100 protein-coding genes, 1 tRNA gene and 6 pseudogenes are annotated in these 103,861 nt (G+C 64.8%); 46 read left to right on the top strand and 61 right to left on the bottom strand.

The annotated features are described in order from the left end of the window. The first annotated feature begins 179 nt into the window (after nt 1-179). Both holA and FJW07_RS27000 read left to right on the top strand, forming a co-directional pair. Complete coding sequence (holA, locus tag FJW07_RS26995; protein ID WP_140859385.1) at nt 180-1,223, top strand: DNA polymerase III subunit delta; 1,044 nt, start codon at nt 180-182, stop codon at nt 1,221-1,223. 240 nt (nt 1,224-1,463) lie between these two features. Then, nucleotides 1,464-1,748 (top strand): annotated as a pseudogene (locus FJW07_RS27000) (GIY-YIG nuclease family protein); the annotation flags it as partial. Between the two features lie 116 nt (nt 1,749-1,864). Here FJW07_RS27000 and FJW07_RS27005 read toward each other — a convergent pair. The 7 genes from FJW07_RS27005 to mnmE form a co-directional block, all read right to left on the bottom strand. Continuing rightward, entirely contained in the window at nt 1,865-2,653 is a 789-nt protein-coding gene (locus FJW07_RS27005; protein ID WP_140859386.1) for a DUF2182 domain-containing protein, read from the bottom strand. A gap of 31 nt (nt 2,654-2,684) precedes the next feature. Next, nucleotides 2,685-3,311, bottom strand: a complete 627-nt coding sequence (locus FJW07_RS27010; protein WP_140859387.1) for a DUF1326 domain-containing protein — start codon at nt 3,309-3,311, stop codon at nt 2,685-2,687. Nucleotides 3,312-4,093: 782 nt separating this feature from the next. Further along, entirely contained in the window at nt 4,094-4,987 is an 894-nt protein-coding gene (locus FJW07_RS27015; protein WP_140859388.1) for a ParB/RepB/Spo0J family partition protein, read from the bottom strand. Between the two features lie 66 nt (nt 4,988-5,053). Beyond that, on the bottom strand, nt 5,054-5,851 hold the full coding sequence (locus tag FJW07_RS27020) for a ParA family protein (RefSeq protein ID WP_140859389.1): 798 nt from the start codon (nt 5,849-5,851) through the stop codon (nt 5,054-5,056). A 17-nt stretch (nt 5,852-5,868) separates the two neighbouring features. Then, nucleotides 5,869-6,504, bottom strand: a complete 636-nt coding sequence (rsmG, locus tag FJW07_RS27025; protein WP_140659573.1) for a 16S rRNA (guanine(527)-N(7))-methyltransferase RsmG — start codon at nt 6,502-6,504, stop codon at nt 5,869-5,871. Then, nucleotides 6,501-8,375 (bottom strand): tRNA uridine-5-carboxymethylaminomethyl(34) synthesis enzyme MnmG, encoded by a 1,875-nt coding sequence (gene mnmG / locus FJW07_RS27030; RefSeq protein WP_140659572.1) that lies wholly within the window; start codon nt 8,373-8,375, stop codon nt 6,501-6,503. The genes rsmG and mnmG overlap by 4 nt, the downstream gene beginning before the upstream one ends. A gap of 162 nt (nt 8,376-8,537) precedes the next feature. Next, nucleotides 8,538-9,845: a tRNA uridine-5-carboxymethylaminomethyl(34) synthesis GTPase MnmE gene (gene mnmE, locus FJW07_RS27035; protein ID WP_140859390.1), complete on the bottom strand. Its 1,308-nt coding sequence runs from the start codon at nt 9,843-9,845 to the stop codon at nt 8,538-8,540. A gap of 110 nt (nt 9,846-9,955) precedes the next feature. On the opposite strand from mnmE, the gene FJW07_RS27040 reads away from it, so the two are divergent. Then, nucleotides 9,956-11,992, top strand: coding sequence for a thioredoxin domain-containing protein (locus FJW07_RS27040; protein ID WP_246680879.1), 2,037 nt, complete (start codon nt 9,956-9,958; stop codon nt 11,990-11,992). Nucleotides 11,993-12,203: 211 nt separating this feature from the next. On the opposite strand, the gene rho is transcribed toward FJW07_RS27040, so the two are convergent. The 3 genes from rho to hemE all read right to left on the bottom strand — a co-directional run bounded on the left by rho (nt 12,204) and on the right by hemE (nt 15,275). Beyond that, on the bottom strand, nt 12,204-13,469 hold the full coding sequence (rho, locus tag FJW07_RS27045) for a transcription termination factor Rho (protein ID WP_140645981.1): 1,266 nt from the start codon (nt 13,467-13,469) through the stop codon (nt 12,204-12,206). A gap of 235 nt (nt 13,470-13,704) precedes the next feature. Beyond that, the gene (hemJ, locus tag FJW07_RS27050; RefSeq protein ID WP_140859391.1) at nt 13,705-14,250 is read right to left on the bottom strand and encodes a protoporphyrinogen oxidase HemJ; all 546 of its coding nucleotides are present in this window, start codon (nt 14,248-14,250) and stop codon (nt 13,705-13,707) included. Further along, nucleotides 14,247-15,275 (bottom strand): uroporphyrinogen decarboxylase, encoded by a 1,029-nt coding sequence (hemE, locus tag FJW07_RS27055; protein ID WP_140859392.1) that lies wholly within the window; start codon nt 15,273-15,275, stop codon nt 14,247-14,249. The genes hemJ and hemE overlap by 4 nt, the downstream gene beginning before the upstream one ends. Before the next feature lie 403 nt (nt 15,276-15,678). Here hemE and FJW07_RS27060 point away from each other — a divergent pair, with 403 nt between their 5' ends. From FJW07_RS27060 to dnaQ, 5 genes are all read left to right on the top strand, one after another. Beyond that, nucleotides 15,679-16,500 (top strand): pyruvate, water dikinase regulatory protein, encoded by an 822-nt coding sequence (locus tag FJW07_RS27060; RefSeq protein ID WP_140645978.1) that lies wholly within the window; start codon nt 15,679-15,681, stop codon nt 16,498-16,500. A gap of 306 nt (nt 16,501-16,806) precedes the next feature. Further along, nucleotides 16,807-17,406, top strand: coding sequence for a Maf-like protein (locus tag FJW07_RS27065; RefSeq protein WP_140859393.1), 600 nt, complete (start codon nt 16,807-16,809; stop codon nt 17,404-17,406). Beyond that, a complete protein-coding gene (locus FJW07_RS27070) occupies nt 17,399-18,232 on the top strand; it encodes a shikimate dehydrogenase (RefSeq protein ID WP_140859394.1) in 834 nt (277 codons plus the stop codon). Before FJW07_RS27065 ends, FJW07_RS27070 begins: the two co-directional genes overlap by 8 nt. 5 nt (nt 18,233-18,237) lie before the next feature. Then, nucleotides 18,238-18,843, top strand: a complete 606-nt coding sequence (gene coaE / locus FJW07_RS27075) for a dephospho-CoA kinase (RefSeq protein WP_140859449.1) — start codon at nt 18,238-18,240, stop codon at nt 18,841-18,843. After that, a complete protein-coding gene (dnaQ, locus tag FJW07_RS27080; protein ID WP_281405345.1) occupies nt 18,770-19,627 on the top strand; it encodes a DNA polymerase III subunit epsilon in 858 nt (285 codons plus the stop codon). Before coaE ends, dnaQ begins: the two co-directional genes overlap by 74 nt. Before the next feature lie 323 nt (nt 19,628-19,950). On the opposite strand, the gene secB is transcribed toward dnaQ, so the two are convergent. Further along, the gene (secB, locus tag FJW07_RS27085; RefSeq protein ID WP_140645973.1) at nt 19,951-20,454 is read right to left on the bottom strand and encodes a protein-export chaperone SecB; all 504 of its coding nucleotides are present in this window, start codon (nt 20,452-20,454) and stop codon (nt 19,951-19,953) included. Nucleotides 20,455-20,742: 288 nt separating this feature from the next. Continuing rightward, complete coding sequence (locus FJW07_RS27090; RefSeq protein ID WP_140707402.1) at nt 20,743-21,237, bottom strand: FxsA family protein; 495 nt, start codon at nt 21,235-21,237, stop codon at nt 20,743-20,745. A 201-nt stretch (nt 21,238-21,438) separates the two neighbouring features. On the opposite strand from FJW07_RS27090, the gene FJW07_RS27095 reads away from it, so the two are divergent. From FJW07_RS27095 to FJW07_RS27110, 4 genes are read left to right on the top strand one after another with little or no spacing between them, the layout of a single operon-like run. Further along, nucleotides 21,439-22,146, top strand: a complete 708-nt coding sequence (locus FJW07_RS27095) for a Tim44/TimA family putative adaptor protein (RefSeq protein ID WP_140659563.1) — start codon at nt 21,439-21,441, stop codon at nt 22,144-22,146. A gap of 23 nt (nt 22,147-22,169) precedes the next feature. Beyond that, nucleotides 22,170-23,276, top strand: coding sequence for a murein transglycosylase A (locus FJW07_RS27100; RefSeq protein WP_140859396.1), 1,107 nt, complete (start codon nt 22,170-22,172; stop codon nt 23,274-23,276). Then, the gene (locus tag FJW07_RS27105; protein ID WP_140645969.1) at nt 23,273-23,797 is read left to right on the top strand and encodes a Smr/MutS family protein; all 525 of its coding nucleotides are present in this window, start codon (nt 23,273-23,275) and stop codon (nt 23,795-23,797) included. Before FJW07_RS27100 ends, FJW07_RS27105 begins: the two co-directional genes overlap by 4 nt. A 10-nt stretch (nt 23,798-23,807) precedes the next feature. Further along, nucleotides 23,808-24,170, top strand: coding sequence for a helix-turn-helix transcriptional regulator (locus FJW07_RS27110; protein WP_140707408.1), 363 nt, complete (start codon nt 23,808-23,810; stop codon nt 24,168-24,170). Nucleotides 24,171-24,444: 274 nt separating this feature from the next. Here the strand turns inward: FJW07_RS27110 and FJW07_RS27115 are convergent, their stop codons facing one another. From FJW07_RS27115 to FJW07_RS27130, 4 genes are all read right to left on the bottom strand, one after another. Then, nucleotides 24,445-24,699 carry a hypothetical protein gene (locus FJW07_RS27115; protein WP_140859397.1) on the bottom strand — a complete coding sequence of 85 codons (255 nt, stop codon included), beginning with the start codon at nt 24,697-24,699 and terminating at the stop codon, nt 24,445-24,447. Nucleotides 24,700-24,927: 228 nt separating this feature from the next. Continuing rightward, a complete protein-coding gene (locus FJW07_RS27120) occupies nt 24,928-25,545 on the bottom strand; it encodes a transglutaminase-like cysteine peptidase (RefSeq protein ID WP_140645966.1) in 618 nt (205 codons plus the stop codon). A gap of 189 nt (nt 25,546-25,734) precedes the next feature. Beyond that, the gene (locus FJW07_RS27125; protein ID WP_140859398.1) at nt 25,735-27,012 is read right to left on the bottom strand and encodes a polyhydroxyalkanoate depolymerase; all 1,278 of its coding nucleotides are present in this window, start codon (nt 27,010-27,012) and stop codon (nt 25,735-25,737) included. Between the two features lie 338 nt (nt 27,013-27,350). Beyond that, the gene (locus FJW07_RS27130; protein ID WP_095767965.1) at nt 27,351-27,713 is read right to left on the bottom strand and encodes a septal ring lytic transglycosylase RlpA family protein; all 363 of its coding nucleotides are present in this window, start codon (nt 27,711-27,713) and stop codon (nt 27,351-27,353) included. 309 nt (nt 27,714-28,022) lie between these two features. Here FJW07_RS27130 and FJW07_RS27135 point away from each other — a divergent pair, with 309 nt between their 5' ends. From FJW07_RS27135 to FJW07_RS27155, 4 genes are all read left to right on the top strand, one after another. Next, entirely contained in the window at nt 28,023-28,208 is a 186-nt protein-coding gene (locus FJW07_RS27135) for a hypothetical protein (RefSeq protein WP_140645963.1), read from the top strand. 475 nt (nt 28,209-28,683) lie between these two features. Beyond that, nucleotides 28,684-30,024 carry an FAD/NAD(P)-binding protein gene (locus FJW07_RS27140; protein WP_140859399.1) on the top strand — a complete coding sequence of 447 codons (1,341 nt, stop codon included), beginning with the start codon at nt 28,684-28,686 and terminating at the stop codon, nt 30,022-30,024. Nucleotides 30,025-30,484: 460 nt separating this feature from the next. Beyond that, complete coding sequence (locus FJW07_RS27150; RefSeq protein ID WP_140645961.1) at nt 30,485-31,921, top strand: pyridoxal-phosphate dependent enzyme; 1,437 nt, start codon at nt 30,485-30,487, stop codon at nt 31,919-31,921. Beyond that, the gene (locus FJW07_RS27155) at nt 31,918-33,087 is read left to right on the top strand and encodes a cystathionine gamma-synthase (RefSeq protein WP_140859400.1); all 1,170 of its coding nucleotides are present in this window, start codon (nt 31,918-31,920) and stop codon (nt 33,085-33,087) included. The genes FJW07_RS27150 and FJW07_RS27155 overlap by 4 nt, the downstream gene beginning before the upstream one ends. A gap of 143 nt (nt 33,088-33,230) precedes the next feature. On the opposite strand, the gene FJW07_RS27160 is transcribed toward FJW07_RS27155, so the two are convergent. Then, a complete protein-coding gene (locus tag FJW07_RS27160; protein ID WP_140859401.1) occupies nt 33,231-33,518 on the bottom strand; it encodes a GIY-YIG nuclease family protein in 288 nt (95 codons plus the stop codon). Nucleotides 33,519-33,771: 253 nt separating this feature from the next. Here FJW07_RS27160 and FJW07_RS27165 point away from each other — a divergent pair, with 253 nt between their 5' ends. The 3 genes from FJW07_RS27165 to FJW07_RS27175 all read left to right on the top strand — a co-directional run bounded on the left by FJW07_RS27165 (nt 33,772) and on the right by FJW07_RS27175 (nt 36,570). Continuing rightward, complete coding sequence (locus FJW07_RS27165) at nt 33,772-35,013, top strand: D-amino acid dehydrogenase (protein ID WP_140859402.1); 1,242 nt, start codon at nt 33,772-33,774, stop codon at nt 35,011-35,013. Between the two features lie 39 nt (nt 35,014-35,052). After that, complete coding sequence (locus FJW07_RS27170; RefSeq protein WP_140859403.1) at nt 35,053-35,874, top strand: aspartate/glutamate racemase family protein; 822 nt, start codon at nt 35,053-35,055, stop codon at nt 35,872-35,874. 519 nt (nt 35,875-36,393) lie between these two features. Beyond that, on the top strand, nt 36,394-36,570 hold the full coding sequence (locus FJW07_RS27175) for a hypothetical protein (protein ID WP_140645956.1): 177 nt from the start codon (nt 36,394-36,396) through the stop codon (nt 36,568-36,570). A gap of 10 nt (nt 36,571-36,580) precedes the next feature. Here FJW07_RS27175 and FJW07_RS27180 read toward each other — a convergent pair whose 3' ends face one another. From FJW07_RS27180 to FJW07_RS27230, 11 genes and pseudogenes are all read right to left on the bottom strand, one after another. Continuing rightward, nucleotides 36,581-36,886: a UBP-type zinc finger domain-containing protein gene (locus FJW07_RS27180; RefSeq protein WP_140681002.1), complete on the bottom strand. Its 306-nt coding sequence runs from the start codon at nt 36,884-36,886 to the stop codon at nt 36,581-36,583. Next, nucleotides 36,886-38,560 (bottom strand): annotated as a pseudogene (locus tag FJW07_RS27185) (FAD-dependent oxidoreductase). The gene FJW07_RS27180 and the pseudogene FJW07_RS27185 overlap by 1 nt, the downstream one beginning before the upstream one ends. 788 nt (nt 38,561-39,348) lie before the next feature. Further along, nucleotides 39,349-39,433, bottom strand: a tRNA-Leu gene (locus tag FJW07_RS27190). A gap of 140 nt (nt 39,434-39,573) precedes the next feature. Then, nucleotides 39,574-40,194 carry a 2,3-bisphosphoglycerate-dependent phosphoglycerate mutase gene (locus FJW07_RS27195; protein WP_140859404.1) on the bottom strand — a complete coding sequence of 207 codons (621 nt, stop codon included), beginning with the start codon at nt 40,192-40,194 and terminating at the stop codon, nt 39,574-39,576. Nucleotides 40,195-40,224: 30 nt separating this feature from the next. After that, nucleotides 40,225-41,046, bottom strand: a complete 822-nt coding sequence (gene dapB, locus FJW07_RS27200) for a 4-hydroxy-tetrahydrodipicolinate reductase (RefSeq protein ID WP_140859405.1) — start codon at nt 41,044-41,046, stop codon at nt 40,225-40,227. Further along, nucleotides 41,043-42,914: an ABC transporter ATP-binding protein gene (locus FJW07_RS27205; protein ID WP_140859406.1), complete on the bottom strand. Its 1,872-nt coding sequence runs from the start codon at nt 42,912-42,914 to the stop codon at nt 41,043-41,045. The genes dapB and FJW07_RS27205 overlap by 4 nt, the downstream gene beginning before the upstream one ends. Before the next feature lie 131 nt (nt 42,915-43,045). Beyond that, a complete protein-coding gene (locus tag FJW07_RS27210; RefSeq protein WP_140859407.1) occupies nt 43,046-44,065 on the bottom strand; it encodes a glucokinase in 1,020 nt (339 codons plus the stop codon). A gap of 484 nt (nt 44,066-44,549) precedes the next feature. After that, nucleotides 44,550-45,629: a penicillin-insensitive murein endopeptidase gene (gene mepA / locus FJW07_RS27215; RefSeq protein ID WP_140859408.1), complete on the bottom strand. Its 1,080-nt coding sequence runs from the start codon at nt 45,627-45,629 to the stop codon at nt 44,550-44,552. 251 nt (nt 45,630-45,880) lie between these two features. Next, the gene (locus tag FJW07_RS27220) at nt 45,881-46,783 is read right to left on the bottom strand and encodes an SDR family oxidoreductase (protein WP_140859409.1); all 903 of its coding nucleotides are present in this window, start codon (nt 46,781-46,783) and stop codon (nt 45,881-45,883) included. A gap of 13 nt (nt 46,784-46,796) precedes the next feature. Further along, a complete protein-coding gene (gene queG, locus FJW07_RS27225) occupies nt 46,797-47,948 on the bottom strand; it encodes a tRNA epoxyqueuosine(34) reductase QueG (RefSeq protein WP_140859410.1) in 1,152 nt (383 codons plus the stop codon). Further along, nucleotides 47,929-48,621: a glutathione S-transferase family protein gene (locus FJW07_RS27230; RefSeq protein ID WP_140645947.1), complete on the bottom strand. Its 693-nt coding sequence runs from the start codon at nt 48,619-48,621 to the stop codon at nt 47,929-47,931. Before FJW07_RS27230 ends, queG begins: the two co-directional genes overlap by 20 nt. A 213-nt stretch (nt 48,622-48,834) precedes the next feature. On the opposite strand from FJW07_RS27230, the gene FJW07_RS27235 reads away from it, so the two are divergent. Further along, nucleotides 48,835-49,641 (top strand): undecaprenyl-diphosphate phosphatase, encoded by an 807-nt coding sequence (locus tag FJW07_RS27235; RefSeq protein ID WP_140645946.1) that lies wholly within the window; start codon nt 48,835-48,837, stop codon nt 49,639-49,641. Between the two features lie 256 nt (nt 49,642-49,897). Here FJW07_RS27235 and FJW07_RS27240 read toward each other — a convergent pair whose 3' ends face one another. Together FJW07_RS27240 and rsmI are read right to left on the bottom strand one after the other, a co-directional pair. Then, nucleotides 49,898-50,275 carry a YraN family protein gene (locus tag FJW07_RS27240; protein ID WP_181182732.1) on the bottom strand — a complete coding sequence of 126 codons (378 nt, stop codon included), beginning with the start codon at nt 50,273-50,275 and terminating at the stop codon, nt 49,898-49,900. Then, complete coding sequence (rsmI, locus tag FJW07_RS27245; RefSeq protein WP_181182733.1) at nt 50,268-51,164, bottom strand: 16S rRNA (cytidine(1402)-2'-O)-methyltransferase; 897 nt, start codon at nt 51,162-51,164, stop codon at nt 50,268-50,270. Before rsmI ends, FJW07_RS27240 begins: the two co-directional genes overlap by 8 nt. A 160-nt stretch (nt 51,165-51,324) precedes the next feature. Between rsmI and FJW07_RS27250 the strand changes: the two genes are divergently transcribed. Then, nucleotides 51,325-51,513 (top strand): hypothetical protein, encoded by a 189-nt coding sequence (locus FJW07_RS27250; protein ID WP_095767932.1) that lies wholly within the window; start codon nt 51,325-51,327, stop codon nt 51,511-51,513. A gap of 209 nt (nt 51,514-51,722) precedes the next feature. Here FJW07_RS27250 and FJW07_RS27255 read toward each other — a convergent pair whose 3' ends face one another. The 5 genes from FJW07_RS27255 to rph form a co-directional block, all read right to left on the bottom strand. Continuing rightward, on the bottom strand, nt 51,723-52,043 hold the full coding sequence (locus tag FJW07_RS27255) for a low molecular weight protein tyrosine phosphatase family protein (RefSeq protein WP_140859413.1): 321 nt from the start codon (nt 52,041-52,043) through the stop codon (nt 51,723-51,725). 4 nt (nt 52,044-52,047) lie between these two features. Further along, entirely contained in the window at nt 52,048-53,220 is a 1,173-nt protein-coding gene (gene hemW / locus FJW07_RS27260; protein ID WP_140859414.1) for a radical SAM family heme chaperone HemW, read from the bottom strand. Further along, complete coding sequence (gene rdgB / locus FJW07_RS27265; protein WP_140859415.1) at nt 53,217-53,909, bottom strand: RdgB/HAM1 family non-canonical purine NTP pyrophosphatase; 693 nt, start codon at nt 53,907-53,909, stop codon at nt 53,217-53,219. Before rdgB ends, hemW begins: the two co-directional genes overlap by 4 nt. Beyond that, nucleotides 53,909-54,319: a VOC family protein gene (locus tag FJW07_RS27270; protein WP_140859416.1), complete on the bottom strand. Its 411-nt coding sequence runs from the start codon at nt 54,317-54,319 to the stop codon at nt 53,909-53,911. Before FJW07_RS27270 ends, rdgB begins: the two co-directional genes overlap by 1 nt. A 184-nt stretch (nt 54,320-54,503) precedes the next feature. Next, on the bottom strand, nt 54,504-55,220 hold the full coding sequence (rph, locus tag FJW07_RS27280; protein ID WP_140859417.1) for a ribonuclease PH: 717 nt from the start codon (nt 55,218-55,220) through the stop codon (nt 54,504-54,506). Between the two features lie 219 nt (nt 55,221-55,439). On the opposite strand from rph, the gene hrcA reads away from it, so the two are divergent. The 5 genes from hrcA to cysK all read left to right on the top strand — a co-directional run bounded on the left by hrcA (nt 55,440) and on the right by cysK (nt 60,281). Further along, nucleotides 55,440-56,522 carry a heat-inducible transcriptional repressor HrcA gene (gene hrcA / locus FJW07_RS27285; protein ID WP_140859418.1) on the top strand — a complete coding sequence of 361 codons (1,083 nt, stop codon included), beginning with the start codon at nt 55,440-55,442 and terminating at the stop codon, nt 56,520-56,522. 71 nt (nt 56,523-56,593) lie between these two features. Continuing rightward, the gene (locus tag FJW07_RS27290) at nt 56,594-56,791 is read left to right on the top strand and encodes a hypothetical protein (RefSeq protein WP_095767926.1); all 198 of its coding nucleotides are present in this window, start codon (nt 56,594-56,596) and stop codon (nt 56,789-56,791) included. Nucleotides 56,792-56,908: 117 nt separating this feature from the next. Then, nucleotides 56,909-58,249: a sorbosone dehydrogenase family protein gene (locus FJW07_RS27295; protein WP_140859419.1), complete on the top strand. Its 1,341-nt coding sequence runs from the start codon at nt 56,909-56,911 to the stop codon at nt 58,247-58,249. 244 nt (nt 58,250-58,493) lie between these two features. Beyond that, the gene (locus FJW07_RS27300) at nt 58,494-59,111 is read left to right on the top strand and encodes a LysE family translocator (RefSeq protein WP_140645935.1); all 618 of its coding nucleotides are present in this window, start codon (nt 58,494-58,496) and stop codon (nt 59,109-59,111) included. Nucleotides 59,112-59,300: 189 nt separating this feature from the next. Beyond that, nucleotides 59,301-60,281: a cysteine synthase A gene (gene cysK, locus FJW07_RS27305; protein ID WP_140859420.1), complete on the top strand. Its 981-nt coding sequence runs from the start codon at nt 59,301-59,303 to the stop codon at nt 60,279-60,281. Nucleotides 60,282-60,498: 217 nt separating this feature from the next. On the opposite strand, the gene FJW07_RS27315 is transcribed toward cysK, so the two are convergent. Together FJW07_RS27315 and FJW07_RS27320 are read right to left on the bottom strand one after the other, a co-directional pair. Continuing rightward, nucleotides 60,499-61,746, bottom strand: a complete 1,248-nt coding sequence (locus tag FJW07_RS27315; protein WP_140859421.1) for an RNA polymerase sigma factor — start codon at nt 61,744-61,746, stop codon at nt 60,499-60,501. A gap of 11 nt (nt 61,747-61,757) precedes the next feature. Then, a complete protein-coding gene (locus FJW07_RS27320) occupies nt 61,758-62,126 on the bottom strand; it encodes a YciI family protein (protein WP_140658202.1) in 369 nt (122 codons plus the stop codon). A gap of 309 nt (nt 62,127-62,435) precedes the next feature. On the opposite strand from FJW07_RS27320, the gene FJW07_RS27325 reads away from it, so the two are divergent. The 3 genes from FJW07_RS27325 (at nt 62,436) to FJW07_RS27335 (ending at nt 65,972) form a co-directional block, all read left to right on the top strand. Further along, entirely contained in the window at nt 62,436-63,395 is a 960-nt protein-coding gene (locus tag FJW07_RS27325) for a TAXI family TRAP transporter solute-binding subunit (protein WP_140859422.1), read from the top strand. 76 nt (nt 63,396-63,471) lie between these two features. Continuing rightward, nucleotides 63,472-65,598, top strand: a complete 2,127-nt coding sequence (locus FJW07_RS27330; protein ID WP_140859423.1) for a TRAP transporter permease — start codon at nt 63,472-63,474, stop codon at nt 65,596-65,598. Continuing rightward, entirely contained in the window at nt 65,595-65,972 is a 378-nt protein-coding gene (locus FJW07_RS27335) for a DUF1850 domain-containing protein (RefSeq protein WP_140859424.1), read from the top strand. Before FJW07_RS27330 ends, FJW07_RS27335 begins: the two co-directional genes overlap by 4 nt. Nucleotides 65,973-66,016: 44 nt before the next feature. Here the strand turns inward: FJW07_RS27335 and FJW07_RS27340 are convergent. From FJW07_RS27340 to FJW07_RS27350, 3 genes and pseudogenes are all read right to left on the bottom strand, one after another. Beyond that, a pseudogene (locus FJW07_RS27340) lies at nt 66,017-67,609 on the bottom strand (DUF4166 domain-containing protein); the annotation flags it as partial. A 24-nt stretch (nt 67,610-67,633) separates the two neighbouring features. Then, the gene (locus FJW07_RS27345; protein WP_140859425.1) at nt 67,634-68,080 is read right to left on the bottom strand and encodes a thiol-disulfide oxidoreductase DCC family protein; all 447 of its coding nucleotides are present in this window, start codon (nt 68,078-68,080) and stop codon (nt 67,634-67,636) included. A gap of 212 nt (nt 68,081-68,292) precedes the next feature. Next, nucleotides 68,293-68,439, bottom strand: coding sequence for a hypothetical protein (locus tag FJW07_RS27350; RefSeq protein ID WP_108702809.1), 147 nt, complete (start codon nt 68,437-68,439; stop codon nt 68,293-68,295). A gap of 364 nt (nt 68,440-68,803) precedes the next feature. Between FJW07_RS27350 and FJW07_RS27355 the strand changes: the two genes are divergently transcribed. Together FJW07_RS27355 and ligD are read left to right on the top strand one after the other, a co-directional pair. Further along, nucleotides 68,804-69,667 carry a Ku protein gene (locus FJW07_RS27355; RefSeq protein WP_140859426.1) on the top strand — a complete coding sequence of 288 codons (864 nt, stop codon included), beginning with the start codon at nt 68,804-68,806 and terminating at the stop codon, nt 69,665-69,667. Nucleotides 69,668-69,679: 12 nt separating this feature from the next. Further along, nucleotides 69,680-72,181: a DNA ligase D gene (ligD, locus tag FJW07_RS27360; RefSeq protein ID WP_140859427.1), complete on the top strand. Its 2,502-nt coding sequence runs from the start codon at nt 69,680-69,682 to the stop codon at nt 72,179-72,181. A 254-nt stretch (nt 72,182-72,435) separates the two neighbouring features. Here ligD and FJW07_RS27370 read toward each other — a convergent pair whose 3' ends face one another. After that, entirely contained in the window at nt 72,436-73,110 is a 675-nt protein-coding gene (locus FJW07_RS27370; RefSeq protein ID WP_140859428.1) for a winged helix-turn-helix domain-containing protein, read from the bottom strand. Between the two features lie 170 nt (nt 73,111-73,280). Here FJW07_RS27370 and FJW07_RS27375 point away from each other — a divergent pair, with 170 nt between their 5' ends. Further along, a complete protein-coding gene (locus FJW07_RS27375) occupies nt 73,281-73,649 on the top strand; it encodes an NIPSNAP family protein (RefSeq protein WP_140645923.1) in 369 nt (122 codons plus the stop codon). Further along, nucleotides 73,646-73,967, top strand: a pseudogene (locus tag FJW07_RS27380) (antibiotic biosynthesis monooxygenase). Before FJW07_RS27375 ends, FJW07_RS27380 begins: the two are co-directional and overlap by 4 nt. A 40-nt stretch (nt 73,968-74,007) precedes the next feature. On the opposite strand, the gene mbfA reads toward FJW07_RS27380, so the two are convergent. Further along, complete coding sequence (mbfA, locus tag FJW07_RS27385) at nt 74,008-74,991, bottom strand: iron exporter MbfA (protein ID WP_140658185.1); 984 nt, start codon at nt 74,989-74,991, stop codon at nt 74,008-74,010. 181 nt (nt 74,992-75,172) lie between these two features. Here mbfA and FJW07_RS27390 point away from each other — a divergent pair, with 181 nt between their 5' ends. Together FJW07_RS27390 and FJW07_RS27395 are read left to right on the top strand one after the other, a co-directional pair. Beyond that, entirely contained in the window at nt 75,173-75,496 is a 324-nt protein-coding gene (locus FJW07_RS27390) for a hypothetical protein (RefSeq protein WP_140645920.1), read from the top strand. 305 nt (nt 75,497-75,801) lie between these two features. After that, nucleotides 75,802-76,779 carry a threonine/serine dehydratase gene (locus FJW07_RS27395; protein ID WP_140859429.1) on the top strand — a complete coding sequence of 326 codons (978 nt, stop codon included), beginning with the start codon at nt 75,802-75,804 and terminating at the stop codon, nt 76,777-76,779. Between the two features lie 15 nt (nt 76,780-76,794). Here FJW07_RS27395 and FJW07_RS27400 read toward each other — a convergent pair whose 3' ends face one another. Further along, nucleotides 76,795-77,682 (bottom strand): LysR family transcriptional regulator, encoded by an 888-nt coding sequence (locus tag FJW07_RS27400; RefSeq protein WP_140859430.1) that lies wholly within the window; start codon nt 77,680-77,682, stop codon nt 76,795-76,797. A gap of 110 nt (nt 77,683-77,792) precedes the next feature. Between FJW07_RS27400 and FJW07_RS27405 the strand changes: the two genes are divergently transcribed. Continuing rightward, nucleotides 77,793-78,539, top strand: coding sequence for a glucose 1-dehydrogenase (locus FJW07_RS27405; RefSeq protein ID WP_140658177.1), 747 nt, complete (start codon nt 77,793-77,795; stop codon nt 78,537-78,539). A 201-nt stretch (nt 78,540-78,740) separates the two neighbouring features. On the opposite strand, the gene FJW07_RS27410 is transcribed toward FJW07_RS27405, so the two are convergent. Beyond that, nucleotides 78,741-79,571: an AraC family transcriptional regulator gene (locus tag FJW07_RS27410; RefSeq protein WP_140859431.1), complete on the bottom strand. Its 831-nt coding sequence runs from the start codon at nt 79,569-79,571 to the stop codon at nt 78,741-78,743. Between the two features lie 95 nt (nt 79,572-79,666). Here FJW07_RS27410 and FJW07_RS27415 point away from each other — a divergent pair, with 95 nt between their 5' ends. From FJW07_RS27415 to FJW07_RS27435, 4 genes are all read left to right on the top strand, one after another. Then, complete coding sequence (locus FJW07_RS27415) at nt 79,667-80,218, top strand: peroxidase-related enzyme (RefSeq protein WP_140859432.1); 552 nt, start codon at nt 79,667-79,669, stop codon at nt 80,216-80,218. Nucleotides 80,219-80,312: 94 nt separating this feature from the next. Then, nucleotides 80,313-80,627, top strand: coding sequence for a hypothetical protein (locus tag FJW07_RS27420; protein ID WP_140645914.1), 315 nt, complete (start codon nt 80,313-80,315; stop codon nt 80,625-80,627). A gap of 389 nt (nt 80,628-81,016) precedes the next feature. Next, complete coding sequence (locus tag FJW07_RS27430; protein ID WP_140859434.1) at nt 81,017-82,417, top strand: mercuric reductase; 1,401 nt, start codon at nt 81,017-81,019, stop codon at nt 82,415-82,417. 59 nt (nt 82,418-82,476) lie between these two features. Beyond that, entirely contained in the window at nt 82,477-83,394 is a 918-nt protein-coding gene (locus tag FJW07_RS27435) for an NADP-dependent oxidoreductase (protein ID WP_140859450.1), read from the top strand. A gap of 222 nt (nt 83,395-83,616) precedes the next feature. Here the strand turns inward: FJW07_RS27435 and FJW07_RS27440 are convergent, their stop codons facing one another. The 10 genes and pseudogenes from FJW07_RS27440 to FJW07_RS27480 form a co-directional block, all read right to left on the bottom strand. Beyond that, complete coding sequence (locus FJW07_RS27440) at nt 83,617-84,267, bottom strand: AraC family transcriptional regulator (RefSeq protein WP_140859435.1); 651 nt, start codon at nt 84,265-84,267, stop codon at nt 83,617-83,619. A 291-nt stretch (nt 84,268-84,558) separates the two neighbouring features. Then, complete coding sequence (locus tag FJW07_RS27445) at nt 84,559-84,927, bottom strand: hypothetical protein (RefSeq protein WP_140859436.1); 369 nt, start codon at nt 84,925-84,927, stop codon at nt 84,559-84,561. 146 nt (nt 84,928-85,073) lie between these two features. Then, on the bottom strand, nt 85,074-85,220 hold the full coding sequence (locus FJW07_RS31825; protein WP_181182734.1) for a hypothetical protein: 147 nt from the start codon (nt 85,218-85,220) through the stop codon (nt 85,074-85,076). Between the two features lie 349 nt (nt 85,221-85,569). Beyond that, nucleotides 85,570-85,674, bottom strand: a pseudogene (locus FJW07_RS27450) (IS21-like element helper ATPase IstB); the annotation flags it as partial. A gap of 97 nt (nt 85,675-85,771) precedes the next feature. Next, nucleotides 85,772-87,010 carry an MFS transporter gene (locus tag FJW07_RS27455; RefSeq protein ID WP_140859437.1) on the bottom strand — a complete coding sequence of 413 codons (1,239 nt, stop codon included), beginning with the start codon at nt 87,008-87,010 and terminating at the stop codon, nt 85,772-85,774. A 70-nt stretch (nt 87,011-87,080) separates the two neighbouring features. Then, nucleotides 87,081-87,482 (bottom strand): MarR family winged helix-turn-helix transcriptional regulator, encoded by a 402-nt coding sequence (locus tag FJW07_RS27460; protein ID WP_140859451.1) that lies wholly within the window; start codon nt 87,480-87,482, stop codon nt 87,081-87,083. A 300-nt stretch (nt 87,483-87,782) separates the two neighbouring features. Beyond that, nucleotides 87,783-88,919 carry an ABC transporter permease gene (locus FJW07_RS27465; RefSeq protein WP_140859438.1) on the bottom strand — a complete coding sequence of 379 codons (1,137 nt, stop codon included), beginning with the start codon at nt 88,917-88,919 and terminating at the stop codon, nt 87,783-87,785. Continuing rightward, nucleotides 88,916-89,836: an ABC transporter ATP-binding protein gene (locus FJW07_RS27470; protein ID WP_140786239.1), complete on the bottom strand. Its 921-nt coding sequence runs from the start codon at nt 89,834-89,836 to the stop codon at nt 88,916-88,918. The genes FJW07_RS27465 and FJW07_RS27470 overlap by 4 nt, the downstream gene beginning before the upstream one ends. Beyond that, the gene (locus FJW07_RS27475) at nt 89,833-90,786 is read right to left on the bottom strand and encodes an HlyD family efflux transporter periplasmic adaptor subunit (protein WP_140786238.1); all 954 of its coding nucleotides are present in this window, start codon (nt 90,784-90,786) and stop codon (nt 89,833-89,835) included. The genes FJW07_RS27470 and FJW07_RS27475 overlap by 4 nt, the downstream gene beginning before the upstream one ends. Further along, the gene (locus tag FJW07_RS27480; RefSeq protein ID WP_140645905.1) at nt 90,783-91,487 is read right to left on the bottom strand and encodes a DUF1956 domain-containing protein; all 705 of its coding nucleotides are present in this window, start codon (nt 91,485-91,487) and stop codon (nt 90,783-90,785) included. Before FJW07_RS27480 ends, FJW07_RS27475 begins: the two co-directional genes overlap by 4 nt. A 90-nt stretch (nt 91,488-91,577) precedes the next feature. Here FJW07_RS27480 and FJW07_RS27485 point away from each other — a divergent pair, with 90 nt between their 5' ends. Both FJW07_RS27485 and FJW07_RS27490 read left to right on the top strand, forming a co-directional pair. Beyond that, nucleotides 91,578-92,051 (top strand): CYTH domain-containing protein, encoded by a 474-nt coding sequence (locus tag FJW07_RS27485; RefSeq protein WP_140645904.1) that lies wholly within the window; start codon nt 91,578-91,580, stop codon nt 92,049-92,051. Next, complete coding sequence (locus FJW07_RS27490) at nt 92,048-92,980, top strand: CHAD domain-containing protein (protein WP_140859439.1); 933 nt, start codon at nt 92,048-92,050, stop codon at nt 92,978-92,980. The genes FJW07_RS27485 and FJW07_RS27490 overlap by 4 nt, the downstream gene beginning before the upstream one ends. Nucleotides 92,981-93,160: 180 nt before the next feature. On the opposite strand, the gene FJW07_RS27495 is transcribed toward FJW07_RS27490, so the two are convergent. Next, complete coding sequence (locus FJW07_RS27495) at nt 93,161-93,946, bottom strand: helix-turn-helix transcriptional regulator (protein WP_140859440.1); 786 nt, start codon at nt 93,944-93,946, stop codon at nt 93,161-93,163. 113 nt (nt 93,947-94,059) lie between these two features. On the opposite strand from FJW07_RS27495, the gene FJW07_RS27500 reads away from it, so the two are divergent. Then, nucleotides 94,060-94,911 carry an ATP/GTP-binding protein gene (locus tag FJW07_RS27500; RefSeq protein WP_140859441.1) on the top strand — a complete coding sequence of 284 codons (852 nt, stop codon included), beginning with the start codon at nt 94,060-94,062 and terminating at the stop codon, nt 94,909-94,911. 172 nt (nt 94,912-95,083) lie between these two features. Then, entirely contained in the window at nt 95,084-96,010 is a 927-nt protein-coding gene (locus FJW07_RS27505; protein WP_140859442.1) for a DMT family transporter, read from the top strand. A gap of 70 nt (nt 96,011-96,080) precedes the next feature. On the opposite strand, the gene FJW07_RS27510 is transcribed toward FJW07_RS27505, so the two are convergent. The 3 genes from FJW07_RS27510 to FJW07_RS27520 form a co-directional block, all read right to left on the bottom strand. Further along, a complete protein-coding gene (locus FJW07_RS27510; RefSeq protein ID WP_140645899.1) occupies nt 96,081-96,350 on the bottom strand; it encodes a helix-turn-helix transcriptional regulator in 270 nt (89 codons plus the stop codon). 90 nt (nt 96,351-96,440) lie between these two features. Then, nucleotides 96,441-97,142, bottom strand: coding sequence for a phosphatase PAP2 family protein (locus tag FJW07_RS27515; RefSeq protein WP_140859443.1), 702 nt, complete (start codon nt 97,140-97,142; stop codon nt 96,441-96,443). An 18-nt stretch (nt 97,143-97,160) separates the two neighbouring features. Beyond that, entirely contained in the window at nt 97,161-97,499 is a 339-nt protein-coding gene (locus FJW07_RS27520; RefSeq protein ID WP_140859444.1) for a hypothetical protein, read from the bottom strand. A 271-nt stretch (nt 97,500-97,770) separates the two neighbouring features. Between FJW07_RS27520 and FJW07_RS27525 the strand changes: the two genes are divergently transcribed. Then, nucleotides 97,771-99,768 carry a PhoX family phosphatase gene (locus tag FJW07_RS27525; RefSeq protein ID WP_140859445.1) on the top strand — a complete coding sequence of 666 codons (1,998 nt, stop codon included), beginning with the start codon at nt 97,771-97,773 and terminating at the stop codon, nt 99,766-99,768. A gap of 120 nt (nt 99,769-99,888) precedes the next feature. On the opposite strand, the pseudogene FJW07_RS27530 reads toward FJW07_RS27525, so the two are convergent. After that, a pseudogene (locus tag FJW07_RS27530) lies at nt 99,889-100,341 on the bottom strand (GNAT family N-acetyltransferase); the annotation flags it as partial. A 240-nt stretch (nt 100,342-100,581) separates the two neighbouring features. Here FJW07_RS27530 and FJW07_RS27535 point away from each other — a divergent pair. After that, nucleotides 100,582-101,619 carry a phosphatidylglycerol lysyltransferase domain-containing protein gene (locus FJW07_RS27535; RefSeq protein WP_140859447.1) on the top strand — a complete coding sequence of 346 codons (1,038 nt, stop codon included), beginning with the start codon at nt 100,582-100,584 and terminating at the stop codon, nt 101,617-101,619. 199 nt (nt 101,620-101,818) lie between these two features. Here the strand turns inward: FJW07_RS27535 and FJW07_RS27540 are convergent, their stop codons facing one another. Together FJW07_RS27540 and FJW07_RS27545 are read right to left on the bottom strand one after the other, a co-directional pair. Next, the gene (locus FJW07_RS27540; RefSeq protein ID WP_140709343.1) at nt 101,819-102,598 is read right to left on the bottom strand and encodes an ABC transporter permease; all 780 of its coding nucleotides are present in this window, start codon (nt 102,596-102,598) and stop codon (nt 101,819-101,821) included. Then, a complete protein-coding gene (locus FJW07_RS27545; protein ID WP_140709341.1) occupies nt 102,595-103,521 on the bottom strand; it encodes an ABC transporter ATP-binding protein in 927 nt (308 codons plus the stop codon). The genes FJW07_RS27540 and FJW07_RS27545 overlap by 4 nt, the downstream gene beginning before the upstream one ends. Nucleotides 103,522-103,861 lie beyond the last annotated feature (340 nt).

Here is a 103,861-nt window from a genome sequence, read left to right on the forward strand (position 1 = left end):
CGCAAACCCGGCTTCCGAAAGTCGACATTCGGTCAAGGCCAAGGATCAAACATCAAGACGCCGGCGGGACCGCGCCCCCCTCTGGCCTGCCGGCCATCTCCCCCACAAGGGGGGAGATCACGCTCTCTGCCCGCCGCTTCTCCGTTCACTCGGCCCCCGCCCCGTGCTAACCCACCCGCATGGCACAGAAGAAAGGATACGAGGTCGATTCGTGGCTGGCGAGGCCGGATCCGGCCATGGGAATCGTCCTGCTTTACGGCCCCGACCGCGGCCTCGTCGCCGAGCGGGCGAAGACCTTCGCCGCGAAAACCGGCCTGCCGCTCGACGATCCATTCTCCGTGGTCAGGCTGGACGGCGCGGAGGTCGACCGCGACGAGGGGCGGCTGCTCGACGAAGCCCGCACCGTGCCGATGTTTTCCGACCGGCGGCTGCTTTGGGTGCGCAATGCCAGTGGCCAGAAGGCGCTTGCCGACGACATCAAGGCGCTGACCGCCGAGCCCGCGCGCGACGCCATCATCCTCATCGAAGCCGGCGACCTGAAGAAAGGCACCGGTCTCAGGGCCATCGTCGAGGCCGCCGGCAACGCCATCGCACTGCCCTGCTATGCCGACGAGGCCCGCGACCTCGATACGGTGATCGACGACGAACTGCGCAAGGCCGGCATGTCGATGACGCTCGACGCCCGCCAGGCGCTGCGCCGTAATCTCGGCGGCGATCGCCTCGCCTCGCGCGGCGAGATCGAGAAACTGGTGCTTTATGCGCACGGCCAAAAGGAGATCGACGTCGGCGACGTCAACGCCCTGTCCGGCGATGTCTCCGGCGCGTCTTTCGACGCCGCGGTCGATGCCATGCTGGGCGGCAAGGTCGGCGACTTCGACATCGCCTTCAACCGCCATTGCCAGTCGGGCGGCCATCCCTTCCTGGTCCTGTCCTCGGCGATGCGGCAATTGCAGGCGATCCAGGCTATGCGCGGCCAGATGGAGACCGGCGGCCGCAACGCCGCCTCGGTCGTCGCCGGCGCCCGTCCGCCCGTCTTCTTCTCGCGCCGCAAGCTGGTGGAAAAGACGCTGGAGCGCTGGACTGTCGAGGCGCTCGGTCGCGCGCTCGGCCGGCTGCAGACGGCGGTGCTGCAGACACGCAAGCGGGCGGATCTGTCGGAAGCGCTGGCGCGCCAGGCGCTGCTCGGGATCGCGATCGAGAGTGCGAGGCTGGGGCAAAGGTAAATGCCGGCGATTGGCGACGGCCGGGCGACAGCTAACTCCCTCCTTGTAGCGGAGATGGCCGGCCCGCGAAGGACGGGCAGGCCAAATGAGTGCTGTCCCACCAGCGTATTCTTCGTCATTCTAGGGCGGAGCAAGGAGCGAAGCGACGCGCGCAGACCCTAGAATCCATGCCGTGACATTGGCCGTAGACTGCTGCCGTCCAGAATAGCCGTTGCCGACAGCGCCAGGTAAGATCGCCACATGACAGGCTACGTCTACATGACCGCGAACCAGAAAGGCGGCACGATCTATATCGGCGTCACCAACGACCTTGCTCGTCGGATGCCCGAGCACAAGACCGGCCAAGGCTCCAGCTTCACCAGCCGTTACGGTGTGCAGCGTCTGGTCTGACACGAGGAGTATTTCGACATCACCGACGCCATCCAGCGTGAGACATCATTGAAGCGCTGGCCGCGCCAATGGAAGGTCGAATTGATCGAGAAGACCAATCCTGAATGGTTCGAGCTGTTTCGCGGAATTGGCTGGACCGTGGCGGCGCTCAACCGTCACGGCATGGATTCTAGGGTCTGCGCGCGTCGCTTCGCTCCTTGCTTCGCCCTAGAATGACGAAGGATACGTCCTGCCCTGTCGTTGCTCAATTCTCAATTCATCATCATCGCGTCCATCGGCTGGAAGGTCGGCAGCGCCTGTGGAAAGACCAGCACCGCCGCGCCGTAAAGGAGCAGCGCGATTCCCGACACCTTGGCTATCCGCTCGCCCGACGGGAGGGTCTTTTCCGCAAAGATCAGCAAGGTGACCACGGCCATTGCGGCGACATTCATGATCCCGAGCGGAAAGAGGGCGAGAAACAGGAGCCAGCAGCAGCCAAGACAAAACGCCCCATGCTCGATGCCCATGCGTGCCGCGCCCCAACGACCGTCGCGCCATGAGGTCAGGATAAAACCGATGGGCGTGCGGCATTTGGCCAGGCAAATATCCTTCAATGGGGAGAGCTGATAGGCACCCGCAACGATCAGCAGCACGCCGCCGATGCGCGCGGCCGTCGCGGCGGACATTCCCATCTGCCCGCCAAGCATCTCCGCGCCGGCCGCACCGGCAAAGGCGAGAACGCCAATCGCGCTCCAAACCAGCATGTAGCCGGCCAGGAACACCCAGGTGGAGACGAAGGTCTCGCCGCGCCCCCGCTTGGCCGCTTGAACCTGGTGAAACGTCAGGATCATCGGGGCGGCCGTCGGAAACATCATGGCAATCATCATGACGATCCAGACGGCAAGAAAGAGCGGCGCCGTCATGCCCATGGTGGGCGAGTAGATTTCCATGCGCATGTCCGCGTCCATGCCGATCTGCTGTCGGATGAGCACAGTCCACGACGCCGCGGCGCTCGCAATCAGCAGCGCGAGAACGATGTTTCGCTGCAGTGTCAGCGTCATGGGCGAGCCCGTCCGGCCATGCGGTCAAGGACTATTGCTGGCCGGACCAATTGATCGGAGCGTAGTGCGCGTTTCGGCGCGAATTATCCCAACTCATGCCATGGTCTCTGAACGTATTGCCTTCCGCGCCCATCGCCAGGCCGAGCCAGTCTGGATTGACGGGATGGCCGGTGGCCGCCCACATCTCGCCGCCCTCGCGCATTGTCGGCAACGGTTCGACCGCCAGTTGCATCACGCCGGCAACCTCCACCGACCGCTTCTTGCCGTCGACCTGGTATTTGATCGGCGCCTTCTTCGCTCCGAGATTGGTGCTGATCATCGGCGCGAAGGCAGCCATCGGCCCACCCGCGGCGCCGGTGAAGATGGCGCCTAGCGCCTCTGTTTGCCGGTCATCCGCCCGTTCGTCGATATAGGCCGCCGCCGTCCAATTGCCGTCCGCCATCGGACCTGGCGTGTGAGCAACCATCGCGACATTGAGCCCGTCCAATCGAACGTCGCCGAAACTGCCCTTGTCGATATGAAAGACCAGGGCAACGTCGCAAACGCCTTTCGTCGGCTTCGACGTCAGCTGCGCCTGGGTGGACAGCAGACAGGGACATACGACATCGCAGCTGCAGTTCTCGAAGTAACTTCCAGACAATTGCCAACTGACCGCCATTTGCACCTCCCATTTGCGTCAGGCGCGTCGGGCATATCGCTTTGGCGAGGCGGTGCCGTTTCACGAACACGATCGGAACGGCAGAGAGCCCTCATCGCGACTGATCGGCACGCCGGGGCATAACTTAAGTTCGAGCTAATAGAAGGTACGCCGTTGCCCCGGACTGTCAAGCGGAGGGCGCCGGCGCTGGAACGTCGGGTCGCTCGGCCGCGTGCGGCTGCAGACAGCGGTGCTGCCGACGCGCAAACGGCAGAACTTGTCCGAAGCACTGGCGCGGCAGGCTGTGCTTCGCGATTGTGCTGCAAAACGCTTGTGATTGGCGAAAACCGACGCGCCGGCTGATCTCCCCGTGGGCCTTTGTGGGGGAGGTCCAGGAGGACAGAGGGGCGCGAAGGAACGCCGACCATCTCCGTCGTCATTCCAGGGCGGAGCAAGGAGCGGAGCGACGCGCGCAGACCCTGGAATCCATTCCGTGACGCTAAGGCATTGCAACGTTTACAGAATTTTGTACCGCTGAGCCCTTCGGGGTCGGTCACGGAATGGGATCCTCGGGTCAAGCCCGAGGATGACGACGTCGGTTGCGGCTAGAGAAGCGCTGGTACGCTAGCCGGACAGCGCCTCCTATCCTGCCGGGCAACTCCCACCGCCTTCGCCAATGAGTGGCGCGCAACGGGCCCGGCATATCGCCCAAGCCCCCCTTCTGTCTATCACCGATATATCAGGCATATCCAGCCTTAAGCCAAAACCTCAGGTTCCGGCAAATACCGTTACGCCGCAGCCGCCTACCGCTCGTCCTTCAGCCGCCGGCACAACTCGTCGAGCTGGTCCAGCGAGCGATAGTTGACCCTGAGCGTGCCGCCCTTGCCCTTGTGCTCGATGCTCACGATCATGCCGATCGTATCGGTCATCAGCTTCTCGAGCGCCAGCGTGTCGGGGTCCTTGTCCGACGCGCTTGCCGCGGGCTTGGTCTTGGCCGGTGTCGGGCCGGCGGGCATCTGCGCCAGCGCTTCCGCCTGGCGCACCGAAAGCCCTTCCTTGACGATGCGCTTGGCGAGCCCGGCCGGGTCCGCCGCGGTTACCAGCGTGCGGGCATGACCGGCCGAGAGATCGCCGTCGACCAGCATGCTATGGATGACGGGGGGCAGCTTCAGAAGCCGCAGCGTGTTGGCGACATGGCTGCGGCTCTTGCCGATCACCTGGCCGAGATCGGCTTGGGTGTAGCCGTGCTCGTCGATCAGTTGCTGATAGCCTTGCGCCTCCTCGACCGGATTGAGGTCGGCGCGCTGCACGTTCTCGATGATCGCCAGCTCCAGCGCGGTGCGGTCGTTGACGTCGCGCACGATCAGCGGGATCTCGGTCAGGCCGGCGCGCTGCGCCGCCCGCCAGCGCCGCTCGCCAGCGATGATCTCGTAGCGGCCGGGCTGCGAAGGCGAGGGACGCGCCACCACCGGCTGCACCACACCATGTTCGCGGATCGATTGCGCGAGGTCGGTGAGCTCGGCATCGCCGAAATGCCGGCGCGGATTCTTCGGGTTCGGGCTGACGAATTCGATCGGCACCTTGCCGTCCGCCGCGACCGCCGCGCTTGGCTTTTCCGGCGCCGCCGGACGGTCGATTTCGCCGATCAGCGCCGCGAGGCCACGGCCCAGTCTTTTTCTTGATTGGTCTTCGCTCATTGGTTTGTCCAGATCGTTTCGGAATCGAATTGGCTAATTAACCAAAGCTGCTGTCGCGCCTACGGCTCAGGCGGCGCGCAGCTTGCGCTCGCGGCGGATCACCTCGGAGGCGAGCTGCAGATAGGCTTGGCTGCCCGAGCACTTCAGGTCATAGAGGATCGCTGGCTTGCCATAGGACGGCGCTTCGGAAACGCGAACATTGCGCGGAATGATCGTCTCATAGACCTTGTCGCCCATATGGGTGCGCACATCCTGCACCACCTGGTTGGCGAGGTTGTTGCGCCCGTCATACATGGTGAGCACGATGCCCTGGATGGTGAGATCCGGGTTGATGCTTTTGCGCACCTGCTCGACCGTCTCCAGCAACTGGCTGAGACCCTCGAGCGCGAAGAACTCGCATTGCAGCGGCACGAGAACGGAATCGGCCGCAGCCATTGAATTCAAAGTCAAAAGATTGAGCGAGGGCGGGCAGTCGATCAGCACATAGCCGAACGGCGCCGACCGCTCGGCGGCGGCGCGCAGCGCATTGCGCAGCCTGAGCACGCGGTCGGGCGCCGAGGCGATCTCCATCTCGATGCCGAGCAGGTCGAGCGTCGAGGGCACGATGGACAGACCCGGCACCGCCGTCGGCACCGCAGCCGCTTCCAGATCGAGTTCGCCGGTTAGCACGTCATAGGACGAGACGGTGCGGTCCTTGCGGTCGATGCCGAGGCCGGTGCTGGCATTGCCCTGCGGGTCAAGATCGACGATCAGCACGCGCTCGCCGATCGCGGCCAGCGCCGTGGCCAGATTGATGGCCGTCGTCGTCTTGCCGACGCCGCCTTTCTGGTTGGCAACAGTGATGATACGCGGTGCTGTGCTCATGGGCCTATGCCAGTAATTCATTGCTGTTTCGCCGGGCGCAATTCGGTGATTTCAAGGATGACGCCGTGTGGGTCGGTCATGCTCGAATGTTCTACCAGATCGAAGCCCCAGCGGTGAGTGCTTTCTTCCACCTCGGCACGGTAATCCCGGCCTTTATGGAAAAGCGCGCGTGACCCTTTGGTCAGCCATGGCGCAGCCAGGTCCAGCAGATCCGGAAGGGCGGCCAGCGCTCTGGCGGTTACGATTTCCGGTGCGGAAACAAGCGCATAGCTGTCATCGATGCGCTTGGCCAGGACCCGTGCCGGCAAATTGAACTGACCGATGACTGATTGCAGAAACGAAGCCTTCTTGCGGTTGCTCTCGACCAGGTCGATCGATGCGCCGGCATGCTCGGCCAGCAGAAAGCCGAGCACCAATCCCGGAAACCCGCCGCCCGAACCAAGGTCGACCCAGCGCGTGGCAGTGGGTGCGATTCGCGCGAGTTGGGCGCTATCCAGGATGTGGCGGCGCCAGACATCGTCCAGTGTCGATGGCGCCGCCAGATTGATGCTGCGGTTCCATTTCAGGAACAGCTCCTCGAAGGCCCGAAGCCGCTCGAATGTTTCACGTGAAACCGGACCCGCCGCCTTTTGCAGATCGTCCCAGGCGCTCACGCCACGTCCCTTCGCGCGGCGAGCTCGGCGTTGCGGACATGAGCCACGATGATGGCTAGCGCAGCGGGCGTCATGCCTTCCATCCGCTGAGCATCGGCGATCGAACGCGGCTGGCGCGTCTTCATCTTCTGCTTCAACTCGTTTGAAAGTCCGGGAACATCAGAGAAATCGATCGCCTCGGGGATGAGCCGCGATTCCTCATGCCTGATCTGGGCGACATCGGCCTGCTGCCGATCAAGGTAAACCGAGTATTTCGCTTCCGTTTCGAGTCGCTCCGCCGTCTTGGCGTCAAGCGCGGCAAAGCGCGGCTCGACGCCACCCAGCCACGCCAAGTCGACGCCCGGATGCGCCAAAAGCTCATAGGCCGAGCGGCGTACGCCGTCCTTGTTGATCTCCAGCCCATGCCGCGCCGCTTCGTTCGGCGTCAGTGTCACCGACTTTGCCAGCGCGCGGGCCCGATCGAGCTTCAGCGCGATCTCGCCGAACCGCTGCATCCGCGGCGAGGCCACGATCTCGAGCTTGTCGGCCAGCGGCGTCAGCCGCTCATCGGCATTGTCGGCGCGCAGCGACAGCCGGAACTCCGCCCGCGAGGTGAACATCCGGTAAGGCTCGGCGATGCCGCGGCTGGTCAGGTCATCGACCATCACGCCGATATAGGCCTCGGTGCGGCTGAGCACGACCGGCTCGCTTGCCGAAGCCTTGCGCGCCGCGTTGATGCCGGCGAGCAGACCTTGCGCGCCGGCCTCTTCGTAACCCGTCGTGCCGTTGATCTGCCCGGCCAGGAACAGGCCGGCCACGCGCTTCGTCTCCAGCGTCGTCTTCAGTTCGCGCGGATCGACATGGTCGTATTCGATGGCATAGCCCGGCTGCAGCATCGTCGCCTTTTCCAACCCGGGAATGGTCTTCAGGATGTCGAGCTGCACATCCTCCGGCAGCGAGGTCGAGATCCCGTTCGGATAGACGGTGTCGTCGTCGAGGCCTTCCGGCTCGAGGAAGATCTGATGGCCCTCGCGGTCGCCGAACTTGACGATTTTGTCCTCGATCGAGGGACAGTAGCGCGGCCCGACGCCTTCGATCGAGCCGGAGTACATCGCCGAGCGGCCGAGATTGGCCCGGATCAGGTCATGCGTCGCCGGCATGGTCCGCGTGATGCCGCAATGGATCTGCGGATTGACGATTGCGTCCGTCATCAGCGAGAACGGCACCGGATCTTCGTCCGCCGCCTGGCTTTGCAGCGACGCCCAATCGATGGTGCGGCCGTCGAGGCGAGGGGGCGTGCCGGTCTTCAGGCGCCCGAGCTTGAAGCCCGCACGCGCCATGGTGGACGAAAGCCCATGGCTTGCCTGTTCGTTCATGCGGCCGGCGACGATCTTCCGCTCGCCGATATGGATCAGCCCGCGCAGGAACGTGCCGGTGGTCAGCACGACCGCGCCGCAGGCCAAGCGCCGATCGCCCGAAACCAGCACGGCCGCCACGTGCCCGTCTTCGATTGCGAGATCGAGAACCTCGCCCTCGACCACGTCGAGATTGGTCTGTTCGCCGATCGCGGCCTGCATGGCAAGCCGATAGAGCTTGCGGTCGGCCTGGGTGCGCGGACCGCGCACGGCCGGCCCCTTGCGGCGGTTGAGCAGGCGGAACTGGATGCCGGCGGCATCCGCGATGCGGCCCATCAGCCCGTCCATGGCGTCGATCTCGCGCACGAGATGGCCCTTGCCGAGGCCGCCGATCGCCGGATTGCAGGACATGACGCCGATCGTATCGAAGCGCAGCGTCACCAGCGCGGTCCTGGCGCCGGCGCGCGCGGCAGCGCTCGCCGCCTCGCAGCCGGCATGGCCGCCGCCCACCACCACCACATCATAGTGATCGGTCATTTTTCCAAGAATCCGCTTTCAGAGATTGCCCGACACATGTCCCCGTCATCACGCGCTGTCAAGGACGAAGGCCCGACTCGTTTCACGTGAAACACATATCCGAAGCCGGAATGTTTCACGTGAGTCATCGCCGCACGGGTCCCGCGTCATGTTTCACGTGAATCATTTACCGATGCAGAACTGCGAAAAGATGACGTCGAGCAGATCCTCGACATCGACCGCGCCGATGATCCGGCCGAGCCGATCGGCCGCCAGCCGCAACTCCTCGGCCCGCAATTCCTGGCTGTGTCCGGCCAACGCCGCTCGCAAGAAGCCCGTCGTCTCCTTGAGCAGCTCGACATGCCGCAGCCTCGACGGGAGGACTTCACTCGCGTCCCCGGCTGCCTTGGCGGCACGGGCTCCGATCTCGTCGAGAAGAGCGCCGAGCCCTGTGCCGTCCCTGGAAGAGATCGCCAGATCATATGCGCCAGCGCCGGCACCGGCGATATCGGACTTCGTCCCGACACGCAGCAGTGGAGCCCCGCTCGCAACGTCGCCGACGGAAACAGGGTCAGCCATGTCCTCCAACAGCAGGATCAGGTCTGTCTCCCCGGCCCTGGCCCTGGCACGCTCGATGCCGATTGATTCGACCTTGCCCGCGGCGTCCCGCAGGCCGGCCGTGTCGACAATCCGCACCTTCAGCCCGTTGAGGTCCATGGCGACCTCGAGCAAATCGCGAGTCGTGCCCGGTTCGTCGGTGACGATCGCTGCGTCGCGCCTGGCCAGCGCGTTGAACAGGCTGGACTTGCCGGCATTCGGCGCACCGAGGATCACAACCTCGAACCCGTCGCGGATGATCTCGGCTGCCTTGAAGCCTTCAACATGCCGATCGATCTCACCGATCATTGCCGACACGTCGGACCAGACCGCATCCGAAACGGAACCCGGCACGTCTTCTTCGTCGGCGAAGTCTATTTCCGCCTCGATCATGGCGCGCGCATGGATCAGCCGGCGGCGCCAGCTCGAATAGAGCTCGCTCTGCGTGCCTTCCGCGTTGCGCAAGGCGAAGCGGCGCTGCGCTTCCGTCTCGGCGTTGACCAGATCGGCGAGCGCCTCGGTCTCGACAAGGTCGAACTTGCCGTTGAGAAGAGCGCGCCGGGTGAATTCGCCAGGCTCGGCATGCCTCACGCCTTCGAAGCCCGTGATCGTCTCCAGCATCTTGGCCGCGACGGCGCGGCTGCCATGGACCTGGAATTCGGCAACATCCTCTCCGGTGAAGCTGCCGGGAGCTGGAAAGAACAGGACGAGCCCGTGATCGATGACCGAGCCGTCCGCGGCCTTGAGCTTGCGCAACGTGGTAAACCGGTCCTTAACGGCGCCCGCAATCGTTTCGACCACGAATCGAGTCTTCGGGCCGGAAATACGGATGACGGCAAGCCCGGCGGGCAGGCGGCCGCTGGACAGCGCTACGATCGAATCCTTCGAAGCCATTGGGGAAACCATTTGCCGGACCTGCCGAACCGCCTAGATTAAAGGTAGAGCATGTCGGCCGAAGACCGCCTCATGGTTTTCGGCATCATGCTTTGCCGCATCAAACCCAAATGCCGAGCCCGCCCATCGTGACCCTGCCCGCGCGAAACCTGCTTGCCGAAGAGGCCAGCCCCTATCTGAAGCAGCACAGCGACAATCCCGTGCATTGGCGCGGCTGGTCGCCCGCTGCCCTTGCCGAAGCCAAGGAACTCGGGCGGCCGATCCTGCTCTCCATCGGCTACGCCGCCTGCCACTGGTGCCATGTCATGGCGCATGAAAGCTTCGAGAACGACGCCGTGGCGGCCGTCATGAACCGGCTCTACGTGAATATCAAGGTCGATCGCGAGGAACGGCCGGACATCGACCAGATCTATATGGCCGCCCTCCATGCCATGGGCGAGCAGGGCGGCTGGCCGCTGACCATGTTCCTGACGCCCGATGGCAAGCCTTTCTGGGGCGGCACCTATTTCCCGCGCGAGGCGCGTTACGGAAGGCCAGGCTTCATCCAGGTGCTGGAAGCGGTCGACAAGGCCTGGCGCGAAAAACGGCAGAGCCTCGCCGAAAGCGCGGACGGGCTGACCGCCCATGTCGAGCAGCGGCTTGCCGGCGCGACGGGCAAGGCCGTGCTCGACCGCGATGCGCTGGCCGACCTCGCCGGCCGCATCGACGGCATGATCGACCGCGAACTCGGCGGCTTGAAGGGCGCGCCAAAGTTCCCCAACGCGCCGTTCATGCACGCGCTTTGGCTGTCCTGGCTGCGGGACGGCCAGGCGGAACATCGCGATGCCGTGCAGCTGAGCCTCGAAAAAATGCTCGCCGGCGGCATCTACGATCATGTCGGCGGCGGCCTCAGCCGTTATTCGACCGACGCCGAATGGTTGGTGCCGCATTTCGAGAAGATGCTTTACGACAACGCCCAGCTCATTCACCTGTGCAACTGGGCCCATGCCGCCACCGGGAACGACTTGTTCCGCGTACGAATCGAAGAAACCGTCAGCTGGCTGCTGCGCGAGATGCTGGTCGAAGGCGGTGCCTTCGCCGCCAGCCTCGATGCCGACAGCGACGGCGAGGAGGGGCTTTTTTACACATGGAACCGCGAGGAGGTCGAAGCCGCGCTCGGCGACGATGCGTCGACCTTCTTGCGGTATTTCGAGCTGGCCGCCCCGCATGGCTGGGAAGGCAAGCCGATCATTCGCCAGACCGAAACACAGCAAAGTCAGGGCATCGCCGACTACGCTCAACTTACTCCTCTGAAAGCGAAGCTGCTGGCTGTCCGCGAACAGCGGATCAGGCCTGGCCGAGACGGCAAGGCGCTCACCGACTGGAACGGGCTGATGATCGCGGCCCTCGCCGAGGCGGGCCGCTCACTTGGGCGCCGTGAGTGGATCGATGCCGCAGCCAAGGCTTTCGCCCATATCGTCGGGGCCAGCCAGGATGGCCGCCTGCCGCATTCCATGCTCGGCGCAAAGAGACTGTTCCCGGCGCTATCCAGCGACTATGCCGCCATGACCAACGCGGCGATCGCGCTGTTCGAGGCGACCGGCGATCTGACCTATTCCGATCGCGCCAGGCAGTTCATCGGCGAGCTCGACCGCTGGCACCTGGACGACGACAAGACCGGCTACTGGCTGACGGCGTCGGACAGCGGCGACGTTCCGATCCGCATCCGCGGCGATGTCGACGAGGCGATACCTTCCGCCACCAGCCAGATCGTCGAGGCGCTGGTGCGGCTGTCGTCGCTCACCGGCGACCTCGATCTCTGGGAAAAGGCCTGGATGATCGCCGAGCACGCCATGGGCCGCGCGTCCCAGCAGGCCTATGGCCAAGCCGGCATCGTCAACGCCTGCGCGCTGGCGCTCGAGCCATTGAAGCTCGTGATCATAGATAGGCCAGATACCGCAAGCCTCGTTCCGGTTGCGAATCGGAATCCCGATCCGCGCCGGGTGGACATCGTCGTGCCGATCGGTACGGAAGCGAATCAACCGCTATTGCCGGGCGGCGTGCTGCCGCCGACGGACAAGGCAGGCGCCTGGTTCTGCAGCGGACAGGTGTGTCTGCCGGTGGTCACGGATGCGGGTGAGTTGGAGAAGTTGCTGCGGCGAAGCTGAGAGACTCGCGAGGCCGAGACCGGTTTCTTCGTCATCCTCGGGCTTGACCCGAGGATCCATGCCGTGACGCTCGCCGAAGAACGCAGCGGCGCAGAATTCTGCACCGCTGCAAAGCTCAAAAGGAACGGCATGGATTCTAGGGTCTGCGCGCGTCGCTTCGCTCCTTGCTCCGCCCTAGAATGACGAAGCCTAGACCGGCTCGGTATCCCGACTACGTATTCATCGAATCGAAGAAGTCGGCGTTGGTCTTGGTCTGCTTGAGCTTGTCGATGAGGAACTCGATCGCGTCGGTCGTGCCCATCGGCGCGAGGATGCGGCGCAGCACGAAGATCTTCTGCAGGTCCGCGCGCGGCACCAGCAGGTCCTCCTTGCGGGTGCCCGACTTGAGGATGTCCATCGCCGGATAGATGCGCTTGTCGGCCACCTTGCGGTCGAGCTGGATTTCGCAGTTGCCGGTGCCCTTGAACTCTTCGAAGATGACTTCGTCCATGCGGCTGCCCGTATCGATCAGCGCGGTGGCGATGATGGTCAGCGAGCCGCCTTCCTCGATGTTACGGGCGGCGCCGAAGAAGCGCTTGGGGCGCTGCAGCGCGTTGGCGTCGACACCGCCGGTCAGCACCTTGCCGGATGACGGCACGACGGTGTTGTAGGCGCGGCCGAGACGCGTGATCGAATCCAGCAGAATGACCACGTCGCGGCCATGCTCGACCAGGCGCTTGGCCTTCTCGATCACCATTTCGGCGACCTGCACGTGGCGCGCCGCCGGCTCGTCGAAGGTCGAGGAGATGACCTCGCCCTTCACCGAGCGCTGCATGTCAGTCACTTCCTCCGGACGCTCGTCGATCAAAAGCACGATCAGATAGCATTCCGGATGGTTGGCGGTGATCGAATGGGCGATGTTCTGCATCAGCACCGTCTTGCCGGTGCGCGGCTGCGCGTTGATCAGCGCGCGCTGGCCCTTGCCGATCGGCGCGACCAGGTCGATCACGCGCGGCGAGATGTCCTTGGAGGTCGAATTGTCGATCTCCATCTTCAGCCGCTTGGTCGGATAGAGCGGCGTCAGATTGTCGAAGTGGATCTTGTGACGGATCTTTTCGGGATCGTCGAAATTGATGGTGTTGACCTTGAGCAGCGCGAAATAGCGCTCGCCCTCTTTCGGGCTGCGGATCGGTCCCTCGACCGTATCGCCGGTCTTGAGCGAAAAGCGCCTGATCTGCGACGGCGAGATGTAGATGTCGTCGGGACCCGGCAGGTAGTTTGCGTTGGCGGAGCGCAGGAAGCCGAAACCGTCCTGCAGCACCTCGACCACGCCGTCGCCGATGATCTCGATGTCCTGGGCGGCGAGCTTCTTCAGGATCGCGAACATCAGCTCCTGCTTGCGCATGACGCTGGCGTTCTCCACCTCGAGCGATTCGGCATAGGCGATCAGCTCTGGCGGCTTCTTGTTCTTGAACTCTGCGAGTTTCATTTCTTGCATCAGATAGACTCTGGGTAGGCTTTGGGGAGAAAAATCGGCTGAATACGACAAATGCCGGGCGCGGCCGAAAGCGAGTGAAAGGGGCGGCGCATGACGGGAAGGAAGACCCGTCTTTTATCGTCGGTCGCCTGAAAGAGCAAGCCGCCTTTTGCTGGGCTTCTGCTGGATTGAAGGAAGCCTGGAGCATGATGCCGAAAAGTGGAAAACCGGTTTTCGGAAAGATCATGCTCCTGATCTAAAACGGCTTCACGATGACCAGGATGACGATGACGATCATCAGCAATGTGGGGATCTCGTTGACGATCCGCCAGTGCCGCGCCGATTTTTCGTTCTTGTCCTCGGCGAATCTCCTGACCGCCGCGGCGAGATAGCCATGTAGCCCCGACAAGGCGAGCACCAGCGCGATCTTGGCGTGCAGCCAACCGCCCTGGAAGCCAAAGCCCTTCCAGGCCAGCCAAAGCCCGAACACCCAGGTCACGATCATCGCCGGGTTGATGATTCCCCGCAGCAGCCGGCGTTCCATCACCTTGAAGGTCTCGGACTGCACCGAGCCTTTCTCGGCATCGACGTGATAGACGAAGAGCCGCGGCAGATAGAGCATGCCGGCCATCCAGGCGATGACGGCAATCACATGGATCGCCTTTGCCCAGGGGTAGAAGCCGTCGCCCGCCACGAAATAGAGCAGCGCGCTCAGCACGACGAGCACGGCAAAGCCGATCGCCATGCGCTTCATCGCCTGGCCAGTGCTGTTCCCACTGCTCGCGCTGTCCTCATTGCTCATCGGCGGCTCCTCACCATTTTCACCATCGCCTCGACATGCGCCACCGGCGTCTCCGGCGTGATGCCGTGGCCGAGATTGAAGATCAGCGGTCCACCACCCAACGTTCTTAGAATCGCATCGACGCCGTCGGCCAGCGCCTTGCCGCCGGCGACCAGGCGCAGCGGATCGAGATTGCCTTGCACCGCTCCGTCGCGCTGCAAGTCCTTCGCCATCGACAGCGGCACGGTCCAGTCGAGGCCGAGACCGGTGATGCCGGTCTTCCTCCTGTAGTCGCGATAGCGCTCGCCGGCGCCCTTCGGAAAACCGATCACCGGCACGTTCGGGTGAGCCGCCTTCACCTGCCGGACGATCTCGGCCACCGGCTCGACGCAGAAGGCCTCGAAGGATGGTTCGTCCAGCACGCCCGACCACGAATCGAAAATCTGCACCGCATCGGCGCCGGCTTCGATCTGGCGAATGAGATAGGCGGCCGAGTGGTCGGCCAGAATCTTCAGAAGCCGTGCGAAGGCCTCGGGCTCGCGATAGGCGAAAAGCCGGGCAGGGCCCTGGTCGGGCGTGCCGTGCCCGGCAATCATATAGGTCGCCACCGTCCAGGGCGCTCCGCAGAAGCCGAGCAGCGTCGTCTCGTCGGGCAGTTTTGCGCGCAACCGGCGCACCGTCTCGTAGACCGGTTCGAGATTCACGTGAAACATACCGCCGTTCAGCGCGGGAATCTCCGATGCCGAGATCGGCTTCAGGATCGGGCCGCGGCCCTCTTCGAAGCGGACATCCCGCCCCAAGGCGTTGGGCACGACGAGAATGTCGGAGAACAGGATCGAGGCGTCGAAGCCGAAGCGTTCGATCGGCTGCAGCGTCACCTCGACGGCAAGGTCCGGGTCGTAGCAGAGATCGAGGAAGGATCCCGCCCGCTTCCTGGTCTCCCGGTATTCGGGAAGATAGCGGCCCGCCTGACGCATCATCCAGAGCGGCGGCGGTGCAACCGTCTCGCCCTTGAGGACGTCCAGCATGATCCGTTTCGCAGCCATTTGGCGCTGTCCCCTCCGGGTGTCTCTTAAATCAAATATCTATTTTAAAAGAGTCTTCTGATTCTAAGAGTCTGTTGGTTGTGATGATTGCGACCAGTCCAGCCTGCGGCTCGAAAAGGCCAGTCAGCATATTGTCGCGTACTCGCTTTCGCAATTTGGAGGGATCTGGGGACGAAGCGGATTCAGGCTTTCGAGTCAAAAGCTTGGCCTTTCGGGTCTGGACTTCCCGCTGTGGACGAAATCGGCCAAGAAAAATTGATCCCCAGTTTTGTCCCCAGCGCCGCGACAAAGCCTACAGCGGGTCGAATTGTGGACAAGCGGCCATCTGATACAGTCGCTTCCCGACCCGAGGCCCGCCCATCCAGCCTTGTCCACAATTGCCCACAGCCTGGACCCATCCCCTGTGAACAAACCTCAGAGCTTCTTCCACCTGCATCTGATCTCCGACGCCACCGGCGAGACGCTGCTGGCAGCCGGCCGCGCGGCGTCGGCGCAATACAAGGACGCGCGCGCCATCGAGCACATCTATCCGCTGATCCGCACGGAAAAGCAGATCGCCAAGGTCTTCGAGGATATCGAGGAGGAGCCCGGCATCATTCTCTATACGGTGGTCGACCAGAAGCTGGCGCGCTCGATCGACGAGCGCTGCGCGGCGATGGGCCTGCCTTGCGTATCGGTGCTGGAGCCGGTGCTGACGGTCTTCCAGTCCTATCTCGGCACGCCGGCCGGCCGCCGCGTCGGCGCCCAGCACGTGCTCGACGCCGAATATTTCCGCCGCATCGATGCCTTGAACTTCACCCTGGAGCATGATGACGGCCAGCTGCCGGCCAATATGGACGATGCCGATATCGTGCTGATCGGCATATCGCGGACCTCGAAGACCCCGACCAGCATCTATCTCGCCAATCGCGGGATCAAGACCGCCAACATCCCGATCGTGCTCGGCGTGCCGCTTCCCGAAAGCCTGATCGCCGCCAGGACGCCCTTGGTCGTCGGCCTGATCGCCACGGCCGAACGCATCTCGCATGTGAGGCAAAACCGCATCCTCGGCAACAGCGCCGCCTTCGTGTCGACCGACTATGTCGACCGCGCCGCCATCAACGAGGAGCTCGCCTACGCCCGCCAGCTCTGCACGCGGCATGGCTGGCCGATGATCGATGTCAGCCGCCGCTCCATCGAGGAAACCGCGGCCGCCATCGTTGCCCTGCGGGGAAAGACGCGCTAACTGGGATTTGCCGAGACGCCGGCCGCTTCGTCATCCTAGGGCGGAGCAAGGAGCGAAGCGACGCGGCGTAGACCCTAGGATTCATGCCGTGACGTCGAAGTGTTGCGACGGTGTAGAATTCTGCTCCGCTGCGCCCCTCGGCTGAGGTTATGGCATGGATCCTAGGGTCTTCGCGACGGAGCTTCGCTCCCGCTTCGCCCTAGGATGACGAAGTTCGTAAGGCTTTGGCCATTCTCCAAAGTTTGTGCTGGACCCCCAGACAAACGATGGGTCAACAGCGTCAGGGAGCTAGTTGGGCGAAACATCATGGTCGAGAAAATCATCCTCGCTTCGGGCAGCCCCTACCGTAAGGCGATGCTCGTCAGTGCCGGCCTCGACATCGAGGCGGTGCCGGCAAATGTCGACGAGCGCGCGCTCGAGGCTCCGCTGAAGGACAGCGGCGCTTCACCCGAGGATGTCGCGTCGATCCTGGCCGAGGCCAAGGCGACCGAGGTCAGCGAGCGCAAGCCGGGCGCCCTGGTGCTCGGCTGCGACCAGACGCTGTCGCTGGGCGACGAGATCTTTCACAAGCCCGCCGACATGGAAAGCGCGCGGAGACATCTGCTCGCTTTGTCCGGCAAGACGCATCAATTGAACAGCGCCGCCGTGCTTTGCCGCGACGGCGAGGTGCTGTGGCGCCATGTCGGCGTCGCCAGCCTCACCATGCGCAAGCTCGATCCCGCCTTTATCGGCCGGCATCTGGCGCGTGTCGGCGCCAAGGCGCTGTCCAGCGTCGGCGCCTACCAGATCGAGGGCGAGGGCATCCAGCTGTTCGAGAAGATCGAGGGCGATTATTTCACCATCGTCGGCCTGCCGCTTTTGCCGGTGCTGAAGGAGCTGCGCGAACTGGGGGCCATCGATGGTTGAGAAAAAGGCCTTCGTCACGGGACATCCGATCGCGCATTCGCGCTCGCCGAAAATCCACGGCTATTGGCTCGAGCAATACGGCATCGACGGAAGCTACCAGGCGATCGATGTCGCGCCGGCGGATTTCGCGTCCTTCCTGAAGGCGCTTGCCGACAATGGTTTTCGCGGCGGCAATGTCACCATCCCGCACAAGGAGGCGGCCTTCGCCGGCGTCGCCCGCCGCGATCACGCGGCCGACGCGATCGGCGCGGTCAACACACTATGGTTCGAGGATGGCATTCTGTGTGGCGGCAACACCGACGGCTACGGCTTTGCCGCCAACCTCGACCAGTATGCGCCCGGCTGGGCGGCCAATGGCCCGGCCGTGGTGCTCGGCGCCGGCGGGGCTTCGCGCGCGGTCATCCATGCGCTGAAGGAGCGCGCCGTGAAGGATATCCGCATCGTCAACCGGACGCTCGCGAGAGCCGAGGAACTCGGGCGCCATTTTGGCGCCGGCATCTCGGCGCATGGCGCCGATGCGCTCGGCGAGCTGCTTGCCGATGCCGGCCTGCTCATCAACACCACATCGCTCGGCATGCATGGCAATGAAACCTTGGCCGCCGATCCGGGCGCGTTGCCGGACCATGCCATCGTCACCGACATTGTCTATGTGCCGCTGGAGACGCCTTTGCTCGCCGCCGCCAGGGCGCGTGGCCTGAAGACCGTCGATGGTCTCGGCATGCTTCTGCATCAGGCGGTGCCCGGTTTCGAACGCTGGTTCGGCCGGAAACCCGACGTTACGTCCGAGCTGCGAAGCATGATCGTCGCCGACATCGAGGGCCATTGAAACCCATGATCGTGCTCGGCCTCACCGGATCGATCGGCATGGGAAAGTCGGCGACGGCGAAAATGTTCGCCGAGGCCGGCGTGCCGGTGCATGATTCCGACGAGACCGTGCATCGCCTCTATTCCGGCAAGGCCGCCCCCCTGGTCGAGGCGGCCTTCCCGGGCACGGCGCAGGCAGGCGTGGTCGATCGCGTCAAGCTCGCCGGAAAAGTGCTCGCCGATCCCTCCGCGCTGAAGAAGCTCGAGGCAATCGTCCATCCGCTGGTGCGCGCCGATGCCGACGCGTTCCTGGCCAAACACCGCGCCGCCGGCGCGCCGCTCGCCGTCCTCGACATCCCGCTTTTGTTCGAGACCGGCGGCCGCGGCCGCGTCGACAAGGTCGTGGTCGTCACCGCCTCGCCCGAAATCCAGCGTGAACGCGTGCTCGCCAGGCCGGGCATGAGCGAGGAGAAGTTTTCGTCGATCCTCGCCAAGCAGGTGCCCGACGCCGAAAAGCGCCGCCAGGCCGATTTCATCATCGACACCGGAAATGGCTTCGATGCCGCTCGAAAGGCGGTCGAGGCGATCGTCGCCGAACTGGCAGGGGATAAGAAGGAGACACCACCCTCCTGACTCTTGCTGTCAGCAGCCGCCATTGCCATTTTTCGCCGAAGCACGATGCTGCCCGTGCCAAGGACAACTGATTCGAATGCGTGAGATCATCTTCGATACGGAAACCACCGGCCTCGATTTGCGCGACGACCGCATCATCGAGCTCGGCGGCGTCGAGCTGGTCAACCGTTTCCCGACCGGCCGCACCTTCCACAAATTCATCAATCCGCAAGGGCGCGCCATCCACGCCGAGGCGCAGGCCGTGCATGGCATCAGCGCCGCCGACCTTGTCGGCAAGCCGACCTTCGCCGAAATCGCGCAGGAATGGCTGGACTTCACCGACGGCGCCAAGCTGATCGCGCACAACGCCACCTTCGATATCGGCTTCCTCAATATCGAGTTCAGCCGGCTCGACCAGGCGGCCATCGATCCCGGCCGCATCGTCGACACGCTGGCGCTGGCGCGCCGCAAGCATCCGATGGGGCCGAACTCGCTCGATGCGCTTTGCCGTCGTTACGGCATCGACAACACCCGCCGCACCAAGCACGGCGCGCTGCTCGACTCCGAACTGCTGGCCGAGGTCTATATCGAGCTGATCGGCGGCAAGCAGGCGGCGCTGGTGCTTGAGGCCGTGGCGGTGCGGATGAACGGCGCCGGCGAGGTGGCCGACATCGACATCTCGATCGGCGCCCGGCCAATCGCCCTGCCGTCGCGGTTGAGCGAAACGGATCGCGCGGCGCATGCCGGGCTGGTTTCGACGCTGGGTGAAAAGGCGCTGTGGCTGAAAGTGGCGACAGCGGGCTGAGCGGGCGCGCTGGCGCCGACGTTGGAGATTGGCCGAAACCCCCGTGACGTCGTCATACTCGGGCTTGACCCGAGTATCCATGCCGTGACCTCGGCCGTAGGGTGCGACGGTGCAGAATTCTGTAACCGCCGTAACGCCTTGACGTCACGGCATGGATTCCAGGGTCTGCGCGCGTCGCTCCGCTCCTTGCTCCGCCCTGGAATGACGAACGGGAAGGCGGCCACGGCCAATCGCGAAGGTTGGCAACTGCTCGCTGGGCCCTGATCAAACAAAAAAGCCCGGCGCGAAGCCGGGCTCTCGATACGGTGTGGCGCCGATTCGCCTCAGCTCACCTGGATCTTGCTCGCCGCCGCCTGGTCCTCGGCGATGCGCTGCTGGAACATCTGCGCGAAATCGATCGGGTCGAGCATCAGCGGCGGGAAGCCGCCATTGCGGGTGGCGTCGGCGATGATCTGGCGGGCGAACGGGAACAAAAGCCGCGGGCATTCGATGAACAGCAGCGGCAGCATATGCTCCTGCGGGAAACCGTTTATGGCGAAGACGCCGCCATAGACCAGCTCGACATTGAACAGCACTTCCTGGTCGAAGGAGGCCTTGGCGTTCAGCGTCAAATTGACGTCGAACTGCTTGTCCGAGAGCGGATTGGCGTTGACGTTGACATTGATGGCGATACCCGGAGCCTTGTCGCGGCCGCGCAGCGAATTCGGCGCGCCAGGGCTCTCGAAGGACAGGTCCTTCACATATTGCGCAAGCACATTGAGCGAGGGCTGGTTCTGGGTGCCGTTGCCGTTGGCGGCGCCGGTCGCCGCGTCATCGTTGCTGGCCATTAGCCTTTAAGTCCTTTTGCCTGGGCAGCATTGCTGACCGGATTGAAATCGCGGGTTCGCTACCATGGTCGGCCGGACAAAACAAGTTTTGCCGCCCTTATCGGCAGGAGGAACAGGACAGCGCAAACGCTGGGGATTGGCTGAAGCTCCTCAACCTCGTCATTCCAGGGTCTGCGCGGGTCGCTTCACTCCTGCTTCGCCCTGGAATGACGATCGCGATGGGCGTTTCGGCCAATCTCCAAGGCATGCCATCTGCCAGACCCAGCCGGTCAAAGTCCCTGTCGAGGACTAGTCGTTCTTCAGCCGCCGCCAGGGCGAATTGTGGTCCGGCCGGTTCGGATAGTCGTCGCGCGAATAGTCTGTGTCGTCGAGGTCGATGACATTGTCGCGCCGGCGGGCCGAAAAGCCGCTGCTGAAGCTGGTCGCCATGACGATGCGGTTCTTGAGCGCGCGCCAGGCGAAGTCGCGCACCGGCGGCAGCAACAGAAGAATGGCGAAGATGTCGGTGATGAAGCCCGGTATGATCAGCAGGATCGCCGCCAGCACGATCATAGCGCCATGCGCGAGCTGGCGGCTGGGGTCGCGCCCGGCATCCATCTCCGTCCGCACCCGCGCCATGACGCCAAAACCCTGATGCCGGAGCAGCAGGCTGCCCGCGACGGTGGACAGGATGACCAGCCCGACCGTCGCCAAAGCGCCGATCTCACGGCCGACAACGACGAAGCCGGCGATCTCCAGCAGCGGCAGCAGGAGCAGGAACAGCGGGATGAACGAAATGCGCAAGTCTCGACCGATCGCTTTCTTCTTTTGCGGCGCTGGCGGACAATCGCCGCTAGCCTTGGCGCCCTTAGATAGGTATGGCTGCCTTTGATTTGAATGATTGCGCCTGCCGTTCTATATGCTTTGAGTGTTGAACGCTATGCGACCGCGGTCCCCCAGGGGTTACGCCGGTCCGGCACGGACAGGGATCGGTTGGCGGAAAATATGGGTTTCTTCGACTTCGGCACGATTTTCTTCCTGATTGCGGCGGTTGTGATCTTTTTCCAGCTGCGCAACGTGCTTGGACGTCGCACCGGAAACGAGCGTCCGCCCTTCGATCCCTATTCGGCGAGCCGCACGCGCGAGGCCGATGCGGCGCAGAAGCCTGAAAATGTGGTGTCGCTGCCGCGCAAGCGCGCGCCGGGCGAAACCGCGCCCGAGACCTATGCCGATATCGACGCCTTCGCCAAACCCGACACCGATCTCAACAAGGGCCTGCGCTCCATCAAGGACAATGATGCGTCCTTCGAGCCGAAGGGCTTCGTCGACGGCGCCAAGATGGCCTACGAGATGATCGTCATGGCCTATGCCGATGGCGACCGTAAGACGCTGAAGAACCTGTTGTCACGCGAAGTCTATGACGGTTTCGTCGCCGCGATCGGCGAGCGCGAGGCCAAATCCGAGAAGATCCAGTCCTCCTTCGTCGGCATCGACAAGGCCGACATCGTCGCCGCCGAGATGAAGGGTTCGGAAGCGCATATCACGCTGCGCATCGTCTCCGAGCTGATCTCGGCGACCCGCGACAAGGCCGGCGCCGTCATCGACGGCGACCCGGAAACGGTGGCCGAGGTCAAGGATGTCTGGACCTTCGCCCGCGACACCCGCTCGCGCGACCCGAACTGGAAGCTCGTCGCCACCGAAGAAGAAGATTGAGATCAAGCGGCGGGGCCCCAGTCGTGCCGCTCTCTCCCGCATTCAGCGAAAAATCCTTTACCGACCTTCCGGGCTGGGGCGAAGACGACCACGCTGCGGCATTGGCCGCGTTCCGCCGCTCGGCCTTCCACGCCCCGATAAAACCTTACCGCACCGGATCGCTCGGCGTCGATTTCAATGCTTTTGCCGAGGCCTATGCCGAGGCGCGCGCCGTTTCGGCGCCGAGCAGGTCCGAGGCGCGGTCGTTCTTCGAACGGCATTTCGTTCCCGCTCTGGTCGTACCCGACAATGGCGGCGCCGGCCTTGTCACCGGTTTTTACGAACCCGAGGTCGAGGCCTCGCCGGTCAGGACCGAGCGGTTCACCGTGCCGCTGCTGTCCCGCCCCGCCGACCTGATCGACATCGACGACGGCAACCGGCCGGCCGGCATGGATGCCTATCTTGCCTTCGCCCGGCGGACGGATGCTGCTCCGGTCGAATATTTCGACCGCGGCGAAATCGAGCGCGGCGCGCTCTCCGGCCAGAACCTCGAGATCGCCTGGCTCGCCGAAAAGGTCGATGCCTTCTTCATCCATGTGCAAGGGGCGGCGCGGTTGAAGATGACCGACGGCAGGCTCGCCCGCGTCACTTACGCCGCCAAGTCCGGCCAGCGCTTTTCCGGCCCCGGCAAAACCTTGAGCGATCTCGGCGAGATCCCGCTGGAAAAAGTGACGATGCAGTCGATCCGAGCCTGGTTCAAGGCGCATCCCGACCGCGTCGACGAGATCCTGTGGCGGAACCGCTCCTACATCTTCTTCCGCGAAGCCGAAGTCGACGATGCCGCGCTTGGGCCCATCGCCGCCGCCAAGGTGCCGCTGACGCCTGGGCGTTCGGTCGCGGTCGACCGCCTGCTGCACACATTCGGCACGCCCTTCTATATCGACGCGCCGACGCTCACCGCCTTCGACCAAAAACCGTTCCGGCGGCTGATGATCGCGCAGGACACCGGCTCGGCCATCACCGGCCCGGCCCGCGGCGATCTCTTCGCCGGCTCGGGCGATGCCGCCGGCGAAATCGCCGGCGTGGTGCGCAACGCGGCCGACTTCTATGCGCTGGTGCCCCGCGGCCTGTTCGATGGAGCGCGCCGGTGAGCCGCCGCGACGATCATCTCAGCGACGACGACCGCATCCTGTGGAACCTGGTGGCGCGTTCGGCCCGGCCGCTGAAAGGCAAGACCGCCGTCGAGATCCCCGACATCGTCGAGCCGAAACCGGCGCCGGCCGCCGCTCCGGTCAACGGCGTTCCGGCCGCTGCCGCAAAACCCAAGCCGCAGCATGTCTCGCACGCGCTCGACGACCAGACGCTGCACAAGCTGAAAAAAGGCCGGCTGCCGATCGAAGGCCGCGTCGACCTGCACGGCATGACGCAGGACGAGGCCTATTCGCTGCTGCTCACCTTCCTCAACCGGGCGCATGCCGGCGGCATCCGTTACGTGCTGATCATCACCGGCAAGGGCTCGTCCTCCGGCGGCGACGGCATCCTGCGCCGCGCCGTTCCGGCCTGGCTGTCGACGCCGGCCTTCCGGCATCTTGTGTCCAGCCACGATCACGCCGCCCGCAACCATGGCGGCTCGGGCGCGCTCTATGTGCGGCTGCGGCGAATACGCGCATGAGCGGGCCAACATGACCCCGTTCGGCGAGAAGCTCAGGGCGCTGCGCGCCGAACGCGGCGTCAGCCAGAAGGCGATGGCCGAAGCCATCGGCGTCAGCGCCGCCTATCTGTCGGCGCTCGAGCACGGCCGCCGCGGCGCGCCGACCTGGACGCTGATCCAGAAGATCATCGGCTATTTCAACATCATCTGGGACGACGCCGAGGAACTTGCCCGCCTCGCCGAAAGCTCGCACCCAAGGGTCAGGATCGACACGTCCGGCCTGTCGCCGGCGGCCACCGAGTTGGCCAACCTTTTGGCCGAGAGCATCGAGAGGCTCGATGAAGCGGAACTGAGGAAGATCACGGCATTGGTCCGAGCTGCGCTGAGGGGATAGTTTGCCCGCATAAAACGGGATGCCGCTAGCCGAAGCCGCCCGAACTTCGTCATCCACGGGCGGAGCGGGAGCGAAGCGGACGCGGAGACCCGAGATCCATTCCGTGACCTCGCGCGAAGGGTAAAGGCGGTGCAGAACAGAGGTTTTTCTGCACCGCCGCGACGGATTCTATGGTCTGCGCTGCGTCGCTTCGCTCCTTGCTCCGCCATAGAATGACGAAGGCGCGAAGCCAAGGCTTCCATGTGCGACGCTGTGGAAAGCCCTCACCTCTAAATCAGAGCTTACCTGCGCCGTTGGCGCTGCCGCCATTGGTGCTGCCCCGGCCGCCGTTGCCTTGATGGCCCTGATGGTCGCGGCCATTGCCGCCGCCCGGGCAGTTCGCGGAACCGACGCTGCAGCAGCGACCGCTCCACAAATCATTGAAGTTGGTCTTGGCGCAACTTTTGGTGGTCTCGTCCGCCAGAGCCGATCCGGTCAGGGCCGATACCGCGACGGCGGCAAGCAGGGTGTTCCGCAGAAAAGCAGTCATTTGAATTCTCCATGGTTTGGTTTCCGTCCACGGCCGTGTGTCACCGTCCGGGAGGAAATGGTTCATGGAGCTGTGAGACTTCGTCATCCACGGCCGGAGCGGGAGCGAAGCGACGCGGCGCAGACCATAGAATGGTTTGAGGAGGATAGGGTAGTTTGGCGGCCGGAACTGCGGCGCATCGCTGCGCTCTGGCTTCGCCCTACAATATGACGAAACCGAAGTTGGCGCCTACTGCACCGAGCCGACCAGCACCGCCTGGCCGTCGCGGATCGAGACCCAGCGTCCGGTGTTGTCGATCGCCTGGCGCTTGAGGAAGCGGTAGCCGGTCGCGTCCCAGGCTTTGACCTTGTCGGTCAGGTTGTCGAGCACGTAGTCGCCCTTGTCGGTGCGCACCGTCAGCACCGAATGGCCTTCCCCGTCCTGCTTGCGTACGACGGTGATCAAAAGATCGGCGAGCGACATGCCCATGCGGTAGAGCTGGCGACGCTTTTCCAGCACATAGTCCTCGCAGTCGCCATAGCCGTCGTCCGGATAGGCCCAGACTTCGTCCTTGCCGTAGTGATCGAGATCGCTCAACGGCTTGACGGCGGCGTTGACCTTGGCGCTCACGCTGGTCAGCCGGCGCCACAGACCGTCGGTCATCCTGGCCGGATCGAGATTGGCCGGGCGGATGTTGCACTCGTTCGGATGCGATTTGCAGAAATCATAGTGGCCGATCGGCTGCGAGGTCAGCCCGCCCGTGGCCATCGCGCCCGCCGCCCAGGCAGGCACGGCCCAATGCGCAGAGATCGTCAGCCCTGCGACCGCACACAAACGCAGAATCCGCGTCATCGCTGAGGAAGTCATTGTCCCCGCCGCCCTGTTCTTTATTAACGAAACGTTAAAGGCGATTTACAGTCCGTGTCAATTGGAGACGGCGGCCAGTTTGACGGCATGGTTACCTGGACGATCCCGTAGCGGCACTTTCGCAACAGAGGCGTGGGCGCAACACGGCCGGCCGCCGGGCGGCGGCAGGGCTGATCCGGGCTCCGGCGTTCAGCTTTTGGCCGAACGGACCAGCTTCGGCCTCACCGCCACCCGCTGCTGGCGGCCATAGCTGGAGATGAAGTCGGCGATGCGCGGCACGATCTCGGAGCGGAAGCGCGAGCCGTTGAAGACGCCGTAATGGCCGACGGCCGGCTGCATGTAATGGACATGCTTGTCGGCGGGGATGTTGACACACAGATCATGCGCGGCCTGGGTCTGGCCGAGCCCTGAAATGTCGTCGTTCTCGCCCTCGATGGTGAGCAGCGCCACGTTGCGGATCGCCGCGCAGTCGACCGTCTCGCCGCGATGCTTCATCTCGCCTTTCGGCAGAGCATGGCGCACGAACACGGTGTCGACCGTCTGCAGGTAGAATTCCGCCGTCAGGTCCATCACCGCCAGATATTCGTCATAGAAGTCGCGGTGCTTTTCGGCGCTGTCGCCGTCATGCTTCACAAGGTGCATGAAGAAGTCCTTGTGGGCAATGATGTGGCGGTCGAGATTCATGCTCATGAAGCCCGAAAGCTGCAGGAAGCCCGGATAGACCATGCGGCCGAAGCCCGGCACCGGCCAGGGCGCCTGCATCACGACATTGTCGCGGAACCAGTCGATGCCCTTTTCCTTGGCCAGAAGATTGACCGCGGTCGGGTTGCGGCGCGTGTCGACCGGGCCGCCCATCAACGTCATGGTGGCGGGCACGAAGGGATCGCCGCGCTTTTCCATCAGCGCCACAGCCGCCAGCACCGGCACCGAAGGCTGGCACACGGCCATCACATGCGTGTCGGGGCCGAGCGCGTGGAACATCTCGATGACATAGTCGATGTAGTCGTCGAGATCGAAGCTGCCTTGCGCCGCCGGTACCATTCGGGCATCGACCCAGTCGGTGATGTGCACGTCGGCATAGGGCAGCATCGCCTCGACCGTGCCGCGCAGCAGCGTCGCGTAATGGCCAGACATCGGCGCCACGATCAAAAGCTTGGGGTCCGGCTTGCGGCCGGCGGGCAGCGCGCGCTCGAAACGGATCAGGTTGCAGAACGGCTTCGACCAGACCGTCTTTTCCGCGACGGCGACGCTTTTCCAGTCGACCACGGTCTTGTCCAGGCCGAATTGCTGCTTGCCGTAGCGGCGGGTGGTCCGCTCGAAGAGCTCCGCGGTCGCCGCGACCGAGCGGCCGAAGGGGGTGTGGGAAATCGGATTGAGCGGGTTGGAGTAGAAGAGCCGTACCGCGTCGGCATAGAGCCGAGCCGGCTGCAGCGCCGCATGATTCATTTCATAGAGCTGGTAGAACATCGCGAACCCCGCTGCCGTCCAACGACCAAAAGGACGACGGACAGCGCCGAGCCTTGAATGTCTGCTGGCGAGGCTAACAAGATATTTTTGCGATGCAATACGTCATTTTGTCTGACGAATGCTTCTTTGGTTCAACCTGTTGAAAATCGGGCTTGAGCGGGCGAGCCGGCTCAATGTGCGCTGCGGAAATGTGAAGGATATGTGTCCGGCCCTCATGCCGGACATCGGCCATGATCCCGAACCACTTGGTCCGCATTGGATCATGGTCCGACGGACAATGCATGTCGCCCTAAAAGTGTGCAGCGGTTTTGGGGCAACGACATGCATCAAAACAAAGCTCAGACGCGCGCCATGCAGACGGCGGTATGGCCCGAACCGATGAAGCCCAGCTGGCCGGCGGCGCCGCGGGAGAGATCGAGCATGCGTCCCTTCACGAACGGACCGCGATCGTTGATGCGCACGACGACGCTGCGGCCGTTGTTCTTGTTGGTGACCCTGAGCTTGGTGCCGAAGGGCAAGGAGCGATGGGCGGCAGTCAGTGCCGAGGGGTTCATGCGTTCCCCCGAGGCGGTTCTGGAATGCAGCGCATACCAGGAAGCGCGGCCGCACTGCGCGGCGGCGGAGGAGGCGGAAGAGGCGCCGGCCATCAGGCCAGCCGCGATCGTTACCGCGACAAGCGCGGTCTGGTTGGTTTTCTTCATGCTTTGGGGGTGGCTCCGTTAGAGGTAGGCCCCGCCGATATGTGCCGAATGAGGCAGGAAATGCGGCATTGATCTGGCGGTTCCATGGCGATGGCACACGTTTGGAGTCGCCGCGAAACAGTTTGTCATGATATTTCCGGCACCGGGAAGGCGTATTCTCAATGAATATCGGACCGATATCCGGATCGTTCCGGCCAACATCGGTCGTCAGGATTCAAGTACAGAGGAACGGAACTGCTTCGGTTCCTCCGCGTCTTTTGTTGCGTCCTCATTGCCGTTCAGGATCGACTTCCGGAGAGGGTCAAGCCGATGCGATTGATCAGGTTTGTGCTGGCGCTGATTGTGCTGGGGTTGGGTGCGCTGTGGTCGCTGCAAGGTCTCGGCCTCGTCAAGGGCAGCTTCATGACCGGCCAGACGCAATGGCTCTATATCGGCCTCGTCACCATGCTGGTCGGCGTGGTCGGGCTGCGCTGGGCGAACCGCTCGCGCATCTGACCTTGCCGGCCGCGCGGAGACGGCTGGCGACAAGGTTAGTCTGCGACCCGATCCTTGCGACCAGTACTGCCAGGCCCGGCAGAGGCTCTCGTCGCGCGGCGGCAAGCGGGCGCGTTCGCCGGCAAGCAGCACCCTTGCGCGTTGGCTGACCGTCTCTTGTGTCGTCATTCTGAGGACTACGCTCCGCTCCCGCGTCGCTCCGCCCTGGAATGACGAAGGCGCGCAAGGTGCCGGACGCCGATCGAACGAAAATCCTCCTGTCACGCCATTCGGGCAAATTCATGCTTCAAATGGCGCGGCAATTGGAACTCTGGTTTCGTGCCCGGCTCGGTTAGTATAGTAATCTTATCAACATTGGGAGTGAGAGAACGATGCGCGACCTTCAAAAGCCCGTTCCGGCGATCGTTCGTGCCTTGCGGCCAAGGCCGCTCGCGGCGCTCGCCGCGCGCTGATCGCTCCGTTTCGGCTAGCAGTCATGGTTGGACGCGCCAATTCCATCATCATTGTCGGCGGCGGCGCCAGCGGTGTCGTGCTGGCCGCGCATCTGTTGAAATCGCCCAATCCGGACCTGCGCGTCACGCTGATCGAGAAGCGGCCGCATTTCGGCCAGGGTATGGCCTATTCGACGCTGCTTTCGGCGCATGTGCTCAATGTCAACGCCTCCGGCATGAGCGGCTATGCCGACGACCCGACGCATTTCGCGCGCTGGGTGCTGGATCGCGGCCTCGCCAGGCCGGACCAGGGGCCGTTCTATGCGCCGCGCAGCCTCTATGCCCGCTATCTGCAGGAATTGCTCGACGGCCTCGTGGAGCGCGAGCGCGACACCGGCCGGCTCAGGCTGATCCGCGAGGAGAGCCTGTCGATCGCGCCGACGCCCGCCGGCGTCGAAGTCGCGCTTGCCAACGGCACCAGCGTCGTCGCGCATCTTGCCGTCCTGGCCACCGGTCACGACGAGCAGCCCGGCGCCTTCCAGGGCCACGCCGTCCGGATGGGGACGGAGGCCGACACCACGCTCGATCCGCAAGCCCAGGTGCTGCTGCTCGGCACCGGCCTGAGCATGGTCGACGCGTTTCTCTCGCTGGAACAGCGCGGCCATCGCGGCGCCATCGTCGCGGTGTCGCGGCGCGGGCTGCTGCCGTCGCCGCACCGCAAGGGCAATCCGATCAAGCTCGATATCGCCGACATTCCGCTCGGCACGGAGCTTTCCTATTTCGTCGGCTGGTTCCGCAATCTGATCCGCGAGATCCAGAAGGCCGGCGGCGACTGGCGCGACGTCGTCGATGGCCTGAGACCCTTCAACCAGACGATCTGGCAGAACTGGCCGTCCTCGGCCAAGCGCCGCTTCGTCGAGCACACCAAGGCCTGGTGGGATATCCACCGCCACCGCATGGCGCCGGAAGTCTACGCGCGCGTCACCGAGGCGGTCCGGTCGGGCCGCATCCGCCTCGTCGCCGGAAGGGTCGTGAACGTCGAGGCGAACGGTGGCTTCGCCGTGAAAATCCAGCCGCGCGGCACGCAGGATGTCGAGACCCTGGACGTCGCCCGCATCTATGATTGCATGGGCATCGCCTGCGATATTTCGAGAACGTCGAACGGCGTCGTGCGCTCGCTGGTCGAGCGCGGCGTGGCGCGGCCCGATCCGCTGCGCCTCGGCCTCGATGTCACCGCCAAATGCGAGCTGATCGCGGCCGACGGCACGGTGTCGTCGAAGCTGCTCGCCGTCGGGCCGCTGACACGCGGCACCTTCTTCGAGATCGACGCCATTCCCGACATCCGCGTGCAATGCGCGAAGCTGAGCAAGCAATTGCTGGGGTGATTTTTCGTCGAGGTTGGCGCTCCACGGCGCCCCCCTCTGGCCTGCCGGCCATCTCCCCCACAAGTGGGGAGATTGGCTGTCGCCTCGGCTTTCGCCAATCGCCGACATTGCAGAAGAAGACGCTGCGGGCGGAGCTGCTGATCTCCCCCCAAGTGGGGGAGATGTCCGGCAGGACAGAGGGGGGCGCTGTCCCGCCAAGTTCAACAGGAGAGGCGATAGAGCGCGCACCCCGTGAAATTCCATTCCCCCACTCGCCGCCGGATTGGCACGATCTATCTTCTTTCCAGACGAAAAGGGCTTGAAAAGACGGTTCGCGCGATCCGCGAAACCGGAATGGATTCCGGCGGCTAGAGCATGATCCCAAAAAGTGGGAACCGGTTTTTGGAAAAGATCATGATCCAACAAGGATGCGCGCGAGATTGCGACACCCGCATCGAACTGCTTCCATGGAGCATCTGAGATGAGCGAGCAGAGACAACCGGCGCCCGGCGGCGTGGACGCCAATCTGTCGAGATTGCGTCCGCCTTACGCCTCGGTGCTCGACCTGATCGGCCAGACGCCGGTCGTCGAGCTGACCAAATTCGACACCGGCAAGTGCCGGCTGTTCATCAAGCTCGAAAGCCAGAATCCCGGCGGCTCGATCAAGGACCGCATCGCGCTGTCGATGATCGCGGCGGCCGAGAAATCGGGCGCGCTGAAGCGGGGCGGCACGATCGTCGAGGCGACCGCCGGCAACACCGGCCTCGGCCTGGCCCAGGTCGGCATCCCGAAAGGCTACCGCATCATCCTCGTCGTGCCCGACAAGATGTCGCGCGAAAAAATCCAGCATTTGCGCGCGCTCGGCGCCGAGGTGCGCATGACCCGCTCCGACGTCGGCAAGGGCCATCCCGAATATTACCAGGACATGGCCGAGAAGATCGCCGCCGAACTGCCCGGCGCCTTCTATGCCAACCAGTTCGCCAATCCCGCCAATCCGCTGGCGCATGAGACGACGACCGGACCGGAAATCTTTTCGCAGCTCGAAGGCGATGTCGACGCGGTGGTCGTCGGCGTCGGCTCCGGCGGCACGCTGACCGGCCTCGGCCGCTATTTTGCGAAACACTCGCCGAAGACCGAGATGGTGCTCGCCGATCCGGTTGGATCGGTGCTGGCGCCGCTGATCAAGACCGGCAAGATGGAAGAGGCCGGAAGCTGGACGGTCGAAGGCATCGGTGAGGATTTCGTGCCGCCCAATGCCGATCTGTCGCTGGTGAAAAAGGCCTATTCCATTCCCGACAAGCAGAGCATGCTGGCGGTGCGCGATCTGCTGTCGCGCGAAGGCATCCTGGCCGGCTCGTCCTCCGGCACGCTGTTGTCGGCGGCACTTCGCTATTGCCGCGAGCAGACGGTGCCGAAGCGCGTCGTCACCTTGGTCTGCGACAGCGGCAACAAATACCTGTCGAAAGTCTTCGACGACATCTGGCTGGCCGAGCAGGGCCTGGCCGACCAGGAACAGCATGGCGACTTGCGCGACCTGGTCATGCGCTCGCCGCGCACCGGCGACATTGTGACCGTTGGCCCGGAAGAAACCCTGCTCAACGCTTATGGCCGCATGCGCCGCTCCGACGTCTCGCAGCTGCCGGTGCTGGACGAAGGCAGGCTGGTCGGCATCGTCGACGAGAGCGATATTTTAGCCAAGGTCGACGGCCCCTATGACGGTCGCTGGGACCGCTTCAACGGCCCGGTGCGATCGGCCATGACCTCCAACCTGCACACGCTGCAGGCCAGCCAAACGCTCGACACGCTGCTGCCGGTCTTCGACCGCAACGAGGTCGCCATCGTCTTCGATGGCGAAGAGTTCATCGGCCTGATAACCCGTATCGACCTGATCAACCATCTGAGGCGCCGCGCAAAATGACCTCGACCGGCAAGAACCGCCTGGCCTTTTCCACCCGCGCCATTCATGGCGGCCAGAGCCATGATCCGCTGACCGGCGCTGTGATGGTGCCGATCTATGCCACCTCCACCTACGGCCAGCAGTCGCCCGGGGTGCACAAGGGTTTTGAGTACGCCCGCAGCCAGAACCCGACGCGCTTCGCCTTCGAGCGCGCGGTCGCCGACCTCGAGAGCGGCAGCAAGGCCTTCGCCTTCGCCTCCGGCCTGGCCGCGATCGGCACCGTGCTGGAGCTCCTCGATTCCGGCGCCCATATCGTCGCCACCGACGACATCTATGGCGGCTCGTTCCGCTTGATGGAGCGGGTGCGCAAGCGCTCCGCCGGCCTTGAGGTGAGCTTCGCCGATTTTACCAACCTTGCCGCGGTCGAGGCGGCGATCCGCCCGGACACCAAGCTGCTCTGGGTCGAGACGCCGACCAACCCGCTGCTGCGCATCGTCGACCTCGAAGCGGTGGCGGCGCTGGCGAAGCGCAAAGGCCTGCTCACCGTCGCCGACAACACCTTCTGCAGCCCCTATATCCAGCGCCCGCTGGAGCTCGGCATCGACATCGTCGTGCATTCGACGACGAAATATCTCAACGGCCATTCCGACATGGTCGGCGGCGTGGCGGTGGTCGGCGACAACAAGGATCTCGCCGACCAGCTGAAATTCCTGCAGAACGCCATCGGCGCCATCTCCGGGCCGTTCGACAGCTTTCTCGCTTTGCGCGGCATCAAGACCCTGGCGCTGAGGATGGAGCGTCACTCGGCCAACGGCCTGAAAATAGCGCAATGGCTGGAAACGCGAAAAGATATCCGCCGGGTTATCTATCCCGGCCTCGCCAGCCACCCGCAGCATTCAATCGCCGTCCAGCAGATGCACGCCTTCGGCGGCATGATCTCGGTCGACCTCGACCGCGACCTGGCCGGCACCAAACGTTTCCTCGAACGCACGCAGCTCTTCACGCTCGCCGAAAGCCTGGGCGGCGTCGAAAGCCTGATCGAGCATCCGGCGCTGATGACGCACGGCTCGATCCCGGCGGAAAAGCGCGGCGCCATCGGGATATCGGATTCGCTGGTGCGGCTGTCCTGCGGGATCGAGGACGGCGATGATCTGATCGCGGACCTGGAGCAGGCGCTGGCTGGCTAAACGGCTTCGCCGAGATCCTTCGCGCCCCCGCTGTCCTGCCGACCTGTCCTTCGTCATTCTAGGGCGGAGCAAGGAGCGAAGCGACGCGCGCAGACCCTAGAATCCATGCCGTGACGGTTGAGCGCCGCCACGGTCCAGAACACTCACCAGCCAATTCCGCGAAACAACTCGAACCATTCAGGATTGCTCTTCTCGATCAATTCGACCTTCCATTGGCGCGGCCAGCGCTTCAATGATGTCTCACGCTGGATGGCGTCGGTGATGTCGAGGTATTCCTCGTACCAGACCAGACGCTGCACACCGTAACGGCTGGTGAAGCTGGAGCCTTGGCCGGTCTTGTGCTCTGGCATGCGACGAGCAAGGTCGTTGGTGACGCCGATATAGATCGTGCCGCCCTTCTGGCTCGCGGTCATGTAAACGCAGCCTGTCATGTTGCGATCTTAGCTGGCGCTGTCGGCAACGGCTATTCTGGACGGCAGCAGTCTACGGCCAATGTCACGGCATGGATTCTAGGGTTTGCGCGCGTCGCTTCGCTCCTTGCTCCGCCCTAGAATGACGAAGCGCCATTTGCGATCGTCCTGCCACGAAAGGGGCGCTGTCCCGCCGACATCTCCGTATGTGTGCCATTGCAGACTGCAGCTTACACCTTACAGTGAGCCCACTTTGCGATCTCCGGGAGGCGCTATGCGCGTGGTCGTGTTGGGTGGGGGCGTTGTCGGCGTCACCACCGCCTATCAGCTGCAGAAGGACGGGCACGAGGTCGTCATCCTCGAGCGCCAGCCGCAGGTCGCCGCCGAGACGAGCTGGGGCAATGCCGGCATGATCGCGCCGGGGCACTCCTTCGTCTGGTCGTCGCCCAAGGCGCCGTTGATCCTGTTGAAATCGCTGGTGCTGAAGGACCAGGCGCTGCGCTTCAGGCTTTCGGCTGATCCCCGGCTCTACAGCTGGTCGTGGTTGTTCCTGATGGAATGCACGGCGGAAAAGGCCAAGCGCAACACGCTGCTCAAGCATCGGCTCGCTGTCTATTCGCAATCGGTCCTGCAAGAGGTCGTCGCCGACGAGGCGATCGAATACGACCGCAACGATCGCGGCATCCTCTATTTCTATCGCAGCCAGCAGGCGCTCGACAAAGGCGTCGAGCATATGCGGCTGCTGGAATCCGACGGCCAGCTGATCAAGGTGCTTGACCGCGACGCCATCGTCGCGCTCGATCCGTCGCTGGCTTCGGCCAGGGAAAAAATCGCCGGCGGCATCCATTGCCCGACCGACGAGACCGGCGACCCGGCGAAGTTCACCCGCGCGCTTGCCGCCAAGGTGGTCGAGCGCGGCGGCGAGATCCGCACCGGCACGACCATCACCGGCATCGAGGCATCCGGCGACGGCGTCGCGCAGGTGATGACGGACAAGGGCGCGGTCAAAGGCGACGCCTATGTGCTGGCACTCGGCTCCTACAGTCCGCTGATCGCCAGCACGGTAGGCATCAGCCTGCCGATCTACCCGATCAAGGGCTATTCGCTGACCATTCCGGTCGGCAACCGGCCGGCGCCGCCGACCATCGCCGCGATCGACGAGCACAACCTTGTCGCCGTGTCGCGCTTCGGCGACCGGCTGCGCGTCACCGCCACGGCGGAGTTCGCCGGCTACGACACCAGCCACAAGCCGGGCGATTTCGCCTTCATGAAAGGTGTGACCGAGGAGCTTTATCCGGAAGGCGCCGACTATGACCGCGCCGAGATGTGGGCGGGCCTGCGGCCCATGACCCCCAACAATTTGCCCGAATTCGGCCAGCGGCGCCTGCGCAACCTCTATCTCAACACCGGGCACGGCCATATCGGCTGGACCATGTCGCATGGCTCGGCCCGCATCACCGCCGACCTGATCGCCGGCCGCAAGCCGGCCATTTCGATGGATGGACTTTTGAACTGAGACCGGGATCGATCCCGCTCCGACAAGAAAGGGAACGCCATGTCCGCCAATCTCGCCGCCGCGCCGCTTGCCGCTTCAGGGCCTGTCGGTCCCATGCCAGTCGATTTGGGCGTCCTGCCGTCGGAGATCGACGGCGGCCTCGCCTCGCGCGCGGCGATCGGGCTGGCGATCCTCGCCACCGATCAGACGCTGGAGCATGAGTTTCGCGCGCTGGTGCGCATTCCGGGCGTCGCCTTCTACGAGGCGCGTCTGTTCAACGACAACGACATCACGCCGGAAACGCTGCGCGCCATGGGCCCGCGCATCGCGCCCACCGTCGACCTCATCCTGCCCAGCATCCCGCTCGACGTCGTCGGCTTCGGCTGCACCTCGGCCACGATGACGCTCGGCGAGGAAGCCGTCTTCGCCGAGATCAGGAAGGCGCGGCCGGGCGTCGCCTGCACCACGCCGGTCACCGGCGCTCTGGCCGCCTTCAAGGCATTGGGTGCCAAGGGCATCGGCCTGCTGACGCCCTATGCGCCCGAGATCAACCAGGGCCTCGTCCGCTATTTCACCGGACGCGGCCTCGACATCGCGGCCGTCGCCACCTTCGATCGCCGCGACGACCGCGAGGCGGCCCGCATCTCGCTCGCCTCGATCGAGGCGGCGGCCGAACGCATGGCGCAAGTGCCGGGCGTCGAAGCGATCTTCATCTCCTGCACCAGCCTGCGCGTCGCCGAGGCGGTCGCCGATCTGGAGCGCCGCATCGGCATTCCCGTCACGTCCTCCAATCACGCCATGGCCTGGCATTGCCTGCGCCTCGCCGGCATCGACGACGTCGTGCCGGCCGGCGGCCGGTTGTTTGCGCTGAAAGCCAGTTGAGCGTTGGTTTGCTCGACAGGAATTTTGAAAAGTCGCCGTTTGCCGAAGGGCTTTCACCGTGTGAAATTGGTGCAAACACTGGGCATTAGCCGAAGCCCCTCAGCCTCGTCATTCCAGGGCGGAGCAGCCGCGAAGCGGCGTCGCGCAGACCCTGGAATCCATTCCGTGACCTGAGCCGTGGACTGCAGCGGAGCAGAAGTCTGCACCGCGGCGGCGCTCGGAAGTCACGGAATGGATCCTCGGGTCCGCGCGTCCGCTTCGCTCCCGCTCCGCCCGTGGATGACGATTGCGATGGGCGTTTCGGCCAATCTCCAACGCATGCCGAAGCCGCGACCCTTCGCAAGCTTGGGCCCCTCGCCCCCGCCAAAGGCGGGGGAGAGGTGGATCGGCGAAGCCGAGACGGAGCGGCGGCGCCGCCCTTCGCGATCCCAGCAGATTGTAGCCCGTTAACCGAATCGGAAGGAGATGTTTAACGCTTCGTCTCTATGTCCCCTCGCCGGGAGGCACCACAGAGCGAGCATGATGAACGACGAAAAGCGAAATGAATGGCGCGCCATCTTTTACGTGCAGGCGCGCGTCGCCATCCTGTTTGTGCCGGTCGTGCTCAGCCTGCTCCTCATCGGCATCTTCGCCGGCAACGATCGCAAATCCGTGCCCGACGCCATCGATCAGACCGTGACGGGTTCGGTGCGCTGAAAGCGTACCCTCAAACAAACTTCGGGATCGGCCCATTCTGCGGCGTCGTATCGCCCTCGAGGTCGACAAAAACCTCGTCGACGAAGCACCAGCCCCAGCCTTCCGGCGGGTCGTAGCCTTCGATGATCGGATGCTGCGTGGCATGGAAATGCTTTGTCGCGTGGCGGTTGGGCGAGTCGTCGCAGCAGCCGACATGACCGCAGGTCCGGCAGAGCCTCAGATGCACCCACCAGGAGCCGCTTTTCAGGCATTCCTCGCAGCCCAGCGCGCTCGGCGTGACCTTTTTGATGTCCTTCGTATGCCGGCATTCATCCATCACGCTCTCCTCGCCAATTCGCCGTTCCGCGCCAGATAGGCATGCAATGCCGCCACCACCTGCGCGCCTTCGCCGACGGCGGCGGCGACCCGCTTGGTCGAGCCGCAGCGCACGTCGCCGATGGCGAACACGCCGCCTCGGCTGGTCTCCATCAGCCCATGCCCGGGTGTCGTCTCCGGCCCGGTGCGCACGAAACCCTTGGCATCCAGCGCCACGTTGCAATTCGCCAGCCAGTCGGTGTTCGGGTCGGCGCCGATGAACAGGAAGAAGGTGGTGGATGGCGCGCGTCGTCTCTTCGCCGCTCGCCCGGTTGCGCCAGCGCAGCGCTTCGAGATTGCCGTCATGGCCCTCCAGCCCCGTAATCTCGGTCTCGGGCAGCACCTCGATGTTGGGCTGCGCCGCGATGCGTTCGACCAGATAGCGCGACATGGTTGCGTCGAGGCCGTCGCGGCGCGCCAAGAGCGTCACCTTGCGCACCTGGCTCGCCAGATAGACGGCAGCCTGTCCTGCCGAGTTGCCGGCGCCGACCAGCGCTACCTCCTGGTTTTGACAAAGCCTGGCCTCGATCGGCGAGGCCCAGTAATGCACCGAGGTGCCCTCGAACTGCGCCAGATTGGCGATATCGAGGCGGCGGTAGCGCGCGCCGCTGGCGATCACCACGGCGCGTGAGCGCACGCTCTCGCCATCGCCGATGGCAAGCCTGTAGCGGGCGCCGTCGCTGGCGTCGTCGAGCAGCTTCGCCTCGTCGGGGATCACCATCTCGACGCCGAATTTCTGCGCCTGGTTATAGGCGCGCGCCATCAGCGCCATGCCGGTGATCCCGGTCGGGAAGCCGAGATAGTTTTCGATGCGCGCCGAAGCGCCCGCCTGTCCGCCGAAGGCGCGGCAATCGAGCACGATGGTCGACAGCCCTTCCGACGCGGCATAGACCGCCGCCGCCAGCCCCGCCGGCCCGGCGCCGACGATCGCCACGTCATAGACCTTCTCGGCATCGATCGGCCGCAGCAGGCCGACGCAGCGGGCGAGCTCGGTCTCGCCCGGATTGTGCATCAGCTTGCCGTTCGGGCAGAGCACGATCGGCAGATGGTGCGGATCGACATGGAACCGCTCGATCAGCGTTTTCGCGCAAGGGTCGGTGTCGGAATCGAGAGCGCGATGGGGAAGTCCGCTGCGCCGCAGGAAACCTTGCAGCCGCAGCACGTCGCCATTGCCGGGCGGGCCGATGACGACCGGCCCGCTGGCGCCGCTTTCGAGCAGGCCGACGCGGCGCAGGATTAGCGCCCGCATGACCCGCTCGCCGAGATTGGCCTCCTGCACCATCAGGTCGCGCAGCCGCTGCGAGGGGATGACGATGGCCTCTACCGGTCCCTTCGCTTTGGCGTTGACCAGCGACGGCCGGTTCGACAACTGCGCCAGCTCGCCGACGAAGCTGCCGGGGCCGTAGGTGATGATCGGCTCGCGCGGGCCAAGCCCGCCGGCCTGGGTGATGTCGACCTTGCCCGAAAGGATGAGGATCAACCCGGGCGAGACCGTGCCGGCCGTCACGATGTGATCGCCGGCGGCATAGGCCGTGGCCTCGCCGAAGCGGCGCATGCGCTCGATATCCGCATCGGTGAGCACGGGAAACATCTGGTCGCGGCGCGCGGCAATGGTCGGGCTGACGGAAGGGGCCATGGAGCGGACCGTAGCGCCCGGGGCGACGGGTTTGAAGCGGTTTGTTGGGGGACTGGCCGGAAGCGGAGGTTGGGCCAACGGTCACATGTCGTCATTCTCGGGCTTGACCCGAGAACCCATGCCGTGACGCGGGTCATATAGTGCAACGGAGCGGAATTCTGTAACCGCTGCAACGCCTCGACGTCACGGCATGGATTCCAGGGTCTGCGCGCGTCGCTTCGCTCCTTGCTCCGCCCTGGAATGACGAAGTTCGGAAGCTTACGGCTGATCGCGAACGTTGAGACTTGCAGCCCGTTGGCAGTCGGGAATCAAATGGCGACCCCTTCGCTCTCGGAGCTCCGGGATGGCCTGCCATCCGAAGCTCGAAGAGCGAAGGATCGGCTTCATGGCTCTTCATGCGTATAGCGTCGGCAGGCCAGCTTAAAACCAAACCGGTCGCCGGGTTTGGAGCGGCTTGTTCGGAGACGGACCGGAAGGGGAGATTGGGCCAACGGCCACATGTCGTCATTCTCGGGCTTGACCCGAGAATCCATGCCGTGACGCGGGTCATATAGTGCAACGGAGCGGAATTCTGTAACCGCTGCAACGCCTCGACGTCACGGCATGGATTCCAGGGTCTGCGCGCGTCGCTTCGCTCCTTGCTCCGCCCTGGAATGACGAAGATCGGAAGCTTACGGCTGATCGCGAATGTTGAGACTTGCACCCCGTTGGCAGTCGGGATGAATGGCGACCCCTTCGCTCTTGGAACTCCGGGATGGCCTGCCATCCGAAGCTCGAAGAGCGAAGAATGGTGCCCAGAAGAGGACTCGAACCTCCACTCCTTGCGGAACACGGACCTGAACCGTGCGCGTCTACCAATTCCGCCATCTGGGCTGGTGGGCGCTGATGTAAGCGGGCAAACGATATGTGTCAACGCGCTTTTTTCGTTGCATGTCGCCCAAAGTGCCCAGCGGTTTTGGGATATCGACATGCAACAAAACAAAAATAGACCGCATTGCCTGGGCCGGCTTGCCTCACCCCTCCAGCACGTCCTTCTTCGCCACGGTGGAATCGGCGTTGAGCTTGTAGATGATCGGCACACCGGTGCCGAGCTCGAGCTTGACGATCTCCTCGCCTGACTTGCCGTCCAGCGCCATGATCAGCGCGCGCAGCGAATTGCCGTGCGCGGCGACCAGCACCGTCTCGCCGCGCAGCACATGCGGCTGCACTTCGTGCAGGTAATAGGGCCACACACGCGCGCCGGTGTCCTTCAGGCTTTCGCCGCCGGGCGGCGCGATATCGTAGGAACGGCGCCAGATATGCACCTGCTCCTCACCCCACTTCTTGCGTGCGTCGTCCTTGTTGAGGCCGGAGAGATCGCCATAGTCGCGCTCGTTGAGCGCCTGGTCGCGGATCGTCTTCAGGTCGCTCTGGCCGACGATGTCGAGGATGTGCTGGCAGGTCACCTGCGCCCGCTTCAAGGCAGAGGTGTAGGCGATGTCGAATTTCAGGCCGCGCGCCTTGAGCTTCTCGCCTGCGGCAAGCGCCTCGGCTGTGCCCTGCTCGGTCAGCCCGACGTCGCGCCAGCCGGTGAACAGGTTCTTCAGGTTCCATTCGCTCTGGCCGTGGCGCACGAGCACGAGAGTTCCCGACATGTCAGCTCCTATAGAATGTTTGGATAGGGATCAGCTCAGGCCGAGCACGTCCCGCATGGAATAAAGCCCCGGCTTCTTCGCGCGGGCCCAAAGCGCGGCTTTCACCGCGCCGCGGGCGAAGATCGCCCGATCCTCGGCATGGTGGGAAAGCGTGATGCGCTCGCCGGTGCCGGCAAGGATCACGCTGTGGTCGCCGACGACCGAGCCGCCGCGCAGCGTGGCAAAGCCGATCGAGCCCGTCTTGCGCACCCCGGTATGGCCGTCGCGCACCCGCACGCTGTTGTCGGAAAGATCGATGCCGCGCCCTTTCGCCGCCGCTTCGCCGAGCAGCAGCGCCGTGCCGGACGGCGCGTCGACCTTGTGCCGGTGGTGCATTTCCAGGACCTCGATGTCGAAATCGTCGGCGTCGAGCGCCTTCGCGGCCTGCTCGACCAGCACCGCCAGAAGATTGACGCCGAGGCTCATATTGCCGGATTTGACGATCGTGGCATGGCGCGCGGCGGCGGCGATCCTGGCATTGTCGTCGGCCGAGCAGCCGGTGGTGCCGATGACATGGACGATGCGCGCCTGCGCGGCGTAGCCGGCGAATTCGACGCTCGCGCTTGGAGCCGTGAAATCGAGCACGCCATCGGCCTTGGCGAAGGCCGGCAGCGGATCGTCGGCGATCGGCACGTTGATGATGCCGATGCCGGCGAGCTCGCCGGCATCCTTGCCGAGATGCGCCGAGTCCGGCCGCTCGATCGCGGCGGCGACGCGCGCGCCGGGCATGGTGTGGATGGCGCGGATCAGCGTCTGGCCCATGCGGCCGGCGGCGCCCACCACAACCAGGCCCATATCGCCGGCTTCGCTCATGCGCTTCTCCTGACGGTCTTCTTGGCGCGGCTGCGCGGCGCCGGAGTTTGGCCCGAAGTCTGGCTTGCCTTGACGTCGTCGACAAGCCCCAGCCCCTTCTTGCCCTGGATCCGGTGGAAACGGGCATAGATGCTGTGCGGGTCGGCCATCAGCGTCGCATGCGTGCCTTCCTCGACCAGCCGGCCCTCTTCCAGCACGATGATGTGGTCGGCATTGACCACGGTCGACAGCCGGTGCGCGATCACGATCGTCGTGCGCCCTTCCATGACATGGGTCAGCGCTTCCTGCACGCGCGCCTCCGCCTCGTTGTCGAGCGCCGAGGTCGCCTCGTCGAGCAGGAGGATCGGCGCCTGGCGAACGATCGCGCGCGCGATCGAGACGCGCTGGCGCTGGCCGCCGGAAAGGGTCGAGCCGCCTTCGCCGACCGGCGTGTCGTAGCGCTCCGGCTGCTGGCGGATGAACTCGTCGGCCGCCGCTTGTTTCGCCGCCTGCTCGATCTCGGCGTCGGTGGCCGAGAGCCGGCCGTAGCGGATGTTGTCGCGGATCGTGCCTTCGAAGAGATAAGGCGCCTGCGCCACATAGGCGATCGATTGGCGCAGCGAATGCTTGGTCACCTTGGCAATATCCTGGCCGTCGACCTCGATCGAGCCCTCGTCGACGTCGTAGAATCGCTGCAGCAGCGCCACCATCGTCGACTTGCCGGCGCCCGATGCGCCGACGACGGCCGTCACCTTGCCGGCCGCGGCGGTAAAGCTCAAATCCCTGAGCACCGGCATGTCGGCGTTGTAGCCGAATGTCACATGGTTGAAGCGCACCTCGCCGGTAGTGACCTTCGCCTCGACCGCGTCGGGCGCGTCACCCTGCTTCGGCTCGAGGTCGAGCAGTTCGTAGATCATGCGCGCGTTGACCAGGGCACGTTCCATGCCGACCTGTGTCCGGGCCAGGCGTCTTGCCGGGTCATAGGCCAGGATCAGCGCGGTGATGAAGGAAAACACGGCGCCCGGCGGCTGTCCGAGCACCAGCGCCCGATAGCCGGAATAGGCAAGCACGGCGGTAATGGCGAGGCCGCCCAGGATTTCGGAAATCGGCGACAGCCGCTCCGCGACGCGGGCGATCTTGTTGTTACGCTGCTCGGCCGTGTCGGCCATGATGCCGATGCGGCGCGCCAGCTCGTCCTCCAGGGTGAAGGCCTTGACGATGGCGATGCCTTGGGTGGCCTCCTGCACCGATCCGTTCAGCCGCGAGTTGATCAGCACGGATTCCCGGTTGATCTTGCGCAGGCGGCGGGTGATGTAGACGACGGCCCAGATCAACGGCGGCCCGATCAGCAGCGAGCTGAGCGACAGCACCGGATCCTGGTAGATCATCACGCCGAGAAGGGCGACGAGCGAGACCGCGTCGCGGCTGATGGAAGTTAGCGTCAGCGACAGCAGGTCTCGGATGCCGCCGACATTCTCGTTGACCTGTGCCGCCAGCCGGCCGGAACGGGTCTCGTTGAAGAAGTTGACGCCGAGCTTCATCAGATGGTCGAAGCTGCGCTTCTGGTAGCGGGCGACCAGATTGTTGCCGATCGTCGCCAGCGCCACTGCCTGGCCATAGCCGGCGAAGCCGCGCAGCAGGGAGGCGCCCATGAAACCGGCGCAGATCCAGACGATCATGTCGCTGCGCCGTTCGTAGAAGATCTGGTTGATCATCGGGGCCATGATCCACGCCGTGAAGGCGGTGGTGCCGGAAACGATCAGCAGGCAGGCGACGGCGACGACATAGGTCCAGCGATATTCCTTGCCGTTTTCGGCCAGGATGCGGCGCAGCACCGCGCTGACCTCGGTGGGCTGGATTTTCAGTTTGAGGGAAGTTTGAACAGTCAAATCAGGGCGCTTCGTGGTTTTCCGCGTGTCGGATGGGCCGCATTTCCGCACCCTCTTAGCGTCCCGGCTGCGGCTTGCCTATGGCGAAACTTCGTCGCGCCGGCCGATCGCCAGCCTGAACGCTGGCGCGATCAAGCCCGCCAGTGCCGGCCCGCCGTCTGCACGCCGAACAGCGAAGGCGTCCTGGCATAGGCGGCGAGTCCGAGCAGCGCCGCCAGCGGGTGGGTGATCACATAGACCGGCATTTCGCACATCAGCGCGCTGTGCGGCGCCTTGTCCTCGAAGGCGGCGCGGAAATTGCCGGCTTTCAGCGCCGGCACGATCTTCTGCGCAATGCCGCCGGTCAGGAACACGCCGCCGCGGCCCATGAACACCAGCGCGAGATCCCCCGCGGTGCGGCCGAGGCAGGTGACGAACAGCGCCAGCGCCTCCTCGGCCACCGGATCGGATTTGGCGAGCGCGGCCGCCGTGACCTCGGCCGGCGTCGTGAAAGGCGTCGGCTTGCCGTCCGTCCTGGCGACGGCGCGGTAAACGTTGACCAGCCCGCGTCCGCATAGGATCTGCTCGCCGGAGATGCGGCCCTCGAGCTTGTCGATATGCGGGAACACCTCGAAGTCGCGCGGCGTGCGCGGGCCGATATCCATATGCCCGCCCTCGCCCGGTACCGGGATCCAGTGGTTGAGCGCATGGATCAGCCCGGCGACGCCAAGGCCGGTGCCGGGGCCAAGCACGACCCGGCTCGCATTGGGTTCCGGCGTGCCGCCGCCGATCTTTTCCATATGCTCTTCGCCGAGCGCCACCACGGCCAGCGCCTGCGCCTCGAAATCGTTGAGCACGACGACCTCGCTCAGGCCCAGATTGGCGAACATCTGCCGGGGCTTCACCACCCAGGGGCAGTTGGTGAGCGGGATCTCGTCGCCGTCGACTGGCCCGGCGATCGCCAGCACCGCCGAGTTCGGCTGGATGGACGAGCGGTCGAGCACCGCCGCCTGGATCGCCTCGTCGATGGTCTTGAAATTGGCGGTCTGGACGATCTGCGGCTCGGTCGCTTCCGAATTGGCGTCGAGCACGATCGAGAAGCGCGCATTGGTGCCGCCAATATCGCCGATCAGGACCGGAAACCGCAGCCCTGTCTCGTTCTCGCCTGCCATGCTCTTGATCGTCCTCGTTGCGGCGCCGCTGTGCCGTTTCCATCGCCCATTTCAATCGATTGACTAGCGCATGAGCCCGCAAAGGGGAAGCCCGCTTGCGCTTGGAGCAATTCCAAGAAAAGTGTGAGTGGTTAAGCTCGGCGCCTTCGCCGTAACCTTCCGTCCGGAATTGCGTCAAAGCAAAGAGATAGGGCGTTTCGCCGCTTCCGTGAACGGTGAAACGCGCTAGTTCCCCGACACAGGGATTTTGAAAGGTTGCCGTTTGTCTTGGTGCAGGATTTTCCGTTCATTTCCGTGAATCAGCGCAAACGCCGGGGATTGGTTGAAGCCACCCCAACGTCGTCATTCTATGGTCTTCGCGACGGAGCTTCGCTCCTGCTCCGCCCTAGAATGACGATCGCGATGGGCGTTTAGGCCAATCTCCAACGCATGCCACCTGCCAACGCAAACAGAGCCGACCGGTCAAAATCCCTGTGCAGTGCCACTAGTTCCCCGGCCGTGGGCGCGGCAACGGGATGCCGATCTTGGGCGTCGGCGCGAAGGCGCTTGCCGCCGACGGAACCGAGGCGTCGCCGCTGGAGATCATCTCCGCCGGCTCGGTCGGCTGCGGCTCGGCCACGGCGACCGCGGCGCCGACGCCATGATAGGTCACCGCCTCCAGCGAAGGCGCGTCCGGCGCATTGACCACGTCCTGGCATTGCTTCGGCAGATTGGCCATCGTCATCACGTCGCGCGCCTTGGGCGCGTCCGGGTTTTTGTTCGGCCGCCACGGCTCCTCGGTGAACCACCAGGCCAGCGCCTTGCCGCAGCCATCGTCCTCCAGCGTCGTCTCCTGCGCCTTGCAGAAAGGCGAGCCCGGCTGGCAGCCGATGCGCATGTGAAAATGATAGTCATGGCCCCAGAATGGCCGGATCTTGCGCAGCCAGGAGCGGTCGCCGGTGACGGTGTCGCAGAGCTTCTTCTTGATGCCGGGATTGACCAGGATGCGCTCGACCTCCGGATAGCTCGCCGCGCGCTTCAAAAGCCGCGTATGCGCCGGCGTCCACAGCGCGTCCTTCACCAGATGAGTCTTGTCGTCGACCATCAGCGTCGCGCTCATCGATTCGCGCTGCGCGATGGTCAGCGGCCGCGTTGGCATCGGCGTCAGCCATATGTCGGCGTCGAGACCGATCTGGTGCGAGGCATGGCCGGTCATCATCGGTCCGCCGCGCGGTTGCGAGACGTCGCCGACCAGAAGCCCCGGCCAGCCATCGGCTACCGCGTCGCGCGAAAGCTTCTCGATCAGCGCGATCATCGCCGGATGGCCCCAGCGGCGGTTGCGCGACGGGCGCATCACTTCCCAGGTCGGCCCGTCCATCGGCAGCGCCACGCCGCCGGTGAAGCAGCCCTTGGAGTAGAAGCCGAAGGATTGCGCGGGTGCCACGGCCGGCAGTTTCCGGGCGCCGAACAGGTCCTTCGCGCGGGGTTCGGCTGAAATGGCGGCAGCCGCCAGCGCGGCCAGCGTCACCAGCGCCAGCGCCGCGGTCAGGAACGGCTTGCGGTCAGGCAGCGATCGCAAATTCATCAGGCTGGGTCCCTCTCCAGTCTATCGATTTGCCACCCGGTCAGGCGAACCCGATCAGGAACGAATCGTACCACGTCGCGCGTCCCGCATCGATCATGCGGCTCTGAATCAAAGAACGATGATGTCGTCCGAAAACCCGTTTCACACTTTCGGCATCCTCACAATCAGGATGACGTTCGTCGAATCGTCATCCTGATCTAACTCTTGTTGGAGCATGATCTTTTGCGAAAACCGGTTCCCACTTTTCGGGATCATGCTCTGATCGGGCTGCGCGGCGCTCCGTCCCGCCAGTTGCCCTCGGCCCACATCCGCTCCAGCGCCACCCGATAGTTCGGAAACCGGAAGCGATAGCCAGCCGCCTTGATCGCCTGATTCGCGACGCGCTTGTTCTCGCCATAGAAAGACCGCGCCATGGGCGAAAGTTGGGCGGTCTCGAAGGGAATTTCCGGCGGCGGCGTGACGCCCATCAGCCTGGCGGCATAGGCGACGACATCCTGCGGCGGCGCCGGCTCGTCATCGGTGACGTTGAAGATGCCGCCGAGATTGTTTTCAGCCAGAAGCCAAAGCGCGCCGGCGATGTCGTCGCAATGGATGCGGTTGAACACCTGGTCCGGCTTGACCAGCCGCCGCGCCGTGCCGTCCTCGAGATTGGCCAGCGCGTTGCGGCCCGGTCCGTAGATGCCGGAAAGCCGCAGGATCGCCACCGGTTTGCCGATCTCCCGGCCAAGCCTCAGCCATTCCTGTTCGGCCGCCACCCGCATCACCGAGCGCCTCGACACCGGGCGGCACGCGCTGGTCTCGTCGACCCAGGCGCCGCCATGGTCACCATAGACGCCGACGGTCGAGAGATAGCCGATCCATTCGAGCGCCGGCATCTTTGCCCGGATCGTCTCGCCGGTGGCGTTGAGCACCGGGTCGCCGGCGTCGTCGGGGCCGACCGAGACGATGAGATGCGTGGTCTGTGCAAGCGCATCGCCAAGCTCGGGCGACAGCGCGCCGTCGAACCGCAGCGGCTCGATGCCGGCCGACCGCAGCGCCTCGAACTTTTCCGGCGCCCGGGTCGTGCCAAAGACCGGCGCGCGGTACGCGTTGGCCCGCGCGAAAGCCTTGGCCGAATAGCCGGCGCCGAAGATGAAGAAGCGTCTTTCGCTCATCGATGAACCCCCTTCAATCGGCCTTCGCCGGATTCGCTGGCGCCGCCAGCCATTCCTCGCGGACCGTCGCCTCCGTTTCGGTCTTCGAAGCCGTGGCGGCAAGGTCGCCAAATTCGCGATCCGACAGCAATCGCGACAGGGCCCAGATTGCCGCACCCCGCACCAGCGGCGAGGCATCGTCGAGCAGGCGGCGCACAATGGGCGTTAGCGATGCATCGCCCGAATTGCCGGCGGCGGTCAGCACGTTGCGGATAAAACGGTCACGGCCGATGCGCTTGACCGGCGAGCCCGAGAAAAATGACCGGAAGCCCGCGTCGTCGAGAAGCAACAGCTCCGACAGCTTCGGCTCGCGCAGATCGGCGCGCGCGGCAAGCTTGGCCTCCGAAGCGGCGCTGGCGAATTTGTTCCACGGACAGGCGGCCAGGCAGTCGTCGCAGCCATAGATGCGGTTGCCGATCTTGTCGCGGAACTCGCGCGGGATCGGCCCCTTGTTCTCGATGGTCAGGTAGGAGATGCAGCGCCGCGCATCGAGCCGGTAAGGCGCCGGGAACGCGTCGGTCGGGCAGGCATCGAGGCAGGCGCGGCAGGAGCCGCAATGGTCGATCTCGGCCTGGTCCGGTTCAAGCTCCGCGGTGGTGAAGATGGTGCCGAGGAACAGCCACGAGCCATGCGCGCGGCTGACCAGATTGGTGTGCTTGCCCTGCCAGCCGAGCCCGGCGGCTTCCGCCAGCGGTTTTTCCATGACAGGCGCGGTATCGACGAACACTTTTACGTCGCCGCCGGCGCGCGCGACGATCTTGCCGGCGATCTCCTTCAGCCGGCCCTTCATCACGTCGTGATAGTCGCGGTTTTGCGCATAGACCGAGATCGCGCCGCGGTCGGACTTCGCGAGGATATCGCGCGGATCGCGGTCCGGGCCGTAATTCATCGCCAGCACGATGATCGAGCGCACCTCCGGCCACAGCGTCGAGGGCTCGGCCCGCCGCTGAACGGTCTCGGCGATCCACTCCATCGAGCCGTGGAAACCGTCGGATACGAATTCGGCGAGTCTCGCCGGCGCCAGCGGGATCGCGTCCGGCCGGGTCACGGCGACCGCCTCGAAGCCGGCGCGGCGCGCCTCGGCGTCGATCAGCGCGCGCAGGCTCTCAGAAATCGAGGTCCGCATAATGCGACACCGGCGACAGGCCGCGCACCCGGTCGGAAAGCAGCGGCCGGAACGACGGCCGCGATTTCACCCGCGTGTACCATTCGCGCGCGGCGGCATGCTCGCGCCAGTCGATCTCACCGAGATAATCGAGCACCGAAAGCGTCGCCGCCGCCGCGAGGTCGGCATAGGTCACCTTGTTGCCGGCCAGCCAATGGCGCGTGCCCGCCAGCCAGTTGGTGTATTTCATGTGCTGGCGGATGTTGGCGCGCGCGGCGCGGATCGCCGCCGAGTCCGGGGAGCCGCCGCCGGCGGTCTCCGGCATGACCGGCTTCAGCACCCGCTCGCGCACCAGATGCCGCGTCACTTCGCTTTCGGCTTTGCTCAGATACCAATCGGTCAGCCGGCGGATCTCGGCGCGCTGCATCGGGTCCTCGGCGAACAGCCGCTTGTCGCGCTTCAGTACCCCTCGCGTCTCGTCGAGATATTCGGCGATCACCATGGCGCCGACGATCGGCACGTCGCCTTCGGCAAGCAGGATCGGCAGCGTGCCGGCCGGGTTCAGCGCCAAAAACTCCTTGCGCCGCGTCCACGGCTTTTCCTCGATCAGCGCCAGTTCCTCGCCATACTCGCCGAAGGCGAGGCGCGCGAAGCGGCAGGTGGCGAACATGGGATGATGGAAAAGCGTCAGCATGGTTCCGCGATGAAAAGGCGCACTGGCAATTGGCCGGCCGCGCCGGTAAGTCTTGGCCGCCCGATTCCTGGGGCTGTCATGGGTGTTGCGACCTATAGGGACACTTCCGCCCCATGACAAGCAAGCCCTTCCCTTGGAGCATCATGTCGTCCGAAAACCGCTTCACACTTTTAGGCGTCGTGCTCTAGCCGTCATCCAAGATCAGAGGTTGCCATGGAAAGCCAGACCATCGTCGAAGCGCTGCTGCTCGGGCTTTTGGAGGGCCTGACCGAGTTCATTCCGGTGTCGTCGACCGGCCACATCCTGCTTGCCGGCCATTTCCTCGGCTTCCACTCCACCGGCAAGGCCTTCGAGATCCTGATCCAGCTCGGCGCGATCCTGGCGATCCTCAGCGTCTATTTCAGCAAGCTCTGGCAGATGCTGATCAAGCTGCCCAGCGATCCGCAGACCCGGCATTTCGTCATCGGCATCCTGATCGCCTTCCTGCCGGCGGCGGTCATCGGCGCGCTGGCGCATGATTTCATCAAGACCATATTGTTCGAATCACCGCAGCTGATCTGCATCATGCTGATCATCGGCGGCGTCGTGCTGCTCGTCGTCGACCGCATCAACTTCAAGCCGGTCCATCACGACGTCGAGCTCTTTCCGACCAGCCTTTATCTGAAGATCGGCCTGTTCCAGTGCCTGTCGCTGATCCCCGGCACCTCGCGCTCCGGCTCGACCATCGTCGGCGCGCTGCTGATGGGCGTCGACAAGCGGGCGGCGGCCGAATTCTCCTTCTTCCTCGCCATGCCCACCATGGTCGGCGCCTTCGCCTTCGACCTTTTCAAGAACCGCAATGTGCTGACCTCGGCCGACCTGCCGATCATCGCCGTCGGCTTCATCGCCGCCTTCGTCACCGCGCTGATCGTGGTGCGCTTCCTGCTCGATTACGTCTCGCGCAACGGCTATTCGCTGTTCGGCTGGTGGCGGCTGGTGGTGGGCGGGCTCGGCCTGGTGGCCCTGATGGTCTGGGGATGATTACACTAAGGCGGCGCACCAAACGCCTTCGTCATCCACGGGCGGAGCAAGGAGCGAAGCGACGCGCGCAGACCCGAGGATCCATGCCGTGACGCGGACCGTAGAACGCGGCGGTCGCGAATAGCTTTCGTTAGACGCGACGCTCTTTGATCCAGATTCTGCACGGTGGCAGCGCGTCTAGGTCACGGCATGGATCCTAGGGTTTCCGCGACGTCGCTTCGCGACTGCTCCACCCTAGGATGACGAACGAAGGGGATCAATTCCTCCCATAAAACGCGTTCTCGACATGCACCGGCCAGCGCCAGGGCAGCACCGCCACCATGTCGAAACGCATCGAAAGCCTTCCGTAGTCCGGCTGGCGCGACAGCCAAAGATCGGCGGCGCCTTCGATCCGGCGCTCCGATTCATGGCCGATCGCTTCCATCGCCTCGATCAGCGTGCGGCGCGCCTTGACCTCGACGAACAACACGAGGTCGCCGCGCCTGGCGATCAGGTCGATCTCGCCGAGCCTGGTGCGGTGGCGGCGGGCAAGGATGCGGTAGCCTTTCAGCATCAGCGCCAGCGCCGCCAGCCATTCGCCGCGATGCCCGCGCCGATAGGCTTTTCGGCGATGACCGGCCGTGCGCTCAGCCACCATCGCCTTCCCGGAGTTCCAGCAGCCGCCGGTAAAGCGCCTGCTTCTGCCCGCCGGTCATTTTCGCCGCTTCGGCCGCGGCCTTCGAGGCCGGCATTTCGGCGGCAAGCGAGAGCAGGAGCCGGTCGATGTCGGCCGGCTGATCCACCGCCGCCTCCGGCGGGCCGACGCAGATGACGATCTCGCCCTTCGGCGTGTCGGCCGCGGCATAATGGTCGGCCAGCTCGGCAAGCGTGCCGGTGCGCATCTCCTCGAACGTCTTGGTCAGCTCGCGGCCGATGGCGGCTTTGCGGTCGCCGCCGAGCGCCTCCACCATGGCGCCAAGCGTCTCCGCCAGCCGCCGCGGCGATTCGAAGAAGATCAGCGTCGCCGGCACCGCCTTGAACGTTTCGAGCTTGGTCAGCCGCTGCCCGGTCTTCACCGGCAGGAACCCGGCGAACAGGAAGGCGTCGGACGGCAGGCCGGAAGCGGTCAGCGCGGCGAGCGCCGCCGAAGGCCCGGGGATCGGCACCACACGAATACCTTGTTCCAGCGCCTCGCCGACCAGCCGGTAGCCCGGATCGGAGACCAGCGGCGTGCCGGCGTCCGAAATCAGCGCCACACTCTGCCCGGCCGCCAGCGCCTCGATGAGCTTCGGCCCGGCCTCGGCGGCATTGTGCTCGTGATAGGCGGTGGTGCGGCGGCGTATGCCGTAACGTTCGAGCAGCACGCGCGAGACGCGCGTGTCCTCGCAGGCGACGATATCGGCAGCCGCCAGCGTCTCCAGCGCGCGCAGCGTGATGTCGGCCAGGTTGCCGATCGGCGTCGCCACCAGATAGAGCGCCGGCTGAAGCGGCCGCGCCGCGATCTCGCTTTGCCCGATCAGATAGCTGCGTTTGTCGCCGGTCACCGAATGCCCCTCTTGACCCGCCCTGTTTGGCATGGCTGACGTCCCGTTGCAAAACGTGAGGTCGAGTCAAGGAAATCGCCTTGCCTTTGCCACAGTGCGGAACGAAACCCACATCGGCGAATTTAACCCCTGATTCCCCGGGAGGAGGCAGGACCGAACGATGCCCAATCGCTTCGATATTTTTATCAGCCGACTTGAAAGCAAGACCGCCCGCGAGGGCATCCCTCCACACCCCATCGCCGCCGAGTCCGGCGCGCGCCGCGACAAGGCCGACCAGAAGCCTGTCCGTCACGGCGAGGCGCATGGCGAGAAGCACCGCGGCAAGCACCGCCAGAAGCACGACGCTTGAACTAACGGCAACCTTTGCGACCTCGCGCCTCGTCATTCCAGGGCGGAGCAAGGAGCGAAGCGACGCGTGCAGACCCTGGACTCCATGCCGTTACATCGACGTTCTGCCAGCGGTGCGGAATTCTGCACCGCTGTGCCCTTCGCACCGGTCACGGCATGGATTCTCGGGTCAAGCCCGAGAATGACGAACGCGCGGGAAGCGCCACATCTTCAGAGGTATCTGCTGACCCTCTCTTCCAGCAGCCGCACCAGTTCCGGATCCATGAACGCGTAGTTGTCCGGGATATCGAGGCAGATCACCCTGGTGCCTCTAAGGCTTGACCGGAACTTCTTCTGCAGCTTGGCCCGATGCGCTTTCTCCATCACGAAGATGATGTCGGCCCAGGCGACCAGCTCATGCGTCAGCGGATTGTCGGCGTCGTGATTGGTGCCGGCCGATTCGACCTCGATGCCGCGGCGTTTGGAAAACACCTGCTCGGCCGTCGGACTGCGCAGCCGGTTCTGGCTGCAGACGAAGAGGATTTTCTTCAAGAAGCTACCGTGCCAGATCCGCCACCACCGCATCCAGCACGATCATGCCGGCGGTCGTGGCGCGCAGGCGAGCGTTGCCGACCGGCGCCACCAGTCCCTCCTCCTGCAGCACCGAGAGCCGCGCGCTCGAAAGACCGCGCCCGGCGAGCGCCTCGTATCGCTGCAGGTCGATGCCTTCGGCGAGCCTTAGGCCCATCAGCAGGAACTCGTCCGCCTCTTCGGAACGCGTCAAAATCTCGCCGCCGGTGACGCCGTGCCCTCTGGCCTCGACCAGATTGGCCCAGGTCTCCGGCATTCTTTCCGCTATCGTCACCGTGCGGCGGCCGTTCTCGACGAAGCGGCCATGCGCGCCCGGCCCGACGCCGACATATTCGCCGTAGCGCCAGTAGGTGAGGTTATGCCGGCTCTCGGCGCCGGGTTGGGCGTGGTTGGAAATCTCGTAGGCCGGCAGGCCATGCGCCGCCGTCACCTCCTGCGTCAGCGCGTAGAGGTCGGCGGCGTGATCGTTGTCGGGCAGCGTGAATTTCCGCGCCGCGTAAAGCGCGTGGAAGGGCGTGCCCTCCTCGATGGTCAGCTGATAGAGCGAAAGATGATCGACGGCATAGCCGATCGCCTGCTCCAGCTCCGCCTCCCACGCCTCCGGCGTCTGGCCGGGCCGCGCGTAGATCAGGTCGAAGGACAGACGCGGAAAGATCTCGCGCGCCAAGCCGATGGCGTGCAGCGCCTCCTCGACATTGTGCAGCCGGCCGAGGAAGCGCAGATCCTTGTCGTTCAGCGCCTGCACGCCCAGCGAGACGCGGTTGACGCCGGCGGCGCGGTAGCCGCGGAAGCGCTCGGCCTCGACCGAGGATGGGTTGGCTTCCAGCGTCACCTCGATGCCGGCCGGCACCGTCCAGTACCTCGCCACGGCCTCCAGGACGGCAGCCACCGTTTCCGGCTTCATCAGCGACGGCGTGCCGCCGCCGAGGAAGATGCTGGTCACCTCGCGCGGGCCGGTGCGGTCGCGCATGGTCGCAAGCTCCGTCTCGAAGGCGCGGGCAAAACGCTCCTGGTCGACCGGCTGGTGGCGGACATGGCTGTTGAAGTCGCAATAAGGGCACTTGGCCGCGCAGAACGGCCAGTGGATGTAGACGCCGAAGCCGGGGGTCCGGTCGAGCGGTATGGTGACCGCGCTCATGCCGATCCTGGTCGCGCCAGATCCAGGCGTGCCAAATCCAGGCGTGCCAGATCCAGGCGTGCTTGCGCGAATTTCTGGAAGGCGCGGGCGCGGTGCGACAGCGCCGTGGCCTGGCCGGGCTTCCAGCCATGCTTTTCTTCCGCGCTCATCTCGCCGAAAGTCTTGTCGAAACCGTTGGGCAGGAACACCGGATCGTAGCCGAAGCCGAGCGTGCCGCGCGGCGGCCAAACAAGCGTGCCTTCCGCTTCGCCGCGATAATATTCGGCTTCGCCGTCCGGAAATGCCAGGCAGATGACGGCGACGAAGCGGCCGGTGCGCTTCGAGGGCTCGGTCGCGCGAGCTTCCTGCAGTGCCGTTTCCGTCTTTTGCATGGCCATGCCGAAATCCCTGCTGCCATCGGGCTTCTCGGCCCAGTTGGCGGTGTAGACCCCCGGCGCGCCGTCGAGCGCGTCGACGCAGAGGCCTGAATCGTCCGACAGCGCCGGCAGGCCGGTGGCCTTGGCGGCTGCGTATGCCTTGATATAGGCGTTCTCCTCGAAGGTGGTGCCGGTCTCGTCGGGTTCGGGCAGGCCGTATTCCTTGGCCGATTTCGCCTCGAAGCCGAACGGCGCCATCAGGTCGGCGAATTCGCGCAGCTTGCCTTCATTGTGGCTGGCGACGACGATCTTCTGTCCATTCAGGGAATGCATCAAAAACCCCAGATCCTTGGCTCGGCGAACTCGATCGAATTGCCCGACGGGTCGCGGAAATAGATCGAATGCCCGCCCTGCGGCCACTCGAAATCGCTTTCGATGGCGATGTTCCTGGCCGCGAGATGCTTGCGCCATGCGGCGATCTCATCGGCGGTCGCGGCGAAGCAGAGGTGCCCTTCGCCGGCCGTGCCGTGCGGCGGCACCTTCAGCCTGGCGTCGGGCGCCGGCGGGATTTTCGTCGCCTCCGCGTTGAAGAGAAGCAATACGCCGTTGCCGCAGCGGAAAAAGACGTGGCGCCCTTCGATCCTGCCCAAGGCTTCGAGGCCGATGATGTCGCGGTAGAAGGCTTCGGCGGCGTGCAGGTCTGTGACATAGAGAGCGGATTCCAGGATAGCGGAGGGTATCACGAGGCCCCCCTCTCTGCCCTGCCGGGCATCTCCCCCTCAAGGGGGGAGATTGGCAGCTTCGGCGAAGGCGCCATTCTTGCAACGCTGGCGATTGGCGAAAGCGGTCGCGACATCTGATCTCCCCCCTTGAGGGGGAGATGGCCGGCAGGCCAGAGAGGGGGGCCCAGGCTCGGCATTGGAAATCCTACGCCACCGCCATCTGCTGCAAGCTCACCAACCGCGAGATACCCTTCTTCGCCAGCCCCATCAGCGCCGCGAACTGCTCCTCGGAAAAGGGCTCGCCTTCCGCCGTACCCTGGATCTCGACGATGCCGCCCTTGCCCGTCATGACGAAATTGGCGTCGGTGCCAGCCGAGGAATCCTCGATATAGTCGAGATCGATGACCGGCTGGCCGTCATGGATGCCGCAGGAAATCGCCGCGACATGGTCCTTCAGCACCTTGGAAACGCTCACCATCTGGCGCGCTTCCATCCAGCGCAGGCAATCATAGAGCGCCACCCAGCCGCCGGTGATCGAGGCGGTGCGGGTGCCGCCATCGGCCTGGATGACGTCGCAATCGACGGTGATCTGCTGCTCGCCCAGGGCCTGCAGGTCGACCACGGCGCGCAAGCTCCGGCCGATCAGCCGCTGGATCTCCAGCGTGCGGCCGCTCTGCTTGCCGGCGGAGGCCTCGCGCCGCATGCGCTCGCCGGTCGAGCGCGGCAGCATGCCGTATTCCGCCGTCACCCAGCCCTTGCCGGAATTGCGCATCCAGGACGGCACTTTTTCCTCCAGGCTCGCCGTGCACAAGACATGCGTGTCGCCGAACTTCACCAGGCACGAGCCTTCGGCATGCTTGGAGACGCCACGCTCGAAGGAGATGGCGCGCATTTCGTCGGCTTGGCGTTTGGAGGGGCGCATTCGGCCTTCTTTCTTGTCGTTTCCGGAATCGTGGCCGGCTTGTAGACGCATGCGGGGCAAGTCGCAAAGGAAAAGGACGCCGCGCGGGAAAACGGGCCGCGCGACTGCGAACGCGCCACCGGTGACCGCAAACGCGGCACCGTGTGACCGCGAGCGCGGCACCGGGTTGCGCCGCCGTAGCTTAAGTCTATATCTTTCGGAAGGAGGTTTCTCGCCGGAATGAACAAACCAGTCGATCCGACGTCGCAGTCGCCGGTACTTCAGTCACTCGACATGCGCTCGCGCGATATCTTCCGGCGGATTGTCGATTCCTATCTGCGCGACGGCGAGCCGGTCGGCTCGCGCAGCCTGTCGCGCATCCTGCCCTCCTCGCTGTCGCCCGCCACCATCCGCAATGTGATGAGCGACCTCGAGCATCTGGGGCTGATCTACGCGCCGCATGTTTCCGCCGGGCGGCTGCCGACCCAGACCGGGCTGCGCTTTTTCGTCGACGCCTTCATGGAGCTGGGCGACCTTTCCGACGACGAGCGCCGCGTCATCGAGGCGCAGGTGCGCGCCTCCGGCTCGGGCGCGACGCTGGAGCATATGCTGACCGAGGCCAGCCAGATGCTGTCGGGCATGTCGCGCGGCGCCGGCCTCGTGCTCGCCTCCAAGCACGAGGTGGCGCTGAAGCACATCGAATTTATCCAGCTCGAGCCCGCAAAGGCACTCGCCGTGCTGGTGTCGCAGAACGGCGATGTCGAGAACCGCGTTGTCGATCTGCCGGCCGGCATCACCGTGTCGCAGCTGCACGAGGCCTCGAACTTCCTCAACGCCCATATCAGGGGGCGCACGCTTGCCGAGGCGCGCATCGAGATCGCCCGCATCAAGGACGAGACCAGAACGGCGCTCGACACGCTGTCGCAGGATCTGGTCGAGAAGGGGCTGGCGGTCTGGGCCGGCGCCGAGAGCGGCCTGCCGGCGCGCCTCATCGTGCGCGGCCGCGCCAACCTCCTGGAAAACGTCACCGCCCAGGCCGATCTTGAGCTCCTGCGTCATCTGTTCGAGGATCTGGAGACGCAGGACGGGCTGCTGCAGCTGCTCGACCTCGCCGAGGAAGGACCTGGCGTGCGCATCTTCATCGGCTCGGAGAACAAGCTGTTTTCGCTGTCCGGCTCGTCGCTGGTCGTCGCCCCCTATCGCGACAAGGACGCCCGCGTCATCGGCGCGCTTGGCGTCATCGGCCCGACCCGCCTGAACTACGCCCGCATCGTGCCGATGGTCGATTACACCGCGCAGCTGATTTCACGAATGCTGCGCTAGGTGTATCGCTATACAGGTGATGTCGGCCCGACCTGAATCTCGACACAGCTGAGGGTGCAAAGGAGAAAAACATGGCGCTGGAATCGCTCAAGGCCCAGATCAGCCTGCTGCTTGAGGAGATGGTGAACCAGCCCGAGGACGAGCACGAGATCCAGGAGCAGCTGCGCGAGAAATTGCGGGAGATGCGCGCAATGGGTCTGCCCTTGCCGGCGGACCTCGTCGAGTTGGAAAAGCGCCTCGACGACGATCTGGATGCCGAAGAGGCCTGAGCCCGAGGCCCGTCAAATCCGCGTGCGCAAGCTTCTCTTTTCGATCGTTTGCCCAATATGTCCTGGCTCTGGGCGCCTGATCGATTGAGGCGCGCTGGCAGACGACGGAGGACAGCCATGATGCGGATCGCCGGCCTTGCGGGCCTCGCGCTGGTCTTTGCCACCGGCGCCTTTGCGCAGCAGGCCGATCAACCCCTGCTCAGCGGTGAAAAGGCCTTCGGCGATTGGAAGGCCGACCGCCCGGGCGTGCGCCGGCTGCTGAAACCTGAGGATTTGCCGAAACCCGATGTGACGGAGTCCGCCTCGAACGGCGGCGGCGTCACCGATCGCCCCGAAGGTGCCAAGCCGAAACTTCCGCCCGGCTTCTCCGCCGAGCTGGTCGCTTCCGGTATCGACAGTCCGCGCGTCGTGCGCGTGGCGCCGAACGGCGACCTCTTCGTCGCCGACAGTCGGGCGAACCAGGTCCGCGTCTATCGCCTTGCGGAAGGCGGCGCGAAGCCCGCGCAGAAGTCGGTCTTCGCCAAGGGCCTAACTCGGCCCTACGGCATCGCCTTCTATCCGCCGGGCGACAAGCCGCAATGGGTCTATGTCGCCAACAGCAACAGCGTCGTCCGCTTTGCCTATCGCGACGGCGACCTGGAAGCGTCGGGCAAGCCGGAAACCATCGTCGCCAAAGTCCCCGCCAGCCATCACTGGACGCGCGACATCGCCTTCTCGCCCGACGGCAAGACGCTCTATCTGTCGGTTGGTTCGGGCTCCAACATCGCCGAGGACATGGGCGCAAAGCCGAAGGGCGGTGTCGAGGCGTGGGCGAGATCGCAGCCGCTGGGCGAGGCCTGGGGTCCTGAACAGGGCCGCGCCGACGTGCTGGCCTTCGATCCCGACGGCAACAACCGCAGGACCGTCGCCACCGGCCTGCGCAACTGCTCCGGCATGACCGTGCAGCCGGCGACGGGCGCGCTCTGGTGCGTCGTCAACGAAAGCGACGAGCTTGGCGACAACATCCCCTTCGAATACGCGACCGCCGTGAAGGACGGGGCCTTCTATGGCTGGCCCTGGTATTACATCGGTGACAACGAGGACCCGCGCCACAAGGGCGCGCGCCCCGACCTCGCCGGCAAGGTCACGGTTCCGGATGTGCTGATGCAGGCGCATTCGGCGCCGCTCAACATCGCCTTCTACGACGGCGGCAATTTCCCGGCTGACTACAAGGGCGATGCCTTCGTCGCGCTGCACGGTTCGTGGAACCGCAACGTCCGCACTGGCTACAAGGTGGTGCGGCTGAGATTCAAGGACGGCAAGCCGACCGGCGAATACGAGGATTTCGCCACCGGCTTCGTCATTTCCGACGACGCGGTCTGGGGGCGGCCGGTCGGCGTCGCCGTAGCCAGGGATGGCGCGCTGATCCTCACCGAGGACGGCAACGGGACCATCTGGCGCATTACGCATGGCGGGTAGGTCCCCCACCTCGTCATTCCAGGGTCTGCGCGCGTCGCTCCGCTCCTTGCTCCGCCCTGGAATGACGACAGGACTGATCGTTTCGGCCAATCTCCAAGGTATGCGGCGTCCCACAAAGGAACCAGCTCCCGGTCGAACTGGCGCAACGAATCCCATTGTGAGGGAATTACCGTCGAACTGGCATCATGATAAAAGCCCGGCTCTCGACAGCGGTCCCCGCAGGACTATACGCCAGGCCAGAACCATGACACTCACCGGATTCCTCGCTTACAGCGCCGCCCTCGGCGTCGCCGCCGCCATTCCCGGCCCGGGCGTCACGGCGCTTGTCGCCCGCGCACTCGGCTCCGGCTTCCGTTCGTCGCTCGCCATGTCGTTCGGCCTGATGCTCGGCGACCTCACCTATCTCACCGCCGTGGTGCTCGGGCTTGCTTTCGTCGCCCAGACCTTCGGCATGGTCTTCCTCGCCATCAAATGGGCCGGCGTCGCCTATCTCGCCTTCCTCGCCTGGCGCTTCTGGACCAGCGGCATCACGCCCGAGACCGTCGAGGCGCGGAAGGCCAAGGGCGGTCTCGTGTCGAGCTTCATCGCCGGGCTGACGGTGACGCTCGGCAATCCCAAGACGATGATCTTCTATCTCGCCATCACGCCGACCATCGTCGACCTGAAGACGATCACGCTCGCCGACTACGCCATCCTTGCGATGCTCACCGTGGCGGTGCTGTTCGTGGTGCTGGTGCCTTACCTGGCGTTGGCCGCCAAGGCGCGCTGGTTCCTGAAATCGCCGCGCGCGCTGAAGGTTCTGAACCGCACCGCCGCCGGCTTCATGATGGGCGCGGCCGCGGCTATCGCGGCGAGGCAGTAGGCTCCAATCTCAACCCGTCCCGGATTCAGCCAAACCATTCCTGAAACCCGCCGCGGCGGAAAATGCTTTTCCGGTCGTGGGCGCTTTTGAGCAACCGCCCCACTCGGATATTTTCGGTCGCCGGCCTATCTTGCGCGGCTGAAAGCCCTATTCTGTTTTTGCCTGTGCCATTGCCTTGGGAGCGAACCAATGAACAAGCCCATCACCTCCGCGCGCGTGCCCGGCCGCGGCCGCGTCTTCAATTCGATCACGGAGACGATTGGCGACACGCCGCTGGTCAGGCTGGACAAGTTCGCCAGGGAGAAGGGCATCGTCGCCAATCTCATGGCCAAGCTCGAATTCTTCAACCCGATCGCTTCGGTCAAGGACCGCATCGGCGTCGCCATGATCGAGGCGCTGGAGGAGGCTGGCAAGATCGCGCCCGGCAAGACCACCCTGATCGAGCCGACCTCCGGCAACACCGGCATCGCGCTCGCCTTCGCCGCCGCCGCCAAGGGCTACAAGCTGATCCTGACCATGCCGGAGACCATGTCGGTCGAGCGCCGCAAGATGCTGGCGCTGCTCGGCGCGGAGCTGGTGCTGACCGAAGGCCCGAAAGGCATGAAGGGCGCCATCGCCAAGGCCGACGAGCTCGCCGCCACACTGCCCAACGCCATCATCCCGCAGCAATTCGAGAATCCGGCCAATCCTGAAATCCACCGCCGCACCACGGCCGAGGAAATCTGGAACGACACCAATGGCGAAGTCGACATTTTCGTTTCCGCCATCGGCACCGGCGGCACCATCACCGGTGTCGGCCAGGTGCTGAAGAAGCGCAAGCCTTCGCTGCAGGTCGTGGCGGTCGAGCCGGAGGCCTCGCCGGTGCTGTCGGGCGGCCAGCCCGGTCCGCACAAGATCCAGGGCATCGGCGCCGGCTTCGCCCCGAAAATCCTCGACACCTCGATCTATGACGAGGTCGTCAGGGTTTCGAACGAGGATTCGGTCGCCAATGCCCGTCTCGTCGCCCGCCTCGAAGGCGTGCCGGTCGGCATCTCGTCGGGCGCAGCACTCCAGGCGGCCATCGTCGTCGGTTCGCGGCCGGAGAACAAGGGCAAGAACCTCGTCGTCGTCATCCCCTCCTTCGCCGAGCGCTATCTCTCGACCATCCTGTTCGACGGGCTGGGGGCTTAGGGCGCGCAAAAGCCCCAGCGCCGAGATCCTTCGCGCCCCCCTCTGCCCTGCCGGGCATCTCCCCCACATGGGGGGAGATTAGCAGCTTCGGCGCCTGGTTCGATTTTACAACGTCGGAGATTGGCGAAAGCCGGCGTGGCGGCCAATCTCCCCCCTCGTGGGGGAGATGTCCGGCAGGACAGAGGGGGGCGCTGTCCCTCCGGCCTCAACAGATTGCCTAACCCCCAACAAGCTTCGCCTTCTCGCCCTGCAGGAAACGCCGCAGCGCCGGGTCGCGCTCGAGGCCGATCGCCCGGTCGTAGGACTGGGCCGCCTGCTTGATGTTGCCGAGCCTGGCCAACAGCCCGGCGCGAGCGGCCCAATAGGGCTGGTAGTCCTGCAGCCGCTTGTCCTCGCCAAGCACGTAAAGCGCCGCCAATCCAGCCGTCGCACCCTCGGTTTCGGCGATCGCCACCGCGCGGTTGATCGCCACCACCGGCGAGCCGGCCACGGCCTGCAGCGCTTCGTAAAGCTGGCGGATCGCCGTCCAGTCCGTGCCGCCGCCGCGCCGGCGCGCCGTATGGGCGGACTGCACGGCGGCCTCGAGCTGGTAGCGGCCGATTATGCTCCTTTGCGCGGCGCGCACCAGCAAGGCTTCCGCCTCGTCGATCAGGCCGTCGTCCCAGAGCGCGATATCCTGCTCGGCCAAAGGCACGAAATCGCCTTCCGGGCCGCGCCTCGCCGAGCGGCGCGCCTCGGCGAACAGCATCAGCGCCAGCAGCCCGAGCGCTTCCGGCTCGTCCGGCATCAGCGAGGCGACCAGCCGACCGAGCCAGATGCCTTCGGTGGCGAGGTTGCGCCGCCGGCTATCGGTGCCGGTCGGGTCCGACCAGCCTTCGGCGAAAGTGGCGTAGATCGCCTCCAGCACAGCGCCCAGCCGCTCGCCCAGCTCCGCCTGCTCCGGCACGCGAAACGGAATCCCGGTTTCGCGGATGCGCACCTTGGCCCGCACCAGCCGCTGTCCCATCGTCGCCGGCGAAACCAGGAAGGCCGAGGCGATCGTCGCGGCGTCGAAACCGAGGATCGTCTGCAGGATCAGCGGCGCGCGCACGCTGGCCTCGATCGCCGGATGGGCGCAGGCAAACATCAGCCGCAGCCGGTCGTCGGGCAGCTCCTCGCCGCGCATGCGCGCCTCCATTTCCTCGGCCATCAGCTGCAGATGATCGCGGGCCGCCTCGCCGGTCAGCCGCCGCCGCACCGCGTCCACGTCGCGCCGGCGCGCCACCGCGAGCAGCCAGGCTTCCGGCTGGGCCGGGACGCCGGTTCGCGGCCAGCGTTCGAGCGCGGCCGCGAAGGCGTCGGCCAGCGCGTCCTCGGCGCCGGCGACGTCGCGCGTGCGGGCCGCGAGCCAGGCCACCAGCTTGCCGTAGCTGCGCCGGGCGGCCGCCTCGGCCGCCGCCCGCGCGATCTCGGAGCGATCATCCATCACAGGGTTCGCTATGCGGCGGCTATGTACTCGGCCATTTCCCAGATCGGCCGCACCTCGACCGTGCCGCTGCTGGACGCGGGGCAACGCGCGCCCCACTCGATGGCCGTGTCGATGTCGGCCGCCTCGATCATGTAGAAACCCGCCAACTGCTCCTTGGTGTCGGCATAGGGGCCGTCGAGCACGTTGGTCTTGCCGTTCGCCAGCCGCACCGCGGTGGCCGCCTGGGTCGGGCGCAGCCGCTCGCCGGCGATATAAGCGCCGGATTTCTTCAGCGCCTCGGTATAGGCGCCGTAGGCGGCGAGGGTCTGCTGGGTCTGCTCTTTTGGCGCATTCGCCATCGCGGCTTCGTCATTGTAGATCAAAAGCATGTATCGCATGGTCTTCTCCGGTTTTGTTGAAGGCCGCATCGTCGCGTGCCGACCTATGTCGTGCGGCCGCGGCCGATTTCGACAGGCGCCTCGAAAATCTTTTCGTCCCCAAAGCAGGCGAGCGCAAGCCGGCGCTTTTCGCCGCCACTCAACCATTCGTCTAGACCATGATCCCGAAAAGTGGATTCCGGTTTTTGGAAAAGATCATGGTCAAGCAGAAAGGTCTGCAATTGCGGGTTGGCATTTGGCTCCTCCCGTTTAAACTCACGAGCTTCGCGCCGGGGAGGCGACGCGGCCGTTTCAGGAGGAGGAAACCATATGCTCGATTTCAGGACGAAATTTGTTGCCGCCGGCGCGCTGGCGCTGTCGCTTGGTCTCGGTGTCGCGACGGCCGGGGCGCAGGAATTCATCAATGTGCTCACCGGCGGAACGTCGGGCGTCTACTATCCGCTCGGGGTTGCCCTGTCGGAGATTTACGGCAAGGGCATAGAGGGCGCGCGCACCCAGGTTCAGGCGACAAAGGCATCGGTCGAGAATCTCAACCTGCTGCAGCAGGGCAAGGGCGAGATCGCCTTTGCGCTCGGCGATTCCGTCAAGATGGCCGCCGAGGGCAACACGGAGGCCGGCTTCCCGGGCAAGCTCGACAAGCTGCGCGGCATTGCCGCGATCTATCCCAATTACATCCAGATCGTCGCCAGCCAGGAATCCGGCATCAAGACGCTCGCCGACCTCAAGGGCAAGAGCCTGTCGGTCGGCGCGCCTGCCTCCGGCACCGAGCTCAACGCGCGCGCCATCTTCGCCGCCGCCGGTCTCAAATACGCGGATCTCGGGCGGGTCGAATATCTGCCCTTCGCCGAGTCGGTCGAGCTGATCAAGAACCGCCAGCTCGACGCCACCTTGCAGTCGGCCGGCCTCGGCGTCGCCTCCATCCGCGATCTCGCGACCTCGCTTCCCATCAACGTCGTCGCCGTGCCGGCCGAGGACGTCGCCAAGATCGGGGCGCCCTATCTTTCCGTGGTTATCCCGAAAGGCACCTATGAGGGCCAGACGGAAGATGTCGCGACCGCCGCGGTCGGCAATTTCCTCATTACCCGCGCCGACGTCTCCGACGAGACCGCCTACCAGATGACCAAGCTGCTGTTCGAGCATCTCGACCAGCTGGCTGCCGCGCATGCCGCCGCCAAGGCGATCGATCCGGCCAAGGCGCTGGACGGCATGCCCGTGGCGCTGCATCCCGGCGCGGAGAAATATTACAGGGAAAAGGGGTTGCTGAAGTAGGAGGGGCCGCGCGGCAATCCGACATGTCTTCACCAAGCGCCCCCTCTCTTCCAATGCTCATCCTGGAGCGCATGGGATGAGCGATCCAGCGTCTGGAACGGCAGCCGACGGCAGCCCGCCCACTTTCCATCTCCCGGTCGCCGAAGAACAGGTCGAAGGCCTGCCGCCCGGCTTTGGCGAAGGCCTCGCCGGCAAGGCGGCCTTCCTCATTGCGGTCGCTTTTTCCGTCTTCCAGATCTACATCGCCGCCTATGGCAGCCTGCCCAGCCAGGTGGTGCGGGCCATGCATGTCGGCTTCCTGCTGCTGCTCGGTTTCGGCCTCGTCGCCAACCTGCGCGCCAGGAGCGCCGCGGCGAAGGCGGGCTTCTGGGTGCTCGGCCTGCTCGGCTTCGGCACCGGCCTCTACAACTGGGTCTTCTACGCCGACCTCATCCGCCGCTCCGGCTTCCTCACCACGCCGGACCTGATCGTCGGCGCGTTGCTTGTGGTGCTCGTCTTCGAAGCCGCCAGGCGGCTGATGGGCCTGCCGCTGGCCGTCATCGCCTTCCTCTTCCTCGCCTATTGCTTCGTCGGCAACCACCTGCCGGCGCCCTTCATCCATCGCGGCTATGATTTTGCGCAGCTGGTCGACACCTTCGCCTATGGCACCGAAGGCATATACGGCACGCCGGTCTATGTCTCGGCCGCCTACATCTTCATCTTCGTCGTCTTTGCCGCCTTCCTCGAACGGGCCGGCATGATCGCGCTGTTCAACGACTTCGCGCTCGGCCTCGTCGGCTCGTGGCGTGGCGGCCCGGCCCAGGTCTGCGTGCTGTCCTCCGCGCTGATGGGCACCATCTCCGGTTCGGGCGTCGCCAATGTCGTCGCCAGCGGCCAGTTCACCATCCCGCTGATGAAGCGCTTCGGTTTCCGCTCCGCCTTTGCCGGCGCGGTCGAGGCGACCTCCTCGATGGGCGGCCAGATCATGCCGCCGGTGATGGGAGCCGTCGCCTTCATCATGGCCGAGACGCTGAACATCCCTTACGCCGAGGTGGTCAAGGCGGCGATCATCCCGGCGCTGCTCTATTTCGGCGCCTGCTTCTGGCAGGTGCATCTGGAGGCCGGCAAGGCCGGCCTGCACGGCATGGCCAAGGCGGAATTGCCCAATCCGTGGGAAGCGGTCAGGAAGCACTGGCCGCTGGTGCTGCCGCTTGCCGTGCTGGTCTATCTGCTCTTTGCCGGCTACACGCCGATCTTCGCCGGCACGATGGGCCTGGCGCTCACCATCGTGCTCATCCTCGGCACGCCGCTGGCAGCCTTGATCGGGCCGCTCGCCTTCCGCTTCGTCTTCTGGCTGGCGCTCGGGCTTGCCGCGGCGTCTTTCATGCGCTTCGGCGTCAATGTGCTCAGCCTCGTCATCGCGGCGCTCGTCATCGCCTGCTTCGCCTTCAAGGGTGGACGCGAGACGCTGCGCATTTGCGTCGACTCGCTTGCCGAAGGAGCGAAGAACGCCCTGCCCGTCGGCATCGCCTGCGCCATCGTCGGCATCGTCATCGGCACGCTGACGCTCACCGGCATCGCTTCCACCTTCATCGGCTGGATCATCTCCATCGGCGAGAACAATTTGTTCCTGTCGCTGGTGTTGACCATGCTCACCTGCCTGGTTCTCGGCATGGGCATTCCGACCATCCCCAATTACATCATCACCTCCTCGCTCGCCGGCCCGGCGCTGCTGTCGCTCGGCGTGCCGCTGGTGGTCAGCCACATGTTCGTCTTCTATTTCGGCATCATGGCGGATCTCACCCCGCCGGTGGCGCTGGCCGCCTTTGCCGCAGCACCCATGGCCAAGGAAAGCGGCCTCAAGATCGGCATCCAGGCGACCAAGCTCGCCATCGCCGGCTTCGTCGTCCCGTTCATGGCGGTCTACACGCCGGCGCTGATGCTGCAGGACGCGGGCCCGATCGCGGCTTCGTTCGGCTATCCCGTCGAGGTCGCCTACATCGTCGTCAAGGCCTGCATGGGCATCGTGCTCTGGGGCGCCGCCGCCGTCGGCTTCCTCGCCCGCCGCATGGCTTGGTGGGAGCGTCTCGTCGCGTTCTGCGCCGGCCTGCTCCTGGTGGCCGCATTGCCGCTCACCGACGAGACCGGCTGGGTGCTGGCGCTGGCCTGGATCGGCTGGCACTGCTGGCGCGCCCGCCGGCTGTCCGCCGCCGGCACCGCATGAGCCTATGTGTCCTCGCCGCCGGCAAGACGGTGACGCTCGCCGTCGCCGCCTTCACGCTGTCCTGGACGCATTCGGTGGAGCGGACGCGCTGGCAGGAGGACTGGACGGTGACGCCGGCCGGGCTGCAGGTCGTTGAGGCGCGGGTCAAGGGCTCCGGCGCCGGCATGGAGCCGCCGGAGGGCTCGGCGTTGCGGAGCGGCTGGTGGGTCTATGCGCCACGGATCGGACCCCAGCCGCGCCTGGTGCTCGCGGCGTCCGGCGCCACCGGGGAAGGCTGGGCGCTGTGCACGGCCGCCGGCTGCCGGGAACTGGGCGAGACGGCCGGCGAACCCACCGTGCTCGAACCGTGCGCCGGCTCGAGCCAGCCGCGGTAGCGCACGATCAGCCCGACGACCGGGTGCGATATCCCGACATGGAAGCGGAAGCGGCCGTCCTCGACGGTTTCGTACGCGTTCGACCGGGGGCAAAGCCACATCGGCAATGGCAGGCCGAGAAAGCTCCAGCGCCGCAGCACGAGCGACAGGCGGTCCTCGCCGGCCACCAGCGCCATGGCGAAGGTGAGGGGGCCGAAGCGCTCGCAAAGCAGCCGCTCCGAGCGGCTACGTCCGGCAAATTGCCGGCTCGAAAAACCGTGAGTTCCGAAAGTCCGCGTCCAGGTCTCGCCTTGCCAGTCGATAACGAAACGCACCTTGACGGGGACATCGGCTGCAGCAGGTGGGAAGCCGGCCATGCGCGCGGCAAGCCGGCTAAGAATACCGCCGCCGCGCTCCACGCTCGCACTTCCTTCCGCCATAGCCGCTCCCTCATGCATGGCGCGGATTTCAGCTGGAAGGCTTTTCCACGCATCGCCGAGCAGGTCGGGATAGAGAGCCTTTCCCTTGTCGGTGTCGCCCCTGAAGCCGGTGTGGATCGTCTTGCCGGCAAACAGCGCTTCATAGTCCGCGAGCTCGACGTCGCGCACCGCCGCCCGGGCGCCTGGTGCTGGCATGCGGCCGTCGAGCGCCTTGCGGACGATCGCCTCGACCGCCATGGACGGGATCAGCGGGCCGTCATCGCCCTCGGCCAACAGGTGCCAGGATCGTTTGCTTGGTCTGCCCTCTGCATCCACGCAGTCGACCTCGACGAACATGCCGCCGCGATGCTCACCCCATGACAGCCGGTTGGTCGCCCAGCGCATCAGCGGCGCCAGCGGCGACAGCGATCGCGCCAGGCCGGCGCGGACCATCCAGGCCAAGCCGATCAGCGCGCGGTGCAGCACCTCGGGCACAGGCCCGGCGCCCATCCAGATCGTGCTCGCTTCCGGCCACAGCGCCTGCAGCGCGCGCAGGTCCGGCACGTCGACCAGCGAGAACAAGGTGTTCCTCACCGGCACACGCCCGGGCGGCGCGATCGTGTACCGCATCTGCTCGGTGAGCGGGTAACCCTCGGCCGGCCTGCCGCCGCGCTGCAGCCGCACCGCCCGGCCGGCATAGCTCGCGATGGCGCGGATGACGTTCTCGCCGACGCCGGCGAAAGGCGACGGTGCGATGCCGCCACGGATGGTGTCGACGCGCGCCATGCCGGTCGAAAGATGCCGCACCACGGCGGCCGTCAGCACCGGGAAGCTCGACACCCCGGACAGCACGACGACGCCGGCCGCCCTGGCTGCCGCGTCGAAAGCGGAGACCCCGGCGACGAAGTCCGAACCGTCGGCAAGGTCGAAATAATGGATGCGCGCGGCGATGCAGGCCTCGACCAGCCGGTAGCGCCCCTCGCCATAGGCCTGGAACGGACCGCTGGCGTCGACGACGATGTCGGGCAGCATGCCGGCGAGTTGCGCGCCAAGCTCGCCGTCGCGGTCGAACGTCGCCGGCACCAGCCTGGCCTTGGTCATGCCTCGGTGTTTGCAGTAAGCCTCGGCCTTGGCGAGCGACCGGCCGGCGATGATCAGCTCGAGGCGCGGCTCGTTCTCCAGCAATTGGACGATGCGTCCGCCGAAGGTGCCGTAGCCGCCGACGATGAGAAGCTTCATGCCATGCCCCCAAGCCAATCGCCGTCAGCCGATCAACCGCTCCCGCAACTCGGCCGAAGGAATGTCGCAACTGTCCTTGCGGCCGAACAGCGCGTAGCGGTTTTTGGCGACGCGGTCGTAGAGCCAGTCGCGCAGCGGCCGCGGCAGGATGAGCAGCGTCTTCGCAATGCGCCATGGCCAGCCAAGCGCGGCCATGACCGCGACGAAACTGTCGAGCTTCGTAAAGGCCGCGCCGTCGATGATGGCGAGGTTGCTGTCGTAATCGTCGGTCGGCAGGCCGTGCTGGCGAAACAGCGCCTCGCCCAGCGGCGATTGCGCCGTTGCGAAACGGAAGCGTTTTTTCCGGTCGAGCTTGAGGATGAGCTGGACGAAGCCCGAGCAGAACACGCAGACGCCGTCGAAGACGATCAGCGGCTGGCTGGCGTCGTAGGCCTGGCGCGGGAAGGTAGGACGTTCGGGCAGGTCGGTCATGGCGGCCTCGGCTGCTTGTGACCCCTTACGCTAGACCAAGGGGACCCTAAGCCAGGGGAGACACTAAGCCAGCCGGCGGCGGCGTCAAAGTCGCGGCGTTGTCGCACGCCATGTGGCGGCGAGCGCAAGGCGTTCGGCGCGATAGGTGGTAGTGCGCTGGTCGGCGGCCGGCCGGCAGATGCGGCTGTGGTGGGCGCGTTCGCGGGTCATGATCAGTTCGCGCTGACGCCCAGCGAGTTGCCGCGGCGCGCGCAGGCAGGGCCCGGGCCGCGCATGTAATAGCGCTCCGGCCGATAGGTCGGCGCGACGAATTCGCGAATGGCGGCGGCGTAGCCGGCGATGTGGTTCCAGAAGTTCATTTTACTGTCCCTGTCCCGCTTTCGGATGTCCGTCCGAATTGTTCGAGAGCATAGCGTCGAGGCGTGAATAGTCGGTGAACGTGATGTTAATTTCTGGTCCGAAACACGTTGCATCGTGGCTGGATTGCGGCTGATTCGCGGTCTTTCGGTGCCTTTCGTCGCCTTTCCAGGCCGTGTGACTTTTGCATCACATATGTTTCGTTCCGATGTCGCTTGCGCGTGCTTCTGTTTCACGCTCGGGTGGCGCCGGGAAATATCATTGCTTGCCGCAAGCGGCACCGGCCAGGTCCCTCTCGGAACCCGAGCAAGCCTCCGCCCGTTGCGGTAAAGTTGCATCGCAGAAGTTCGCCGCAGGAGTTTCGCCATGGCGCCACGCCCGGCCTGGAAGGGCTATCTCAAACTGTCGCTGGTCACCTGCGCCATCGAGCTGACCAACGTCGTCACCCATGCCGAGAAAGTCTCTTTCCGCATCCTCAACCGCAAGACCGGCAACACCGTCAAACGCATCTATGTCGATGCCGGGACCGGCAAGCCGCTTGAAGAGGGCGACGAGATCAAGGGCTATGAGGTGAGCGACGGCGATTTCGTCCATATCGAGGAGGACGAGATCGAGGCGGTGCAGATCGAATCCTCGCACACGATGAGCCTCGACGGCTTCGTCGAGAAATCCTCGATCGAACAAATCTATCTCGACACGCCCTATTATGTCTCGCCGGCCGACAAGGTCTCGGAAGAAGCCTTCGCCGTCATCCGCGACGCCATGGCGGCCCGGAAGATGGCCGGCCTGGCGCGCATCGTGCTTTATCAGCGAGAGCGCCCGGTGGTGATCGAGCCACTCGGCAAGGGCATGGTGCTGACCACCTTGCGCTATGACGACACGGTGCGCCGGCCGGCGACGGTGTTCGAGGACATCGCGGCGGCCAGGACCGACAAGGAGATGATCGACCTCGCCCAGCACATCATCGACGGCAAGAAGACGAAGTTCGACCCGTCGAAATTCGACGACCGCTACGAGGACGCGCTGCTCGAGCTGATCCGCGCCAAGAAGGCGGGCAAGAAGGCGCCCAAGGCCAAGGCGCCGCCGAAGCCGTCCAATGTGGTCAACCTGTTCGATGCGTTGAAGAAGAGCCTCAACGCGGGAGGCGGCGGCAAAGCGGGCAAGTCTTCAAAGACTTCGGCGCGGCGGCCGAAAGCCAAAGCGTCCGCGCCAAAACGCAAATCCGCATAGGAGGATGGCGGCATGGCCGGCCTCGAGCAGTATCACGCCAAGCGCGACTTCAAGAAGACCGCCGAGCCGGCCGGCAAGGTCGGCAGGCAAAAGCAAGGCGGCGGCATCTTCGTCGTCCAGAAGCATGCCGCGACGCGGCTCCACTATGATTTCCGGCTGGAGCATGACGGCGTGCTGTGGAGCTGGGCGGTGACGCGCGGCCCGAGCCTCGATCCGCATGAGAAGCGGCTGGCCGTGCATGTCGAGGATCATCCGATCGACTACGCGTCCTTCGAAGGCACCATTCCGAAGGGCCAATATGGCGGCGGCTCGGTCATCGTCTGGGACGAGGGCAAGTGGATGCCGGATGGCGATCCGGCCAAGGGCATGAAGAAGGGCCATATCGACTTTGAGCTCGAGGGCCACAAGCTCAACGGCCGCTGGCATCTGGTCAGGCTGCGGCCCCGCCCGGGCGAGAAGCGCGACAACTGGCTGCTGATCAAATCCGACGATGCCGCCGCCCGGCCCGGCGAGGATGTTCTCGAGGAAGAACCGAAATCGGTGAAGTCGGGCCTGACCATCGAGGAGGTGGGCGAAGGCAAGGCCGCCAGGGGCGAGAAGCCGAAAGTCTGGCAATCCAACAGGCCGGCCGCCGCCAAGACCAAGGCCGGGCCTGGCAAGCGTCTCGACTTCATCGAGCCGCAGTTGGCGACGCTGGAAAGGGATGCGCCCGCCGGCGAGGACTGGCTGCACGAGGTGAAATTCGACGGCTACCGCATGCAAGCGCAGATCGCCGGCAGCGAGGTCAGGCTGCTCACCCGCGCCGGCCTCGACTGGACGGAAAAGTTCGACGGTCCGGTCACAGGTGCACTGGCGGGGCTGAAATGCCGCGACGCCATCATCGACGGCGAGATCGTGGTGTTGGCCGACAGCGGCGTGTCGTCCTTCCCCTTGCTGCAGGCAGATCTGTCGGCCCGACGCGCCGACCGCTTCGTCTACTATGTCTTCGACCTGATGCGGCTTGACGGCAAGGATCTGCGCCGCGAACCCGTGGTCGAACGCAAGCAGGCCCTGGCCGAACTGCTCGGCGAGCAGCCCGAACATTCGGCGCTGCGCTTCAGCGACCATTTCCACGAGCCCGGCAAGGTCATGCTGCAGCATGTCTGCCGCATGGGCCTGGAAGGCGTGGTGTCGAAACGCGCCGACGCGCCCTACCGCAGCGGGCGGGGGCTCTCCTGGATCAAGTCCAAATGCACGCTGCGCCAGGAATTCGTCATCGGCGGCTATCTGCCCTCGGACAAGACCGGACGCGGCCTGCGCTCGCTGCTGGTCGGGTTCAACGAAGGCGGCAAGCTGCACTATGCCGGCCGTGTCGGCACCGGCTTTTCCGGCAAGGTGATGACCGATTTGAAGAAGAAGCTCGACGGCCTCAAGGCGAAGGGCTCGCCATTCTCGGCCGCCGTGCCCAAGGGCAAGGGCCTCACCTTCGTCAAGCCGGAACTTGTCGGCGAGGTGGAGTTCCGCAGCTGGACTTCCGACCGTATAATCCGCCACGCCTCGTTCCAGGGGCTTCGCGAAGACAAGCCGGCGGAGGAAGTCGTGCAGGAAAAGCCGAAGAAGGCCGAAACCGGAGCGAAGCCGGGTACAAAGACCGCGCCGAAAGCTTCGGCCGGAACGGCGAAGACCTCGATAAAGCTGTCGCATCCCGACAAGCTGCTGTGGCCCGACGAGAAGGTTTCGAAACAGGACCTGCTCGGTCACTACGCGCTGGTCTGGCCGCGCATGGCTGAATTCGTCGTCAACCGGCCGCTGAGCCTGGTGCGCGCGCCGGACGGCATCCACGGCCAGCGCTTCTTCCAGAAACACGCCTCGCCAGGCATGAGCGACAAGATCGCCCGCATGAAAGATCCGACCGACGGCGAGGAGATCCTCTACATCAAGGATTTCGACGGGCTGGCCGCGCTTGTCCAGTACGGCGTGGTCGAGGTGCATATCTGGGGCTCGACGATCGATGAACTGGAAAAGCCGGACCAGATCATCTTCGACCTCGATCCGGACGAAGGCGTCGATGTCGGCAAAGTGCGCGAGGCGGCGCTCGACATCCACAAGCAGCTCGACGAGCTGTCGCTGCCGAACCTGGTCAAGACCTCAGGCGGCAAGGGCTATCACGTGCTGGTGCCGCTGAAGCCGTCGGCCGACTGGGACGAGGTCAAGGACTTTGCCCATGACTTCGCCCGCGCGCTCGAGCAGGCCGCACCCGACCGCTACACGGCGACGCTGTCGAAGAAGGCGCGTACCGGCAAGATCTTCGTCGACTATCTGCGCAACGGCAGGGGGTCGACCACGGTCGCGCCCTATTCCTCGCGCGCCAAGAAGGGCGCGACGATATCGATGCCGGTGACCTGGCCTGAGATCGAAAAGGGCTTGGCGCCGAATGCTTTCCCGCTGGGGGACGAGACGACGCTGAAGCAATTGAAGAAGGCGGATCCGTGGGCGGAGTTCTTCAAGCTGGGGAAACCGCTGAAGCGGGGGTGATCGCGGGCAAGACGCAAAGTAGCCTATGCCGAGATCCTTCGCCCCCCTCTCTGTCCTGCCGGACATCTCCCCCTCAAGGGGGGAGATCGGCAGCTTTGGCGCGGGGCCTCTTCTGCAACGTTGACGATTGGCGAAAGAGAGCGTGACATCCGATCTCCCCCCTTGAGGGGGAGATGCCCGGTAGGGCAGAGGGGGGCCTCGCGCCGACATTGCACGTTATCGGCACCACGCTTTCAGTTATCGGCACCGGGGCTTCAAGACAGAAACACCCTCTCGAATTCCTGCCTGCCCGTCGGCGAGAACACCACGGCGCGGCTGTCCTTTTCGCGCCGGGCCCATTTCTCGGCGATGATCTTGTCGAGGATGGCGGCGCCCAGCGTGCCGGCGAGATGCGAGCGCCGCACGCTCCAGTCGAGGCAGGCGCGGCACACCGGCCGCCGTGCCTTGGCATGGGTCTCGATGCCGAGCGCGGAAAAATGCGAGACGCCGGATGACGAGAGCCTGATCTCGTTGTCCTCGCGCAGCAAAAGTTTCCTGTCGAAGAGCCCGTCGAGCATCGCCACCGCCTGCTCGCCGGCGAGGTGATCGTAACAAACGCGCGCCACGCGCATGGCCACGTCGCGCGGGCCGGGCCGCACACGCTTCGGGCCGACCGCCTCGGCGACGCCGATGATCGCCTCGATCATGCCGGCCACCTGCGCGCTGGCAAGGCCGTAATAGCGGTGGCGCCCTTGGCTGGCCAAGGTCAGCAGCCCGCCATCCATCAGCTTGGACAGATGCGAGGAAGCGGTGGGCAGCGACACGCCGGCTTCCAGCGCCAGTTCCGACGCCGTCAGCGCCGTGCCGCCCATCAACGCGTTCAGCATGTTGGCGCGGGCCGGATCGCCGACCAGGCTGGCGATGCGGGCGATGTCCGGTCCTTCACGCATGGTTCGATCCTTATCGAAGCATTCCCGTCAGGGAAGCACTATTGTCGGGTCAGCTCAAGCAGCGCGGCAAACTCTCCTGACAGGAAGATGCCTAGCATAATGACGCAAGCGATGTTTCGACCGGGATCGAACCGTCGTCGTCGAAAAACCAACCAGACGAGGAGACCGGCATGACCATCACCTGCTTCATCCGCTACGAGATCGATCCGTTCGGCAAGGCGGCGTTCGAGCAATATGCGCGCGCCTGGGGTCAGGCCATTCCGCGTTGCGGCGCCGACCTGATCGGCTACTACGCCCCACACGAAGGCTCGGCCACCACGGCCTATGCCGCCTACAACGTCGAGAGCCTCGCGGACTATGAAGTCTATCGCGCGCGGCTTGCCGCCGACCCGGCCGGCAAGGCAAACTACGAATTCGCGCGGCGCGAGAAATTCATCCTCAAGGAGGACCGCGTCTTCCTGAAGCTGGTGTCCGGCCCGCATGGTCCGCGGCAGGTCTTTCGCACCGACGTGACGGTCAGGGAAGGGATGGAAGCATGATCGCAGTCATCTTCGAAGTGGAGCCGGCGGAAGGCAAGCGCGATGCCTATCTCGGCATCGCCGCGGAGCTTAAGCCCCTGCTCGACGGCATAGACGGTTTCATCTCGGTCGAGCGCTTCCAGAGCCTTGCCGATCCCAGGCGGGTGCTGTCGCTGTCCTTCTGGCGCGACGAGGAAGCGGTGAAAGCCTGGCGCAACACCGAGGAGCACCGGCAGGCGCAGAAGGCGGGGCGCGGCGGCATCTTCCCACGTCGTGCGCGACTACGGGATGACCGAAAGGGCGGAAGCGCCAAGGGACAGCCGCGCGGTGAATGGGTGAACCGCGCCTTCCCTTATCCCCTAGCGGGAGAAGGGAAAACCTAAGCATTCCCGATCAGCACGCCCGCCCCGAACACCAGCGCGCCGCCCAGCACCACCTGGAAGGCGGCGCGCCAGAACGGGGTCTGCATGTAGCGGTTCTGGACGAAAGCGATCGCCCAGAGCTCGAAGAACACCACCACAGCCGCCACGGCGGTGGCCGTCCAGAAGTGCGGGATCAGATAGGGCAGCGCGTGGCCGAGGCCGCCCAGCGAAGTCATCAGGCCGACTGTCAGCCCGCGCTTGATCGGCGAGCCGCGCCCCGACAGCTTGCCGTCGTCGGAGGCGACCTCGGTGAAACCCATCGAGATGCCGGCGCCGATCGAGGCGGCGAGGCCGACCAGAAGCGTCTGCCAGGTGTCGTGCGTGGCGAATGCCGCGGCGAAGATCGGCGCCAGCGTCGACACCGAGCCGTCCATCAGCCCGGCCAGCCCGGGCTGCACATAGGTGAGGATGAACTGGCGCTGCTCGGCGCTCGCCTCCTCGACCTTGACCGTGCCCGGCACATGCTCCTGCTCCAATTCATGCGCCGAGCTCTCATGGCCCTGCTCGGCCACGGCGAGATCGTCGAGCAGCTTTCGCGTCGAGGCGTCGGTGGTGCGCTTGGCCGCCTCTACATAGAAGCGATAGGCCTGCCGCTCCATTTCCTCGGCTTGCCGCCGCACATGCTCGATGCCGAGCGGCTTCACCAGCCAGTCGGGCTTGCGCTCGAAATAGCCTTTCACATGCTCGCGCCGGATCAGCGGGATGCGCTCGCCGAAGCGCTTGCGGTAAAGCTCGATGAGCGAATCGCGATGGCCGTCCTCTTCCTCGGCCATCGCCTCGAACACTTTTGCCGATTGCGGAAAGTCCTGTGCCAGGCCATCGGCATAAGCGCGGTAGATGCGTCCGTCATCCTCCTCGGAAGAGATCGCCAGCGCCAGGATTTCCTGCTCCGACAACGAATCGAACGAACGGCGGCCGAAGCCGAAAACACGAGAAAGCATGATGGGATCACTCTAGTTTAGAATTATTCTAAACTAGGATCTTGCTTGCCCAACGTCAATTGCGAACGGCACGGGCCGCGGACGCGAATGGGTGATCCAGCGGAACCCGACCCAACTCTTCATTATTGCCGAATGTTCGCCTATATAGCTTGCAACCACCAAAATTGAAGGAATCCCCGGCATGACGAACAAAAAGCCCCCGCACACATTCGATGCCAAACCGGTTCTCGATCTTATCGCCAGCATCGAGGCCGACCTGCAGCGCCTGAAGGGCCTCGTCGAAGAACAGCTCGAAAAATTCGACCCGGCCAACCCGCACAACAAGACGCCGGATGGCAAGCTGACCGAGGAAGGTGCCGAGTGCTGCTACCGCATGTTCGACGAAGGCAAGTCGCGCTACACGGTTTCCCAGCAGATGAAGATATCCTTCGCCGCCGCCACCCACCGCTTCAACTCCTGGCGCAAGCTCGGCGGCAGCAAAAGGACAAAGACGCTGCTGGGATGAGCGGTCGCCGACAGGGCGAAATGTCGGCGGGACAGCGCCCCCTCTGGCTTGCCGCCCATCTCCCCCGAGGGGAAAGATTAGCTGTTTCGGCGCCCCGCCCATTCTTGCGACCTAGGAGATTGGCGAAAGCCGGCGTGACGTCTGATCTCCCCTTGTGGAGGAGATGGCCGGCAGGCCAGAGGGGGGCGCGAAGGAACGCCAACTTCCAAAACTGCCAAACCAACCTTGTCTCCGTCACATTTTTTCGTTGGCGCGCCGGGATGATTTCCGTGCACCATGGCGGGACTCATCCTGCGAGGCCCTCCATGACCACCCTCCCCGGCATCTCCGACATCCGCGCCGCCGCGGCGCGGCTTTCCGGCTTGACCGTCGAAACGCCGCTGATCGAGTCGCCCGAGCTCAACAAGCGCTATGGCGCCCGCATCCTGTTCAAGCCCGAGACGCTGCAGCGCACCGGCTCCTTCAAGTTCCGCGGCGCCTACAACAAGCTGTCGAGCCTGAGCGAGGAGGAGCGCGGCCGCGGTGTCGTGGCCTTCTCTTCCGGCAACCATGCGCAAGGGGTGGCGGCCTCCGCCGCCATGTTCGGCGTCAAGGCTGTCATCGCCATGCCGGCCGATGCGCCGGCCATGAAGATCGGCAATGTCCGCAAGCTGGGCGCCGAGGTGGTGCCGTTCGACCGCTTCAAGGATGACCGCATGGCCGTTGTCCGCCCCTATATCGAGAAGGGCATGGTGCTGGTGCCGCCCTTTGACGATCCGGCCATCATTGCCGGCCAGGGCACGATCGGCCTGGAGCTGATGAAGCAGGCGAAAGCGCTCGGCGCAGCGCTCGACGCCGTCGTCGTGCCTTGCGGCGGCGGCGGCCTGTCGAGCGGTATCTCGGTCGCGGTCAAGGACGCTTCGCCGCGAACCGCCGTCTGGGCGGTCGAGCCCGAGCATTTCGACGACACGCGCCGCTCGCTGGCCAAGGGCGAGCGGGTCGCGAACGATCCCGGCCATAGCTCGATCTGCGATGCGCTGCTGACCGCCGAGCCCGGCGCCATCACCTTCGAGATCAACCGCCGGAATCTCGCCGGCGGCATTGCCGTCTCCGAAGACGCGGTCAGACAGGCGATGCGCGACGCCATGGCCCATCTCAAGCTGGTGGTCGAGCCCGGCGGCTGCGTCGCGTTTGCCGCGCTCTCCTCCGGCGAGATCGACCTCGCCGGCAAATGCGTTGCCGTCGTGCTCTCCGGCGGCAATGTCGATCTCATCACCTATGCCGGGATCATGGCCGCCGCATAAAGCGTCGCGCCGCGATCATCCGCTCGCCAGCGCCTGTTCGAGATAGTCGCTGAAGGCGCGCGCCTTTTGCGAAGGGCGCCGTCCAGCCGGGAACACGACGTAAGCCGCTACAGGGTCGAGACGGTAGCCTGCCAGGACCTCCACCAGTGCACCGGAGACAAGCTCCTCCGCGCACATCCATGTCGAGGCGATTGCGATGCCGAGGCCCGCGCTCGCGCAAGCGAGGACGCCTACGGTCGAACGGGTCCGCACGCGGGGATTGACGGGTTGGATCTCGGCGATGCCGTCCCGATGCGCGTTCCAGTTCTGCTCGTTCATGTCGCTGGGCCCGCTGATGAGATGATGCCGGCTGAGCTCGGCGAGGGTCTTCGGAATACCGCACCGGGCGAGGTAGGTGGGCGAGGCGACGAATAGGCGCCGGGCGGTGGCGAGCTTGCGCGCCACGAAGCTGGAATCCGGCTGTTCGCCAAGGCGAAGCGCCATGTCGGCGCCCTCCGCGATGAGGTTCTCGTAACGGTCGGACATCATGAGATCGATCTTCAGCAAGGGATGGTTGTCGAGGAAGGCAAGCAGCCGCGGCACTATCTGCCGCGCTCCGAAACCTTGCGACAGCGCCACGCGCAGTGTGCCGGACAGCCTGTCGGCGCTGCGGGCGGCGTTTTCCGCCTCTTCGACCCCGGCAAGCGCTTCTCGGGCGCGAGACAACAGAGCCTCGCCCGCGTCGGTAAGCGAGAGTTGGCGAGTGGTCCGGGTAAGCAGCTTGACGCCCAGCCGGTCCTCAAGCGCGGCCACTGTCCGCGAGACGGAAGGTTGCGACAGCCCGAACTCCCTGGCCACCTTGGAAAAACTGCCCGTCTCGACGGTGCGGACAAAGATCGCCAGTTGCTGAAATCGGTCATTCATACCAGAGACGTATATATCATATGAACCCGGCGGCGCTACCGGTCACACGACGCATGATTTACCTCCTCAGCAACACGCCGCGTGGCGGCGATGAGCGAAGGAGAAAGATCATGAACGAGCTGAAGGACAAGGTAGCGATCGTGACCGGCGCGTCAAAGGGCATCGGCGCGGCGATAGCGCGTCGGTTTGCCAAGGCGGGCGCCGCCGTGATGGTCAATTACGCTTCGAGCAAGGAGGATGCGGACCGGGTGGTCGCAGACATCCTGCGCGAAGGTGGCAAGGCCGTGGCGGTCCAGGCGGATGTCAGCAACAGCGCCGACGTGAAGCGGCTCTTTGCCGAGACCAAGGCGACGTTCGGGACGCCCAGCATCCTCGTCAACAATGCCGGCGTGTACCGCTTCGGGCCGCTGGAGGACGTGACGGAAGCCGAGTTCCATCGTCAGTTCAACACCAACGTGCTGAGCACGATCCTGACGACACAGGAAGCGGCAAGGGCCTTTGACGGCCACGGCGGCAGCGTCATCAATCTCAGCACCATTTCGAGCACCAATCCGGTGCCGAACTCCGTCGTCTATTCAGCCTCCAAGAGCGCCGTGGACACGATCACCAGGGCACTCGCCAACGAGTTGGCCACCCGCAGGATCCGCGTCAACGCGATCGCACCAGGCATGACGGAAACCGAAGGCCTCGCAGTCGTGGGCATCGATGACGAAACCGCCAAGAACATCGGAGCGACTTTGCCGATGGGCCGGGTGGGGCAGCCCGACGACATCGCGCGCGTCGCCGTCTTTCTGGCTTCCGACCAGTCAGCCTGGCTGACGGGTGAGCGCATCACTGCCTCCGGCGGCCAGCGTTAGCCGTTCGTCCGCAGTGAACTCGGCATCGATCTTGCAAAGTGTTGCGGCAATGGAATGGGCACGTCCGCCTGCCTCGACATCTTCATTGTTGTTCCGGAATGCAGCGGAGAACGCTCATCGCCGGCACCTCTTGCAGAAGGGTCGGCATCCGAAGCCCTCACGACAGCGGACGTGCCCATCCCGACAAACGATGCCGGCTTGTCAGCTGGAGTGAACATCCGCGGTCCTGAGACCATTCGAACTGCGCGGCGACCGTCCCGTCACCCGGCTGAACACGCGAGAGAAAGCGGCGCCGCTCTGGTAGCCGACCTGCAAGGCCACGCTCTTGACCGGCTTACCCCTGGCAAGAAGCTGACGTGCGACCGTCATGCGCCAGACCGTCAGATAGTCGATAGGCGTCTGGCCGATCCGTGTCCGGAAATGCTCGGCGAACCGCGTGCGTGACATGCCGGCGATCCCGGCGAGATCTTCCAGGGTCCATGGCTTCCCGGGCGCATCGTGCATTGCCGTCAGCACCCTGGCAAGGCGCGGATCGCCGAGTCCGGCGAGCACGCCGGTCGCTACCCGGCCGCTGTCGGTGACGTGTCGCACGATCAGGATCAGGAGGTAGTCCAACAGCTGGTCGAGCGCCACCTGGCGGCCACTCAGTTCGGAGAATGCTTCGCCGATCAGCAGATCGCAGACCGGCGCCAGCGCGGGATGCGACGCGAGCGGCAGGACCACGAGTTCGGGCAGGCCCTGTCCGATCGGGTTGCCCTCGGCGCCGCCGAGCTCGACGGTCGCGCAAACGAGATCGGCGCCGCGGTCCGGATCAACCGTGAAACTGTGGACGCGGCCACGGGGAAAAAACAGGAGGGATGGCTCATCAAGCTGAAGGTCGACCTGGCCGGCCCGGGCGAGCGTGAGCACGCCTCCCTTGAGAAGGTGCAAGTGGCCTTCATCGGTGAAGTGCCTCGTCTCACAAAGGTTACCGGTGAAGAAGGTCCGGGCTCTCGGCGTGACGTGGTCGAACAGGGCAGCGAAGGGATCCATTGGGACGATCGGCAATGTATTTGGCACCAACCATCACCTTTAATCCGGCATATAGGGCAGTGCAAGCCCGCATGTTACAGAAAAGGACCCCTCACATGCCCCGTATCGCTCCCATCGAAACTGCCCATGCCGATCCCGGCGTCAAGGCCACGTTGTCGGCCGTCAAGACCAAGATCGGCATGGTGCCGAACCTGTTCTCGACTTTTGCGCGATCGCCCGCGGCGCTCAACGGCTATCTTGCCTTCTCCGATGCGCTCGGCAAAGGCGTACTGACCGCCAAGCAGCGGGAGATCGTTGCGCTCGCCATTGGGCAGGCGAACGAGTGCGAGTACTGCCTCTCGGCGCACACGCTGATGGGCAAGGGCGCCGGCCTGTCGCCGGAAGGCATCCGCAGGGCCCGCGAGGGCAAGGCGGAAACCGCCATCGACGCCGTCATCGCATCGTTCGCGCGCCGCGTGCTTGAGAAGCGCGGGCAGGTCACGGACGCCGAAGTTGCCGCCGTGCGTTCGGCTGGTCTTGACGACGCCCGCATCATCGAGGTGATCGCGAACGTCGCGATCAACGTGCTGACCAACTACACCAACAACGTGGCGCTGACCGATATCGACTTTCCCAAGGTCGATGTCGCGCTGCGACCTGCCGCCTGATCCCGAAGGGCGTGGCGCTCGATCCTTGGGCGCCGCGCTCATCAGCAATCACACGGTCCACGGCCTGTGCAGGCCTCCTCAATGGCAGCGTGTCATGAATATTCGTTTCGTCACCAACACCGCTCAGGCCTTGCTCGACTACCTCGTCGCGCTGAGCCTGATTGCCATGCCGTTCCTCGTTGGGCTCCGCCATCCGGAACGCCACGGGATTGCAATCTTCGTCCTGCCCTGTTGGCTGCAGGTTGTCGTCGACCGCCTCGTCAGCGGTGTATTCATCGTTGTTCCGTTCGTGCTCGGCTTCCAGGGTCTCGAAGTCTGGTACTACTGGGCGAAAGTGAGATCCGGTCCGCGCTTGAGCCAGCCTGGGGATTGTGCCGGCCGAGGATCAAAGAATGGCGGCGCAGCTTGAATCGGTGGCGGCCGACGTCCCGCCCGCAATCGGTTGCTTCGGCCTGAGACAAAACAGCGGTGTATGGAGATGCCTCTCAAGGGATGAAGTCGGTGTCCTGCGGCAGGTGCCGCTGTTTGCCTGCATCGCACCGGCCAGGCTCAAATTGCTCGCCTTCACTTCGGATCGGCCACTGTGGTGCAGTGGTTGCACACTCAAGATAAGGACCTTTCACATGACCCGTATCGCCCTCGTCCACTCATCCCATGCCGACGCCGCCTCGGGCGGGCAGCACTAGCCGCTTGCCCGGGAGCGGGTTCGGCATCGAAGTGTTGCGGCAAGCAGGCGGCCAGATCCGTCGGCCGCGATATGTCCAGTGTCAATTTCCATAACTATAGCGGAGAAACCTCATGCCCCAACCAGAACATTTTGATTTTCTGATCCTCGGCAGCGGCCAGGGCGGCAAGGCGCTTGCCTGGCATCTGGGCCGATCCGGCCAGCGCGTCGCGGTCGTCGAGCGCCGATGGGTCGGCGGCTCCTGTCCTGCGGTGGCCTGCATGCCCAGCAAGAATGAGGTGTGGAGCGCGCGGGTCGCCTACCTGTCCCAAAACGCCGGCCAGTTCGGCACGTCGACCGGTCCCGTCTCGACCGACATGGCGAAGGTCCGCCGGCGCAAGCAGGAGATGGTCGATCGCGAGATCGCCTTCCACCTCGATGCCTATAAGAGCAGCGGCGCGGAGCTGATCATGGGCAGCGGCCGCTTCGTTGGACATAAGACGATCGAAGTTGCGCTGAACGACGGCGGCACGCGGGTGCTCACCGGCGACAAGGTCGTCATCAATGTCGGCACGCATGCGGCGATCCCCGGTATTCCCGGTCTCGAGCAAGCCCAGCCGCTCACCCATATCAGCGCCCTCGAGCTCGACATCCTGCCGCCGCATCTCATCGTGCTCGGCGGCGGCTATGTCGGCCTGGAACTGGCGCAGGCCTATCGCCGCTTCGGCAGCCGGGTGACGGTGATCGAAGCCGGGCCTCAGCTTATCGGCCGGGAGGACCGCGACGTCGCCGACGAGATGCGGAAACTTCTCGAGGACGAAGGCATCGAGTTCTTTGTCGGCACCGAGCCGCTTGGCGTGCATGGCCGCTCCGGCGAACAGGTCAGCGTGACCATACGCACGGCTTCGGGCGAGCGGACGATCGAGGGCAGCCATCTGCTCGCTGCCGTCGGGCGCGTCCCAAACACCGCCGGTATCGGCCTCGAAGAGGCCGGCGTCGCGCTGGACAGCCGTGGCTTTATCCGCGTCAATGAACGGCTGGAGACCGTCGCGCCCGATGTCTGGGCGCTCGGCGAATGCGCCGGCAGTCCGCAATTCACGCATGTCTCGGTCGACGATTTCCGCATCATCCGGGACAATCTGGCCGGCGGCCATCGCACGACGCGCGACCGGCTGGTGCCCTATACGATGTTCACCGATCCGCCGCTCGCCCGCGTCGGCTTGAGCGAGGGCGAAGCGCAGCGCCAGGGCGTCATCGTGCGCGTCGCCAAGCTGCCGATGAGCGCCGTGCTGCGCACCGAAGCGACGGACGAAAAGCAGGGTTTTATGAAGGTGGTCGTGGCCGGCGATGACGACCGTATCCTCGGCTTCACCATGATCGGCTCCGAGGCAGGCGAGGTCCTGGCGGCGGTTCAGACGGCGATGCTGGCGAACCTGCCTTATCCGAAGCTGCGCGACGCCGTCATCACGCATTTGACGATCGCGGAGGGACTTGGGCCCCTGCTGGCGAACCTGCCGCCGAGGTCCGGACAATAGGTTGGAAGCTTCATCCCGGGGAGCCACCGGAGAGACAAATGACCGAGGAGGAAATTATCATGAAGGCAATCGTGGTGACGGACCAGGCCGCGGGAACGGCCGGGATGACGCTGGTGGAGCGGCCTGAGCCGCAGGCAGCGATAAACGACGTCGTCGTTCAGGTTCATGCGTCGGGATTCGTCCCGACCGAGCTGGCGTGGCCTTCGACCTGGACCGATCGCCGCGACCGTGACCGAACACCGTCGATCCCCGGGCACGAGTTGGCCGGTGTGGTCACCGCTCTCGGCTACGGCACGACGGGGCTGTCGGTGGGACAGCGGGTGTTCGGCCTCGCCGACTGGTATCGCGACGGCACCTTGGCGCAGTATATCGCCATCGAGGCGCGCAACCTCGCACCGCTGCCGGGCGACGTCGACTTCACGGTGGGCGCGAGCCTCCCGATCTCGGGCCTGACCGCCTGGCAGGGGCTGTTCGAGCACGGCCGCCTCCGGCCCGGGCAGAGCGTGCTTGCGCATGGCGCAGCCGGCGCCGTCGGGTCGATGGTGACGCAACTCGCGCGAGAGGCCGGCGCCTACGTCATCGGCACCGGCCGCGCCGCCGACCGTCAGGCGGCGCTCGACTTCGGCGCGACGGAGTTCATCGACCTCGACAACGACACCCTGGAAGATGCCGGCAAAATCGATCTGGTGTTCGACGTCATCGGCGGCGACATCGGCAAACGGTCCGCAGGCATGGTCCGGGCCGGGGGAACACTGGTGTCCGTCGTCGGGCCGGTAGAGGCGCGGCCCGCTAACGGCCTGGCGGTCGACTTCGTTGTCGAGTCCGATCGTGCCCAGCTGAGCGAGATCGTCCAGCGGGTGCGGGACGGACGTCTGCGGACGAACATCGGCAACGTCTCGACCCTCGACGATGCCATCGCCGCCTTCAACCCCACCGAGCGGCGCAAGGGAAAGACGATCATCCGCGTTCGTCCGTGAGGACGAACGGTTCTGCCCTTCTCGTGGATAGAACGTGCCGTTCATCGATGTCCGGTTCTGGCCACAACAAGGACCGTCTCGACCCACTCCCGCTCGCCCCGCATTGTCCTCCGCCCCTAATCCAGCGGCGGCGAGGGGCTTTCAAGTTGTCGCGCGGTTGGACCCGCTTTGGGGCCGGCAAGAGAATGTCGGCTTCTGGCGCCCCAAGGCCCTAAGCAGCCATTAAGGTCCGGGGTCGACGATCGTCTGAACCATGTCCGCGTCACGCCGGGGAGAAGCGCCGAATAGGCGTTTGTATTCGCGGCTGAACTGCGATGCGCTCTCATAGCCCACAGAAAAACCGACCGTAGCCGCCGCGTCGTGCTCGGACACAAGTCGCCGGCGGGCTTCAGTCAGACGAACGTGCTTCTGGTATTGCAACGGGGCCAGGCTGGTCACCGCCTTGAAGTGGCGATGGAAAACCGAAACGCTCATGCCCGCGATGGTGGCCATGACTTCGATGCTCAGGTGCTCGGCGAAATGCTCGCGGATCCACCTCATTGCGCGGCGAACATTTGAGAGCCGGGAGTCGGTTCCCGCGATCTGGCGCAGCAATGCGCCTTGTGGACCCTGGAGCAGGCGAAACATCAGTTCATGTTCGAAATGATGCGCCATAACAGGAACCTCATCCGGTCGGTCCAGTAACCCGATCAGGCGCCTCCATACGTCGAGCAACTCGGGATCTGCTTTGCTGATGCGGAAGCCGGTATCGAGTGGGGGCTCCCGCATATCGGACATTTCGATCAGCAATGCCGAAATGACAGCCGGATCGAGATAGAGGTTCGCCGCCAGATACGGCGCTTCCGGCGACGCCTCCGAGATCTGGCCAATGATTGGGACGGACTGGACCGCTTTGCTCCGCGAAGCGCAATTCCTGAAAAATCGGCATTGACAGTCCCCAGGTACTTGCGGATCTGGAACCGCCCGCTTGTCTCGATGTTATGCAACAGAAGGGACGTTGCAGTTTCCAGGAGATGAGAACAATGAGGCAGATACTTTTAGCATCAGCGATAATGGCCATGTCCACGGGGCTGGGCTTGGCCCAGACCAACAGCACTACCACGAGTGGATCTTCTTCAAACACGACGACAATGCCCAGCGCTCAAGGCACCGACTCCACCACCACTAGCGGCACCAATTCCAATTCGGCAAAGGATTGCGCACCTGGCCAACAGACCGGCAGTGCAAAACAGGCGGCTCCGGGCCAGCAAGATACCAGCGCGAAATCAGCAGCCCCGGGCCAGATGAAAACAACCACCGAAGGGTGTTAGTCAACTCAAGCGAGCGGCGGTTTTTTCGTTCGATTGGTCTGCAACCAAATCCGCGCATCGAGTTGCGCTGTCGGGTGAAATCCGAAGTGGTCCCCAACGCCTCGGTGGTCTGGGCGGCATGCGCATGAGAGCTGAGATGCAGGGCTTCGGCAATGCACCTATCGCAAATGGCTCCCGGATATTGCACCGTGACGAAGTCGTTTATCATCTGAGCGACGATCACGGCGGGCCGCACCTCCTATGCATTCCGCTAAGCATATAGGCGCTTCCGCCTATGTCATCAAAGCGTCTTTCTCTTCGGTGGAACATAGGCGGTCACCAGTCTGACCTTATCGGCGTTCACAGTGACCGCCACGCCGAGATTGACCGTCACGCGGCGCCGTCGATTGGCGGGCCGAACACGCTAACAAAATGAAAATCATCCGCCAAATAGCTCCTCGCGCGCATCAGATCGTGTGCGTTGAGCGTGTCAGCGAGGCAGGTAACCAAGCTTCTTTCGAGGTCGTCCGCTCTCATTTCCGTTCTCCGAGGTACGTCGTTAGCACGGTCCAGTATCGGCCCCGGCCTGGCCGGCCCGGTCTCGAACCTGGTCGCTCCATCCCACCTGGTTGAAGCCTAGATCACTCGCTGCCGGAGGTCGTGAGCCGATGACGCACTTGGGTGGGCACTGGCGCGCACTGTTGACTGGGGTGAGCTCGGATATTCATTCCGGTTTCCCCCGCTACGCGTTGTGAAGACTGCTCAAGTCCGTGGCTTTCGCGACTTACTCATTCGCATGAAAGCGCCGTCATGGCTTCGGTCGCGCTCGGGGTGCCTATCCAAAGCAAACTTGCGATCCGCTTCGGTTCGATCAGGCGGCGGCAGATCGCCTGACCAGGTGGAAGAGCAGCTGTCCGCCGGATTGGACGAAGGGCAGATAGCCCGGTTCATCGAGTACGATGAAGTTCTTGCGGCTGAGGTGATAGGCAACCGTGCACCACACCTAGCTCCCCTTCGATCCGTTCAACGACTTCTGGAAAGGCAGACAAACAGAGCATTTTCGCCAACATATCACTCAACCCTTTGGATCAAAAATTTCGAGGGTTTGAGCGCGGAACCCCCGATAGCAAGGCGAAGAGCAGGCTACCGCCGGTCAAAGCAACCCCGAAAGCAGCCGCGAGCGGCCATCCGCCCGTGGCGATACCCCAACCACCGAGGGCGGAGCCGCAGGCGCCGGCGAGAAAGATAGACGCCATGTAGAGGGCGTTCACTCTCGTCCGAATGTCGTCCCCGAGTGAAAAGATGGCGCGCTGCGAAAGGATCATATTTGCGGTCACGGCTGCGTCCAGAACGATGCCCGCGCAAGCCAACAATCCCACAGCCCATATGCGGTGACCAAAAAACGATATGATGAAAGGAATGACGGCTGTGGTGAGCGCAACGAGCTGCGCAGCCTGGGCAATGCGCGGCTGGCGATGTCCCGCGTCTGCAATGCGCCCGACGAAGGGAGCCACACACGCGCCCGAAACGCCAGCCAACGCGAACAAGCCGATAGCCTGCTGGCCCAGGCCGAAATCTCTTGCGAGGTGAAGGGGGGCAGCCGTCCAAAATAGAATGAAGGCGGCCAAAAGACCCGCGTGGATAACCGCCCGGTAGCGCAGTTCCGCATGGTTGCGCCAGATCGGCAAAAGAGAGCGCAGCAACGCCGTGTAGCTGAGGGATGTCTGCGGTCGAAGAGAGGGTAACACCTTCAACAGGAGCACCGCCAGGACCGCTTCCCCCGCAGCGATGAGCCAGTAGATGGCCCGCCATCCCGCGACGCTTGCCACGAAGCTGCCCATCGGCCGTGACAGCATGATGCCGAGAAGCAGGCCGCTCATGACCTTGCCGACGACGTGGCCCCGCTCATGCTCCGGCGCCAAGCGAGCGGCATAGGGAAGCAGAATTTGGCCGCCGACAGGACAGATGCCGATCCCAAGGGAGGCTACCAAGAATGGTCCTGGCGACGAGCTCAAGGCAGCAGCGACGAGGGCTAACAGCCCAATCAAGACGATCGGAACGACGACTGCTCGCGTTTCGCAAATGTCGCCCAACGGTGCCAACAGAAGGAGCGCTATGGCGTAGCCCACTTGGGTCAGGGTGACGGGCACGCCGGCCAGAGATGGCGGCAAGCCCGTAGAGGCGCTGATCGGAGCCGCAAGCGGTTGCCCGAAGTAGAGATTGGCAACCAGCAGTCCGCACCCAAAGGCAAGCGTGAGGATAATCCCCCCCGAGAGGTGCGACCTCGCTGTGCTCGTTAGCCCGCGCTCTACTTCCAATGACGGCATTTCACTACTCCTGCTACCGGTCTTCAAGGGAGCACGCATTATTCGGGTATATACCCACATCTAGCAAAATTTAGAGGCTTGCCAGAAGGCGTTGAAGTTGCCTCGCTTTGTCGGCTCCGAGGTTTTTCTCTATGCCATGCTGCACACTGTCCCACAGCGGCAACCCTCGCTTGAGCACCTCGTGTCCTTTTTCCGTTAGCGAGAACAGCGCCTCACGCTGGTCCGAGCCATGAGACATCTTCACCAGCCCCAAGCGCTCAAGGACGCGCCCGTTCCGACCCACCGTTGACCGCTCAAGCTCAACAAAGGTAGCCAAATCCGTGACGGAAACGGGCTCCATCGAGATGATCACCCGAATCAGATTGAATTGCGCGATGCTCACCCCCAAAGGTGCGAGCGCTTCGTCGTAAAGCGCCGACACTTTTCGGGAAGCACGATTTAGAAGGACCCGGTAGCAGTGCGTCTCTCTCATCATGAGGGTATATACCGATACTTCGGCGCATTCAAGCCATCCGGGCTCGAAGCTCGACGGCCGAGCGGCTGACTGAATGACAGTATGGGGCACAAACGCGCCGGCTTCGCCGGTTAACTGAACATCCGCTTCTAGGATATCGTCAAAGCCGGCTCAATGTCCGACATGCGGCGCAAAGCAGCCATTGCCTGGCTCGGGGCCTGATCCGGCTTAGAACATGCCGTTCATCGATGTCCGGTTCTGACCACAACAAAGGACCGTCTCGACCCACTCCCGCTCGCCCCACATTGTCCTCCGCCCCTAATCCAGGGTGCGCCGGAAGCGCACCAGCGCCACGCCGGCAAACAGCGCCACGAACACCACCAGCCAGCCGATCTCGGTCGCCACCGCCGGCAGTTGCGCCCCCTTCAGCATGACCGCGCGGGTGATGCGCAGAAAATGTGTCAGCGGGAAGATTTCGCCGAAGATCTGCGCCCAGCCGGGCATGCCGCGATAGGGGAACATGAAGCCCGACAGCATGATCGAGGGCAGGAAGAAGAAGAAGGTGAGCTGCAGCGCCTGCATCTGCGTGCGGGCGATGGTGGAGATCGAATAGCCGAGCAGCACCAGCGACAGCACGAACACCAGCACCGCTGACAACAACAGAGAAAGCGAGCCGGTGAAGGGGATGGCAAACAGAAGCTTCGCCGCGGCCAGCACCACCACCACTTGCACCGCGCCCACCACCAGATAGGGCAGCACCTTGCCCAGCATGATTTCCAGCGGGCTCGACGGCATGGCCAGAAGGTTTTCCATCGTGCCGCGCTCGGTCTCGCGCGTCAGCGCGATCGAGGTCATCATCACCATCGTCATCTGCAGGATGACGCCGAGCAGGCCGGGCACGATGTTGTATTGCGAGATGCCCTCGGGATTGTAGCGCCGGTGCACGACGACATCGAGCTGGCCGCGCGCCGCCTCCTTGGCGGTCTCCTGCGTGCCTTGCGCCCTGAGCAGCGCCTGGCCGGCCACGGTGCCCAGCGTCGAGATCGCGCCACTGGCCACCGCCGGATCGGTGGCGTCGGCCTCGATCAGGATCTGCGGATTGTCGCCGCGCTCCACCCGTCGGGCGAAATCGGCGGGAATGGTGACGACGAAGGAGACATCGCCGCGCGACATCAGGAATTCGGCCTCGTCCGCGCTTTGCGCGACATGGTCGAAGCGGTAGTAGCCCGTCGTCTGCAGCGCCGAGACCATGGCGCGCGTATAGGGATCGCTGCTGGTCGCCACAAGAGCTGCCGGCAGGCTCTTCGGGTCGTTGTTGATCGCATAGCCGAACAGCACCAGCTGGATCAGCGGCACGCCCAGCATCATGGCGAAGGTGATGCGGTCGCGCCGCATCTGGATGAATTCCTTGATCAGCAGCGCGCCCAGCCTGGCGAAGGAGAAGACCGCGTTCATGCCATGTTGTCCTTCGAGCCGGACATGAACTGGATGAACACATCCTCGAGGCTTGTCTCGCCGGGTTTCACCGTGACGCCCTTATGCTCCTTCTCGACATCGGCGAGCGCCTTTTCGAGCGCCGCCTTGTCGGAACCGACGACATGCAGCGTCGCGCCGAACGGCGCCACCTGGTCGACGCCGGGCCGGCCCTGCAGTGCCTCGGCCACCTGGTCGAGCCGCGGTCCCTGCAGCACGAAGGTGGTCAGCCCGGCATTCTTCACCACCTCGTCCACCGTGCCGGTGGCGAGCATCTTGCCGTAGGAGATGTAGCTGATGCGGTGGCAGCGTTCGGCCTCGTCCATATAGTGGGTGGAGACGAGCACGGTCAGCCCGCCGCCGGCCAGCCGATGGATCTCGTCCCAGAACTCGCGCCGCGCCTTCGGGTCGACGCCGGCGGTCGGCTCGTCGAGCAGGAGCAGCTTCGGCTTGTGCATGATGCAGGCGGCCAAGGCCAGCCGCTGCTTCCAGCCGCCGGAAAGCGTGCCGGCCAGCTGGTCGCGACGGCTCGTCAGGCCGAGCTCCTGAAGCGTGCGCGCGACATATTCCTCCACCGGCCTCAGCCGGTAGAGCCGCGCAACGAATTCGAGGTTCTCGCCGATCGTCAAATCCTCGTAGAACGAGAACTTCTGCGTCATGTAGCCGACTTCGCGCTTGATCTTGAGCGCGTCGCTGCGGATGTCGAAGCCCAGCACCGTGCCGTCGCCCTCGTCCGGCGTGAGCAGCCCGCACATGATGCGGATGGTCGTCGTCTTGCCCGAGCCGTTCGGCCCGAGGAAACCGACGATCTCGCCTTCGGCGACCGTCATCGTCACATGGTCGACGACGGTCTTGTCGCCGAAGCGCTTGACCAGGCCGCGAACGTCGATTGCGTTCATTGCCCGAGATCCGCGAGATCGACATCGACGATCTGGCCGGGCTGCAAGGGCCCGGCATTGCCGTCCGGCCGCGCTTCGACCAGATAGACCAGCTTCTGCCGGTTCTCGAGCGAATAGATCACCGGCGGCGTGAACTCCGGATCGGGCGAGACATAGCTGACACGTGCCTTCAGCCCCGTCCCGCAGCCGTCGCAATGGACATTGAGCTCGGTGCCGACCTTGACCGACGAGAAGGCGCTTTCCGGCACATAGACGCTGAGCTTCACGGCGCCGTCCGGCAGCACCGAGATCACCGGCGCGGTTGGCCCGGCGGTGTCGCCGGGATTGCGGATGACGTCGTTGACGCGCCCGGGCGAGGGTGCCGTCAGCACCCGCTTCGACAGCCGCCACTCGGCCTGCTCCAGGGTCGACTGCGCCTGCTTGACCTGGTTGTCGGCGGCCTTGATGGTCTCGGCCCGCGCCGGCAGGTTGCCGACGGCGAGATTGGCTTCCGCTTGGCCGACCTGGGCCGTGGCGGTCTCCAGCGAAGCCGAGGCGGTGTCGTAGTCGGCCTGGGTGCCGGTGCCGCGTTTGTAGAGATCGCTCGCCCGGTCGTATTTGCGCTTGGCGTCGGCGGCCTGGGCTTTTGCCATGTCGACCTCGGCCTTGAGCACCGCGATTTCCTCGGGGCGCTTGCCGACCTGCAGGTCGGCAAGCTGGGCCTGCGCCTGCGCCAACGCCGCCTGCGCTTGCGCGACCTCGATCTTGGCGTCGGCGTCCTCGAGCGTCGCCACCGGCGTGCCGCTCTCGACGCGGTCGCCGCGCCTGACCGTCACCGTCGCCACCTGGGCCACTTCGATCGGCGCCATCAGCACATATTCGCCTTCGACATAGCCGACGGCCAAGGGCGCCGCCGGCGCGCAGGCGCCGAACAATTGGGCCGCGAGCGGCAGCGAACAGAGAAAGCTCATGATTTGCCCTTCTTGCCGGCGCGCGCATCGCGTGCCGCCAGCATCGCCCTGAGGTTGTCGGTCGTGACTGCCACCACCTTGGCGGCCTCTTCATTGCCGATCCCGCGCCAGCCCATCCGGCGCATCACCGCCTCGCGGCCGATGCGGAAATAGATGACCTGGCCGATCATGGTGAAGACGGTGAGCTTGGTCGCCTCGCTCTCGGCCGGCTCGCCGGTCGCCTGTTCCCAGATCTGGCACAGCCGCCGGTGCGTCGGCTCGAACACGCCTGCATAGATGCGGTCGAGCGCGGCGGTCGGATGCGAGAGCTCGCGAAGTACGAATTGTACGATCTCGCCGGCCTGCGGACTGGCCACGACGAAGCCCACCATCCGCTCGAGCGCTGCGAAAAGCTGGGCGCGGGCGGCTTCCGGTTCCGGCGGCGCGGCGGCCTGATCGCCGCCCAGCGCCTGGCCGGCGATCCCCTGGATGGTGTCGACGATAAAATCGGCGGCGGCGGCGCGCAGGCCTTCCTTGCCGCCGAAATGATAGGCGATCGAGCCGATATTGGCCTTGGCCTCGGCCGCGATCTCGCGCGTCGAGGTGCCGTCGAAACCTTGCCGCCCGAACAGCTTGAGCGCCGCGTGCACCAGCGCAGTGCGCGTCTGCTCGGCGGTGGTGGCCTCGCGCGGCTGCCTTTTTATGCTTGGCTGCTTGTTCATATTCAGACTTTAATCATTCGATTGATTAAAGTCAAGTTTGACTCCGAGTCGGCTTGCCTTCTCGACCCTCACAGGCTTTAGTGCCCGGCCATGGGCAAGGAAGTCGAGCGCAAATTCCTGGTCTCCGGTCCGGCCTGGCGCGACAGGGTCGAGGCGGAAATCCGCATTCGCCAGTTCTATGTCGCCGCCCAGCCCGGCCGCACGGTGCGCGTGCGCATCAGCGACGGGCGCTCCGCCAGGCTGACGCTGAAGTTCGGCGACAGGGCGCGTGAGCGCGATGAGTTCGAATATTCGATCCCGCTTGCCGAGGCCGAGGAGCTGATGGCGTTCGCGCTGGGGCGTGTCATCGAGAAGACACGCCACCATGTTAGACACCGCGGCTATCTCTATGAAGTCGATGTTTTCGGCGGAAAGCTCGCGGGGTTGGTGATCGCGGAGCTGGAGACGCCGGAGGACGTATCTGACGAAATGCTGCCCGACTGGCTCGGTCGCGAGGTCACCGGCGAGTCGAAATTCTACAACGCGTCGCTGGCCCTCGGGGGGATTCCGGAGATCGCCGCATGAGCTTCCGCATCGATCCGCGCTTGCCGCTGACCGGCGAGGTCAGGCGCATATTGGCCGACGAGATCGGCAAGGCAATCGCCCATCTCGAGATGGCGCGCGAGAAGCCGGAGCAGGGACTGCACAAATGCCGCAAGCGGCTGAAGAGCGTGCGCGCCTTGCTGCGCTTGGTTCGTTCCGGGGACGAACCGTTCTGCCAGACCGAGAACGAATGCTATAAGCAGGTATCGGCGCTGCTGGCCGGGCCGCGCGAGGCAACCGCCTTGATCGAAACCATCGATCGCCTGGCCGATGCCTTTCCGGAACAATCCGCCGGCGGCGGTCTCGATCCCGTGCGCGAGCGGCTGGTGCTGCGCCAGCATGAGCTCCATGCCGGTCCCGGCCTCGACGCCGCCATCAATGCGGCGATAGCCGCATGCCGGGAGGGCTTGGAGCGCATCGACAGGCTGGCCCTGCCCGACCAGCCGGAACAGGCCGCCGACATCCTCGCCGACGGCGCCCGCGCCACCTTGCGGCGGGCGAAGAAGGCGTTGGACAAGGCGGAGTCGCGTGGCGAGGACGAGGACTTTCACGACCTGCGCAAGGCGGTCAAGACGCATTCCATGCATCTGTCGCTGCTCGGCCGCCTGTGGCCGACGCCGATCAAGGCGCGCCGCAAGGCGGTCGACAGGTTCGGCGAGCAGCTCGGCGAATTGCACGACGTCTTCGTCATGCGCGCCCTGCTCGCCGCCGAAGGCGAGCCGCTCGGCTCCGCCGACGACACGAAGCTGCTGCGCAAGCTGCTGAAGCGCTCCGAAAAGAGCCTGACCAAGGCCTGCCTCGCCGATGCCGCCGACCTGTTCGGCGACAGCCCGAAACGCTCGGCCAAAAAACTCGCCCGCAAGGCGCGCGACGATCTCGCCGGACCGCAGGAAGAAGCGAAAGCGGCGTGACGCCCTTTCCTTCTCCCCTTGCGGGAGAAGGTGGATCGGCGCGTAGCGCCGAGACGGATGAAGGGTGCTCCAGCTTGGCCAACGCGCTCGTCTAAAGCCGCAATCGCCAACGTCTCACTGCCTGGAACACCCCTCATCCGTCGCCTTCGGCGACACCTTCACAAGTGGAGAGGGGCAGAGCTACGCCGGCAGCGCCCGTTTCTCCTTCTCCGCCCGCGCGCCCGCGTCCCTCGGATGCGGCCCGATCGGCATGATCGCGGGAAACGGCGTCGCGCCGAAAGCAAAGGTCCATTTGTAGCCGGTGAGCTGGTCCTCCGGCGTGGTGTGCTGGTCGTGATGGGCAAGCAGCTTGGCGCGCTCGGCGAGCTCCTCGGCCTCGCGCCGCAGCATCTCCGCCGTTTGCGGCCGCATGCGCCTGGAAAAGCTGATGAAGGTCGCGCCCTGCTCCATGTGGCCGAGCGCCCAGCCGACAAAATTCTTGTTGGTCATCTCGAAATGCGGCTTCAGCGGTCCCTCGAAATCCCACTGGATCGGCGTGTCGACGAGCAGCCTTGCCGACAGGCCGCGCCCCAGCGCCACCAGCCCGAGCTCCTCGAGGTCGCGCAGGTAGAGGAACATCGAAGCTTCGCTCAGGCCTTGCGAGAGCATGATGCCTTCGGCCGTGAATTTCTCCGACAGCATGATGAAGACGAAGAGCAGCGCCGGCCGCGCCGCCAGGCGGCGCTCGATCTCCGGCCCGACGCGGTTGGCCGGGCCCGGTCCCCGGTTCATCGCGCCGAGCACGTTCTCCAGCTCGACATCGGCCGCGGCGCAGATCTCCATCAGCCGGTCGAGCTTGCAGTTCCGCTCATGGAAGATGCGCTTCACCGTCGGCTCGGAAACGCCCATGCGTTCGGCCAACGTCCGGTAGGTCAGGCCCTTGGCCTTCAGCGTCCGTTTCAGCGCCTCGAAGATCGGACCGTTCATGGAATGCGCCTCCTTCATCCGATTTGGTATCGAAGAACGATACTAGTCTTGTTCCGGCTTCCAGGAAAGTATCGAAAATCCTAGCTCTCCGTCGTCAGTACAGGAGAGCACCCATGAAACGTCTCATCGCCTCAACCATCGTCGCAACGATCGCCGTGTCTGTCGCGCAGGCCGGCGAACTCTGGCGCGCCACCGGCTTCGAGCAGCCGGAATCCGCGCTTGTCGATGCCGCCCACAACCGTATCGTCGTCTCCAACATCGCCGGCAATCCCGGCGACGCGGACGGCAATGGCTACTTGTCGCTTCTGTCGATGGACGGCAAGGTCATCGCCCGCCACTGGGTGGACGGCATGGACGCGCCCAAGGGCATGGCGATCGCCAGTGGCAGGCTCTACGCCGCCGACATCACCAAGGTGCACGTCGTCGACCTCGCCAGCGGCAGACTGGTCGAGACCATCGATGTGCCGGGCGCCGTGTTTCTCAACGACATGACGCAGGACAGCGCCGGCAAGGTCTATGTCAGCGACATGCTGGCCGACACGGTCTACCGCATCGACGGCGACAGGCCGGAGCTGTTCGTCAAGGACGCGCTGCTGGCCTCGCCCAATGGCGTGTTCGCCGATGGCGGCAGGCTGATCGTCGCGTCCTGGGGCAAGGGCATCAACAAGACCGACTTCAGCACCGCCGAGCCGGGCGGCCTGCTGTCGGTCGACCTCGCCACGAAGAAGGTCACGCCGCTGGCGGGCGCTCAAGAATTCGCCGACCTCGACGGTGTCATCGCTATTGGCGAAACCATCTACGCCACCGCCTACATGACCGGCACGCTTTACAGCTACAAGCCCGGCGGCGCGCCGGAAGCGGTGGCGCACTTCAAGCCCGGCAGCGCCGACATCGGCACCGACGGCAAAAAGATCTTCGTGCCGCTGATGGGCGAAGGCGAGGTCGTGGCGCTGTCACTGGATTGAGCACGTCGCGGCGGAGAGGCATTGCAACGCCGGCGGGACAGCGTTTCGCATCTCGGCACTGCAGCGGCGAGGCGAGTTTTTCGCCTCGCCGATCGGGATTGGACCGTCATGTCGGTGGCGGCTGCCATCTGGTTTCGCCGCTTGCTCCGTACTATCGGCTCCCATCCGTCACATGAGCGAAGCCGTGAAGACATCCAGCCTGACCGGCGCCGTTTCGCCGATGATCCCCGTGCTCATATGCGCGCTGGCGATCTTCCTGCTCTCCGGCATGGATGCGGCAATGAAGTCCCTGGCCCTCGCGGTCGGCGTCTATAACACGCTGCTGTGGCGCAGCCTGGTTGCCACGTTGGTCGCGGGCGCCGCCTGGTCGGCGGGGTCGCGCTCGAAGCCGAGCCTTCCGGTGCTGGGCCTGCATGCGCTGCGCGCCGCGATTGTCGGCATCGTCCTGGTCTTGTTCTTCTGGGGTCTGGCGAGGCTGCCGCTCGCCGAGGCGATCGGGCTCAGCTTCGTCGCGCCGCTGTTTGCGCTTTTGCTTGCGGCATTGTTGCTGGGCGAACGCATAAGGCGGCAGGCAATCTGGGCGTCGCTGGCCGGCATGGCGGGCGTCGCGATCATATTGGCCGGCCAGTTCGGTGCGGCAAGCCATTCGCAGGATGCCCTGCTTGGCACGGCCGCGGTGCTCGCATCGACGGTGTTCTACGCCTACAATCTGATCCTCTCGAGGCAACAGGCGCTGCTGGCCAGGCCGGTCGAGATCATGCTGTTCCAGAACCTCTTCGTCGCGATCATCCTCGGTCTCGCAGCACCTTGGCTCGCGGTTGCGCTGCCGAGCGATCTCTGGCTTCCCTTGGGCGCGGTGGCGCTGCTGTCGCTCGCCGGGCAATTTTTGATGAGCTGGTCCTACGCCCGTGCCGAGGCGCAATATCTGATTCCGACCGAATACTCGGCCTTCATCTGGGCGATCGCGCTTGGCTGGTTCTTCTTCGGCGAGAAGGTGTCCTGGACCACGCTGACAGGAGCATGCCTCATCGTCGCCGGCTGCCTGATCGCCGCGCGCGCCAATCCGAAGCTTGCCGAGCCGATCGAAGCGGCGATGTGAGAGAGCGCGGCATTGGGCGGTAAATCCGGCCGCAACGGCGCCGATTCTTCCGCACCGCCGCGGTGGCGGCTCAGCCCTGCGGGTTCTGCGCCGCGGTAGTCTTGAGGCGCACGCCCCTGCCGCCGCGCTCGCTGGCCTGGTTCTCGCCGATCAGCTCCACGCCGACCTCGTCGAGCGCCTGGATGACCTTCATCAGCGTGTCGACCACGCCCCGGACGACGCCGTCGCTCGCTTCCATGCGCTGGATCGTCGGCAGCGAGACGCCGGCGCGCTCGGCGAGCGTCTTCTGGTCGATGCCGGTCAACGCCCGCGCGGCGCGCATCTGTGCGGCAGTGATCATCGGCCTGAACCCGTCTTTTGAAGCTGCAGGAGATGTATATTGTAGATATTACAATGTCTCAAGCATCATTTTATATGCTTCATCCATCGATCAGTCGCTGTCGGCCACTACTTTGCGTCGCTGCAGCAGGCGCGCCGCAAGCCAGCACAGCATGGCCCATGCGAAGCCCGCGCACCAGCCGGCAAGCACGTCGGACGGCCAGTGCACGCCAAGATAGACGCGGCTGGCGCCGATCAGCACCGTGGTGAGCACGGCAAGGCCAAGCACGAAGACCTTCGTCCTGCGGTCAGGCAGGAAGCGGGCCGCCAGCGAGCCGAGGGTCAGATAGGTCACCGCCGACAGCATCGCGTGGCCGCTGGGGAACGAGAGCGAAGTCTCGGTGACGAGATGCGAGACGAGATCGGGGCGCGGCCGGTCGACCTCGAATTTGAGCAGGCTGGAAAGCACTTGCCCGCCCGCCACGGCCGCGAACATGAACAGCGCTGTCAGGGGTCTGCGGATCAAGAGCAGATAGACGATCGTCGCCGTCGTGATCAGCGCCAGCACAGCGGTGCTGCCCAGCGCGGTGACATCGCGCACCGCGCCTTCGAGCCAGGGTGGACCGATCGGACTGTCCGGCTGCCCGGCATGGCGGAAGGCAAGCAGGATTTCCGTATCGAAGGCATGTGGCGTGGTGGCGCGCGCCACCTCGATGAGCTCCACCAGGCCCCATAGACCGCCGGCGATCGCCAGCCCGGCCAGCAGCACCGGGAATTCCAACTTGTTGAGCAGCGCGTTGGCGGTCGATTTCATTCGGGCCCTTGGGTCCAGCTACAGCCGTTGCATATAGGGCCCGAGCGTGATCAGCGCGACGGCGGCGACCGCCAGCACCATGCCGGTCGCTTGCAAGGCGTTTAGCCGTTCGCCGAAGAAGGCGAGCGCCACGGCATTGACCGAGACGAGCTGGATGACCGCCGACAGGCTGAACGACACCGACATGCCGAACTCCCGCACCAGCCGCAGCATGATCAGATTGCCGGCCGTGTAGAGCGCCAGGGTCAAAAGAAGCTTGGCCAGGCTCGGCGCCATCCCCCATTGCTTGGCCGCCATCGCCGCCAGCAGGAACATCACCGTCGAAATGCCGAGCTGCGCCAGTCCCCAGAAACTCACCTTGTCGTCCCCTTCTTGAAGCGCCGTCGCCACGCCGGCCGCAGCCTTTGTTTCCGAAGCGGGCGAAACCGTCAAGCTGCGTGGTGGAGGATAGGGCGAAGGCCGTGGCAAGCCCCTTCTTCCCGTCACTATACGGGTTGAAAGGGGCCGACATCGACGACTTCACCAATCACCGAGGGTATGTCGAAGCCATGTCACGAAAATGTGATCGGCGCGCTTTAGGGGTCGAAAGGTCAAAATCCCAGCCACCTCAAGAAGCCAGAGGAATCCCATGACCGTGACCCCTGAGACCCGCTTCCGCACCAGCCTGCTCGAGGAAAATGACGGCCCGCCCGTCAATCCGACCGACAACCGCACCATGGGCGAGATCATCGCCGCGCGTTTCTCGCGCCGCGGCTTTCTCATGGGCTCGCTGGCCGTCTCGGCCATTGCCGCCACCGTCAGCCCGCTGGCGCTGATCGCCGCCGACGAGGCGCGCGCCGCAGAGGCTTCGGCCTTCAAGTTCGACGAGCTCGAGGCCGGCATCGACGACAAGCACCATGTCGCGCCGGGCTATGACGCCGACGTGCTGTTGCGCTGGGGCGATCCGCTGTTCGCCGACTCGCCGGCGTTCGATCCGGCAAAACAGTCGGCCGAAGCCCAGGCCAGGCAGTTCGGCTACAACAACGACTATGTCGGCTATATCCCGATCGACGGCTCCGCCGAGCACGGCTTGCTGGTCGTCAATCACGAATACACCAACCCGCATCTGATGTTCCCCGGCATCGTCTCGATCGTCGAGAAGGACGGCAAGAAGGCCGCCGAGGTGGCGCCGCTCTCCAAGGAGCAGGTCGATGTCGAGATGGCCGCGCATGGCGGCACGATCGTCGAAATCCGCAAGCAGGGCGGCAAGTGGCAGGTCGTGCGCGACGGCAAGCTCAACCGCCGCATCACCTCCAACACCGAGATGGCGCTGTCCGGCCCGGTCGCCGGCCATGATCGCGTCAAGACCAATGCCGATCCGTCCGGCGCCAAGGTCATCGGCACCGTCAACAACTGCGCCGGCGGCGTCACGCCCTGGGGCACCTATGTGATGGCCGAGGAGAACATCCACGGCTACTTCTCGGGCGAATTGCCGGAGGGCCACAGGGAGGCCGCCAACTACAAGCGCCTCGGCATTCCGGAAGGCGCCTATGAGTGGGGCGCGCATTACGACCGCTTCAACCTCGCCAAGGAGCCGAACGAGCCCAACCGGTTCGGCTGGATCGTCGAGGTCGATGTCAACGATCCGGCTTCGGTGCCGAGGAAGCGCACCGCCATGGGCCGTTTCAAGCATGAGGGCGCCGAATCGATCGTCGCCAGGGATGGCCGCGTCGTCTTCTATCTCGGCGACGACGAACGCTTCGACTACGTCTACAAATTCGTCACCGCCGGCAAGTTCAATCCCGATGACCGCGCGGCCAACATGAACCTGCTCGACGACGGCACGCTGCATGTGGCGAAGTTCGCCGAGGACGGCTCGGTCGAATGGATGCCGGTCGTGTTCGGGCAGGGCCCGCTGACTGCCGAGAACGGTTTTGCGTCCCAGGCCGACGTGCTCATCGAGACGCGGCGCGCCGCCGACCTGCTCGGCGCCACCAAGATGGACCGGCCGGAGGACATCCAGCCGAATGCCGGCAACGGCAAGGTCTATGTCATGCTGACCAACAACACCAAGCGCAAGGCCGAGCAGGTCGACGCCGCCAATCCGCGCGCCGGCAACGCCTTCGGCCACATCATCGAGATCGTCGAGGACGGCGGCGACTTCGCCGCCACCAAGGGCAAATGGGAAGTGCTGCTGAAATGCGGCGATCCGTCGGTGGCCGATGTCGGCGCCACCTTCTCCACCGCGACCACCGCCCATGGCTGGTTCGGCATGCCGGACAATTGCGCCGTCGATTCGGCCGGGCGCCTGTGGGTCGCCACCGACGGCCAGGGCCCGAAGGCCACCGGCCGCACTGACGGCCTGTGGGCGGTCGACACCGAAGGCCCGGCGCGCGCGACTTCAAAACTGTTCTTCCGCGTGCCGATCGGCGCCGAAATGTGCGGCCCGCTCTTCGCGCCGGACGACCAGACCGCTTTCGTCGCTGTCCAGCATCCGGGCGACGGCGGCGAGGACTGGGAAGGCTTTGGCCGCCCGTCCTATTACGAGGACCCGTCGACCCGCTGGCCGGACTTCAAGCCGGACATGCCGGTGCGGCCGTCCGTCGTTGCGATTACAAAGCAGGGCGGCGGCAAGATCGCGGTGTGATGCGCTGAGGATAGCGCAAACGTTGGGGATTGGCGGAAGCCTCCCCAACGTCGTCATTCTAGGGCGAAGCAGGAGCGAAGCTCCGTCGCGGAGACCCTGCAATCCATGCCATGACCGCGATCACAGGGCGCAGCGGAGCAGAATTCTGCACCGTTGCAACCCTCGCATGTCACGGAATGGATCCTCAGGTGTGCGCTGCGTCGCTGCGCTCCTCGCTCCGCCCGTGGATGACGAAGCCGAGCAGTCACTTCGCGCCATGGCCATGTTCATCCTGTTTCTCAGGCGGAAGCCGATCGACTCGTAAAGCCCGATCGCCGCAGCATTGCTGTCATAGGCGTGCAGGTACGCGACCTCGCCGCGTGCCGCGATTCGGCCCGCCACGAACACCGACAGCCGGCGGCCGCCGACGCGGAAATCCGGATGCGTGCAGACGCCGCTGAGTTCCGGGCAACCGGGCTGCCTCATGCGCTCGCCGGCCATCACCGCCAGCCTGCCGTCGATCCTGATGCCCCAGAAATCGCCGAGGCTCAGCGCCTCCGGCGTGAACGGGCCGGGCTTGGTGAGAGACGCGAGCAAGCAGCGCCACGCTGCCCGTCACGCCCGGTTGCGCGACGCCGAGGGATTGCGCCAAAGCAGACGCGCGCGTGGCGCGTTTCGCGCGGCCGATGGACGATACTGGACGCTTTCGGACGTTTGCCCTTCATTCGCCGCCAATTGCATCCTATATCGCGCTGGCGCGACGTGGCCGGCAGCGGTCGCCAGCGATTCGCGACCTGAGGGCGGCAGGTCATCCATTCTTGGCACGCGGAGCTCATGGCGCCCCTGCGCATCTATTTCGACAGGCTTCTCGACGCCGTGGCGCCCAAGGTTCCGCGGCGCGAGTTGACGGATGCCGAGCGCCTGGCGCTGGTGCGCCGCCACGGCGATTTCTCGCTCGCCTACTCCACGGCCGTACAGAAGAAACTGTCCTATTTCAGCGATGGCGACGGCTATATCGCCTTCGGCACCAAGATGAGCCGTCATTTCGCTCTGGGCGATCCGGTCGCCGACCCGGCCGACCGCCCGGCCTATATCAAGCGCTTCGTCGAGGCCGCCGGCGGCCCGTGGTTCGTCCAGGTCGGCGCCGACACCGCCAAGGTGCTGGCCGGCCTCGGCTACCAGGTCAATCGCCTCGGCGTCGACACCAGGCTGGTTTTGCCGGCGCATGATTTTTCCGGCAAGCGCAACGAGACCGTGCGCTATTCCGAACGCTGGCTGACGAAGAAGGGTTTTATCCTCGCCGAGGACAGGGGCGACGGGCTGCAGGAGGAGATCATTCAGCTTTCCGCCGACTGGCGAAAGGAGCGCATCATCAAGCGCTGGGAGATGGGTTTCCTCAACCGCCGCTTCTCCGAAGAGCTCGGCGCCGACATGCGCCGCTTCCTCCTGCACAGCCCCGAAGGCCGGCTTCTCGCCATTCTCGATTTCGACCCGCTGTTCCGCGACGGCAAGGTCGTCGGCTACACCACCTCCTTCAAGCGCAAGCAGGTCGACGCGACGCCGCATGCCGAAATCGGCTTGACCAAATTCGCCGTCGACCGTTTTCGCGAGGAGGGCATCTCTGAGGTGACGCTCGGCCTCTCGCCGTTGCTCGACATCGAGCCGAGCGGCTTCGCCGAATCGGGCTTTTGGCGCGGCGCCTTCCAGCGCGCCTACAACTCGCCCTGGGTCAACCGCTCGCGCTTCAACCTGCAGGGCCAGGCGGCCTTCAAGCGCCGCTTCCATGGCGTCGAGGAGCCGACCTACATCGCCTTCCGCAAAGGGACTTTCGTGGAAATGCTGGGGCTGCTGCGCCTGCTGAAGGCGATTTGAAGGAGGCTCTGTTTTCCTCGCCCCCGCGAAGCGGGAGAGGTGGCTCGGGCGAAGCCCGAGACGGAGCGACATCTGCGACGCAAGACCCCGACGGGGGAAGGGTGCCAACCGTTAGACAGACGTCGGCCAAGGCCCCTCTCCGTCCCGGCTTCGCCGGGCCACCTCTCCCCACTTCGTGGGGCGAGGAACTGAAGGTCCGTCAGTTCCTCAACCGGTAGCCCGTCTTGAAGATCCACGCCACGATCGCGATGCAGATGGCCAGGAACATCAGCGTCATGCCGAGGCTGACGCCGACCGAGACGTCAGCCTTGCCGTAGAAACTCCAGCGGAACCCGCTGATCAGGTAGACGACCGGATTGAACAGCGTGATCGTCTTCCAGATGCCCGGCAGCATATGGATCGAATAGAAGCTGCCGCCGAGGAAGGTGAGCGGCGTGACGATGAGCAGCGGCACCAGCTGCAGCTGCTCGAAGGTCTTTGCCCAGATGCCGATGATGAAGCCGAACAGGCTGAAGGTCACCGCCGTCAGCACCAGGAAGGCGATCATCCAGAACGGATGCTCGATCCTGAGCGGCACGAACAGTGCCGCGGTGGCCAGGATGATCAGGCCGAGGATGATCGACTTGGTCGCGGCGCCCCCGACATAGGCGATGATGATCTCCAGATAGGAGACCGGCGCCGACAAAAGCTCGTAGATCGAGCCGACGAATTTCGGGAAATAGATGGCGAAGGAGGCGTTGGAGATCGACTGCGTCAACAGCGACAGCATCATCAGGCCCGGCACGATGAAGGCGCCGTAGGCGATGCCGTCGATCTCGTTGATGCGCGAGCCGATGGCCGAGCCGAAGACGACGAAATAGAGCGATGTCGAGATGACCGGCGAGATGATGCTCTGCAGCACCGTGCGGAAGGCGCGCGCCATCTCCACCCGGTAGATCGCCCATACCGCACGAAAATTGGGGGCCGCGCGCAGGTTCATGGCTCTTGCCTCAGAAGATTGACGAAGATCTCTTCGAGCGAGCTGTTCTTGGTGTCGAGATCGCGGAACTGGATGCCGGCCGCCTCGAGGTCACGGATCAGCGAGGCGACGCCCGGACGATCGCTCTGGTTGTCATAGGTGTAGGTGAGCTGGTTGCCGTCGTCCGACAGCTCCAATGAATAGTGGGAAAGCCCGTCCGGAACGGCGGCAAGCGGCGCGCGCAGCTCCAGTTTCATCTGCTTGCGACCGAGCTTGCGCATCAGCTCGGCCTTGCCTTCGACCAGGATGATCTCGCCCTTGTTGATGACGCCGACCCGGTCGGCCATCGCCTCGGCCTCTTCGATGTAATGCGTGGTGAGGATGATGGTGACGCCGTCCTCGCGCAGGCGCCTGACCATCGCCCACATGTCCTGGCGCAGTTCGACGTCGACGCCGGCGGTCGGCTCGTCGAGGAACAGCACGCGCGGCTCGTGCGACAGCGCCTTGGCGATCATCAGCCGGCGCTTCATGCCGCCGGACAGCGTGATCGCTTTCGAATCCTTCTTGTCCCACAGCGAGAGGTCGCGCAGCACTTTTTCGACGAAGGCCGCGTTGGGCGCCTTGCCGAACAGGCCGCGGCTGTAGTTCACCGTCGCCCAGACCGTCTCGAAGGCGTCGATGGTCAGCTCCTGCGGCACCAGCCCGATCAGGCTGCGCGCCGCGCGGTAGTCCCGGCCGATGTCGTGGCCGTCGACGCTGACGCTGCCCGACGAGCGGTTGACGATGCCGCAGACGATCGAGATCAGCGTCGTCTTGCCGGCGCCGTTCGGCCCGAGCAGCGCGAAGATCTCGCCGCGCTCGATGTCGAGATTGATTTCCTTCAGCGCCTTGAAGCCGGTGGCATAGGTTTTCGTGACACCGGAGATCGAGATGATGGATGACATGCTGAAATACGGCCGGCTGGAAAAGGTGACCTGATATAGGTCGGATGCCGCCCGGTGCAACCGTGAATCGACGCCGTTCCTGACAGTTCTGGACAGGAAGCGCCCAACTGGCCGCCCTTGCCAGACCAGGTATACCGGCCGCGGCGACGGGAGCGCCGGCGCTCACGACAGCTTCTTTCTACCCGGTTACGCTACGGCATGCACAATTTCCAAGCGGCTGGTCTTTGGCGATAGCGTGCATGGCAGCTTGGCGCATGCATTGCCTTATGTAGCGCTGGTCGACCCCCACTCCGTCTCGGCTTCGCCGAGACACCTCTCCCCCGATCGACGGGGTAGAGGA

It is taken from the genome of Mesorhizobium sp. B3-1-9 (assembly GCF_006439595.1).
Classification (GTDB): domain Bacteria; phylum Pseudomonadota; class Alphaproteobacteria; order Rhizobiales; family Rhizobiaceae; genus Mesorhizobium.

What these genes read in the sequence shown, in the direction of transcription:
- holA (WP_140859385.1), top strand. Translation starts at nt 180, where the DNA reads ATGGCACAGAAGAAAGGATACGAGGTCGATTCGTGGCTGGCGAGGCCG.
- FJW07_RS27005 (WP_140859386.1), bottom strand. Translation starts at nt 2,653, where the DNA reads ATGACGCTGACACTGCAGCGAAACATCGTTCTCGCGCTGCTGATTGCG.
- FJW07_RS27010 (WP_140859387.1), bottom strand. Translation starts at nt 3,311, where the DNA reads ATGGCGGTCAGTTGGCAATTGTCTGGAAGTTACTTCGAGAACTGCAGC.
- FJW07_RS27015 (WP_140859388.1), bottom strand. Translation starts at nt 4,987, where the DNA reads ATGAGCGAAGACCAATCAAGAAAAAGACTGGGCCGTGGCCTCGCGGCG.
- FJW07_RS27020 (WP_140859389.1), bottom strand. Translation starts at nt 5,851, where the DNA reads ATGAGCACAGCACCGCGTATCATCACTGTTGCCAACCAGAAAGGCGGC.
- mnmG (WP_140659572.1), bottom strand. Translation starts at nt 8,375, where the DNA reads ATGACCGATCACTATGATGTGGTGGTGGTGGGCGGCGGCCATGCCGGC.
- mnmE (WP_140859390.1), bottom strand. Translation starts at nt 9,845, where the DNA reads ATGGCTTCGAAGGATTCGATCGTAGCGCTGTCCAGCGGCCGCCTGCCC.
- FJW07_RS27040 (WP_246680879.1), top strand. Translation starts at nt 9,956, where the DNA reads ATGCCGAGCCCGCCCATCGTGACCCTGCCCGCGCGAAACCTGCTTGCC.
- rho (WP_140645981.1), bottom strand. Translation starts at nt 13,469, where the DNA reads ATGCAAGAAATGAAACTCGCAGAGTTCAAGAACAAGAAGCCGCCAGAG.
- hemJ (WP_140859391.1), bottom strand. Translation starts at nt 14,250, where the DNA reads ATGAGCAATGAGGACAGCGCGAGCAGTGGGAACAGCACTGGCCAGGCG.
- hemE (WP_140859392.1), bottom strand. Translation starts at nt 15,275, where the DNA reads ATGGCTGCGAAACGGATCATGCTGGACGTCCTCAAGGGCGAGACGGTT.
- FJW07_RS27065 (WP_140859393.1), top strand. Translation starts at nt 16,807, where the DNA reads ATGGTCGAGAAAATCATCCTCGCTTCGGGCAGCCCCTACCGTAAGGCG.
- FJW07_RS27070 (WP_140859394.1), top strand. Translation starts at nt 17,399, where the DNA reads ATGGTTGAGAAAAAGGCCTTCGTCACGGGACATCCGATCGCGCATTCG.
- coaE (WP_140859449.1), top strand. Translation starts at nt 18,238, where the DNA reads ATGATCGTGCTCGGCCTCACCGGATCGATCGGCATGGGAAAGTCGGCG.
- dnaQ (WP_281405345.1), top strand. Translation starts at nt 18,770, where the DNA reads ATGCCGCTCGAAAGGCGGTCGAGGCGATCGTCGCCGAACTGGCAGGGG.
- secB (WP_140645973.1), bottom strand. Translation starts at nt 20,454, where the DNA reads ATGGCCAGCAACGATGACGCGGCGACCGGCGCCGCCAACGGCAACGGC.
- FJW07_RS27095 (WP_140659563.1), top strand. Translation starts at nt 21,439, where the DNA reads ATGGGTTTCTTCGACTTCGGCACGATTTTCTTCCTGATTGCGGCGGTT.
- FJW07_RS27110 (WP_140707408.1), top strand. Translation starts at nt 23,808, where the DNA reads ATGACCCCGTTCGGCGAGAAGCTCAGGGCGCTGCGCGCCGAACGCGGC.
- FJW07_RS27115 (WP_140859397.1), bottom strand. Translation starts at nt 24,699, where the DNA reads ATGACTGCTTTTCTGCGGAACACCCTGCTTGCCGCCGTCGCGGTATCG.
- FJW07_RS27120 (WP_140645966.1), bottom strand. Translation starts at nt 25,545, where the DNA reads ATGACTTCCTCAGCGATGACGCGGATTCTGCGTTTGTGTGCGGTCGCA.
- FJW07_RS27125 (WP_140859398.1), bottom strand. Translation starts at nt 27,012, where the DNA reads ATGTTCTACCAGCTCTATGAAATGAATCATGCGGCGCTGCAGCCGGCT.
- FJW07_RS27130 (WP_095767965.1), bottom strand. Translation starts at nt 27,713, where the DNA reads ATGAAGAAAACCAACCAGACCGCGCTTGTCGCGGTAACGATCGCGGCT.
- FJW07_RS27135 (WP_140645963.1), top strand. Translation starts at nt 28,023, where the DNA reads ATGCGATTGATCAGGTTTGTGCTGGCGCTGATTGTGCTGGGGTTGGGT.
- FJW07_RS27140 (WP_140859399.1), top strand. Translation starts at nt 28,684, where the DNA reads ATGGTTGGACGCGCCAATTCCATCATCATTGTCGGCGGCGGCGCCAGC.
- FJW07_RS27150 (WP_140645961.1), top strand. Translation starts at nt 30,485, where the DNA reads ATGAGCGAGCAGAGACAACCGGCGCCCGGCGGCGTGGACGCCAATCTG.
- FJW07_RS27155 (WP_140859400.1), top strand. Translation starts at nt 31,918, where the DNA reads ATGACCTCGACCGGCAAGAACCGCCTGGCCTTTTCCACCCGCGCCATT.
- FJW07_RS27160 (WP_140859401.1), bottom strand. Translation starts at nt 33,518, where the DNA reads ATGACAGGCTGCGTTTACATGACCGCGAGCCAGAAGGGCGGCACGATC.
- FJW07_RS27165 (WP_140859402.1), top strand. Translation starts at nt 33,772, where the DNA reads ATGCGCGTGGTCGTGTTGGGTGGGGGCGTTGTCGGCGTCACCACCGCC.
- FJW07_RS27170 (WP_140859403.1), top strand. Translation starts at nt 35,053, where the DNA reads ATGTCCGCCAATCTCGCCGCCGCGCCGCTTGCCGCTTCAGGGCCTGTC.
- FJW07_RS27175 (WP_140645956.1), top strand. Translation starts at nt 36,394, where the DNA reads ATGATGAACGACGAAAAGCGAAATGAATGGCGCGCCATCTTTTACGTG.
- FJW07_RS27180 (WP_140681002.1), bottom strand. Translation starts at nt 36,886, where the DNA reads ATGGATGAATGCCGGCATACGAAGGACATCAAAAAGGTCACGCCGAGC.
- FJW07_RS27195 (WP_140859404.1), bottom strand. Translation starts at nt 40,194, where the DNA reads ATGTCGGGAACTCTCGTGCTCGTGCGCCACGGCCAGAGCGAATGGAAC.
- dapB (WP_140859405.1), bottom strand. Translation starts at nt 41,046, where the DNA reads ATGAGCGAAGCCGGCGATATGGGCCTGGTTGTGGTGGGCGCCGCCGGC.
- FJW07_RS27210 (WP_140859407.1), bottom strand. Translation starts at nt 44,065, where the DNA reads ATGGCAGGCGAGAACGAGACAGGGCTGCGGTTTCCGGTCCTGATCGGC.
- mepA (WP_140859408.1), bottom strand. Translation starts at nt 45,629, where the DNA reads ATGAATTTGCGATCGCTGCCTGACCGCAAGCCGTTCCTGACCGCGGCG.
- FJW07_RS27220 (WP_140859409.1), bottom strand. Translation starts at nt 46,783, where the DNA reads ATGAGCGAAAGACGCTTCTTCATCTTCGGCGCCGGCTATTCGGCCAAG.
- queG (WP_140859410.1), bottom strand. Translation starts at nt 47,948, where the DNA reads ATGCGGACCTCGATTTCTGAGAGCCTGCGCGCGCTGATCGACGCCGAG.
- FJW07_RS27230 (WP_140645947.1), bottom strand. Translation starts at nt 48,621, where the DNA reads ATGCTGACGCTTTTCCATCATCCCATGTTCGCCACCTGCCGCTTCGCG.
- FJW07_RS27235 (WP_140645946.1), top strand. Translation starts at nt 48,835, where the DNA reads ATGGAAAGCCAGACCATCGTCGAAGCGCTGCTGCTCGGGCTTTTGGAG.
- FJW07_RS27250 (WP_095767932.1), top strand. Translation starts at nt 51,325, where the DNA reads ATGCCCAATCGCTTCGATATTTTTATCAGCCGACTTGAAAGCAAGACC.
- hemW (WP_140859414.1), bottom strand. Translation starts at nt 53,220, where the DNA reads ATGAGCGCGGTCACCATACCGCTCGACCGGACCCCCGGCTTCGGCGTC.
- rdgB (WP_140859415.1), bottom strand. Translation starts at nt 53,909, where the DNA reads ATGCATTCCCTGAATGGACAGAAGATCGTCGTCGCCAGCCACAATGAA.
- rph (WP_140859417.1), bottom strand. Translation starts at nt 55,220, where the DNA reads ATGCGCCCCTCCAAACGCCAAGCCGACGAAATGCGCGCCATCTCCTTC.
- hrcA (WP_140859418.1), top strand. Translation starts at nt 55,440, where the DNA reads ATGAACAAACCAGTCGATCCGACGTCGCAGTCGCCGGTACTTCAGTCA.
- FJW07_RS27290 (WP_095767926.1), top strand. Translation starts at nt 56,594, where the DNA reads ATGGCGCTGGAATCGCTCAAGGCCCAGATCAGCCTGCTGCTTGAGGAG.
- FJW07_RS27295 (WP_140859419.1), top strand. Translation starts at nt 56,909, where the DNA reads ATGATGCGGATCGCCGGCCTTGCGGGCCTCGCGCTGGTCTTTGCCACC.
- FJW07_RS27300 (WP_140645935.1), top strand. Translation starts at nt 58,494, where the DNA reads ATGACACTCACCGGATTCCTCGCTTACAGCGCCGCCCTCGGCGTCGCC.
- cysK (WP_140859420.1), top strand. Translation starts at nt 59,301, where the DNA reads ATGAACAAGCCCATCACCTCCGCGCGCGTGCCCGGCCGCGGCCGCGTC.
- FJW07_RS27315 (WP_140859421.1), bottom strand. Translation starts at nt 61,746, where the DNA reads ATGGATGATCGCTCCGAGATCGCGCGGGCGGCGGCCGAGGCGGCCGCC.
- FJW07_RS27320 (WP_140658202.1), bottom strand. Translation starts at nt 62,126, where the DNA reads ATGCGATACATGCTTTTGATCTACAATGACGAAGCCGCGATGGCGAAT.
- FJW07_RS27325 (WP_140859422.1), top strand. Translation starts at nt 62,436, where the DNA reads ATGCTCGATTTCAGGACGAAATTTGTTGCCGCCGGCGCGCTGGCGCTG.
- FJW07_RS27330 (WP_140859423.1), top strand. Translation starts at nt 63,472, where the DNA reads ATGAGCGATCCAGCGTCTGGAACGGCAGCCGACGGCAGCCCGCCCACT.
- FJW07_RS27335 (WP_140859424.1), top strand. Translation starts at nt 65,595, where the DNA reads ATGAGCCTATGTGTCCTCGCCGCCGGCAAGACGGTGACGCTCGCCGTC.
- FJW07_RS27345 (WP_140859425.1), bottom strand. Translation starts at nt 68,080, where the DNA reads ATGACCGACCTGCCCGAACGTCCTACCTTCCCGCGCCAGGCCTACGAC.
- FJW07_RS27350 (WP_108702809.1), bottom strand. Translation starts at nt 68,439, where the DNA reads ATGAACTTCTGGAACCACATCGCCGGCTACGCCGCCGCCATTCGCGAA.
- FJW07_RS27355 (WP_140859426.1), top strand. Translation starts at nt 68,804, where the DNA reads ATGGCGCCACGCCCGGCCTGGAAGGGCTATCTCAAACTGTCGCTGGTC.
- ligD (WP_140859427.1), top strand. Translation starts at nt 69,680, where the DNA reads ATGGCCGGCCTCGAGCAGTATCACGCCAAGCGCGACTTCAAGAAGACC.
- FJW07_RS27370 (WP_140859428.1), bottom strand. Translation starts at nt 73,110, where the DNA reads ATGCGTGAAGGACCGGACATCGCCCGCATCGCCAGCCTGGTCGGCGAT.
- FJW07_RS27375 (WP_140645923.1), top strand. Translation starts at nt 73,281, where the DNA reads ATGACCATCACCTGCTTCATCCGCTACGAGATCGATCCGTTCGGCAAG.
- mbfA (WP_140658185.1), bottom strand. Translation starts at nt 74,991, where the DNA reads ATGCTTTCTCGTGTTTTCGGCTTCGGCCGCCGTTCGTTCGATTCGTTG.
- FJW07_RS27390 (WP_140645920.1), top strand. Translation starts at nt 75,173, where the DNA reads ATGACGAACAAAAAGCCCCCGCACACATTCGATGCCAAACCGGTTCTC.
- FJW07_RS27395 (WP_140859429.1), top strand. Translation starts at nt 75,802, where the DNA reads ATGACCACCCTCCCCGGCATCTCCGACATCCGCGCCGCCGCGGCGCGG.
- FJW07_RS27400 (WP_140859430.1), bottom strand. Translation starts at nt 77,682, where the DNA reads ATGAATGACCGATTTCAGCAACTGGCGATCTTTGTCCGCACCGTCGAG.
- FJW07_RS27405 (WP_140658177.1), top strand. Translation starts at nt 77,793, where the DNA reads ATGAACGAGCTGAAGGACAAGGTAGCGATCGTGACCGGCGCGTCAAAG.
- FJW07_RS27410 (WP_140859431.1), bottom strand. Translation starts at nt 79,571, where the DNA reads ATGGATCCCTTCGCTGCCCTGTTCGACCACGTCACGCCGAGAGCCCGG.
- FJW07_RS27415 (WP_140859432.1), top strand. Translation starts at nt 79,667, where the DNA reads ATGCCCCGTATCGCTCCCATCGAAACTGCCCATGCCGATCCCGGCGTC.
- FJW07_RS27420 (WP_140645914.1), top strand. Translation starts at nt 80,313, where the DNA reads ATGAATATTCGTTTCGTCACCAACACCGCTCAGGCCTTGCTCGACTAC.
- FJW07_RS27430 (WP_140859434.1), top strand. Translation starts at nt 81,017, where the DNA reads ATGCCCCAACCAGAACATTTTGATTTTCTGATCCTCGGCAGCGGCCAG.
- FJW07_RS27435 (WP_140859450.1), top strand. Translation starts at nt 82,477, where the DNA reads ATGAAGGCAATCGTGGTGACGGACCAGGCCGCGGGAACGGCCGGGATG.
- FJW07_RS31825 (WP_181182734.1), bottom strand. Translation starts at nt 85,220, where the DNA reads ATGAGAGCGGACGACCTCGAAAGAAGCTTGGTTACCTGCCTCGCTGAC.
- FJW07_RS27455 (WP_140859437.1), bottom strand. Translation starts at nt 87,010, where the DNA reads ATGCCGTCATTGGAAGTAGAGCGCGGGCTAACGAGCACAGCGAGGTCG.
- FJW07_RS27460 (WP_140859451.1), bottom strand. Translation starts at nt 87,482, where the DNA reads ATGAGAGAGACGCACTGCTACCGGGTCCTTCTAAATCGTGCTTCCCGA.
- FJW07_RS27465 (WP_140859438.1), bottom strand. Translation starts at nt 88,919, where the DNA reads ATGAACGCGGTCTTCTCCTTCGCCAGGCTGGGCGCGCTGCTGATCAAG.
- FJW07_RS27470 (WP_140786239.1), bottom strand. Translation starts at nt 89,836, where the DNA reads ATGAACGCAATCGACGTTCGCGGCCTGGTCAAGCGCTTCGGCGACAAG.
- FJW07_RS27475 (WP_140786238.1), bottom strand. Translation starts at nt 90,786, where the DNA reads ATGAGCTTTCTCTGTTCGCTGCCGCTCGCGGCCCAATTGTTCGGCGCC.
- FJW07_RS27480 (WP_140645905.1), bottom strand. Translation starts at nt 91,487, where the DNA reads ATGAACAAGCAGCCAAGCATAAAAAGGCAGCCGCGCGAGGCCACCACC.
- FJW07_RS27485 (WP_140645904.1), top strand. Translation starts at nt 91,578, where the DNA reads ATGGGCAAGGAAGTCGAGCGCAAATTCCTGGTCTCCGGTCCGGCCTGG.
- FJW07_RS27490 (WP_140859439.1), top strand. Translation starts at nt 92,048, where the DNA reads ATGAGCTTCCGCATCGATCCGCGCTTGCCGCTGACCGGCGAGGTCAGG.
- FJW07_RS27495 (WP_140859440.1), bottom strand. Translation starts at nt 93,946, where the DNA reads ATGAACGGTCCGATCTTCGAGGCGCTGAAACGGACGCTGAAGGCCAAG.
- FJW07_RS27500 (WP_140859441.1), top strand. Translation starts at nt 94,060, where the DNA reads ATGAAACGTCTCATCGCCTCAACCATCGTCGCAACGATCGCCGTGTCT.
- FJW07_RS27505 (WP_140859442.1), top strand. Translation starts at nt 95,084, where the DNA reads ATGAGCGAAGCCGTGAAGACATCCAGCCTGACCGGCGCCGTTTCGCCG.
- FJW07_RS27510 (WP_140645899.1), bottom strand. Translation starts at nt 96,350, where the DNA reads ATGATCACTGCCGCACAGATGCGCGCCGCGCGGGCGTTGACCGGCATC.
- FJW07_RS27515 (WP_140859443.1), bottom strand. Translation starts at nt 97,142, where the DNA reads ATGAAATCGACCGCCAACGCGCTGCTCAACAAGTTGGAATTCCCGGTG.
- FJW07_RS27525 (WP_140859445.1), top strand. Translation starts at nt 97,771, where the DNA reads ATGACCGTGACCCCTGAGACCCGCTTCCGCACCAGCCTGCTCGAGGAA.
- FJW07_RS27535 (WP_140859447.1), top strand. Translation starts at nt 100,582, where the DNA reads ATGGCGCCCCTGCGCATCTATTTCGACAGGCTTCTCGACGCCGTGGCG.
- FJW07_RS27540 (WP_140709343.1), bottom strand. Translation starts at nt 102,598, where the DNA reads ATGAACCTGCGCGCGGCCCCCAATTTTCGTGCGGTATGGGCGATCTAC.
- FJW07_RS27545 (WP_140709341.1), bottom strand. Translation starts at nt 103,521, where the DNA reads ATGTCATCCATCATCTCGATCTCCGGTGTCACGAAAACCTATGCCACC.